We start from the raw sequence: 104,765 nt of genomic DNA, 5'->3' as shown, positions 1-104,765 counted from the left end.
CCTTTTCACCTCCGGTCTGCAAATTCAGAAATATATGCCAAATTACTATAAAATATACCAATTATGATTATAGCAAATCGAAAAATTAAAAAATGTTTCTCTTTAAGAGTGGAAGGAAAAAGAGGAAACACTTTATAAACCTTAGAGCTGTAAGGCTTTAAAAAAAATATAAAAAAATTTCATATGCATTTTTTGTGAAAAAATGTTTCCTCTTTTTCCATTGAAGTAAAAATGGAAACACTCAAAATCCTTGATACAACAACGTATCTTTCTAATTGATTTGTAGTTACGCGCGCGACTTGAGAAAAACGTTTCCTCTTTTGAACTTTTATACGCGCGCGACTTGGGAAAAAAATATTTTTATTTATATGTTTTCTTTTATTGTTTTCAGAGGAAACCTTGATATATAAGAGGTTGTTTAAGTTGATTCTATTGATATGTGCGCGCGACTCGGGAAAAGTGTTTCCTCTTTTGTGCGGAAGATATCAAGCATTGTTTCCAGGACGGTGTGTGAACTAGGAAAAGTGTTTCCTCTTTTTCTTGTTATGCGCGCAACTTGGGAAAAATGTTTCCTTATGGTATAGAACTAAACTATACGATTTGAAACTCTAAAGTTAGTACAATATTATTAGCTATGTGGGGATTCTTGGAATAACATATTAAATTAAAAAAGCTAATACCAATTTTAGGTGGGAGATGAATGTCGGTAGGCGTAAGCCTACGTTTTTTGTATAATAAAGAAATCATACAAGAAAGCGAAGTACAATCTATGTTAATCAATAAGACATATAAATTTCGCATCTATCCAAATCAAGAAAAACAAGTCTTAATTGCGAAAATCATTGGTTGTAGTTGTTTTGTATTTAATCGTTTTCTTGCTATGTGGGACAATACTTACAAAGAAACAGACCGGCGCATGGAAGGTTATCTACAACCTGCATGAATGGGAGGGGAACTATGGACCAGTTAAAACAACTATTTCAAAATACGCTCTTGGTTGCGTATCCACTATTTCAAAATACAGAGAATAGTGAACGTATTTTTAATAAATGGAGTGGACTTTGTACATTAATAAATACTGATTTGAATTATATAGACGACCCGTTGTACACATCGGTATCTTTTAAAAAACTCGCAAACTGGATATCTTACAAGGAATCTCAAGGCGTTAGTATTTTGGAAATTGTGGCTCAGATAGAGGTATATCAAAATGAGATTTTTGATTTACTTGCAGATAATATTATAGATGAATTTAAAATTTTATTAAGAATACCTAAACAAAATGAAAAAAATACAGAGCAACAACAGAAATTTATAGAACATAGCAGTGCTGGATTTATGTACCATCTAACAGATACAATTGCCAAGAATAATTTTACAGAGGATAAAGAATTGAATGCACATATCGCAGAACTTCCAGATAAAAACAACAGCCTTGTAGTTGTATCCTCAAGTTTTAATGACGGAGATATAAAACTCAGAGGACAAGAGGAATTGAATAGATGGAATACATTAGTGGATTCCACCTTTGTAGATAGAGTAATGGATGATTTGACTGCTGATTGTCTCGATATAGTTACGGAAATTTGGGTGAAATCAGCGGAGTCAGAAAGCACCTCTGTGCAAATAGGGTACGAGGAAATATTAGAAATGTGTAGTATGAAGCAGATAAGAAACGGAAAATCATATTATCGTAAAGAAGATCGTTTAAAGATTATGGAGCGTTTAGCAGTGCTTGCAAGTATTTTTATCTATGTAAATGAAGATAATGAAATTGTTATATTAAATGATGATGATCCAAATGATGCACTGTCCTATAAAAAACAGCGTATTCGTAGATTATTTGTTATGGACGATATTGTAATTGCTAAGGACATTCATACAGATAAGATGCTAGGGATTGAAAGCATGAATGTGGCTCCAGGTGCATTTTTATCTAAGTACCTATTTGGTTCTGAAAAATTGACAGGTTTGTTATCAAAAAAAGCACTTGAATACAATAGTAAACAACAACGATATCACAAAAGATTAACTAGATATCTAAGTTGGAGATGGCGAATCCAACAAGCTTATCAACATTTAGTGCATCCATATTCTATAGGCGGCCCAAAAGGATTATTAAGCGTTATGGGAGTTAGTATGAATCGTAATCCCGCAAGAATTAGACAAATATTTGAGAAAACATTAGACGATTTAATGAGGGACGAAGTTATAAAAGAGTGGAACTATCAGCCACGAATTGATGAAGATAAATGTATAGGTCGTAACTGGCTTGAAAATTATTGGTTAAACCTTAAGGTTACCATTACACCGACCGATGAGTTAGTCAAATTACAGCAAGAGTTGGTGCAAAAAAAGAAGTTGCCTCTGAAAAATAAAGTAATAGAAAGTCCGATTGAAAAAAAGGTAATAGAAGGTAGTGGTAGAATAGAAGTTAAACCCTTATCAATTCAATTAGACTCTCATGAAAATATTAAAGAGATTAGTTGGTATAAACAGATGATTTTACAATATAAAGATGAAAATAAATCTAGTCTAAGGGATATTGCGAGAGAAATAGATATTTCGCCATCTAATTTGTCCAAATTATTAACTGGTAAAAGAAAAAAATTGAGTGAAGAAACTAAGAAAAAACTAGATAAATGGATTGAAAGACAAGAAGTAGTGAATTTGTTATGATGGGTGCATTGAAAAATTATCGCGATGAGCGTATATCGGTTCCTGTTGAACAGTTAGTTCCATAAGATCATTTTCTTCGGGAGATTGAAGCGACTATTAATTTTGATTTTATCGAGGAAAAGTTAAATCCTTATTATTGTGAAAATAATGGTCGCGTCTCTATTCATCCTATCATCTTATTCAAGATGATGTTTATTGGCTATTTTTACGGTATTCAATCTGAACGTCAATTTGAGAAAGAGATTAAAACTAATATTGCGTGCCGTTGGTTTCTAGGGTTTCCTTTATCTGATTCGGTGTTATACCACTCCACAATCAGTTGGAATCGTCGTACATTGATGACAGATTCAACTCATGTAGAAAGCAAACGAAAATTTTTACACAAAGTAAAAAAGAACGCCCTAAATTATATATGGAAGAGTTAGAAGCGACAGTTATAAAAGATAGGGAAACACATGAAAAAAAGAATTAAAACCAAGAAAGGAACGTGATATCCCAATCAAAAAATACATGTAAGTACAACTGATCTAGATAGTGAATTTTTAATGCGAGATGGAAAATCGAACGATTTTTATTTCTTAGATCATCGTACAACGGATGCAAAATATAATGTGATTACAGATACATTTATTATAGCTGGAAATATAGTGGATTCCAAGCCATATTTAGCACGCCTTCAAGCTCAAGTTGATAAATTCGGATTCAAGGTTGAAGCTGTCGCGCTTGATACCGGCTATTTTACAAGTTATATCTGTAAGAAATTATCAGAACAGAATATATTTATGATGATGGGGTATCGCTGATTTGGAAAACGGAATCAAAAAGTAAATTTAAATATGAAAAACAAACAAATGTATTTGCTTGTCCGATGGGATGTATTTTAGAATATGCGACAACAGATCGTGAAGGATATCGTCCGTATAAGTCGAATCCAGAAGACTGTGCTGTGTGCCCAATACGTAGGGATTGCTTCTCAGCGAAAAAAAGTTATCACTCACCATATTTGGGAGAAGTATAAAGATATTGCTAGAAAAAATAAGTTAACAACCACAGGAAAAAGACTGTATAAAGTACGCTGTTTTACAATTGAACGGAGTTTTGCGGATGCCTAAGAGTTACATGGCTATTTTTCTAACTTCTATCATTATTTATTGTTTTCATTTGCTAAAATCTACAAAGATGTCAGAGTTTCGGCAACCCTAAAGGATTTCCCGAAACTCTGGAAGTAGTTAATTTATTATAAATTAACTACTTTGTGTTAAGTATGAATAGAGCCGTATTAGTTATAGGAATGCCTCTGCTTATAAGGATTGATAAAATGGTGATTGGACAACCTATGTTACTTTTAAAGAACACCGAATGATTGCTTAAACTATTCATTAGGTGTTCTTTTTTGTTGTTGCTTGATAAGTAAATGAGTTATCAATTAGACTTTATCCTGTTTTCTTATTTTCACATCGAAATTTTTAACATCATTTTCTCTCCTTTTTGGTATTAAATGCGTATAATTTGTATATTATCTTCAAAAAGGTGCTATAATGATTGTAAGGAGGGATTGAAATGCAACCATTTGTACCTTTAAAACTACCTTTTGAAGAAGGGATAGTGAATCCATTAACATTTTTAAATGAACTTATTAGTGCAAATACAACTATCGGTCAGTATCAAGTGATGCTTAATAATTCAAAAATTAGTAAGGATTTATTAATTTATCCGTTAATGCTTCAAGAAGCTGTGCAATCAACAAAAATTGAAGGAACACAAGTGACATTAGATGAAGTGTTAGAAGTAGAAGCGCGGTCTAGAAAGAATAACCAGGATACACAAGAAGTATTTAATTATTCTAGAGCATTGATGCAAGGAAAGAGATTATTAAATAGCATACCTATATCTACTAGGATGTTTAAGAATTTACATGAAATACTATTGTCTAATCAGGTAAGAGGAAGTAATCGTTCGCCAGGTGAATATAGAAAAATTCAAAATTTTATAGGTCCAGAAGGATGTACAATTAAAACGGCCACATTTGTTCCACCAGAACCACAACTGGTAGATGACTATATGAATAACTTGGAAATATATATAAATAGTGATGAAGAAGATCTAAATCATCTAGTGAGAATTGCTATTATTCATGCGCAGTTTGAAACTATTCATCCATTTTTAGATGGAAATGGTAGGATTGGCCGTATTTTAATACCTCTGTATCTATATAATAAAGGTGTTATTGACTATCCTAACTTTTTTGTTAGTGATATTTTAGAAAAAGATAAACATAAATATTATCGTTATTTAAATGAAGTACGGTTTAAGCGAGATTGGAATCAATGGATTCGTTTCTTCTTAAAAAGTGTAAGTATACAAGCTCAAAAAAATATTCGTTTTATAGAAGAATTAAACGAATTATATAAAACGGATTTAAATACAGCTTGTAATTTAATTACAAACAATAGTATTAGAAAAATTGTAGATACGATGTTTAAACACCCAGTATTTACAACTAAATTGATGATAGAACTTACAGGGATTAATGATAATACATGTAGACGTTACTTGAGTATTTTGGAAAAAGAAGGCCTTATATTCTCTAATGAGAGAAAAAGAGCAAAGACTTATTATTATTATAACTTGCTTGATAAGCTACGTTAAAAAACACAATACATCTATAGAGAGAGCACCGGAAAATTTTACAAAAAGAAGATGAGTACCTATAATTAGAGGGGTATATTCTTTTTAATTTCTTCATATTGGTAGGTATTCTGTTACCTACTCAAAATAAATAAAGTTTCAGCAATTTTCTATGAATAACCTGTTTTAGGTATAAATAAATCAAGTACTTGTTATCATTGTATTTTTCTTTCTTCAGATAGTATTTTTCAAGCTGGTTTTATAGTTTTCACATAATAAAAAGCACCTCATAATGGAGGCTCTTTTTGATCAGTTTCTTCTATTTAGAACGAATTTTGTCTGTTTTCACTTTTGGATATACCTTTGATAAAAAATCACATACAAAAAAGACTTCACCTTGCGGAGTAGATTTTTCATGCAAAACTATTATATTTATCATTGATAATAGAGTAGAGCATTAATTGTAATGTTTTTATTTTTTCTCTACTTATAACATCTACAAGGTATTGCGTTTGAGAATTCTCATTCAATATTTTTCCTAAATATCTATACATGAAGCCATGAATAAGAGAATAGCAATAGTGATTAGTATCAAAGTGTATAGATTGCTTTGAAGGATATTTACATGGAAAAGCACCAATAAAAAACATAAAACTAATCATATGCGTTAGTACAATGTATTTTATAATTCGATTAAATAAGTTGACTTTATATAGTTTGAGTTGAGGTAGAATAACTATTAGTAAAAGTATAAAAAGAGAGAAGAAAAAGCTATAAAATTTAGTTTACAAAATGGTTCTAAAATAAAAAAAGTCTTTGATTACATTGGCATAAAAAATTTAAAAGAGGCTGCTAGAATAATGAATACGGATAGTACAACAAGAAAAATGTCTTGGAAAAATATTGATTTCTCCACGCTTGACTTTATCTTTGAATAGTTAATTAAATTCTTTGATAGTTGAAGACTTGAGATAGAGGAACCAAGGTCTTTTAAAATCTCCTAAAATTCTATAATTGCAAGATTAATTCTAGCTACATTTTTCGCTTCATTGAGTGACATGAGATTATAGATCTCCCTTAAGTTTTACCGATATTATCCATTGGAAAAATGGTTTATATTAATAGCATAGAGTTTTGCAGTTCACTTAGTATTCAGAATGTTATCATATGGTGGTCACAACTTACGAAAATTGTTTTGTTATAGTAAATAATATCAATAGTATATATGATGATGAGAGCCGTCTTATATATTGTTGATACCCCATTCGGAGAATAGATTTTTACGTTAGGGAAGGGTTTCCCTTCCTTTGAGCGTACAGCAAAGTTAGACAGATTCCGTTTCGTCTGACTCTGCTGTACGTTGAAAGGTGCGGAAACACCGAATGTGTATTTAGTTACTAACTTCATTTTCTATTAGTCGCTTAATAATGTGAAATATAGATTGTATATATGTTCAAAACAAGAGTTTTTATAATGAAAAAGAGAAATATATATACTCAAAATTTAATATTGTTGTTATGCTTCTTAATCCTTGTGCTTTATTTTATAGATGCTATGACTGCTTAGGACATTGTAAAAAGGATGTTTGGATTTAAAGTAACAGATGAACTTGAAAATCGGAAAAAATAAAATACTGATGATGTTTTTACACTGTTATAATGAAGGGTCTAATTTTTTTAGGAAATGTTGTTAGTAGTATTAACTAAATAGGGTAATAGGATGATATAGGGTTTTGGTAAAAGAGCAACTGATGTTGAACTGCACCCCAATTGTTAGACACAGTCTAACAATTGGAGGTGCAGTTTTTCTATGGCTAAATTTACAGCTGATGAAAAAATACACATCGTTCTACGTTATTTGAATGGAAATGAAAGTTATCGAGAAATGGGTAGATCGCTCGGTATAAGTGACACAATCATTTTGAATTGGGTAAACCAATATAAACAGAATGGTCTGGAAGCTTTTCTAAAACGATGTACAAATTATACACAACAATTTAAACTAGACGTACTAAACTTTATGATTGAAAACGGTATGTCCTTATTTGAGACGGCAGCTATCTTTAATATTCCTGCCCCTTCAACGATTTCTGTTTGGAAAAAACAGCTCGAAACACAAGGAATTGATGCCCTTCAATCTAAGAAAAAGGGGCGTCCATCCATGAAAAAAGATTCAAATAAACAATTAAAACAACCTTTAGCTGAAGGGTCAGTCGAAGCACTTGAAGCACTTGAAGCACGCATTAAACAGCTTGAGATGGAAAATGAGTACTTAAAAAAGTTAAATGCCTTAGTTCAAAACAAGGAAAAATCACAAAACAAGACAAAGCGCAAGTAGTCTATGAATTAAGGCATAAATATTCGGTGAAGGCACTTGTGGAGCTAGCTACTATTCCTCGAAGCACGTATTATGATTTAGTAAAGAAAATGAATCGTCCAGATGTAGATGCCGATTTGAAAGCTGAGATTAAAGCGATTTATGAGGAAAATGAAGGTCGTTATGGTTACCGTCGCATTCGTGATGAATTAACGAATCGTGGCCAGAAAGTGAACCACAAGAAGGTTCAGCGCATTATGAAAGAGCTTGGGTTAAAGTGTGTCGTGCGTATGAAGAAATATAAATCCTATAAAGGAAAAGTCGGTAGAATCGCACCTAATATTTTAGAGCGTAATTTTCATACAGATGCACCGAATCAAAAGTGGGTAACAGACATCACAGAGTTTAAATTGTTTGGAGAAAAACTGTATGTATCACCTGTATTAGATTTGTATAATGGTGAAATTATTACCTATACAATTGGTTCTAGACCGACGTATTCGCTTGTTTCAGACATGTTAGAGAAAGCATTAGAACGTTTACCTGAAACCCACCAGCTACTGATGCATTCGGATCAAGGATGGCATTATCAAATGAGACAGTACGTCCGGACACTTGAATCAAGAGCTATCGTCCAGAGTATGTCTCGAAAAGGCAACTGTTACGACAACGCAGTAATAGAAAATTTCTTTGGGATTATGAAGTCGGAGTTCCTCTACATAAAAGAATTTGAAAATGTAGAGCACTTTAAAATAGAATTAGAAAAATATATAGATTATTATAATACGAAACGGATTAAGGCAAAATTAAAAATGAGCCCGGTACAATACCGGACTCACTTTTATCAAGCTGCCTAATGAAATAACCGTGTCTAACTTTTAGGGGTCACTTCATGTATGGTTGCTCTTTTTTTATTATGTAAAAATTACATAGGTGGTGATAGTATGCATAATGAAACCACTAACTGTGCAAGAGATTAATTACGCTATTTGAACAAGATAAGATTGTAAAATTTTATAAGTATGGATATTGGTATAAACATATACGCTTGAAAGTATTGGAACGTGATAACTATGAGTGTCAAGAATGTAAGAGGTGTGGTAAGTATAGCAAGGGTCGTAATGTGCATCACATCAAAGAATTGAGAGGAAGACCAGACTTAGCTTATGAATTATCCAACCTTGAAATATTATGTATTTAATGCCATAACACAGAACATAAGAAAGAAGAGAACATAATCAAACGTGGTTGTGTACTTGATGACATAGAAAGGTGGTAAACAATCATGGGGATATGCAAAAGGGAATAAGATTTTTCTACTATCAATGAATGGTGTAAAGAAGATGTGTGTAATTTACACCATTCAGAACAAGAAACATTAATGCAGTTCAAAGCTGATGTATATCAAACGTATGTGATGATACATCACGTACACAATCCACAAGCATATAGGAAGATATCATTGCAAGCTGTTAAGGACACATTTAATGCTGAATGGTTAAAAACTTATTGTAAATTAACAAGAAAAGAAGTAGAACAAATTATACATTATGCAGAAATGTTTTTTAAAAAGCAATCCAATAAAAAATAAATTTAGAAATCTTCTTCTACATACCCCCGGTCAATTTTTGAAAAAGAAATTTCAAGGGGTGCGGAAACGCGGCCATTGCTACTGTTTTCGGTAAAGAATGTTTATCAAGTTGGTAGAAATAAGCTTAAGGACCGATGAAAAAGAGGATGGAGTTTAGTAGATTCAATGACTCAGCCGCCAATGAGCTGAGGGGAAGCTTCGGCATATGCAAATCAAGTTAATAAAAATAATCGTGTATTGACAGACGAACAAATACAACAGGCAAGAATGAATGGTTTAAGAAATTGAAATGGGATATAGAAGCGATAGAGCCGCCTATTTTATCAGCAGCAGAACGTAGGCGTAGAGGGAAAGAGGTGTCTTATTGGAATCGATTATGATTATATGAGTGAATGTTCTGTTTTTTTGATGTCGGTTTTAAAATGAGAATCCTAGGTCTATAAGGGCTAGGGTAATGGTATTACAGCTCGATTTATTTGTGTATTTATTTTAGGCGTAAGAGCAGTTAACAAAAGCTAACTGCTCTTTGGTTTTAACTTAATTTTAGATGTGTCTTCAACTGTATACTTCTCACCAGAATTTACAGTAGCAGAAATTCTTTGTTGCTCATTTCCAGCGATATGTCCATTTATATAAATTTCATGTATTGAGAAATCTGTTGAGAAAGTCATTTTATCAATTACAACATCTAGATTTTTCTCTTTTTTAAAGTAGCCAATGGTTAATAGCTCGGCTGTTATTTTTGTTTTTGGCCATTCTTCTTCAAGAAATTCTTTTGGCGTGAAACGATTCATACCAATATAAATGAATAGAGGGGGAACAATGAGAAAAACAAAAAATACAACCCCGTAACGTAATAAGTTTCTTTTCATCAAGCGTCACCTACAAATGAAGTTTTATTTAATTAAGTTAATAATTTGCATGTTAAACCACCATCAACCAATTTACTATCCATTTAGGTGACAATAGTATTACAAATTTGTAAGGCTTATTAGAAAAATTGGCTCAATGCAAAAATAAATAAAATAGTTATCTTATAGAAAAGAGGGATAGTTATGAGAAAAGTAATAAATATTGCAAACGTAGCGAGTGATAAGCCAATTTTTGTAGAGGTAGTCAAAAAAATGATTGATTCTCAATATGAGTATTATGTTGCAGATATTAAAGTTGAGGTCAAATATAGTATTTGTCAGATGAATGAGGAGGATGTATCGTGAATGCGATAGAAAAAAGAATGCATATTTTAGATTTGAAAAATCAGTATTGTAAAAAGTGTAAGCACAATGTAGCACCGTATCAATATTATAAGGTAGAGAAAGAGTTAACTAGATTAAATAAAAAATATTTGGTGGTCAGCCTAAACGGAGAGAAACCCCATACGAAAAATGAGATAACAGATGTAAACAAGCAGTTGTTTTATATGAGCGAAGGGTGGAATATGGAGTCATTGCAAAGCAGGTAGGTTGTCATGTGAGCGATTTGTATAGAGAGCTCAAAGAGCGTGGATTACTGAAACCACCAAAATAAATGAAAAGTTAAATTATAGGGGGGAGTGCAATGAGGGAATTGGATAGAGGAATTTTTGAATACTATTCCGACAGCAAAAATTTTTTAGAATGGATTTTACGCACGTATAATGGAAGTAGGTGAATCATCATTTGTTTGACTGTCTGAATGAAAGACTATCAGAAATTAGAAGAAACTGCGTATTTAGAATATAACTTAGACAAAACAAAAGCTGAATTAAAAACGCTGGATTAGTGGTGATTTGCAAGATGTACGTTTAACTGCTGAATCGGAAGGTTCGAAGGACTTGATCATAAAATAATCAAGTTGAAATACAGTGATGGATTGACGTTAGCAAATATTGCGAGTGAACTTAATTATAATCCGAATTATATCAGACGGAGACATGTTGAAGTAATGAAAATTGTCAAGTTTATAGATGCATTATAATGTGACTTTTTTGTGAGCTACATTTCGGTCACAGAAACCCTTGGGAAAATACTTTATAGTAATATCATAGAGTTTTATAGTTCACTTCGTATTCAGAATGTTATCACATGGTGAACATAACATATTGGAATCGATTTGTTATATTGTAATTATCCATAGTATGTATGTAATAAGAGCTATCTGTATACTGTTGGTCCCCTGTTTGTTCTATAGTTTTTTTGAACTAGCCAGGGAAGGGGTTTCCCTTCCTTTGAGCATATAGCGAATTTTACTAAACATGAAAAGTTGTATGCTGAAAGGTGTGGAAACACCACAAAAAAATAATGTCGGCTTCCAGCTAACAAGGGTAAGAATCTTAATCTTTCTATCTTTAAATCATCAATTGTACATCTTTTAAAAAGTTCGATGTATTTTCCATAGTCCAAGAGTGGAGAATACATCGAACTTTTGTCCTGTGTAAGAGTAGGATAATACGAAGGTTAAATTTTAAAAAAATAATGATGATGTGTAGGCGCTGCAACATTTGTAGCGTCTTATTTGTTATTAAGGAAAGATAAGCGCAAACGTATTGCATTTTAATAGGAGAAGGAGTGAAATAAATATGAAATGTTCATATTTATTTACCAACATGGGGCTGGATATTGATGTGTAAGTAGTGAACATGGAGGGAACCAAAAAGAATGGGCTGAAAGCATTGAGGAAGTACCGATTATGCCGGAATACTTTGCCTGATGAGCGTGCGCAACAGATTGTTACGATAATTACCAATCGATGGAACATACAGAGGGATTTCAACAGTATGCATTTATTTGGAAGGTAGAAAATACTGTAGACAAGCTAAATTGCATCGAAAAACAAATTCTTCGTGAAGGATATATGACCGCTGATAAACATAACTGGGTGAGAATGTCACGGAAGTTGACTGTTTCCAAAACGATTTATTATGGACACCGTGATAAATCGTTTTAAAGTCTAGCGAAAAAACTAAATATTGCTGTGCATTATTAGTTTTTCTGAAAAAAAGGGAAATTCAAGAATCACACATGCATTTTATGTTTTATAGTGAAAGTTTCAAGAAGATCACCCCACGGAAATGTAGCTGTATGTTGTTTCTTGATTACACTAAGCGCCCAGGTAAGGACAATTGATTATAGTTTACTCACGATAAACGTAAGTAAGGGTCCAACCAACGAGGAAGAGGGTTTCCCTCTCTTTGAGCCGAGGAACCCCACGTTAGTTCTCCTGTTAATGGATATCCAATTTTAATTTCCTCAGTTCAAAGAGGTGTGAACACTTCATATATTCGAGCGGCGTAATAGCGTTGTTTTTTATTGCTCCACTATGTTGTTATACAAGTTATTATATTGAAAAAAGAAATGCAACTGAGGCTTACAAACAAGCTGGGTACTCATACAAAAACGATAACGTAGCTGGAGTAGAGGGTAAAAACTACTAAGAAATCCTAAGATTGAGCGATATGTCAGAGAGCATATGGAAGCTATTCAAAGTCCTGTTATTGCGTCACAAGAAGAGGTGCTAGAGCATTTGACGAGTGTTTAAGAGGAGAAAGGTAGGGTTCTTAAAAGACCTCGTATGAGTAAATCGAAGAACAAGGAAGGAAAGTGGATAGAATATGAATCTTATGATGAAATCACCGTCTATCCTCAAGGCCAAGATATTATTCGGACTGGAGAACTTTTAAGGAAAAGGTACTTGATGTGGACGGAGAAAAAGAGGTTTCCATCACAGTACCAACATTTATTGATGACGTACCGGTGAATGACGATGAATAAAGCACCAGTAAATGTACAACATACAATTAACTTCTGTGAAGTCATTGGGAAGGGCTACAACCGCTTTTGACATTCTAAGAACTTCTATCGGGTCTGCAAAGGCTCACGTGGTTCTAAGAAGTCGAAAAACACGGTAATAAACCTCACAAAAAGGCTCATGCAATATCCCTGAGTCAACATCTTGATTGTTCGTAGATTCTTCAATACATTAAAACAATCTTGTTACACCAATTTTAAATGGGCTGTTAACCGCCTGAAGATAAGGCGTCTATTCAAGTTCAACGAATCCATGCTAGAAATAACATACAAGTCAACTGGGCAAAAAATTTTATTTCGCGTATTGGATAATCCGTTGAAAATCACATCTATTACAGTTGATGTTGGGCGTGGTTTGAGGAAGCATACGAAATTGAAGACCAGCATAAGTTCGAAACGGTTGTTGAGTCTATTCGTGGTTCCTATGATTCACAAGACCTCTTTAAACAGATTACTGTGACATTCAACTCGTGGAGTGAAAATCATTGGTTAAAAGCTTATTTCTTTGATGAAAAAACACAGGCGTATGAAACGTTTGCTATTACACCGACCCATAAGTGTAACGAATGGTTAGGTGAACAGGATATAGCTCGATATGAGAGTTTGGATACCAAAAACCCTCGACGAGCGAAAATCGTTTGTGATGGAGAATGGGGCGTAACTGATGATCTTGTGTATGAAAGATTCCAAGTAAGAGATTTTGATATCGATGAAATACGTCAAAGGAAAGATGTACAAAGTGCCTTCGGATTCAATTTCGGTTATACCAATGATCCAACTGCTTTATGTTGTTCATTAGTAGATATATGAAATGAAACGATATACATATTCGACGAGCATTATGAACATGGAATGAGCAATAAACGAATTGCTAAGATGATTCAAGATAAAGGGTATGAAAAAGAAAAGATTACTGGGGATTCTAACGAACCGAAAAGTATTGATAAGATTAAGTCCCTTGACGTAAGAAGAATAGAAGGAGCGCGTAAGGGTAAAGGCTCCATTAAAAATGGGATTCAGTTCATTCAAGGCTTTAAGATTGTCATTCATCCGTCTTGTGTTGAGTTTATTAAAGAGATTTATAACTATATTTATGCAACAGATAAAAAAAAAGGAAAGAAGCTGAAGTAGATGGCATACCTGTTGTCAAAGTCATTTCTAGGCGTTTAGGAGCAAACTTCATTGTATGTCATAAATCCGCGACAATTACCCCTATTAAACTCTCTGAATACCGTATTCATTTAGACCCTGTGTGTGTTTCTGGTTCCCTTGCAGAAGTTGATGCATTCGTTATGGAAAATAAGAAGGATGCAATCTATGTTCACAAAAAGAAAGAATCTAGCACAGTAGTGGAGACGCAAAATCTAAGTAATAGAGGGCTTCGGCTCTCTATCCTCTAGGGAGGCAACACGTGATCACAACAAAAGATAACGCAAAGAAAATTATTCGTATGCAGGACAGCAAGCAAGACAAACTCATTAAAATGTTTATCCTTGATGGTAGACTCCTTTATCCGCAGATATATCGGAAATGACTTCAAGCGTGGTTATCCATCAAATTATGAGATTATCGCGATTAGATTAATAGGTTACCATCTATTATCTACAGATGAAGACAAGCAAGATGTTGTGAAAAGTGAGCGGTTAGGTTCAAGTAATATTATGTATGCAACGGATGAAGATCAATAACGGTGGCACTTGTTAAAAGATTTAAGAAAGAGGCTGAGAACATTATACGATTCAGAGGAAGATTAAAACGATTAATGAAGCGGTTTGGGTCTCAGGTAACGGTGTATCGAAAAAAGGGAAAAGTTCTGATCCGTATAATCGTGGCAAGTATCAAAAAGTATCTACATTGGAGGGGATCGTTGATGAAACGTTACAGGGTGGAAAAGTTGGTATGACTTATCAGAAGGTTACAGAGGATACAAGCGCTGTGTTGTATTGTGATCCAACTGATATTCAAAAAGGGGACGTAATCGCCACAAACAACAAGTATTACAGTGCGAAAAAGGTATCGAATCCGATGAACGTGGATAATCATTTAGAAGTAGCGCTAGAAGAAACGGAGATCAAAGTCGATGGTCTTGGACAAGCTTTGCGATTTTCCTCAGTAAGATGTTATGTCGGATTGTATCAAAGTCATCGATGTTGATGTGGGGAGCGTTTTGGTCGGAATCCGTAGGAATTTGGGCAGAAATCAGCCTCAAAGATAGCTTCCAATATGAGTTTTAGCGCTCCTTGGACCACACGGTCCCGTATACACGGGATTTGTAGTGTCCGCATTTTGCCGTTTGCTTTTGGGATTTCTACTTTACGATTAGCTTGTGGTTGATATGTTCCAGCCTGCAGTTCTGCCTGGATGTTCTTTAGAAACGGCATAACTCCCTTTAGCTCTATATCAGTGAAACTTTGACCGTCGATACCTGGGGCACCTCCGTTTTTCCTCGCATGCTGATATGCTTCATGAAGGGTTTTTAGTTTGGTAATGTGGGAAAATAGTCCCAAAAACCGATGCGTAGGTTCAGACTTCGCCTTTTGATAGATTCGTCGCCTTAGTCCCTGCAAAGTAATAGATGTTTTTGTCATGGCACCCTTGCCTCCCCGCGCGTTTTGCTGCACGCAGATCTCCGGTACTACGATCCGTTCCGCCACCGGAATTGCGTGTAACGAGGCTACGTCTACGTTCATTGTACGTTACAACCTGGAGATTTGCCCACATACCTTTTGCATGTGATGTCAGAGGGCTTCGCCATGTCGTTTTCACTTCATGGCGCCTCTCAGGCTACGGGAGTTGAGTCTATTCTCCCGATTGGACTTTCACCAACTAGATAATGTTTCCTTATCTGGACACGCCAATTTGCCAACGTAAAGTATATAACTCATGTACCTGGTCCATCGGAAACCATTCCAAAAGTATATTCGTCACGTACACGTTTAATCCCGCTACAATTTCACTTTTCTCTGAGTACGTTCTATTTTTAGATTTTTCTTTTTCCACGATCTTTGCTCGTCGTTTTTACAGTTGTTTTTCTCCAATATAAGCATTTTTTAATTCAAATGTTTCCCCAGGGTATAGTTGTTTCAAAATATGTTTCACATTGATTTGTATATATTCCGATTGTTTTTTAATTGCACCGTTTTTAAAATATTCTGGGCTTGGATTTTTCATATATACATTCGTGTTTAATTTTAAACGAGAAATATAGTATGTACCTCGTTGATCCATTTGATCTAAGTCTTCCAATGAAAAATAGCCCAAATCACGAATACCTAAATCTCCTGGTCGTAAGGTATCTAAACACTCCGTACCAAATGTCTTGTCATTATTTTTTCCGGGTCCAACTTGAAAGTTAAGAAATTCCCCACTATGCAGATCATATTCTAATTGAATTTTGATTCCGGCTGTTTGAGCACATCCCTCAGACCCTGGATATATATTCTCTAAAGCATTTGGCACTTGAAATACGGTGGCATCTAGAATACGGATTCGGTGGAAATGAGAGAAGAGATGGTTAGAAATTTTTGTTTGTTCACATACTTTTTGTTGTAATAAGAAAGAAAAAATATGTTGTAAAAACAAAACTACTTTTGCATTTAAACTTTTATTTAAGCCCTCAGGGCTGATTAAAGTACCAGTAGCTGCATGAAGTCTACTACATAATTGGACTAAGGGATCACTTGCTACCCGTTGACTGATCCAAATACAAATAGTAGCTAAATCTGATCCAGAAAACTTACGCTTTCGCTTTATAAATCCGACTTCTCTTGCAAGTTCTTCTAAAAATACAAGTGTAACATATCGTTTTAATTCTTTCGCGAATGGTTGTAGTTCATCTTGAATCGAGATATCCATAAGAAAACATCATCCTTTCTAATCTAGTTTATTTAGAAAGAATAACGTTTTTTAGTACTTGAGAGTATTAAAATCTCTTAAGCTGATAAGCAAGGTCTTCGACCCTAAAAACAAAAAAAGAATCTTGTTTTTTTAAAACAAGATTCTAATGAATTTACATTTGTTCTTTCCTTTTTCCTACTTTCCATGCTAGGAACAAAATTGGCCCTGTTACTAAAACAGCTGTAAAAATACCCATTAGTGTTCACCACCCTTACTAAACTGGCCTACTAGTACTTATTCATAATTTTACCATAAACACAAAACAAATCAGACGGATAAACATATACATATCTTGGGTTCAATATTGAAAACATAAAAAAAACCGTATACACAAAATTTTAAAAAAGTATATGACTAACATCAAAGCTAGATTATATTCTTTATCAGTTAGAAGGTTTTAAAGGAATAATTTTCGTATTCACTAACTTAGTAGATTCTGATTCTGAATTTGTTAAACTCCTAAATTGTAATTCTGGTTTTGAAGTTATATCATATGTCTTTACAATTAAATTCGTTCCATACTCAATTTTAAAACTTCCTGATCCTTTTAATCGAATGCTATCCGGATCATTAGGAGATTGAATTGCACCATATTTATCTCCTGCTCTATCCAAAAAGTGGCTTAATTTAGAGACAACTGGATTTATTCTATAACCACGGACACCCTGATTAACATCTGCAAATAAATCTACGTTACCTGATGTAGATTTTTTTTCAAAATAAACTTCAGTCTTATATATTTTTCCTTTTGGAACTTTAACAGGTTGTGAAGGGGCAGTAATTGTATTAGTCTCACTCTTTGTGTTCGTGCCAGTATGAGAAAAATTATATTCAAGACTTGCTTCAACTTTTCCTTCAGCTACAAAAGGAATACCAGCACTTCCTGATACTTTTAAACCTGTTTTAAATCCATTTTGTATTGAAGTACTTGTTGTATTAGTAATAGCCTGAGAAAATATACTAGTATTATATGTTTGATCCTCATTTGTTTCATTTGAAAATGTATTAGAACCAAGATATAGAGGTAATATATTTGTTACATTAGTTTCTTTAATATTTATTCCTGTATAATTAACAGTACCATTTGTTGCTAAACCTATCTGCGAAATAAATGGACTATTCTTATTTATAGAGTCAACTATTTGATCCAGAGTCTTATCAATATCTTGTAGTGCACCTTGTTGTCCAAAATTTTTATATTGTAAATTTTCATTACTCTGAATCTGATCTGCATAAACACTATTAATAGTACCACCTAATAATATACTGACCACCATACCACTAATAATCAATTTCTTATTCATCTAAAATCACTTCCTTTTCATTTAATTAAAAGTACAACCAAAGTGCTAACATAAAACCCACATTAAGGATTATTTGTACCATAACAATACTGCACGTTTTTGTTACAAATCGAATAAATACGATTGAACCAAAATTATTCTAAAAGTAATTTGGGGTATTTTGTATTAATACTCCTTTTCAGGGGATGAGCAAAAACATTCTTTATAGAAAAACACCTCCTAATAAATTTACTTGCCACAATTCCTAACACCCATACTGAAAGCGTTTACTATTAAATATTAACACATTAGGAGTGATATCTATCAAAAAGCAAAAATGTTTCACATTAACTTCACAGAAGTGTAATTTTCTAGATTTCTTCCATGTTTTTGGGCGTGAGTGCTGGCTAGTCGTGTGGGGGCTAAACTCCACATAGCGTTGATCTGCATGGAATAGAAGCAATATCTTGAACGGAAAAATTGACGATTCGGCTGGTACAATTACTAATCCAAGTCGTGCTACCTAAATCCTCGTTTTTGGTACATTCCGCTTGGCAATATGCCCATACCTGTTCCTTGCAAAACTTTTAGCCTTTATATAGGGAGTGAGAAGAGAGAAACTTTAAAAAGTGGTAAAAACGCTTATATATCAATAGTTTCAGAGATTTCTAACCGTATCAAATTTAATCCGGTTAGAAAAAAAAGAAAAGAGCCCTTAATGGCTCTTAGTTAAAATGATTTTTGAGGTAATTTTTTAAGTATTGGATTATCTTTCATTTGTTTTTTAAACATCAAAATTAAATGCTCTTCTATAGGGGTCACCATACATGCCCATCAATTTAAGAACAAAAATAAAATGAGCTTTCGTTCAAATCAACTAAAAAACTCATAACATACTTTTTATTTTTAAAAATACGCACACCAAATAAACTCTAACGAGTTTCATTTTTAAAATTATGCAGCTTTCCTTTGCTTTCTAAACCCATTATACTCATAGATAACACCCATAATATCAAAGATTGTTTTTTTCTCATATCGGTGAGATTTCCGTCCATTCTTCTGTAGGAGGGCAAACAGACGGATCAGGGTCTTTGTTATGTCTTGGGTGTTTTTCTGTATCGCTTGATATAACAGCGATACATGATCTTGAATCATTCCAATGGCTTTATATTCACTTAATTCTCTTTTGTTCTTTTGCAACAGAAGTTGACGCATCTTAAATATCGTAGAAGAACATATAAAAATGGCAATGAGCTTTCCATATACATGACACTCTAATCGTTCTTTTCTGATAGTTTGCCAGTGATGAATTTGAAACAAAGATTTCCATGTTTTAAAGATAACTTCTATTTGCCAACGAAGAGAGTAAAAATCATGTATTTGTTCCATCGGAACAATCTCTTCAGGCGTATTTGAGACATATATGTTTATACCAGTTAATCGTTTACTCTTTTCTGAAAACGTAATTCCCTTTTTACTTTCTATATAGATTTGTTTTTTTCTACGTTCCTGTATCTGTTTGTCTGTTAAACGATAGATAATTACACGGATGAATAGTTTTTGATTCTTTCCAATGTAAGCTTCTTTTATTTCATATGTTTGACCGGGATTTAAATTGTTCATTATGTGTTCTAAGTCAACTTGGATATACTGTGATTGCTTTTTTACAGTCCCGTTTCGAAAGTATTCTGGAAACGGATTTTTTATATACACGGTATGGTTTAATTTTAATCTGGATATATGGAAAAAGAAATTGTGCTCTTTTTAAAATAGTTTGACATCAATTCGGTTAGTCTATATATTTAAAAATGTCTGTTATTTGTTTTAATTCATTTAGTTTATTTGTGCGCTCCAATTATGGAGCCTTTTTTGTAGGTTTTTCTTTACGTAGGTAATTTTTTTGATTTACGAATATATTTGTGAGATTATGTTTATGACTAAATGACTTCAGGAAAAGTTCTCAATAGATATTGGGAGCTTTTTTATGCAATTAATTAGAAAAGTAAAAGCACCTATTATTAAGTTAGCATAATAGGTGCTTTGTTTTTATATGGACCTTGTAGGACTCGAACCTACGACTGGACGGTTATGAGCCGTCTGCTCTCACCAACTGAGCTAAAGGTCCACGAATGGGACTATAACATGATACTCAAAGAAAAAAACACTCGTACGAGTGTTTTTTTCTTGTGTTACATGATAAGAAGTTTTGTTTTCCAATCCATATTACATATACAATATAAAAACAGCTCACTAATAATATACCATAAAAATAGGATTCAAGCGATAGAGAGATATGTACTCCAAAACTACGTTGATGGCAGCCGGTCCCAACAGGGATAAGGGATATCGGCGTTTGAATGAAATGAATATGCGAGAAAATGTACAAACAATACTATATGATGTCAGGTTTCTTGCTTAGAATTAAAAAAATTGCAGAGAGGAAACATTATTATATTGTTTGTGTGCGCTATCATTATTGTGGAACGTATATTCTGAAAAAGGAGCTGAATTTTATGACAAAGGTACATGTAAAAGATGTAGCAAAAGATTCAGGATAAGAAAAAGCGTTAGAGGAAGCTCTAAAGAAATTTGAAAAACAATTCGGCAAGGGAACCATTATGAAACTAAGGGAAAAAGCTGAGCGAAATATTTCGGTTGTATCAAAAGGCTCTATAGGATTGGATATTGCATTAGGAGTAGGAGGATAACCGAAAGGTCGTATTATTGAAATCTTCGGTCTCGAATCTTCAGGGAAGATAACAATAGCATTACATGCAATTGCAGAAGTGCAAAAACAAGGTGGAACTGCGGCATTCGTTGATACAGAACATGCGCTTGACCCTGTGTATGCAGAAAAGTTAGGTGTTAATATTGACGATTTATTATTATCGCAACCAGGTATAGGGGAACAGGATTTAGAAGTTACAGAAGCATTAGTGAGTAGCGGCACTGTTGAAATTGTTGTAATAGACTCTGTGGCAGCTTTGGTTCCACAGGCTGAGATTGATGGGGAAATGGGAGATTTTCATATGGGATTGCAAGGGAGATTAATGTCACAAGCTTTGCGAAAACTTTCAGATCATATTAGCAAACAAAATTTGATTGTTATTTTTTTAAATCAAATAAGAGAGAAAATAGATTGTACTATTATTACTAATAATGAAACAACTACTGGAGGCAGGGCGTTAAAATTCTATTCTACAATAATAATAGATGTACGTAGAAGCGATCAGATTAAAACCCCTAAATATAGCCAACCTACAGGGGATATTACAGAATTAAAGGAAAGTTTAGGGCAAGGTGGTGAGAAAGTAAAGCGGGTTTTGAAAGAAAATAAGCAAATCAGTTATGAAATCTAACAGGGGGTTAGGAATCATTATGCAAATGAATCTTAAGTGTAAATGACAGGATTTTTGGCAGGAGAATATACATATAATATTTTTATATAAACCCCTCTTTACACAAGTTAAAAGATGGTGTGGGGATGCTATTTATAACTATATTATTCTGTTGATTAATGGGAATTATATGATCAGTTTGCTGATGGATATTTCAATATGAGGGAACAGAAAGTAAATGCAACACAACTAAGCCCAGAACTCCAAATGTTGAATCAAATGTTTACGGTACTAGCGAATCAAGAAATAGAGCAAAAACGCCTGAGCAAAGAGGTTACTGAAACAAAAGAGAAAGTTGAAAACATTAGTGAGATTGTCACTCTTAACACGACAGATTGGCGAAAAGAAACAACAACTTTATTAAATAAAATCAGCTCTAAATTGGGTGGATTCGAGATATATCGTAACATCCGAAATGAAAGTTATGACATTTTAGAGCAGCGGGCCAATGCTAATTTAAGCATCCGAGTTACAAATAAACAAAAGAAAATGGCATTAGAAGGTGTACAGAAGTCGCGGATTAATAAAGTGTCCAAGCTAGATGTAATTAACGACGATAAACGTCTCCTTGAAATCTATTTAGCGGTGGTAAAAGAAATGGGATTAAATATCAAGTGAAGGTTTTGTAAGGGGTTTCTTTTAGAACATAAAAGAATCCCTAGAGAGTGTGCGCTAGGACTTCCGTATAGGCTTTATGTTGGGAGATTATAGTTCCAACGCAACAATCTTAACATGAATTACATGTATACACACCCCGAAAATCAGACATAAGGAGAGGAGGATACGAAATGTATGTCGTGATTTAGTTAAGGAAATCCATAATATTCACATTGAAAATGAGGAGGAAGAAAAATGAAAATACGTGGTCAGGAATGGCTAGATATGGAGCCAGAGCAAAAACGCAGATTAATCAGACGTAAAGTTGTCGAGAACCGGAATAAATTCGCTGAGAAGCAGTGGGAATCACTGGTTTTAAAAGATACACAAACGTTTTGGCAATGTACAAAAACATGTCGTCTGTCTGATAAAGTTTTAGCGAAATCGTAACAAACAAGTTAAGTAGCAAGACGTTGTAATACAAATTCAAAGTTTGCAGATGAGGAAACTAGTGATAATTACTAAAAAAGAAACCCATTGCAGTGGGTCACTTTGAAAAACACAAGAATAATCAGTATATCACATAACAGGAGGAGAATATACATGAGTAGACCATATGAGGTAATTGCAAAAACAACAGAATTAACCCGTGGAGAATGGCTAGAAATTCGTCGCCAAGGTATTGGTGGGTGAAGATGGAATTTACCATAAGCGGGGATACTTTTGTCACCACAGGCGGTATCTACGAACCGCAGTTGTCTGAATTTAGAACGTGGATGGATCAGAAGGGTTGGTATTACGGGGTGAGGTAATGAATGTTGGCGTACTAGGGTGAGAGATTGTATAAACAATTTGTTTGTTAGTGTAGACAATTTTTTCTTAAGTGAGAGGGTACTTTCTATTGTTATAGAAGGTACCCTTGGTATATCAATGCAGATGGTGCGTCTTATCTTAAAATAGGTTTGTTCCTGGGGGAGGAGCGTCTAGTTTAAGGGTTATGTCTACAGGTTTATGAAAATTTAATTACACGGAAATTATACTTGTCACGTATGTCTCTGATGTCGAGTTTTTCTCGGTCATTAGTATGACCTGTCAGATAGACTGTTTCTGCATCTTTTTTAACAACAAACATTGCATGAGAGTATCTTTTTTCAGATTTTTTTTGTAGTTGAATAACATCTCCAACTTCAATATCTCTCATAATATCTAATTCATTTGGTTGAATTACTTTCTGGGTTTTGCTCCAATAAGTATAAAAATCTCCTACGTTAATCCATGTACTGGATACTGTAAAAATATTATCGCTTTGTTTTTTGCTATACCAATAATTTTTTTTTGAATCGACACCTTCAGAGGCAATTGTTTCTGGTTTGTTCTCTCCTAGTCCACCTGCCTTTAAAATTTGTGATATATAGTTCATACAGTCATTTGGATCATATTTTTTATATTCAGGGTTCCTTTTGCCCCACCATTTGTGTGCATAAGCGAGTGCAGAGTCTATATCAAGTTTTTGGTTAGTGACTGAATTATTAGCTTTTAGTACAGATTGTTGTTCGTTACGTTCTTGAAAATTGTTCACTTTGGTATTAGGATTGGCCTCTGTAGCCGCTAGTGATGTAATAGGGGCTAAACTTGTTAAAGATAAAGCGAGTGCAGCGGTCGTTACTAGTAATTTTTTTTTCATCGTTTTTCCTCCTGGGTATGGGTATTTTGTGCGACCTAGTATTCTTGTAAACACATAAAAAAACCTCTACTCAAAAAGGAGTAAAGGTTTTTTTGCACTACAAGCAAATCGTTGGAATGTAAGCTCTTTTACCGACTTAGGGGTTTATTCCACTTCATTACATACCTCTCCCTCGTTGAGTTTTAGCACTGTACAGCATAGGTTTGAAACCAGCTACATTAAGAAGGGCCTTCTCTCCGACCGTTCCTGTTGACCCATTGGCATCTCTCGATATTTTTGGGCAGCAGCGTTTCTCTATACAGGAGCCTCACCTAACAGAGACTATTTAGTTGCACTTCAAATGTAAACGCTAATATATAGAAATTCAACAGTTTTATTTATGAATTTTTTAGAAAATGAAAGATGTAAAACATAGTAAATCCCACAGGGTAAGCGAGTTGCAGTATATTTCATAGAGTTTTGTGACAAGATTATTGTCAACCTACCATTTACTTGTAAGATTATTTCACTAGACTTGTAGGTATTTTCCACTTGTATATGTCACATATCACTAAGGTTATGATAGGATATTTTCGTACAAACAGACGGTATTGTGAAGTGAGGTAAAGTTTTATAGGATAAGGTCTATAATTGTTAAGGGAATCATAGGATATAATTAACGTGAACAAAACTCATATACATGTAAAGAAAAGAGCTCTCCTTGGTCCAGAGGGCTCTTTTGCATGAGGAACTTTGGAATTGGCATTGTTAGTATATGATTGCCTGCGTACAATATGACAAAAAAATAAAAAGACATCTCCCTCAATTGAAGATGTCTTCGTTCTATAACTATAGACAGGTGTCAATTATAGATTATGCAGTTTACGTATATTCTATACCATAATAAATTACTCTATAGCCCCTACTTATTTCATCATTATGAATCTGTAAACCGCTCCCATGCGCTCTCCTGATAAACACAGCTAAGATGTCATAAAAGTTGTTGGCAAGCGCCCGATCTTTCACAAGTGTTGGGATGTGCAAACCAAGTTTTGCGCACGGATAAGTATTTTAACTTTTCTTTTATATCTCGTCAAGTTAGGATTGTATGTTTTTCTATACAAAGAGCCTATGGTTATGGTTAGATAATACAGGCTTTAGTCTTAGGTATTTGAAGTTACTAGGCTTGTTAATAGGGGATAAAACTATAAACTGAGCAGTTTTTCTCCAAGTTTAACGATAAACACGATAATTACTACAATTGCCAGTAACTTCAATGTCACATATGTTACTTTAAATATGACTTTACAGAAAACGTAAATGAGCAGACCTAACAGAATAAACATTATAATGCCCATATAGATTACCTCCAATAGTTTCTCCTCACGATATTGGGAAGTCCTTTCATTCTACTCTCCTTCCGGTATGTATGGAAGCTAATAAGGTTACATACAGAAAAGAGAATATCTCACTTAGCGTAAGATACTCCCTTTGTTTGATTATAGTCGCTTTTATTATATTGCATAAGGAATAGATATTTTTCAGGTGTAGGGATTAAACCTTGTGTTATTCCCCCACAATCCGCCCAAATAATTATCGTTTTGTATTGGAAATTATCGGATGTGGGAGGTCTTTTGAATGTAAAACCTAACTCCTTCGGTAGCAGTTACCAGAGGAGTTGTTGACAGCATCTCTTCTTTTATTTTAGATCTCCTTTTCAACTCAACTAATATTTATAACTATCTAGTCCCAACATCGAAAAGAACAATATAAGTAATTCCCCTTAGAAATAGCCTGTGTGTTATTTTTGTTCCTTAATCTGTATTTTTGCTGCTTTATAAAATTCTAGTTTTCTTGTATTATACTCTTTTGTATACGTATTAAATTTTTCTTTTTCTTTTTGCATTTCTTCAGTTGATTGATTTACCTCTTGTACTTTCTTACTGATTTCTTTTAACTTTGTTTCTTTTACTTTTAACTTCTTGTAGAGCTCTTTTTCAATTTTCATTGATTTTATATAGCTTTCATTCATTTTTTGAAAAGTATCGTAACGATTTTTGTAAGCTTCTGCTACTTTTTTTGCTTGTTTTTGCAATTTTTTATCTTTAATCTTCTCTACATTACTTTGAATGGATTCTGTTTTTTTCTGCGCTTTCTCTAATGCATCCTGTTCACTTTTTAATACTTGTTCACGCTTATCCACATTTGAAAAGGCTTGGTCTAATTTTTGTGCAACTGCCGTGTTATCCTCTTTTCCTTCTGTTATAATTTGAGCATATAATTCTTGACCTTGTTTTTCTAATGTTGCCAATTCTTTCGCATCTTCAAACAGCACTTTTTCTTGTTTAGTTGCATTTTCAAATGCTACAAATAAATTCCCTTCTGGCTTTTCACCAAAACAACCTGATAATAATCCTACTGAAAGCGCTCCAACTAGTACTATTTTTCTATAAGTCAACTTCTTTTCCTCCTATGTTACATACGTTTATCATGCCAGAAATTTACTGGGAAATGTTCTTCCTCATGATATGCTTCGAACTCATAGCCTTTTTCTTTTAACCCTTGTATAATTGCTGGTACGGCTGCAACAGATTGTGGATGGATATCGTGCAACAAAATAACTTCTTTGGATTTCGTCGCACCTGAGAGTACATTTTTAATAATTTGTGCAGCAGCAGCATCGACTGGCATCTTATTATATTTCCAGTCTAAAGAGTCTATTGTCCAATCCCAAACTTTCAAACCACCTTCTACAACCTTATTGCGAAGTGTCTCGTTTAATCCAGGCATTGAGCCATAAGGTGGGCGAGTTAATACAGGTGATTTTCCAATGATTCCAGCAATTAAGCTTTGGTCTTCTTTCATTTCATCAACATAATGTCCTTCTGTATAAAGCTTTTTGTAGTCATGGGTCATACTGTGCATACCAACATAATGCCCTTCAGCTAATTCGCGTTTTACAAGATCAGGGAATGATTTGACATTTGCTCCAATTAGGAAAAAGGTAGCCTTTGCATCCTCTTTTTTCAATATATTTAAAAGTTCAGCAGTATATTTTCCAGGCCCATCATCAAAGGTAATATAAGCAATTTTTCGTGTTTGGCCATTATATTTTTCGGGTGCTGTTTTATTCATTTCTACTTTCGGCTGATCACTTGCAATCTGTACTGGGTGATCTTGATCTGTTATAGATTTTGCTGATGAGGTAATAAACGAAAAGATAATATATCCTATTCCAATTGCTATCATTGTGACAATAATAGGTTTCAGGTTACGTGTATTTTTCATATTATGATGGTCATCCTTTCTATCCTGTTAGTCGAAATTTTATATAGTTTAGGAAAATATAATCTGTAAAAATGTCATCGTGAATAATAATCATTACGATTTAGGTGGTTTGTTATTCCTTCTTTTTACCAGATGCGCTGGGCCTAATTTGGACCAGCGCATCTGATAAATGTAGCAGTAATACATGAGCTTTAATATGCGTTGTAAGGTTTATTAGTATTCCATTCATTTCGAGAGCTTTGGCGAATCGATTCTCGAATGTCTTGAGCGTATTTTACACCCCTTAAGTGTAATTCTTGATTTTTTCCATATATACAGATGTCCCTGTATCCGAAGATTCTTCCGAAAAAGCTTTGGTGCAATTCAATATCTCTAATCTGATGGTTTTCTACCTCATGTACATAACGTGTGAATAATCCAAGTTTTACAGCTATTCTTTGGTTTGTGACAATATATATATCGAAATACGCCAGAATCATTTTAAAAAGAGGGACAACAAGCCCGATTATAGTGATGGAAAGAAGAATATCCCTAGTAGTTCAAACGGATAAGGGGTGCTTTGTTACACGGTCTAATTCTACTTCGGTATCCATTTGGGTTAGCTCCTTTCTTAAAAAATGTTTTTCATATAACATAAATTGTATATACAACATAACAATAGTTGGATAAGAATATACCACATTATAAAAATAACATTCAAGCGATAGGAGGATATACTCTCAAACTACATTGATGAAACTTGAGCCCTACGGGTATAAGGGTTATTAGTGTTTGAATGAAGTGAATATGCGAGAAAACGCACAAACAACAGTATGTGACGTCAGATTTTTTGCTTGAAATTAAAAAAGTTGCAACAAGGAAACATACCTCCCGTTAAATGTATGAGTTATCATGAATGCGGAACATATTTTCCTAAAAGGAGCCGAATTTATGGCAAAAGTAAATGCGAAAGATGTAGCAAAAGATTCAGGAAAAGAAAAAGCGCTAGAGGAAACTTTAAAGAAACTTGAAAAACAATTCGGTAAGGGAGCAATTATGAAACTTGGAGAGCGGCCTGAACAAAGGATATCAGTTGTATCAAGTGGTTCTATAGGACTGGATATTGCATTAGGGATAGGAGGATATCCGAAAGGTCGTATCACTGAAATTTATGGACCTGAATCTTCAGGGAAGACAACACTAGCATTACACGCGATTGCAGAAGTACAGAAGCAAGGTGGAACGGCGTTGTTTATTGATGCCGAACATGCGCTTGACCCTGTATACGCAAAGAAGTTGGGAGTAAATGTTGACGGGTTGTTAGTGTCACAACCAAATATGGGAGAAAAGGCGTTGGAAGTTGCAGAAGCGGTAGTGAGAAGTGGTGCTGTTGCGATTGTTATAATAGACTCGTGGCAAATTTGGTTCCACAGGCTGAGATTGATGGGGAAATGGGAGATTCTCATATGGGCTTGCAAGCGAGATTAATGTCACAAGTTTTGCGGAAACTCTCAGGGCATATTAGCAAACAAAATGTGATTGTTATTTTTTTGAATCAAATAAGAGAGAAAACAGGTTGTACTTTTATTACTAATAATAAAACAACTACTGGAGGAAGGGCGTTAAAATTCTATTCCACGATAAGAATCGATGTACGTAGAAGGGATCAAATTAAAACTTCTAAAGTTGGTCAACCTACGGGAAATGCTACAGAATTAAAAGTTGCGAAAAATAAAGTAGCTCCACCATTTAAAAATTGTAAAGTCGATATTTTATACGGTGAAGGGATTTCGAAAGAAGGAGAAGTCTTAAATTTAGGCGGAGAGAAAGTAAAGCAATTTTTGAAAGAAAATAAGCAAATTAGTCATGAGATTGAACAGGGGATTAGGAATTATTATGCAAATGAATCTTAAGTGCAAATGACAGGGTTTTTGGCAGGATAATATACAGATAGCATTACCCAATATAGAAGTCTTTTTTATACAAATTCCTCTTTACACAAGTTGAAAAATGGTGTGGGTGTGTTATTTATAACTATATTATTCTTTTGATGTATGGGACACATTATTGATATTTCAAAATGGAATGGGAATATTAAATGGGCTGTAGGGACTCCACAATTAGATTTAGTAATTGCGAGAGTACAAGGTAGTACAAACTATGTAGACCTGATGTATAAAAGATATGTGTAGTCGATGAACACTCACGGTGTACCTTCCAGTAACTATGCATTTTGTCGGTTCGTGTCCATCAATGATGTGAAAAAAGATGCGCTATTCTGTGTAGCTGATATGGAAGTTAAAACAATGGGTGATACGCAAGCATTTATTTATGAATAAAGACGCTTATCCCTAAAACATCAGCTGCCATTTTTTTGAACATGTGTAATCCCCTTGTGAAATTAATTCTTAATTGTACAAAAACATATTAACATGATTTTAATAAAGTGTTTTTTTGTAATTCGAAAATATTTGAAGGTAAGTTAAGAAATTAACAAATATTATTTGGAAAATATGCAAAAAGTTATTTAGTAAAAATGCACCATCATACAAAAATAAAAGGAGATTTAGTAGTTTTAAAGGATCAGGTTGATTTGTATGAAAAAAGATATATGATTTTAACATCACAAACGGAACATTCTCCGTTTGATCTTGTAGCGTATAAAAATGGAGTGTTTATGAGGGGGCAAGTGAAATATAGAGAATTGAATTCGAGGGAAATTCTTTTGTAGCGACTCCGTTCTAGTTATTCTACGGCAAACCGAGTCGCTACAAAAGAAGTGAATCAAGAAGAAATAGATGTGTATTGTATATATTGTCCTCAAACTGATTTATGTTATTATTTCGATCCTAAATTATTTAGTAAATCTATTAGTTTAAGAGTGGATTCTCCGAAAAATAACCAAGAGAAAAAAGATAATTTTGCAATTAATTTTAGAGAAATTCCGTGAATTCACTTCAAGTGATATAAGTTGTTATTTATGTTATTGGAAATCTTACAATTATGTAAGGTAACTGTAAGGAAGTTCGATGGTAACAAATTGCTAATCTTTTATAATTAAGATAACAACGATAAAACGAGGAGGAAGAAATGATGAAAGGATTGATCGTAACGGGCTTAACAGTCGCTTTTGGATTTGTAGCGTATGAGAAATTAACGTATGTAGTTGATGTTGTAAAACATTTAATAGCTTAGAAAAAACTGCCATGAGAGGGAAGAGGAATGAATGGAATGGTTATTCGGAATTATAAGTACTTGTAGTGTAGTTTTATTGTTCTTTGTCCCGAGTGGTATACTTAGTTCGACAACGAGTTTATTTTTCTTAAGTTTGTTTGCTTGTACGATGCTTATTATTATGTTTTTAATGAAGCGAAGTAAACCAATTTTCTATTTTAGCATGATTGTTATGACAATTATTGTCCTCCAAATTATTACCCTTGTAATATACCCCACAATTATAAAAGCTTTCCATTAATGATAAATCCTCTGCGTTAATTGCTGATGTTTTTTATTTATATAATTTTGATTTTTAATAAAGATTTATTCATATTAAAGTATAAAAATTAAATGTTTCTATATTTCAAACAAATGGTATTGAGATGTTATGTTCTCATTACGCATTTGATATATTTACTTTGAAAATCATTAAAATTAAGAAAATGAGGCGGACATATGGATAAAAAAGAAAATACGGTCGTATTGTTTCCACTCTATAACTATAGACAGGTTTCAGTTATGTATTATGCGGTTCACGTATATTATATTCCACAATAAATTACTCTATAGCCCCTACTTATTTCATCATTATGAACTTGTGAACCGTCCCGTGCGCTCTCTTGATAAACACAGCCAATAATGTCATAAAAGTTGTTGACATTCGTCCGATCTTTCATAACGTAATAGGATGTGTAAACCAAGTTTTTCACACAGATATGCATCTTATCTTTGGTTTTATAATTTGTCAAATTAGAAATTGATTGAGTTTGATAAAGAATAATATGTTTTTTATATGACAGTTTGTAAATCTAAGAGCGACAGTTCCCCCTGAACCGCTTCGTGTGCAGTTTTCCACCCCCTGATGACACAAAAATTCTTTTCCCTTATCAACTGTAATCGTCTGAAATGCAGTGGATGGATACATGGCAGCTCTCTGTTTTATGGCGAATTCCATCGATTCCGCTGTTCGATTCGAGATTTAAATTGCTTGATGATATCGTGTTTTCCGTTCTACTAATGTCGCGAAACATCCTTTACTTTTTCCATAGCTTGAAACAATCGTATCTAATCCCCAGTGTTCAAACGTTTCTCGCTTTTTCACTTCGGATGGTCGCTTTTGAACAGACATTCCTATATTGAAACGTCTACGTGTTCCCTTTGTTTTTTGACGTTTTCCTTTCTATCCTAATAAGGAAATATCCTTTGTAAATAAATTCCTTTGATATACCAGTTGTATATCATCTTAAAAGAGAAAATTCCCTGTAGACAGCCATATTGTATTTATTCAGGTGACCAGGTACACTCTAATTTCTCTTGAATCCTCGTGCGATAGAAGAGTGATGATGCTTCAAAATCGTACTAATTTTTCTTATGGAATATCTAATTTATAAAGTTGCTCTAGTTGTCCACGCTCAAACGTGGTGAAATGTAAATAGTTCATACTTTGCCTCAGTGTAGGTATGTGGTGTGGTAACTTCTACTTTACACGAAGCGAAGTGAGCTTTTATTTTTTCTTTAGGTGTCGCACTTAATAATACAATTCTTCATATCAAAAACACATTCCTATGATTAGAAAACATAACTTCTATTTTTAGGAAATAGAAATTACTGAAATTTTGAGGGAACCCTATAAATCGAGAAGTTTTTCTCCTAATTTAGTGATGAACACAATAATTACTATAAATGCTAATAATTTCAATGCTACATATATTACCTTGAACGTTATTTTTCAGAAAATGTAAATTAGCAGACTTAGCAGAATAAACATTATAATTCCCATTTAGATTACCTCCGATAGTTTCTCTTCACCATATTAGGAAGTTCTTTCCTTCTACGCTCTTTCGGTGTGTATAGAAGCTAATACGGTTACATATAGAAACAAGAGTATCTCACTTAGCGTAAGATACTCTCTTTGTTTGATTATAGTTTCTTTTATATATAGTATAATAAATGTTTTTTAAATATAGCGACTAAACCGTGTGTTTCCTTCACTAATTTGTCCTCATAATTTTCTTTCGGTAAAATGTAAGATGAGGTAAATGTTGATATATAAAGGTTTTATAAGCTTTTTGTCGGATATTTTTCTCCCGCATTAACTGTCAGTAAAATTTCTCTCATGTGAGAAGCGATGTTTTATATGTCTAAATGATTAAATGTTTATTCTTTACGAGCTGCGCCTACCATAATAAAGATAGCTGATAAAATGTGCATAATCATTCCTACAAATGGAATCCATCCCAGGCAAGACGTCACAATTCCTAAAATATTACCGTTAGCACTCATATCATTCTTTTTAGCCAATACTAAAGTGATGATATGTAATGCTAACATGAAAACAAGCGGTGACCAATGTAAAGAAATAACAATTATTCCACCAAGAATAGGGATTCCTAACAAAGCTTCTAACCCACCACTAACCCACTTTAATAGTTTTACTATGTCTTTCAAAGGGTACCCTCCTTAAAAATATTGTAAATATACTCCATTATCAAACATAACAAATAACTATATATAATTTAATAGGAATTTGCGAATAAAAAAAATACAACAATGATAGGTCAGATTATTTCACTAGAATTAAAGAAATTCTATCTAGAGACGCCGTCTGCCTCATATCAAACAGTTGGTATGGGTATTAAATGGTGAAAAGCTGCAGCTTGTATTATCTTACAAAAGTGTAATGTTCTTGTCATATATTTGGGTTTCGTCTTTAGATAAAAGAAATTATGATAATAAAAGGATAAAAACAAGTGGGGTGAGTAATATGAAAAGATATATGTTACTTCCTAGTATGTTGGTTGTGTTTGTAACAATGTTAGTTGATTGGGGTTTTATCTGGCGAGGAACATAAAAATTTAAACACCTTAGAAAAGATAAATACTATGTTCAATTTGTAATTAATTGATGGGGACGAAATGATATTAAAATCTACAAATGGCGAAGAGTGTAAAGAGAAAATATTAAAAATTACAGAGAAGCAAGGTTTTCGAAAAGAATTATTTTTCAGTGTATACCATTCTTCTCAAGATGGTTTGACATCTTGGGAAGAGGTTAAAAAGGCAAACTTTTTTAACAAGTGAAGGGGAAGTTAGGTGTGAGAGAAGAAGAGGCTATCACAAGTTCAGACAGCCTCTTCCTTTAAAAAACTACATTATCCTGTTAATTTTTCAATAATAGGCGACATTGCAATAGGTGGAACTGATATAGTCATCGCTTTAAAATAGACATTTAACTTATCCCCTACAGTAAAGGAAACATCATTAGGGATAGGAACGATTTGTATTTTATTATTGTTTACTATGTCCCACCAGTTTTCTTGGTATACTAAGGTTTCTTCCATTGTTGGTACATCTATAACAGTCATGTATGGGTTATCAATAGAAACAACATATCCTGCGAAAGACGTTTGTTGTTTCTCAACAGAAGAGATAGAAATACGATCTGTAGACGGCTCGTTTGTTGCTGCACAAGCAGGTGTTAGACCGAAAGTAAATCCACACCCTAACGCTAAAGTAGTTACTACGGTAACCAGTTTTTGTTTTGTTGTAAACATAAATAAATATCCCTTTTTCACAAATCAATATCTATACATACAAATATTGATTTGTGAAAAAGGAAAACATCCATATATTTAACAAAAAATACATATTTAAGATATGGATGTACGTATTGGATATCTTATTTCTTTACAACTTCTATATCATACATTCTTGTATCACTACCTTTTTCACTGCTTTGATATAAGTATCAATTGGATGTTTGGTACTAGAACGAAAGCTTAAGTCAATCTTAATTAAATCTTTATCATATCCAATTTAATGAAAGAACAAACTGCTGAAATTAAAGATGAAACAATAGAAGAAAATGGATCGGAAATTTTAGAAGTAAAATAAAAATACCTAGATTTAACACTAGATATTTTTTACGCCCACAATTTGTCTACAAAAAATTTATTTTACAATGTCTTCTTTGCTTTTTTCAAAGCCAACATTATATATATCAAGTGTTTTATGATTTGTTGTTCCAAAAAATAACTAACATTCAGAAAGATGAATTGGATAATAATCCTAATTAAATCCCGCAGTTAATTAAAAATCAGTTAAAGAAAATGGCTGATTAATTTAGAATGAGTGGTTATCAAGCTAAACTTAAAAATTAGAGGAAAGTGATTTTAGTGAAATTTTATATAATGAGAAAAAAATATTCAAACTATGCAGAAATGCTAGAAGGAAGTAAAACATTTAGTATACAAATATATAATAAACGTGATGGAGATTTAGAGAGAAATCTCATTGATAGGTGTAGTTACTTTTTGTATTTTTGCAGTTGTTGAGATGTAAAAGGGATTGCAAGCAAAAGCAAAGGGAAATGAGAACACTCAGACACCAACCAAGCCACTGGTTTATTGGTGTCCTTGTTTACATAAACCGATTAGTAGGGAACCGGAATATGTTACCACTTCTACGCAAGAAACAACTTATTCTAACGAATCTTGAAGAAGAAGTGAATAACACATTAAAAAATGAAAATAAGGTTGTAAAAGAAGCGGAAGGTGCTGACATTCTATTTCTAAGTGATGTCGATATAACAGAAGAACAACTACTAGATATGAAATTGGAAATGATTATATTAAAAATCTGTCATTAAGTGCAAAGTATGTCATAGTACGAAAGCTAGGCAAATAAGAAATTGAAAAACAAAACCATTTTTTATGATGTCCTTGTAAAGGATGGCGCCTAAACAAAAGTCAAGCAACAATTATTAAATACTAACGGTAATAGATTTCTCAATTGTTGGCCTATATAAATTATGCACAAGGCTTGAAATATTATACAAGATGAGAAGGACATTTAAAAAAGGCTATAGACTAAGCCCACAATTTTCCAAGCTAATTGGAGGAGGCTCTCATGTACCACTTTCAAGGGCGGTTGACGGGTATTCGAGCGATATGAAGAGGTTTGGGTCTCCAATGGGAAGTGGATCAAAGACGTTGTATAATTGAGTGGAAGATGAGAAAGAACAGCTGAAAGTAGATAACAAGCTATGGCCTGTTTGTATAACAACGAATAAGGGGCTAAAAATATTTCAGCGTCTAAAATATCATCATGATTTTTTCCTTTAACATTCGTACTATCCAATCCTTACACATGATAAAAAGTCCAATTATCCTATTGTTCATAGGATAATTGGACTTTTTTACATTACACCATCAATATTTTTGAAATGGAATGATCAGGATTCTTGCCCTTGCAACTGAAAGCCGATAGTAGTTAAATTTCTTGGTGTTTCCGAACCTTTCAACATACAGCATACAATCATTCGTAGTTTCACTACGTTTAATTGTATGCTCATAGGAAGGGAAATCCCCTCCTATATGTAAACAGAAAGTATCAAAAATAGAGAGGCAGACTTAATTACCTTGAATATTCTTGATGTAGTTTAATATAACATGCTTCTTCTAACAAGTTGTGTTCACCATGTGATTTCAATCTAAATTTTAGGTGAATTATAAATCTCTTTGTAACATATTCGGTTTTACAACATCAAGAAAGAGCAACCATACATGAACTGCACCCCAATTGTTAGACACAGTCTAACAATTGGGGTGCAGTTTTTCTATGACTAAATTTACAGCTAATGAAAAAATACAAATTGTTCTACGTTATTTGAACGGAAATGAAAGTTATCGAGAAATAGGCAGAGTGATCGGTATAAGTAATACAATCATTTTGAATTGGGTAAACCAATATAAACAAAATGGTGTGGAAGCTTTTCTAAAACGATGTACACATTACACACAACAATTTAAACTAGACGTACTAAACTTTATGATTGAAAACGGTATGTCCTTATTTGAGACGGCAGCTATCTTTAACATTCCTGCCCCTTCAACGATTTCTGTTTGGAAAAAACAGTTCGAAACACAAGGAATTGATGCCCTTCAATCTAAGAAAAAGGGGCGTCCATCCAAGAAAAAAGATTCAAATAAACAATTAAAACAAGCTTTAGCTGAAGGGTCAATCGAAGCACTTGAAGCACGTATTAAACAGCTTGAAATGGAAAATGAGTAATTAAAAAAGTTAAATGTCTTAGTTCAAAACAAGGAAAAGTCACGAAACAAGACAAAGCGCAGGTAGTCTATGAATTAAGGCATAAATATTCGGTGAAGGCACTCGTGGAGCTAGCTAATATTCCACGAAGCACGTATTATGATTTAGTAAAGAAAATGAATCGTCCAGATGTAGATGCCGATTTGAAAGCTGAGATTAAAGCGATTTATGAGGAAAATGAAGGTCGTTATGGTTACCGTCGCATTCGTGATGAATTAACGAATCGTGGTCAGAAAGTGAATCACAAGAAGGTTTGGATTAAAGTGTGTTGTGCGTATGAAGAAATATAAATCCTATAAAGGAAAAGTCGGTAAGATTGCACCTAATATTTTAGAGCGTAATTTTCATACAGATGTACCGAATCAAAAATGGGTAACGGACATCACAGAGTTTAAATTGTTTGGAGAGAAACTGTATGTATCACCTGTATTAGACTTGTATAATGGTGAAATTATTACCTATACAATTGGTTCTAGACCGACGTATTCACTTGTTTCAGAGATGTTAGAGAAAGCATTAGAACGTTTACCTGAAAACCACCAGCTACTGATGCATTCGAATCAAGGATGGCATTATCAAATGAGACAGTACGTCCGTACACTTGAATCAAGAGCTATTGTACAGAGTATGTCTCGAAAAGGAAACTGTTACGACAACGCAGTAATAGAGAATTTCTTTGGGATTATGAAGTCGGAGTTCCTCTACATAAAAGATTTTGAAAGTATCGAGCATTTTAAAATAGAATTAGAAAAATATATAGATTATTATAATACGAAACGGATTAAGGCAAAATTAAAAATGAGCCCGGTACAATACCGGACTCATTTGGATCAAGTAGCCTAATGAAATAACCGTGTCTAACTTTTAGGGGTCACTTCAGCATCTATTGCTCTTTTCCAAAACCCTACGTTAGTAACGTCTAACAACTTTTCCTTTTAAAAAATTAGATACTTTATTATAACAGCGTACAAACATCATCAGTATTATATTTTTGTGATTTTTAAGTTCATCTGTTACTTTAAATCCAAACGTTTTTTTATAATATTCTAAGCAATCATAGTATCTATAAAACAAAGTACAAGAACTGTACAGCATAACAACAATATTAGATTTAGATTATATATATTTCTTTTTTTCATTTTAAAAACTCCTATTTTGAGAATATATACAATTTGTATTTCATATTATTAGGCGATTAGTAGAAAATGAAGTTAGTAACTAAATACGCCTCAGTGTTTCCGAACCTTTCAACATACAGCTTTCCATATTTATCAAATCGTGCTATATACTCAAAGGAAGGGAAACCCTTCCTAACGACCAATCTAATAGTAGAATAGGGGATCAACAATATATAGATAACTCTAATTACCTTATATACGATTGATACTATGTAATATAACATGCTTCTTCTAACATGTTGTGTCCATTAAGTGGTGAGCGATTGAAAATTAGGTGAACTATAATTCAATCCGCGAACTTACTTTTTTAACATTCGAAAAACTATAGCTTCCGGTTCCGCAGGTTACCTAATAATGTGATTCTAATGGCCATGCTATCTCATATAATATATTCTCTTTTCAAGTAACTTAATTAGCTAGTGGTTAATTAATACTAACAAATGATTTAATCCATCCTGATAACTAAAAGAAAAACGATGATAGTAGCCCAAGGCTAACAAAATAATATTTTGTTAGCCTTATTTTTCTTTAAAATATTTGAGCTTTTATTTTCCTACCTCTATTTCTCTAAAGTTTACCTTGCTTTTAAAAACTTTGAGACAGAACCACCAAATGTTTGGACTTATCATATTAAGGAATGTTTCTATTAGAAAGCTTCTCTTATTTTTGTTCTTCGAATTATATTCTTATCAAAATCATACATCTTTTGATAAGAATGTTGGATGTTTGAGAAAGAATGTGTAAGGACATCTGAGTTTTGCTATAATGTACACATAGATTTTGACCTTAAATATTCTTGTTGTAAAGAGGATTTTTAGTTTATTAAATTTTGCATTTGAAATATGAAGCTGTATTATAGGAGGAATTCGAATGTCTGTGTTTAAACGATTAAGAGATTTAACGATGTCGAATGTATATGCATTAATTGAAAAAGCGGAAGATCCAGTAAAGATGACAGATCAATATTTACGTGATATGCAAGAAGATGTGCAAGAAGCTGAGAAAAGTGTAGCGGCTCAGATTGCTCTTGAGAAAAAATTAAAATTGTTGTTTGAAGAGCACGAATCACTTGTAAAGAAACGTGAAGAGCAAGCACATATGGCTGTTCAAGCGAATAATATTGATCTTGCACGTCGTACTTTAGAGGAAAAGAAAAGTACAGAGCAAAAAATGAATGAATATAAAACAAGCTACGAGCAAAATAAAGTAGCTGCTGATAATCTTCGTGCAAAACTAGAAGAAATGCGTAAGCAATTAACGGAGCTAAAAAATAAACGTGAAACGCTTGTAGCACGCGTTAATACAGCGGAAGCACAAAAAAGTATTAATCAAGCAATGTCTGGATTCGGTGCTAACACTGCAAAAGCCGGTCTGAGCCGTATGGAAGAAAAAGCTCTTCAGTTAGAAGCTGAAGCAGAGGCGAGCGGCGAAATTTATAAAAAAGAAAAGTCGCTAGATGATGAATTTGCAACTTTAAATAAAAAATCAGCTGTAGATGATGAACTAGCACGTATTATGAAACAATATGAGAAATAATTTAGGATAGACAAAGGAACCGGCATGTCTGAAATAAATCATGTCGTTTTTTTATTATCTTTTTGTCGAGGTTACAACATGACATAGATGAATGCGTTAATCATGCTTGTACGGACAGAGGTAAGTATCATTTTGTTATTTTCACTTATGCGGGTTAATTCTGTTTTTTAAAATACAACGATGTAGCAGAACTCTAAAACGAAAATATGGCTGTTACAATTCGCTTTATTATGAAATTATTAGCGCAAAGATATAGTGTGTCACATTCGATTACGAAATCGAATGATTTATGGTAAACACTGGTGAATCGGCGGTTTCATTCTTTATATTATTAGTTGTAGAAATGTTTATTGTATTTATTTTAAGAAAAGTAGTTGGTTTAGATTTAGAAGAGAGAACAACGTAACACATGCTTTGTTAGTCGCTTCGTTACATATTGTCGGAGTCTTTATTTTGCCAGCTTATCTATAGAGAAAAGGAGGGGGGGAAGAGCATGAGTTTATTTAAACGTATTAAAAGTATAATGAAAAGCACAGATCCTGTTAAACCAGAGAAAAGTCTATTAACGTTGACGCCTGGAGACATGATTGAAGTTTCATTAGTAATGTATGAATTGATCGGAAAAACAAGCATACATTCTCGTAATGAAATAGTGTTAATATTACAGGATGGGAAAACAATTTGCTATTTGAAAATCGAAAACCGTGAAAGCACCTATTTTAAGCTGTATAAACCAATTGATGGGCGATTAGATTCTATAGAGGAGATTCCAACGACTATTGAGATGAATGGTATAGAGTACCATATGGAAGAGCGGTATAATGGACGTGTGGTTGTGATGGGAAAAACACCTTTTGCTGTCTCTCATGAACAATATGTATGGGAATTTCAATCTGATAACCGAAATCTACTTCGTATTGAATGGCAAGAAGGACGTACAATGATGTATGAGGGGGCAGCGATTCTTTCTGCGGATGTACAAATCATAAGAGCAACGTAAGGGAGAGATATTCATGTCAAACCGAGTGTTCCCCATGAGTAAATCGTTCGTCACCACTATTCTCATCTTCATTATTTTACTTGTAGTCACTGGCTATGCCTTATCGGGGTGCCGAAATGAAAAATCAATTCAAGATCACTACCCATTAGAATCTGTTGCAAAAGATGGTAAGCAAGAATCATATGTGTATAGGGCCACCAATCAGTCAGTTCTTCAAGTTGCACAGGAACTGACTGATGAAAAGGAGCCTAAACAAGCGTCTAAAGAGGACGAAAATCAGATGTTCCTTGTTTATTCTGATAAAATCTATAACCTTCAAAAGGATAAAGAAAAACCATCTGATACACTAATTGAAATTAGTAATAAAGAATTTGTTCGTCAAAATTATCACCCTTCCTTTTTACAAGGGTATATAATAGGAAGTATAGTGAATGATATTTTTGCTTCACATAAATCTTCTTATGGTGATTATCGTGGTTACATGGACAGAAAAAACCATAAATCAGTTATCCCAGAAAGACCACCTACAAAAGAAGAGAAGAAAATGGCACCGCCTATTATAAAACAAGGTAAAGCGTCAATTATTAAAAGAAGAGATAAGATTGAACCAAAAAAATCTATAGGAGATAAAGGAAGCATTATGGTAAAAGGAAGTGATGCTATTCTCTCATCTCCAGAGAAAAAAGGAACAATTACAAAATCACTAGATGATTCAATTGGATCAGATGTCAAACCAAAATCATCATTTAAAAGCCCACCAAGGAATACCTCTCCACCTCAAACAAGGATTGGTGGTTTAGGGGGAATTACAAAAAGAAAATAGCGATACTAGAAGTGGTCACCATATCGTTTGGAGATGTTAGTTTATTTTTGAATCCCCCGCTATAAAATTATATTAATAAAAGGTGTGATTTTATGAAATCAACAGGAATAACTAGAAATATAGATAGATTGGGACGGATTGTAATACCAATGGAACTTAGAAGAATCTTAGATATAGCAGAAAAGGATCCGATAGAAATTTTTACAGAAAAGGATAAGATTATCTTAAGGAAATATCAATCTCAACACGCTTGTATGATAACAGGGGATGTTTCAGAAAGAAATTTCACTCTATTTAATGGAAATATTGTTCTTAGTCGAAAAGGTGCGGAGTTTTTAATAAGAGAATTACAGCACTACCATGTTAAATAGAAAGGTAAAAGCTCTACTGAACGACACCTTATAAAATGGACAGTTTATTAAAAATTAGGTAATTAAAAGATGGTTCCGGTATTGGATCGGAACCATCTCTTTTGAGTATCCATTGCTAACAATCCCAATTATAATCTTGCATATAGCTCTCGTTTATCAGTTGAAGAAATTGGAAAGTTTGAAAACATTTATAATCTAATTCATCTTTCATATATCCCAAAAAAGATTCCATTGAGGCATTATCTAGACAGTTTTATAGACTTTCGAATACCCATTTTCTTTACACGACGCTGAAATGCGTGTATACCTCAATTAGAATATAAAAGTACTTCAGGATAAATGATATCTCCTAATCTATCTTTTAACTTATCTAATGTTTGATAGACGATATCTATTTGTAAAGAAGAAACATGATAAGCAAAAATTTCTTGTGTCTTACTATCCTTGATGTAAGAGAAATAAGATTTTTTCACCCTTTCCATAAAGTAAATATGGAATATCAGTTAGAATATTTTTCTTCGGCTCTTCTTGCGTAAATTGATACTAAAATAAGTTAGAACAAGTTTTGTGTTCTTGTGTTACTTTTGAGATTCGTTTGTATGGATTCACACAACAAACCTGTATTTTGAGATTATATTTACGAATAATCCGAAAGATACGCCTTAAATTCATTGTAATACCCTTTGTATTTTCTAACATCATTTTAATGAATCATGCACCTCGTTTTTCTATTTATGGTTAAAGATTTCTTGAATCAATTCATAATCTTTCTCCTTACTTGCTTCTTTTTCATGTATAAGTCTACCTTACGAAGCCAGCGTAATCCCCCTTCGACTTACACCAGCCAGATTGTAAAATGATATACCATGCGTGGGAAGTTGAAGCGATAAGTCGCTTGTTCAATGAGTGTATATTTTTCACATGGTATTAATGTTTCTTCTGTAGTGCCTGCCTTTTGAGTTCGTTTAACTTTTTAAGAATGCTAGTTCCGCTTCTAGAAAAGCAATACGAGCTTCTACTTTCTTTAACTTGTCATCGGAAGATAAAATTTTTGTAGAGGGACGATCAGCACATCCTTTTTCACTAAATTGCTCATACGTTTTTTCCCAACGTTTCAAACATCAATGTGGTTTTCTACAGCTATTATTTTAAATTCGCAAAGTAGGTAATAGAATGCTCTGATATTTTCATCTGTATTTCATTAAAAATAATTTTACTTATTTCCCATATCTCACTTTTATCATTGTTTACATTATAACGAGGAATGAGAGTGAAGATACACAAAAATCCAGGGTCATGGACTTTTAAAAGTGTCCATAATTCGAGGTATAGTTCGTACTTGTTAGTAGATTCTTTTTTGTAATACTAGGCAATATGTCATTTCTTACAGATTAAATTTCAGATAATAAAGGATATTTGAAAGATAAAAATAGAAGTGTTAATTTATATACTCTAAAAATAAAAAACATCTTACTTTTACTTTTTTGAGTTTCTAATAAGCTGTCTCTTATTATTTATTCATAAACTTAACAATTTGAAACCCATAAGTCATCAATTTATGTGTTTCAGTAAAGCGCTTTGTTTGACTCTTCGTTCCCATAACAACTGTAATAATGCGTTTATTTCCTTGTTTTGCAGTCCCTGTAAAGCAATAGCCAGCACTATCAGTAAAGCCGGTTTTTAATCCATCCATACCTTCTATATAAAGTGCTTTATTTGCTGTATTTAACATTTCATCTGTACTTGTAACAGGAATATTTTTGAAAGTTAAGTGGGTTTGGCGTAAATGTGTTACTTCTAATATTTCTGGATAATCTTTAATAAGGTGGTATGCCAATTTTGCAACATCAGCCGCGGACATTTTTGTTTCGCTTCCATCTGGTTCTTGTAAACCAGATGCATTAGCAAACTTAGTTTTGTCCGAAAGTCCCAGTTCTTTTGCCTTTTGATTCATTATTTGAACAAAATCTTGTTCGGTCTTCGCCATATGCTCTGCTAAAGCAACTGCTGAATTATTCGCTGATCGAATCATTAAAGCGTGAAATAAATCTGTAACCGTTAATGTATCATTTGTTTTCACTGGAATTCTGGAACCTTCTGTTTGTGCTGATTTCGCACTTATTTTTACTGGATCTTTCCAATGAACTTTTCCTTTATTTATATTTTCTAAAAGCAAATAAGCAGTCATCATTTTTGACATACTCGCTGGAGCAAGCGGTTCATTCGCATTGTTTTGATAAATTACTTCTCCATTACTCGCATCAATGATTATGGCTGCTTTCGCTTCCAAATCTGGAAGATATTTTTGTGGAATGGTCTTTTCAGATAAACCTGTCTTTGGTAACTCTGCTACATGTAGAGGAGGTCCCTCTATTGTATTAGCTTCTTTTGCCTTTGCAACATGGATCTCTTTCATTTCTAAATTTCCGTGGAAAAAGAACCAACTTATACCGAAAATAATTGTTAGTAGTATTGTTACGCTTCTCAAATTAAACCTTTTCATCATTAAAACTCCTTTTAATATATCGAATAATAATTTAACCATATCAGCAATATCTTTATAAGGTCAAGATAAAATAGAGAAGTAATAATCTACTATGACTATTAGTTTAAAGTTATTAATTAATCATTATAGTATACTTTAAATAATATCGAATAATGAGGGTTTTTTAATTGATAAAAAAGCAATCTATTGTGAAAGAAGCGATTGAGACAATGATAAATAATAATGTCCTAAAAAAGAATATACATATACTATCAGTATTTATCTTCCTTCTTCACCAAGTGACACGTACAGTCCTAAAAGATTTAATCGTACACAAAATATTTATGAAATAAAGGACCTTATCTAATAGAAGGTAAACTAATCAGACAACAGGGTTTAAACTGTTCAGGAAATATTCAAGAATGCGCTGAAGAATTAAATAAACTAATTAGAACTTCCTCCATCTCATATATTATTTCAACAATTGGTATTATAAATTCTTATTCATTATTATTGTACATTGAGCATCAGGTATTTCATTTTGTTTTCCCTCTACGAATTGTTTTTTCCTTTTTCTGTTACTTTCAAGTGAGTACCATGAAGCAATTTTTTCGATATGTCAATTATAATGTTTTGTTCTTTTACATCGATATCAAAGCCTTTAAGGTTGCATTCATAACTATTACGATTACCTTCTCCTAAATTTTTATCATCAGCTTTGACTACTAAATAATAATCTTTCACTTCAATCTACGGATTGAAGTAAAAGATTATTACAACAACTTTTCATGAATGCGTCAACAATTACTGTAAGAAGTGCAGTTATCATCATGAATTGATATATATAAATTCCATTTTCCACAATTAACGCTTACATATTTTGTTTAATAAAAAATAATGAAAATTAGCTGTAGATAAATAATAGCTTACAGTACTCTTATAAATATGTGATGTTAGAAAGATAAACATTTGGGAGGTTTTTTAATTATTAGTTTATTAAGCTCACTCAAACTATTACTTGCTTCATTGGGATATATCATTATTTGATAATGTTATAAGTATGATTGTAAACGTTATGTGTTGGGGTATAGCTCTTTATACGATGGTAACAAATTCATATATTTTAAGGCATCGTCAAAAACAAAAAGAAGTTCTTAAAAGTAATGTACTATTATAGGTAGCGAAAATATATTTTATTAGATAGTTTAATGATATCTAATGAGAAATCTTTAAGATTTTTTTTATTAAAAAAATTAAAACTATATCTGTATATGAAAGAGTGATTTTATGTAAGGCCGTTCAAATACAAATTTCACTCTATAGTGGAGATATTAACTGGCAAGCAGTTAAATCATCAGCAGTTCAAGTATGTTATATGAAGGCAACAGAAGGAAGCACATACACAAATAAAAAGTACGCAGAATATGGTGCAGGGCAAAAGTAACGGGAATTCTAGTAAAAACATATCAAATTACGCGTCCCGAGTAAACGAATGTAAGAGATGAAACTCGAAATTTATTAAATATATTATCAACTGGAATAATAATAGGAGATTCATTGTTCAAGATTGCGAAATGGAACACGGATTCTATATTCGAGGTAACACAGAGGTGGTTCTGGTGCAAAATGTTTAAAAGAAAGATAAGCTTTTGCAAAATAAGGCGAGGGGAATTAAAGGTGAGATATGTTAAAGGAAAACAATTCAAACAAGATATTTATTGTTAGCCATTGGCTACTATTGTCGTTTTTTAAGCTATCTCGATGTCTCTAAGGCCAAAAAAACTTGGTGTTTCAGTTCATCCCAAAACCATCATTCGCTAGAGATTTATTAAAAATTGTAATTGCCAAACTTAGAGTTATGGACTAATAAAAGTTCATATACATTGTTAAAAATAAATACACTAAAAATCTCCCAAAAAAGTGGGAGATTTCTTTTATACTAATTTTTATTGTGCACATTCTTTTCTATTTCTTGTCAAACAAAGTTATCATTATTAGATTATTTTAAAAAGATTGTAATGTCTTTGTTAAGATACTAAAATTATATGCATCCAGCGCAAGGTAATCAGAATTATCAAAAAATAATTTCTCCTTAGAAAAAATGTGAAAATACGAATAAATGACAAGGTAAGGAATTATAAGTTCTAAGTCACGGGAATACTGTTAATACAAGTTGATTATTCAAGTAGTATATATATTTGAAATGATAGTTTTTTTAACTATCAAACCTTCTTCAGCTACAGAGTATGGATATTATTTTTCTTATGCTAATGCGGATATTTTTATACCACAATTTTTTGAAGCCATTTTTCAAGGGGTTTTACTGAAGGATTAATTATTTTACATCAGGCTACTACTCATTTATATCTACCAATATAACTAATAATCAAATAATATACTTTTACTTAAGTTTCTAGGATAGTTCACAGAAATTATTTATTAGATTCACATGAATTACAAAATTAAATTATATGATAAATAGCATAGTAAATTTTAAAAATTTACTAGTATGAAATGAAGAATACTACTTACTAATTAGGTATATAAAGTTAAATAAACACAATAAATAATAAAGGAGATTTTCTAATGGTAAATCTTAAAAATAAAATGAAGAATACAATAACCCAAGAAGATGTGGAAATGTTAAAAATCATAGCACATCCAGTCCGATTACAAATTATTATTGAGTTAATTCGCCTTAAAAGATGTAATGTGAAACAGTTAACGGAGATATTAGCTGTTCCGCAATCTACCGTCTCCCAGCATTTATCAAAAATGCGTGGTAAGATATTACATGCGGAAAGGAAAGGGTTAGAAATATACTATTCTATCACTAATTTAAAAGCTTATGAAATCGTTGGATTTTTAGGTATAAAAATAGGTTACGGTAATGTTGATTCTCAATTTTAATTGCTCGTAACTTCTGCATATTAATATTATCTAGATTATAAATTTTATAATTAATCTATTAGATATAAAATTGAATTTGAGTCAATATTTTGGACACAAAAAGGTTAAGTCTACGCTACTTCTTTAGCCAGATTGTCTATTGCTTGAGGGAGTTATAACCAATACATTGAAGGATTCTTTTACATTTATAAAATCCTTCAATGTATTGGAATAGTGCTGGATTTATTTGTTCGAACGTGAAATATTTTGTGCGATATACTTCTTCTTTCTTAAAAATGGCATGAAACGACTCAATGTATACGCCGTCATACGGATAACTTTTTTACTAAAAGAGGGCCTTATTTTAAAATTATGCGAGTAAGGTTTGAAATTCTTAACTTGTATATTGTGTTCCTAAGTTAGCATGTAAAATGAGACCTGCTGATGATTTTTGTATATAGTAAACGTTTTCTAATACTTTTACTGCAAGATACACTCTCATACATTGTATTGAAGCGTCATCCATATTTTTTTTGCTGGTTATTATAGCTCTCCTGTTTTTTAAATGAATTATATAGTATCGGTTAATTTAAAATCCATCCTGAGATGAAAAATCTAGCTATTCATTTTTCTCACATATAACGTATAAGTTTGAAAGTATTATAAAAATAAAAAAACATCTAAACTACCTGTTTCTTGTATTCTATAGGAGACAGGTAGTTTAATTTTTCTTGAATACGTTCTGTATTATAATACTCAATATAATCGTGAATCAGTTGTTTGAGAGTAGAAGCTGAATGTAGTTGTTTTTCTTGTGAATAAAATAGTTCAGATTTCAATGAGAAATGAAAAGATTCTATTACAGCATTATCATGACAGTTTCCTTTACCGGACATGCTTGAGGTGTAATACTATTTTCTTTAGATGACGTTTAGAAAGCGTAGAAGATATATAAGGCCCCTTGATCTCTATGTAGTATAATTTCAGCTTCTTTTTGTGATTTTATCGCCTTCTCAACTTTTTTTAAGACGAGTGTTACGTCTTGTCTTTTACTTATTTCATACGCAATGATTTCATTGTTATATAAATCTATAGTACTTGGTAAATACAACATCTCTGTACCGAATGGCAAATATGTAATATCTGTAACCCATTTTTCATTTGGCTTGGTAGCTTGAAAGTTTCGATTTAAGTGATAATTATATGTTCATTTTAATAAAGCAGTAACTTTTCGATGTCCATATCGAAAGTGATTTGTCATACAAATTGTCAAAATAACCTGTTCTAATTTTGCTTCCTTTATATCTTTCGATTTATTTTTCCATTGATAATGAGTAGAACGAGGTATATCAATTAATATATATAATAGAGTGCTCATTTTTCATCAACTCCACTAATTCTGTAACTACTTCTTTAACTAACTCCTCTCGATTTCGTGGTACTTTTTAAATATCTATTTGCATTTTTAATTTTCGATTCTCTATTTCAGTTCTGCCTTCTTCACTAGCCTTTTGTAGCGTACTTTGTTTTCCTACAGGGTGACTAAAACGATACGTTTCACCTCACGATGCCACTTCATCCAAGTTTTAATCTGTGCTTTATTTTTAATTACTAATTGATCCATAATTTCTTTGTTTGTGTACCCTTGTTTTTTCAGCTCGATTGTTTTCCATTTAATTTCTTCTGAATAAGATTTTCTCGTTCCCATAAGAGATGTTTTTTCCTTGTCTTATTTCATTGGGCCACTTTAAAAGAACTCACCTTAAATTGCGAACAAATGAATAAGCATATCGATTTGGTTAATATACCCAAATGATTAGAGGATTAAAAATTAGAATAAAAGGATATTAAAGCTCATTATTGAGTGTATAAGCTGCAATTATTTAAAAAAGGGGATATTCTCTAAAAAATTTTAGTTCACCTAATATTCAGGCTGTTTTCACATAATAAACACAACTTGTTAGGATGTGTGTGTTATATTGAATAGTGTAAAGAATATATAGAAAAGAAGTGGTTGTATCTATATATTTCTTACTTCCTTATTTGATTGTAGATTTATAGGGAAGGGTTTCCCTTCCTTTGAGCATATAGCAACACCCTATAAGTTCAAGAGATATAAAAAGATTTAAGCTGTATGCTGAAAGGTGTGGAAACAATAAAATTTCTCTAGTTTTAATTAGATAAATAGTATACTTCTCCTTGTTCTTTTTTTAGCCAATTATCCCTTACTTTAAGTATGGGATAATTGGCTTTTTTCATATATAATTAATCTCTTTACAATTATAAGTTTTACTGTGCCAGTTAAATGCCGCTTGAATTTTAATAAAGTTGGAAAGATTCTTGTAATGGTATAGAAATTCGGTTTAGTAAAAATATAAAGTTTTGAGGAGATATGCAGCATTTTAAAAGAGTGAAATGATAAAAATAAATCCTATAGGAGTGACTAAGAAGAGAGAGGAATGCAGATTATTGTATTACAAAAAAATTAAGGAATACATTTTAAATTCCAGAAAATTAATATTAGAAAATTCCTTTTTTATATTCACGCAAAAAACCTTGTTAAACAACTCATATATTTTGAAGTTTAACAAAGTTGTAATCATATTAGTAATTGTCCAAATATGGAGAGTTTTAAAAAAGAGAAAAATAGTTGTGTGGGTGTTTTAATCAAGATTAACATCTTCCCCGCACTAAACGAGGGGCCCTGTTATTCTACTCTCTCTTTCTTATTCCAATTGTTACAGCATTCTTACTTTTAAATTATACAATTGATGAAAGTATTGCCGCGAAACGAGAATTAGATTTCATAGGAGAGAAAATAAAGAAGGATACGGGTGATTATACTTTAACTAACTTGTCAGCAGATGCGGGAGAATCATTTACTCCTGTTATTCAGCAATATCTAGGAGAATATTATGATAAATCACAAAAAATTGATGAATTCGAATACAATTCGTGTCGCAGATGATTATATATCCATAATTAAACTCATTTTGGCGAATGTCGAAGGGGTTAAAGGAAAGGACATTATACTAAATGGATTTATTCACAGAGAAAAGGATTTTAGTCAAAATAAAATTTTTATTTCAAGGTATGAAACTACCTATTGTGTAGCAGATGTATAGTATGGGGGATGTTAGCAACATGTAAAGGAATATCTTCTCTAAAGGAGGGGAAATGGGTCCAAATCACAGGTGGTTTGGATAAAACAACGGCAAAGAATACTATTTTCACTTTTATAAAAGTTACTAAAATAAAGAAAATTACTCCTCCGAAAACACCGTATGTATATCAAAGCTGTTAACGAAAATTCAAGAGAATTCTCTACTATAAATATTATATCAGGACGTTAGTGGTGAGTAGTTCAAAGTAGAATGTAGGAATGAGGAGTTTATTCATTTATATAATATAGTATAGTAGTGTCTTTTGTAGTTGGTAAATAGAAAATAAGCTGATTCCAATTAAAAGAATCGGCTTATTTTTATAATTTATACAATTACAGAAATCGATTTTCTTTATGACATCTCTTCTACAATATGGTACAATTCTGGAAAAATAATTGATGATTAAATATCAAATTATATATATCTAGTAGTCTATAAAAACTCTATATTTCCTATATTATTATTTTCAAGTCAAACTTACAGATTTTGCGGTACGAGTCCCCTGAAGGACGTTAGTTCGCCTTTAGGTATGTTGTGAAAGAATCGCTTTTGCATAGTAAAACATGTTAAGAGTTATTCAAGTTATGTAAAAAGAATCGAAAATGATTATATTTTCTGAAAAACGAATATTGTATGAGGTTTCACAATTAATTTCCTTTCGTGTGTAAAACAATATGTGTCGTCAAGAACAAGACGCTAGAACATAATTAACAATCAGCACGGTAACCATACTGTATTTCGCGAATATATATAGTTTGTCATGGGAGTAGTGATGGTACACTATAACGTTGCACGTCAGAGATACTATACATGGACTTTGCCTTTGGTAGTAAGAATCTCACCAACTAATCAGTTTGTCCCTTTAGGGGAGTGTCAAATAGAAATCTATTTATTCTATACACGATTAGAATAAATAGATTTCCAAACCCATTGGATAAATAAGCCAAAAAGTAAAAATAATACAAGGACAAGTGTAATGGTTGCCCCAGGCGGGGTCCCTAATTTATATGAAGACGTAAGTCCTAAAAACATACTAATGATACCTATTGTTATACTAAATAGAACAGCCACTTTAAATCCTTTTACCATACGCATCGCAATAGCAGCTGGTAATACCATAAGTGCTGACACAAGTAGTGCACCTATGATGGGCATCATAACAGAAATGGTTAGGCCTGTTAATACGTTAAAAGACAACGATAGCCATTTTATAGGAAGCCCACTTGTAAAAGCTGTATCTTCATCAAACGTTAGTACATACATAGGACGTTGAAACACTAGATAATAGATTCCTACTAAGATAGAAACGGCAACTAAGAAATAAAGTTGTTCTTTATTAATAGTAATAATAGATCCAAATAAATACTGTTCTACACTAGTTGAGAAGCCACCTTGATTTAAACTCATTAGGACAAGGGCGAAAGATAAACCCGTTGCCATTAGGATAGCTATGGATAATTCTGAATACGTACGATAGGTATTTCTCATAGATTCAATTCCTAATGTACCAATGATAATAACAATAATCATGACTAAATTAATATTGGAATGAAGTGTTAGCCCAAGCGCTATCCCTGCTAACGAAATGTGAGAAAGGGTATCCGCCATCAACGACTGACGCCTTAAAATTAAAAATAGTCCAAAAATCGGAGATATGATAGCGATTAAGCCGCCGGCTAAAAACGCTCGTTGCATGAATCCAAAGTGAAGCATCTCCAATTTGTATTCTCCTTTCTTTTTAGATTAAGGTTTTTATCTGCATAAATCTTTACCTCATCTAAATCATGTGTAACCATTATGACTGTTCGCTTATGTTTTGTGACATGATGTCTTAGTAATTGATAGAAATGATAGCGATTTTCAAAATCCATTCCAGAGGTAGGTTCATCTAAAACTAAAATATCTGGTTCACAAGCTAAGGCACGAGCGACACAAATACGTTGCTTTTGTCCTCCTGATAATTCTCCAATTTTACTCCTACGAAAATTCCACATATCGACTTCAAGTAATGCTTGTTTAACATGTTCATGATCTGATTTAGAAAATGAACGAAACCACTTTCCGCAGGGAAAGCGACCTGATTGTACAAACTCCAACACTGTACTTGGAAATCCTATATTAAAAGAAGAGACTTGTTGAGGGACATAACCAATAATAAGTTTCTGTCCTTGTTCATTTATTTTATTAATACTTACGGTTCCTCTCCAAGGCTTTAATAAACCTAACATAATTCGCAAAAGAGTAGATTTTGCTGCTCCATTTGGTCCAGTGATTGTAATAAATGTACCACTATTTATATCTAGAGAAATATCTTCTAGAATGGTCTCATTTCCATACTTAAAGTAAACTTGATTTATACATATAAGGTTCATAAAATCTGCACTTTTCCTTTCTTTTGGTATAAGTAGAAAAGTACGTTTTACAAAATCGTAAAACGCACTACTATTTTTATTACAGAGTTGGTGATAAGAGAAAACCTCCACAGAACTTCAGTCAATCTTTAGGTATGTAGTGAAAGTATCACTTGTACATAGAAAAACATGTTAAAGTTTATTCAAGTTCTGCAAAAAAACTCTAGAATGATTATGTTCTCTGAAAAACGAATAGTTTATGAGGCTGCACAATTAATTTCCTTTCGTATGTAAAATAAGACGTGTCTTCAAGAATAAAACGCTAAAGTACAATGAAGAATTAACAATCAGTACGGTATGGTAACTGTACTGTATAATCTACGGTTCTATATGATCTGTTATGGGTGTAGTGATGGTACACTGTAAATTTGCATGTCAGCGATACTATAAATATACTTTGTTTTTGGTAGTAAGAATTCTACTAACGTTATTCAACTAGTCCCTCTATGGGAAGAGCGTTAAATAATAGATTGTTTTAATGCATCTAAGTTTTTTTTCATATAACTAATATAATCAATTCCTTTGGATTGTTCCGCATTTGTTATTCCTTCAATTGGGCTTAATACCACTGTTTTTGCCCCCGTTTCATCCGCTAGGGTTTTTGCTATCTTTGGAGAGGCTACTTCTTCAAAATAAATTATTTTAACATTATTGTTATTTACATATTTTTGAAGTTCTGCTAATTTGGCTGGACTTGGTTCCTGATTAGGGGTAAGACCAGCGATCGGAATTTGAGTAAGACCGTATTCTTTTGCTAAGTACGCAAAAGCTGCATGTTGTGTTACAAATTCTTTATGTTTTGCATTACTAAGTGTTTTACTAAATTCATAATCTAGATCCTGTAGCTTTTCTGTAAAAAGACTTGCGTTTTCTTCATAGTCTCGTTTATGAATTTGATTTACCTCTGTAATTGCCTGTTTGATATTTTCTACTTCTTTTTGAGCTAAAACTGGATCTAACCATACATGAGGATCCAGTAACTGTTTTTGTCCATTAATAGCTTGTTTATCTTCTGCATCCTCAGTAGTGCCTTTCATAAGTGAAATCCCTTTACTTGCATCTACCACTTTTATTTTTTTATTATCAAGATTTTTAAGTACTTTAGGTACCCATGTTTCCATAGAATCACTGTTATATACAAATACATCGGCATTTTCAATTTTAGCAATATCTTTTGGAGAGGGTTCAAAATCGTGTGGTTCAGTTCCAGCAGGAATTAACATATCTACTTTTCCATTAGATCCAACAACATTTTTAGTAAAATCATACATAGGGTAAAATGTTGTTACAACCTTAAGAGACTTGCCTTGTTTTTGATTACTTTTTGTTATATCTTGCTTAGTGCAACCCACAATAGCGCTCGAAAAAACTAAAGCAGTTACTAAGACACCATATTTCCATTTTTTCATAATTTAATCTTTCTCCTTTTACAAATATAAATAATAATTATTACGATTTATGAAAAGGATAATACGACCATTATCAATTTTCATATGGTTCTTTCCTAAAAAGAGAATTCGCTCTTTTCATCTTTTATCAATCTTGAAATCGACTTATTGTAAAGAAATTTGAGATGTATAGATATTTTGAACATGAGTAATGTCCACATCACTTCCAATTAAAACAATGCATGGTTCCATAATTTTTTCTTGAGGAAAATTACTAATCTCTAATTGATTGGAACTATATTGAAATGGATAAACACCTTCTTTTTCTTTTAATGCTATATAACCTTTACCTCTTATAATACCTGTTGGTAAAGAGTTGAACCATTTTTTAAATTGCTTCTTAGATATTGGAGGTACATCCTAGATTGTGATGACATATAGAATGAAGAGATGACTATACAAATGTGTTTGTTCGTTTTTTTAACAATTCTTCTACATCTACAATTCCATAAGAACTTGTGACTACTTTTGTGTTTATAAATTTCTTAAGTTTCATTTGTACCTTCTGTAATTACTTTTTATTTATTAAGTCTACTTTATTTATTATAACCATAGTGGCACTTGTAATTTGATATTTAAGTAACTCACGAACAGATTTAAATGAAAAAATACTTTGCTTCTCTAAATAATTGTTTGCACTAATAAGACTAATAATAGATTGAATATCAAAGGAATGGAGAAGAGGTGGACTAACTATTGCTTCTACAATTTCTAACGGATTAGAAACATCCGTTCCTTCGATGAATAGAATATCAATAGGATTTTTAGAATGTGCATATAAAAGAGTAGTTAATGTTGTTCTTAAATCTTCTTGAATTGTACAACAAATACACTCATTTAATAGTTCAATATATAATCACCCCCAAATAAATGTGTCTCAACGTTAACTTTACCTAATTCGTTTAGTACAATGGCAGGTTTCATGTTCTTATTTTTACAGTGCTCTAAAATATGAGTTAATAGTGTTGTTTTTCCACTACCTAAAAAACTTGAGATGATATAAAGGGGGATTTTTTCATGTTTTACCTCCTGATATACCAAAATAAAAGCGTAATCATTACGATTTAAATTATAACAAGTAAATCATTATAGATACATACTATATATTGACACTATCTTATAAAAACATCTTACTAATTGTAAGAAAGAATTATTATAGAGAATAGCTTATCTGACAAGTCTGGTAGAATACAATTGCTAATGGATAGCAATATAGATAGATTAAAGAACATATCACTTATCTACCGTAGCTATTTGTTTAAGAACAATCCATTTTAGAAACTTTTCGTATTTTATCATATCGCGAGGTAAGAGGGACAAGGAGAGTATCTACTGAAATAAATTTTGAAATAAAAAGAGATATCAAACGGTTTTTAAATAAAGACGTTGAAGATCTAAACCTTTGTGAGTGAAGTTTCCTTTTTTGTGACATACATTGTGATAAAAATGCTAACATAGAACTGAATCTCAAAAAATTTGAATCTGCAATGTAGAAATAACGGGAAAATCTAAATCATTAGACTTTCCTATTTCAGAATTTTCCGTTTCAAATAGTCTGTTAGGATGTTGAATGGGGGAGTCAGTGTATTTACTATAATAATTTTTGTTGTCTTAAGCTAGAAGTAACAGAAACTATGTAAAAAAACCTTTACTCAAAAAGGAGCAAAGGTTTTTTATACAACAAATAAATCATTAGAGCACATCTCTTTTATCATCCAAGAGTTGCTTTCTCAATGTAATATATACCTCTCCCTCGTTGAGTTTTAGCACTGTATAGCATAGGTTTGAAACCAGCTACATTAAGAAGGGCCTTCATTCCGACCGTTCCTGTTGACCCATTGGCGTCTCTCGACATTTTTGGGCAGTAGCGTTTCTCTATACAGGAGCCTCACCTAACAGAGATTATTTAACTATATTAAAAACATAAAAGATGTTTTAGAAATTGTCAATAAGTTTTATTAATATTCAATGTTTAAGTATAGTGAAATTTAATTATCTATCCTCTTCTAGCCAATTATAAATAGGGACTTTACCAGTATAAGGTGTAGAAACAATATTGCGACGAGAATAATTTAATTCTTGTTTGGCTTTTTCTTTTATTCTTCGTTCCTCTAACTCTTCTATTTTTTTGTTTAAAGCTTTCATAAAATATTCTCTAAAGCTAATTTTAATTTTCCCTTGTAAATATTTGTCTTTTACTATTCTTAGAACTGCATTAAAAGACCTTGTCGTTAACTCATTTTTTGTTAATTTCCTTAAATCTTTAATAATAATATTTAATTCTTCTTCAGAATATGTGAGTTGATTAACACTTGTTATATCATCATCAATAATATTTATTTGTTTTTGTTTTTGTTTTGTATTGTATTTATTATATGTGGTTTTTGGACTGTCCATATTGGACTGTTGAAAATCAACATCCCAATGCAAACTGCTTCCAAATTCCCTGATAGCTTGATTATATAAGGTTTTATTTTCTTCTTTAGTAAATGGAATAAGCCTTACATAGTAGAAATACTCCCATTTTCGGCCTTGGCGGACTTTAAATTCAATAATGTAATTTTCCTTTACAAGTTCATCCCAAGCACTTTTTACAGAAGTTCGCTTATTTTTAGCATATCTTTGATAAACTTCAGTTTTATGTAACTCCCAATCTTCTGGATATGACATTAGATCAACGAGAAGGCCTACAGCTTGTAAAGAAATACTTGTATAAGATGCGCGTACCGTTTGGTTTGGAACTTGAATAAAACCGTGTTTCAAATGAATTTTTCTTAAAATAGCCATAATTTTTTATCTCCTTAAAGACAAAAGAAAAAAGGCTTTCTTTCCAAATTTCAAGCATAAGAAATTAAGCCCCTTGCATCCCTATTTTAAAAAATGTATACTAAAAGTAATAATTTGATAAAATAAGTCTCTTTTAGAGGCCTTATTATGCACGGAAAGAACATTTCAAAACTTTGGTCGGTTGGGAAATGTTTTTTCTTTTGCCAATTTTTCAATTTTATTGTAATACATGTTTTATACTGTTACAAGACGAGCTCTCTCAATAATAGTAATAACTTTTTTTATACTGTAAACATATAACGGTTAATTTAAAAATATCAACATTTTTTTTAAATTAAAATGTAATATTTGGAAATGTGGAATATTGAATAAAAACTTAATTTTTGTTAGAAATAGCTATGTTTCTCTCACTTTTTAGTATCAAAATCATTAGGGGAATGTAGTATACGCATTTTTTAGATAGAATTTTATAATACTATCAATAGGATATTTATTGCACAACAAGTAATTTATCGAAATATTAAATTTATTACTGTACAATCTGTGTGACTTAGCAATACCAAGAGAATTTAATACATTAATACGGCGTAATAAAAATTTATTTTCTAGTTATGCAGGTGAATTTTTATTGTTGTTAGGGATGCTATTTTATGAAGTGATAAACAGGTTAGTTTTAAAACAATATCGATTATTATTTTGTAGAATAGGGTTGACAAATATAAAAATAGATATTAAGTTTGGAATAGAATTGAACGGTCTCCGTTAGGTGAGGCTCCTGTATAAAGAAACGCTGCTGCCCAAAAATGTCGAGAGACGCCAATGGGTCAACAGGAACGGTCGGAATGAAGGCCCTTCTTAATGTAGCTGGTTTCAAACCTATGTTATACAGTGCTAAAACTCAACGAGGGAGAAGGTATATATTATATTGTGAAAGCATCTCTTGGGTAATAAAAGAGAAACGCTCTAATGATTTATTTGTTGTATAAAAAACCTTTGCTCCTTTTTGAGTAAAGGTTTTTTGTGTCTTGTACCTCTAAATTTTTATAGGTACGACGTAATTGGATAACCCCAAAAGGAAGGTGTTTTGGGGTTTAATGGACTTAAATTTATTAATAGGATAAAGGAGGAGTTAATATGTGGAACTATCTTTGTGAATTTTTTAAAAAGGTAAAAGGTTTTATTAGTAGAGCATTAATTCAAGACGGAATCAACCTTATGGAATCACATCTTAATGGGTTATCTGTAGAAGAAGAGCAGGAACAAGATAAAAAAGAAGAAGAATATCTACTAATTCATTTTCACTGTGATAAACTCAAACTATCAGATTTATATCGTTAAGGGTTATCTGTGTAATTTAAATAAAAATCAATTAAAACGAAAAAAATTTCATTACCCTTAATTTTATAGAAAGATGAACTTGATATTTTATATGCCTTGTTTAGATTTCATTGGGCATTAGCTAACGCCAAGCTATCAAACGGAAAATCAGCTTTATATTGTACAGATGTAGAATATTTGATAGATTTATCAGGTTTATCTTGTGATTCTCTATAAGATTTGATTCTATCAGTATGCATTTTATTATAGACAAAACGCACACATCCAAATAGTTTTGCGAAAAACATTTTTTGATCTTTATTCGGGTAGATATAATACTTATATCCCCCTTCAACATAGCCTACACCTCAATTCTCTTCTTGATTTTCGATATACTCTTTTACCACGTCTTCGGGTGCACCATCAGTAGTTATCAAGTAAAAGCTTCTTGCCTAAAACATTTCTTTTTAAAGTTTCTTTTTCACTTGTGAAAATTCTTTCTTTATTAATGGAGAACTCACGCTCTTATAAGCATTAATGAACTTTTTCATTTCTGTATTAGGATCACACCTATTTTAAGAATTAAATCAAGCTGTTTGCTATTAGCTTGATCTGCTACTCAAAGCCAAATGGAGATTCCAATAAATAACAAGAATGTTCCTGATTGAATCCTCCTGATTTGATTTTAAAAATCTTCTATATGTCTAATCCAGCCTAGCTTCGCTATATAAAAGCCTATACCAAATAAACATGAAAAGATGGAAAAGAATTTTTTTAATAAAATAGAAATGAAACTTTTAATTCTATTATCGACGGCACTAGTGCTAGCTATAACGGTTCTCTCTATTAGGTATATTGATTGGCGGAGTGGTTTTATTCATAATTCTCTCTTTATCTGCTATTATAGAGTGCCTTTCTCAATTCATTGTATGCCTCTTATTGGGCCTGGTTGCTGTATAACATAATTACATTAAGAAAGACCTTTGCATCAATCATTTCTGTTGCCCCATTGGTGTCTCTCAACATTTTTGCATAGAATTTTTTCTATAATGGCACTCACTTAACAGAAGTTATTTTATTGTACTTTAAATGTAAAATAATTTATATTTTATATACCGATGGTAATTATTAATTAACTATGAAAGGAATTACAGGGAAGTTTAGGAGAGGGTTTTATGATGAAATTTGTATAAATAACGAGGATAAATGTTGGGGTGTCTAGATAGAATTACCAAAAATCCCCTTTATAATAGATAGAGTGAGAGTTTTTAGACTTTGTATATTATAAAGGAAGTATAATAAGTTGGGTTGAATTCTATGTTGAAAAATAAAGTATATTATTCTGCTGTTTTTTAATAGTAGGTGATATTGCAATAGGTGGAAGTGAAGCAGCTATTACTTTAAAATAAATATTTAATTTATTTCCTAAAGCATAAGAAGTATTGTCAGGGACAGGAACAATTAGTATTTTATCTTGATTTACTAAGTACTCCCAGTTTTCTTGGTATAAAAATGCTTTATTCAATATAGTTGTATCCACAATAGTCATGTAAGTATCACAAATATCTTTGAAAGGTGTTTTGTTCTTGTTTTTTAACAGATTAAATTGAAGTATGATTTATAGAAGGTGTAGTTGAATCTGCAAAAGCGGGTGCAGAACGAACGGTAAATCCACGTCACAGTGTTAGAGTAGTTACTAGTTTTTGTTTTATTGTAAACATAATAGATTTTCCCTTTATAATTTATTTGTACATATCAATAATTCTTTTTAAGTAAGATTCAATCTTTATTAATTCCTATATTTAACAATTTCGTCACATATGAAGTGAAATGTATATATTACGTGATTTTGGAAAGGAATATTTTATTATGCATAAAGGAAAATGATATTCCTCTCCTTTTTGGGTAAATAAGTCTCTGACTAAGAAAAGTGTATGACTTTCAGATAGTAGTTGATGTTTAAAAAAAGTGTATGCTAAAGGTGAATTCATTTTTATATGTTTGTTTTTTGAAAATGTGGTTTAAAGCATCAAAGAGGCAGCTTCCACATTTGAAGATGTCTTTTGGTAAATCATCCAAATGTGGTTATAGATATACAGTTCACGTATAGTGTATGTTATTACGACATACACTATATTCTATTTTTTCATCATTACAAATCCGTAAACTGTTCCCATGTGTTTCTTGATAAATACAGCTAAGTGTGTCATGAAAGTTGTTGGCATGAGACCCGATCTTTCACAACGTGTCGGTTGTATAAACCAAGTTTTTTACACAGGTATATAACCTACCTCTTCATTTGAATCTTGTCAAGTTGTTTCAACACATGAGGAGCTGTTTATTTTCAATATTTTGAGTGTCTATCATTTTTTATCAATGCTAGTTTTTTCCTATTTAGGTAAGGATATTAAGTAATAATCCTTTTTACTGTTAATCAGATAAGGACAGAGAGACTCATTAAATAGAGAAAATTAGTTTATAGGTGTAAAGATATTTTTAGAACACATCTTATTGTGCGCGCTGTTACTAATATTAGAAGTTATGGCCTTAGCACAAAGAAAGAGCACTTCATCTTGAAGCGCTCTTTCTTTGTGTTGGAATTCAAAAAGTTGAGGATAAACTTATTGGTAAAGGAACCAATAAGTTTATCCTCAATAATAGTATATATCAAAAAAAGGGATAGAAGCAAATCGGTGGAAATAAATTATTCGCAGCCTTTTTCTATGATAGAATAGGGTTTGCGATGCCTGATTGATATTAATATGTAAAAGTTCGTTTGAAATATATCGAGTTATGTCAGATGCTCTGTTAAATTCAAGTGTTACGCTCTAAAAAATTATTATTAGAGATTGAAGTACACTTTTTTCATTCTATTTTCTAAAAAATCCATTATATTGAAGAAATAAAGAACTTAGAGTCTTAGTAGTTTGAAGCGACTAAGATAATGTGATAGTACATTAATTATATTATGGTATATTAAAAACACTCGTTTTAAAATAAAAATATCAGAATATAAACATTATTAGGTTAATTCTTTTGTTTATTATGAAAAAACAACTATTAATTGGTACAAATAATTCTTAGAGAAACTTTACAACAAAAATATAATTGCTATTTTTGATACAAATAATTATATGAACAAACATTCTCTGTAGGATATTGCATGAATTATCTAGATAAATGTTCATTTAATAAAAAATACTTACTGAATTGAATTATTTGAAAAATCCAGCCTTTTTTCTAAGGAAGATAAATAAAAGGATTACATATGAAAATCTTGTGTTATTTTTTGTGAAAAAGAACACAGCTTAAAACATTGAAAATAGATTCATTCTTTATGATAAAAAAGTAGCATTACATCTACCGATATTTAGTTCTTAGTTAAGATTGATGTAGTATAGCATAGTTTAACCTTACGAAATTGTAAGGTTAAACTATATTTAATGTAAGAGTATATTGTTAGTTTAGATGCTATATTATGAAAGTATTAAAAATCAAGTGAAAAAGGAGAGATAAATTATGAAAAAATTTTTTTGTATATTAATGTTAGCTGTTATATTTAGTATCGGATTAGCTGGTTGTGGGAACTCAGATGACGTGAGTAGTAATCTGAGTCGCTATAATCCTTTTGCAAGTAAAACAGATGTTTATGGAGTGGTAACAGCTGAACCTAAGATAGACTCTACTGGAAAAGAGTACGGTGTTGAAGCTTATAGTTATGATTTAATTGGATATGATAAAGACTTAAACAAAATTGACTTAGGTTTTAATTCTAGGAGCAAGTATCCAATTGGAACATATATCAAAGCTACAAAAAAAGGTAGCGATACTAGAATGAATGATGTGACAGTCGTTAAGAAAAAAGATGTTCCGGAAAATATAGTGAAAAAATTAAATGATAATCAAAAATAGCATTAAAATATAGTGAGCATAAAGTAATCTCACTTTCGGGAAAAGACCCTTACATTCGTATATCAAAACAGTGCATGAAGAGGATTTCATTTTAATAAAAGTGTTATTTATTTTGAAAAATAAAGTAAAAAGTCATTGGAACTGATATTATATGGCCTAAACGTATTGCGTTGTTTTGCCAAATCTGCAGGATTTCAAAACCTCCATCATGCTTCATATACGATAAAAGGAATCAAAACCATTCATGCTTTAGATAAACAGAGATGAAGTCGTCAAAAAAGACTTCGTCTTTTTGACGTACAATGAATTATAACAATTACTAATGTCCGCATAATATTTAGTTATACAAGCCGATATATATCAATCTCTTGTGAAACTTTGCAACAGAACTATAGAGTACCTATATACAAAGGATAATGAATTTTCTACTAATATAATACTATAAAAAATAATATGAATATGAGGTAAATATTATAATAATTTCACGTACCATACTTTGTTAAGCGAATATATAACAAAAGATAAGGAATTATTGATAGGATCTGCTCCGTTATTTATTCTGTCATTTTAGACTAAAAAACATTGAATTTAAATAAATCCATGGTTTTGATAAAAGCGGACTTGTTTTGTTCTATGTTTCTCATCATCACTAACTATGAAATCATTAATACATATTACATCCGTATCCATTGCAATTTGAATTAAATGTCTAGGTAATATACAACGATAATCTAAATTACGTATTGGTTCTTCCAAATAAATATCCGCTAGTTTAATTTTTTTCAGTTCTTATCTTTCTTAAAGAGCATTAAGGGGTATGGTAACATCACTATCAAGCTAAGGAAAATGAGATATCCCAAACCCCAAAAATGGGAGCATCTCATTTTTATATATCCAATTTAATTTCTTTGTTCATTTAACAAAATTTGTATTTCTTACCACTGTTACAAGGGCAATTCTCATAAATATTTGCTGGTCTTGGGCAATCTTTGATTTCTCTTTTTAAAATCGGATATATCTTCATTGAATTCTAATTCAATTATTTAGTAAAAATTGTATGCCTTACAGGTCGCAGACACTTCCTTTGTTTTAGATGAAATCTTTACAATGGTAGGATGTTCTTTTGAATCTAGTGGAGATATGTTTGATTCCTTTCTTACCTTTTATAAATTTTAAGGAAAACACGATTCAATGGCGTCTTGCGGTCATTTATAATAAGTTTCCATGAAAACTTATTGGGTTTCGTTATTGGGAAAATGTTCAGATTTATAATAAAATCCTCTTACCTTTTTTGCTGGCGATTTATATGTAGATGAGTTTCCCACAACGGTTTATGACTTTCAATCCTTTGAGAGAATTACAGTAAAAAAAGAGTTACGAACGTATACTGTGTTTTTAAAAATTTTGTTTTAAGTTTGTTAGGTGCTTGTCATCTATCTGATGGTACACAAATGTCAGGTTTTAATCCGAGATTTAACTAAAATTTGAAATTCATCGTCTACTTTTAAATGCGAAGGGGAGGCCCAATGAAAGTGCGTTATTAAACGAAAATTCAAACTAAAGTTAGGGAGAGAATAAAAGTTTAATACTTTTTAAATCTAATGGGAAATTCTTTCTTTTATTTAAATTCGGATAAAGAGGAATTTAAATTTTATTAAGTAACCCATACGTAAAATCTGTAAGTCAGAAAGATATCACTTATACAGATGAATTTAAGTGTATTTTTATTGAGGAAAATGAAAAAGGAAAGTTTCCTCGAAGTATTTTGAAGAATGTGGCTTTGATATAGATGCGATTGCAATGAAACGTGTTATGTCCGTTTAGAAGACGAACGGGATCTACTAATGGCAGAAAATGAATTGGTAATAAAATCAAACTTATGGAAAGGAGGATGAGGAGGAAATGACGTTACCACCTAGAATGATCAAGATGAAATCGTGAAAGAAATCATATTTTTCGATTTAGAAACCGAAAGAAAGGGGCTCGTCAAATAAAAATGACATTGGCGGGTCAGTTTCAAGTTGTCTGCAATTTTAGATGGATCGACCAATGAAATTTTAGCTTACCATATTTCAGAACAGATGACGTTAGACATCGTAACGACAACTCTTCATAAATTAAAAAGAAATAAGAAGATTCAATTGACTGAAGGGGTATATATTCACTCGGGCCAAGGAGCTCACTATACAAGTCCTAACTACCAAAAATTAGTTGGAAAGCTAATCCATGTCCAGAAGAGAAAACTGTTGGAATAATGCCCCACAAGAATCGTTTTTGGGTTATCTGAAAGATGAAACTCATATAAAAACTTACGATTCTTTTACTGACTTAGGACAAGAGATTAAGAAATATATGACGTACTATAATCATTATAGATATCAATGAAATTTAAAAAAGATGACTCTTGTTGGATGATATTATCCCTTTGGGTAGACAGTGTAAAAAGACCATGAACAAACATGGATGTTACAATTCTACTTGAAGGGGATTTTATTATGGTTAAAAGAGAGGTTAAATTTCAAACTTATTCAGATGAATTAAAGATATAAGTTGTAGAAATTTTTTTAATGGTGAGGGTATCCAATCAGCTATAGCGAAGAAATACGGACTTAAAAGTAGAACATAGTTAATGGATTGGGCCCGGAAATATTGAGCAACAGGCGGCATTTCAGAATTGTAAGGAAAAAAACAGCGACAATAAGGGCTTCAAACCCCCTTGAAAGGTCGCCTTCGTACGAAATTCGATAGTATGGAAGAAGAATTGGAATATTACAAGGAACAGGTAGCGTACTAAAAAAAGAAGTATCCAAATTTGTAGGAGGTGTCATTGCTCTGTTAAATCGTTCTAGTTTTTATTCAACACGATTGCCTTACGAGAAGAGGGTCTCTTAGTGAATCCCAAAATATGTGGACTTATGCAAGAGTTTCAAATTCGATCGATCATTCATAAAAAGTGTCGCTTTTTTACAGGGAAATTCTCAGGGATTTTCCCAAATGTAGGAGAACGCCAATTCCAAAATCGCAAACAAAATGAGGTACTTGTCACAGACATCACTTACTTGCCATTTAGAGATAATTTTCTCTATTTATCGGTCATCAAAGGCATTTACAATAATGAAATTATTGTTTGGAAACTCTTACATCGCAATGATTTACAACTTGTTCTCGAGACACTTGATTTAGCAAAATAAAGAAGAGATGTGTACAGAACCACCATTCAATCAGAACAAGGATTCCAAGGACGACTCAATCATCGAGATCTGATGGAATATCGAATTTCAATGGTTGCTTAGTCTTTTGTTAAAACTATCTACTTGACGGGGGAAGTCCAGCGAAGTGATCAGGCATATAGCGCGACTCGAACGGGCATGACACAAAAGAATGACCTATATATTCGTGACTTAGGATGTTGTCGTTTACAAGACTTTAAATCTATTCAAGATAAGCAAAGATACTATTTATCAGATCTTAAATTATCAATTAAAATATATAGAAAAATTTTCGAAACAGTGGTATTTAAAACAAAGCCCGCTCAGCTGAGACCTGTATGTATGCAAATTCATTTGGAAGAAATTACGAAATAATTACAACCTAGCCAAGTGTAGGAATTACATGATGTATATGTAGGGAGTAAAGACAAACTGCCTACTCACATTGTGGTTTATAAATGTACGGAGGAGCAAAAAGAGAAATGCCTACGTGATCGAGCTATTCGCGAAAAGAAAAAAAGGATTACATATACAGAGCGTACAAAAACTTTTACAAGGTATTATGGTATATATTACAAACATTCCTACGGAATGGGTACCAAAAGGGGAAATCCTTGATTTATATTCACTACGTTGGCAAATTGGCGTGTCCAGATAAGGACACATTATCTAGTTGGTGAAAGTCCAATCGGGAGAATAGACTCCACTCCCGTAGCCTGAGAGGCGCCATGAAGTGAAAGCGACATGGCGAAGCCCTCTGACATCACATGCAAAAGGCATGTGGGCAAATCTCCAGGTTGTAACGTACAGTGAACGTAGATGTAGCCTCGTTACACGCAATTCCGGTGGCTGAGACGGTCGATAACGTGCGAAAGCAACAAGAACTGACCGAAACGAGTCTGGAACGGCAGTTCTCACCGGCGGGGTATCAGCGGCGACATGGAGAGAAAGATAATGTGGAAACTGGAGAAGCCCTCGACACCCGATGAAGAAACCTCATCGAGGAGACCGTCTCTATAACCGCGATCGGGAAGTGAGAACGGTAGGTGTCAGGGTGGCGGAACGGATCGTAGTACCAGAGATCTGCGTGCAGCAAAACGCGCGGGGAGGAAAGGGTCCGAACCTGTAAACATTTCGTATGACTAAAGGAGGCAAGGGTGCCATGACAAAAACACCCATCACTTTGCAGGAATTAAGGCAACGAATCTATCGAAAGGCGAAGTCTGAACCTACGCACCGGTTTTGGGGGCTATTTACCCACATTACCAAAATGACAACCCTTCACGAAGCATATCAACAGGCGAGGAAAAACAACGGTGCTCCAGGCATTGATGGAAAAAGTTTTACTGATATAGAACTAGAAGGAGTTATCCCATTCTTAACGGGTATTCAAGAGGAATTGCAAGCTGGAATATACCGACCACAAGCCAATCGAAAAGTAGAAATCCCAAAGGCAAACGGCAAAATGCGAACTCTGCAAATTCCGTGTATACGAGATCGTGTAGTACAAGGAGCGCTAAAACTCATATTAGAAGCAATTTTTGAAGCTGATTTCTGTCCAAACTCGTATGGGTTTCGGCCGAAACGCTCTCCACATCAGGCATTGGCAGAAGTACGACGCAGTATATTGCGTCGTATGACCATAATAATTGATGTTGATTTGTCGCGCTACTTTGATACAATCCGACACAACATATTATTGGAGAAAATCGCGAAACGTGTCCAAGACCCACAGGTTATGCATCTTGTAAAACAGGTAATTAAGGCAACAGGAAAGATCGGTGTCCCGCAAGGGGGGCCATTTTCTCCACTAGCCGCGAACATTTACCTTAATGAAGTGGATTGGACATTTGATACCATTCGACGCAAAACAGCTGAGGGCAATTACGAAGCTGTAAACTATCACCGTTTTGCCGACGATATAGTTATCGCTGTAAGCGGACACTCCAGTAAAAGTGGATGGGCTGAACTGGCATTACGACGACTGTGGGAACAGTTAAAGCCTTTGGGAGTTGAACTGAATCTGGAGAAGACTCAGATGGTCAATGTTCTAAAAGGAGAATCCTTCGGATTTTTAGGATTTGACCTGAGACGAATACCGAGCCGAAATAAGAATGGATTCTTCGTTTTCATGATCCCGAAGAAGAAAGCTCGCACGACAGTGAAAGCAAAAATTCGCGAACTCATTCAAAACGCAGGAGCGAAGCCAGCACAAGACTTAATAAAACAAATCAATGCCGTACTGACTGGATGGGTGAACTACTTCCGGGTTGGGAACTCTAGTCAAGCTTTCAGTGAAGTACGTGATTATACGGAGATGAAAATTCGCACACTGTTAACGAGAAGGAAACGAAGACGAAAGCGTAGCATCGGATGGCAGAGATGGAGTAACGAATATCTCTATGGTGTACTGGGGCTTTACTGGGACTGGAAAGTCCTTCCCCTGAAAAGTGCAGAGAGTTTCCGATGAAAGTGTCTGCCATTTGATAGGTCTCATAACCCTTTTGATGAAGTTTATGGGGTGAGCTGCTTGAGGGAAAACCTCACGAGCAGTTCTTATGGGGAGAGACTGGAAACGGGTCACAACTGATACCGCGCCAGTCTTTTACCCGACAGTTGTTATGTAAAATATGAAAATCTTGGTTTTAAATTCATCGTTGTAAATCTATTAAATATGAGCGATTAGAGTGTCACCTTTATGAATAACTCATTCGTATCCTATTATGTTCTTCTACTATGTTTAAAATGAGAGAACTCCTGTTACGTAAGAAACAGAAGGAGCTAAGTGAATATAAAGCGATGTACATAATTAAAGGTTATTTTTTACTTTTTACTAATTATTACAGAAAAACCCCAGATCTATAAAAAATTCTCCTTCGCCTGTTTAACCTCCTACAGCAAAACGGACGAAAATCTCACGGATATGAGAAAAAACAGTCTTTGATATTTCTTACGATTAGTCAATTGTTTTTTATAGATTTTTCACAAAGTAAAGGCTAGAGAATTTATATCATGTACCCATAACTAAAAAGTCATACGAGATATCTCTAATATTTATTAGGGGGAATATGTTATGATAAGTTAGGCTATGGTTTCAGATAGTTAATCGATAATCATAGTGTGTATTATGTGTAATAAGGTAGAAGATGAGCTTCAATAACTTATTTACACATGTGATAAACGCAACTTTATGACACTTGTTATAAGGTTGCGTTTTAATTTATCATAATACTCGATAAAATGGTTTTGTCCGTAACGCCGTTTTTTAATCATGTTCTAGGATAATGAGAAAAAGAAGTTTCTGTAAGTGTTTATTTCCACGCTTATTAATCGTATCTTTAAAAAAGATTTTCCTGATTGAAAATGGCGTATACTAAAACCTGCAAGTGCATTGATTTGTTTGTGATTTTTGAAGTGAGTAATATCCCACGATTTCAGCTAACAAACGTATAGTCGTATTGGGACCGATTCCTAGAAAACTAAGAATAAATTGATATAAGGCACCTAAATATTCTTTAAATTTTCGGCCACTCATTTGATTAATTTCATTAATGCTGGAATGATGAAGTTGATCCATATAGATTTTATATGCTATTTTATTCTTATATTTTAGATAACTATGCCAGGGCCGGAAATTTATTAAGATTAGTAGACATATTGATCAAAATGTTTCAATCTCCCTTATTTTATCGGTATAGTCATAAGATGAGTTATATATAACTAACCTTATATATATAAAGTTTGTAAAAATTGAACAAAATGATCCATTTAGGAAAAATGAAAACAAATATGTTAAGGAGAACATATGAAAAATAGTAAAGTATATAATGCAACTTGCGTGATATTAATCTATCTCTTGACTACTCAATTTCTGGAGATAATAGGGGTAAAACTACTAGCAAAGACAGGCTGGTATGATATTAAGGGCAATCTAGATGAGGAAACCCCTCAGATCCTTGTACACTGTGAAGTGATTGGTTTCATATTCTTATTGGGTATGATTCTTTTTGTGTATAAAAAGGAGTGGAAGCGAGATGAAAAGCTATCAGTGTATATTCCTAAAGGTACACGCTCATGGATTGTAAAAGGAATTATATTGGTGTTTTTAGCCCAAATTATTGGAAGCCTATTAGATAAGAGTCTATTTCGGACACCACTTGTCTCTGAAAATACTTCAAATATAATTGGACTTGTAGAGGTTTCACCGATAGCTATTCTTTCTATTGTTATTCTTGCTCCATTAGTAGAGGAATTCGTGTTTAGATATGCGGTACTTAATATCTTAACGAAGAAATTGGATACAATAGGGAGCATCATAATTAGTGCATTGATTTATTCAATCAGTCATTTTGATTTCCCCTTTGTATTTGGGTATTTCCTTATTGGAGCTGTACTAGCATTTGTTTATGTGAAATCAAATCGACTACTAGTATCATTTATGGTACATGCAGGTATGAATTTATTTGTTGTAATGATTCAAATGATATAGTTAATTAGAAATAATAAAAATAAACCCTGAAAACACTAAACCCTTTAAAATTGGTTTAAATGTTGAAAACAAGGGTTTGATCATATGCAATGTGAAAAGGATGAACTTTTTAGAGTGCTCTTGAATAACACTAATGTAGATCATCAAATACAATAGAGGATATTTGTAAAGTATTATTAGAACGTAAAAGCAAGGAGAATAAAGGATTATTAAGGTTAATTAATTCTTTCAAAAATTTACTCGATCGATAATGTAAAATCCGACTATTAAACAACTTTATTATTTTTTATGACAATATATGAAATAATAAGGTCGTGTTTTGAACGATTTTTCAAAGCAAGCCCTTATATTATTTAAAGAGTTGTATATATGTCTTTTCGCCATACTTACTCTAAATTCTCATATTGAAAGGATATTTTCCATAATAGGCTACCAACATATTGAACGATACAAATGCCAATTCTAAAGATACAAAGCTACCAGAACGTTAATTTTGATATGTCATGAAAATATCCTAAAAGAACGGTACGTACAAGGATGTTTTGTGTAAGAGGAGTTGTTCATGTCACATCACCAACTGTCCTCAATGATTTAAACCATCTTATCCATTTTTCCTTTTCGCATTGTAGGAGAAGAGAATAGGTATAAAATATTGCTAGAGTTTTCCCACCATAAAGAATCCATAATTGAATATGAATAGAGTAATAGATGTCTTTATTAAAATAATAGTTAACATTAGGTAAAGAGAAGATAACGGATACACCTAGAGTTAAAATCTGTATAAAACGAATGTATAGTATATCTATTTAATTCCTTAGTCCTTCTAAAAGTGTTTTGCTTTCCTGCCTATAATCCGATAAGAAACAAACAAATATACTCCAGAATACCAATAAGTAATTACCAAAATACCTCGGTCATTAAAAAGAATAGTCGTGATTTAGTCTGACTCGTGAAATATGTAAATAAATTAACGGTATCAATGTTTTTATCACCTGTAAACATATATTCATAATAACCTGGTACGCTATGAACTGAACCAGATTGTGAGAGAAGGAGCGAAATGATATGTACCCTGTAACTTATATACCAAAACCAACATTCCGTTAGAAAAATCACTTTAGTTGATTGCTTATAGAATAATAGTAAAACAAATTCTGCTAAAGCGTATGCATATGGGATATCCTCAAAATAAAAGAAGATAAAATGGATAATACCAAATACGAATAAAATACATAACCTACGAATAAATAAAAGATATCCTTTTTTTCGGCATGGTGCATGAATATATATATAAGCCCTCAATGAAGTGGCCCAAAAAGGTTACCTTAATTCTTTTATGATTATAGTACTTTATATACTTGACAAATTATTTCTTGAAATGTTCCATATTTTAAAATTCTTTTCGGTACATAAATTTTGATTTCATGATGCCGAAATTTTCTTTTCCATAATGGACGCACCTTTTTCTTTGATTGTAGGGTATCCAATCTTCCTGTTTCATAAGCTACTTTCCATTTTCAAAGTGTTTCGTAAGAAGGAATATAGAAAAGCACCGCTGTTTCCTTGATAGATGTCCCTTGTTCGTTCAGATAATTAAGTACATCTAGGTTATACTGATCTCCTTGGTCTGTTTGTATAATTAATCCTGCTTTCGGAGGTTCTTTTTTATATCCTCGTAAAAAAGCATCTATCACGAGAGAATCTTTCATACGTGTACTCATACCTACCGATCACTTTTTTGGAGTATATATCTACAAGTACCACTTTTGAGTGGGGATATAAATAATATCACCTACCCATATTTTCTTTGATCTGTTTGAAAAACGTGGTTTAAGAGGTTCGGTCTTTCTATGGAAGGTGATTTTTATTATAACGCTTATAGAGATAGAGACTTCCTTTCGCATGCAGCTTCATTTGACGCATCAGTTTTCCTACTCTTTTTTGATTTACCTTGACGCCTTTCTTTTCAAGGACCTTTGTAATTTTTAAATATCCATACCGCCCCTTATGTTTTTCAAATATATGCTGTATTTCTGTACTTAATACTTCATTCTTTAAATCTCTTTTAGAAGGTTTTCTCTGTAAATTTTCATAGTAACCGGATCGTGAGATATTTAACGTTTTACATGCCTTCTTGATGTTATATTTGTGTTTATTTTCTTTTAAATATTGAAATCTTACACATTCTTTTTCTTCAAGAAGGCCTGGAACTTCTTGGTAAATCAAGCTCTTTTCTGAGTTCTTCATTCTCAAGCTTGAGCTTTTTCATTTCTTACTGAGAATTATAAAGCGCGCTTCCACGGCCAGGAAACGCACTTTATAATTCATATTCATTTATCCAATGATAAAGGGTATTAGAATGAATAGATCATTCTCTGGCAACCTCTTTCACAAACATATTTTCTTCCAATACTAATTGAACTGCAGCCATTTTAAATTGACGATCCTAGATTTTTCTACTCATAAATTGGATCATCTTTTTCCTTTAACTCAGTATCCAATTTATTGTAGCATCCTCAGTGTGAAAGTGGTACGAGTCCATGAACATATTACTAATACAAGAAAAGATTACTTGGATAAAATCTCTACTGAAATCATCAAAAAACACGATGTAATTAGTATTGAAGATCTACAAGTAAGTAATATGCTAAAAAACGGTAAACTTGTCAAAGCTATCAGTGAATTATCTTTGTCGAGATTTTGGAATATTTTGAAATATAAAGCGAAATGGTATAGGAAGCAAGTTATATCAAAAATATTTATTTCTAGTCAGCTATGTTCGAGTTGTGGTTACGAAAATAAACATGTTAAAAATATAAAAATTGCGATATACATATTAAAGTAGGAATGAATCTCGGAAACGAAGCCATTCGTCTTTTAACCGTAGGAACTACAGGGGTAGCCTAATCAATTAGGACCCCCCTTTTTCAAACAATATGTTCATACTTTAAACAACAAATAGTTAAATTTTTTTAGGTAAATAAAATTTTGTTTGTCATTTCAAAATATTTTTGTAATGAAAGAAATTCTACATATATATCAAATGAATTTCACATGAATTTCATATAAAATAATTATAATGTATGAATGTAAGTAGATAGATATCGTTCAAATAGCAATTCAAAATGATTAGTTTAACTATAAAAATATGTTATTACGGAGTAAAGGGGATATTAGAAAAGTAATATTTCTTATATACTAATTATCTATTAAGTAGGTAATTAGTAGCCTTGTTTATATTTAAAAAATAGCTTAGATGTTAAGAATTAAACATCCAAGTGGTGTACTATTATTTACTGTGGATTAAATTATAAGGAGAATAATTAGAAATGGAACAATTAATTATTGAGATATTAATACAAAAGGGCATCTATAAGGAAGAAAAAACAGGTCGACACTTGTATGAGTTAACTAAGAGAGAGTTATTGCAGTTGATGGAATCAATATTACCCAACAATCAATGCGAGATATGTCCTTGTTAAGATATATTGGAAATAATAACAAATATATAGCGTATACTGCAAGTCGAATTTTTTTGATCTAGTAATAACAGTTTAAATACATAATTTAAACTTTTTAGACAGAAGATTCTTTTCTCAATAGTGTAAGGGTGTGAATCCATAATTTTATTTCGGAGATAAATGTCAGTAGACGTAAGTTTATATAAATCGCATTTTATATTTATAAGGATGAGAAATTTTCTTTTAACCATGTAGTATTAACTAGAAAGGAAGAATCTAAATGTTGTTAAAATTAGTTACAGAATTTTCTGTATCTAAACTGAATAAATTTTCAAAAATGTTATTTGCACTATGGTCAGGTTTTTTTCTTTGTTATGTAATGGGGTATCCAGAATTAGCTATAACCTTTGGTTCGTCTGCGTATCTTACCATTGCTTTAGGTACAACATATACAGACTCTAAAAATTATTTTACAGAAAGGTTTTTAGCTAATGTTATTACGTTGATAGTTGGAGTTTCTGTCTATTATTTCATTCCCAATATAGCAGTGTGTTTAATGATTGTCTCACTTATAATGGTTGCTTTAGCTAATTTATATCCAAATTCCCTTCGTAGTTCAAGTGTAGGAGCTGCTATCACATTAATTGTCACAACTATACCAGATATTTCTTATATGGAAAAACGTATTTTTGTGGTGATTGTTGGTATGTTTTATGGATATATAATTCAACGTTATATTATTCCTCCAAATCACGGATATCAATTAGAGAAGTTAATTAATACGACTACAAATGATGTTGTTAAATTAATTAAAACATTAGATGCTGAAAATCTTGAGGTAATTACTAAAGAGCAGTTAATTAGCTATAAAGCAAATAGTATAAAGATTAGTGAGTTAGTTCTTAATTTTAAAAAGGACTCTGGGAAAACAGGCCCTCATTATTTACTACAATATAAAGCCAAAGCTCCTTATTTTGAACAATATTCAAAATTACTACAGGTAAAAATAGATATAATTAATAAATTATTTATTCATAAAGAGAAATTCAAGAAACTTGATTATCAAACAAGGAAAAATTTTTTTATACAGCTTAAAGCTCTTGTTACATACTATGAATATTTGATTCATTATGTTGAACATCAAGATGCCGAATTTATACCTCTTTTCAATTTTGATGAGAAATACTTCGCGAATGCAAAACAAGAGATGTTTATTATATTATTTGAGAGTACATTAATTGGTTATTATTTATTATTAGAAGAATGCTATGAAAATATTAGTCATAAAAAGAAAATGCTTAAATTTTAGAATGGTTATGATCCTGGTTTGCATATTGACGAGCTGAAATGGTTTTTCCCACACCTGGTAATCCGGGACAAATGCCAATATGCTTAAATTTATCGCATGCATCGCAAAATTCTGTGTATTTTTTGTATTCTTTAGTTTCAATGAAGACAATTTTTTATTCATTTTTATACCTCTTGAATTTGGATTTACTTGGCGGAACTTCTTCAACTTTTTCTGATGTGTTTCTTTCACCTTTTCAGTACTCCACAACTGATTTTGTTGCGATAATAATATTATTTTCAAATTTTCTGCGTTGTTTATTTCTTTCAGCTTGAAGTTCTTTTATACCTATTGAATAACCATCAACTGCTGAAGATATCGCAGTACATAAATATTCAACCCTATAAAAATAAGAATTTCAGTAATATCTCTTGGATTATATCTAATCATTACATCTTCACCAACAAACGCTGAAAGATTTGTATGCATATACTTTAATCCTAGAAAGTGGATTCCGTCTTAATGGATTTTGCGTGATTTTGTTGCTGAGAACAAAAGTAAATCTAAAGACTGCGAGCTTTTAGGCATATTGGGAAGAAATACGGATTCATCCCACATTTCAATTGGACGTTTATTTGTTGTCTCATAAATTCTATAATGATACGTATGTAAACAAATTGGTGAAATCACACTACTAACTCATCTAATATCATTAATTTTTGTGATGTATGATTCTTTATATATCCTGGTAAATCTTGAAGAAACATCATATTAACAGTTCGGAAGAACCGTTCTATTTTTCCCCGATCTTTAAGAACTCCTATTCGTGAAAATGACAGTACCATTTTTAATTCTTCGGTGAATAAAAGAATATGAAATTATTCATACGATAAGTCATCTGAAGCAAGAGAAAATCGGTTTACTTGTTACAAGTATGTCTTTATTGAGTGAACCCCTAGGTGATCCATTGTTAGACAGTTTGGTAAAAGATTTAATTCTCCAACTGTTGGCTATGAATATGGAAAAAGAACGAACAGAAAGCAAACGGAGGCAGGTGCAAGGAATAAAAATTACGAAAGAAAAAGGGGGGTATCAAGGCTATCTTATCCTTTATGGACCAGATGCAAGAGATCTTCAAAAGTAAGCTATTTACTATCAAATCATACAAATGTTAAATTCAGGATTACATATCAAAAAGATTGCTGAAAAAATGGTGTGATAAGAACAACATTTTATCGTATCCAATTTATCATTTAAAAACTGGGGAAAATATCTCCTAAAGTCACATCCTATACGCGAAAAAAATCAAACAAAACGTGCATTATGGGAGTATGATAATTTTATCAAAGGCATATATTTTTTAGAATATATTGATTCGCTACCATTACGTCAATATGTTTAAAAGGTGCTAAACCGCGGGGAAAGTTATCATAAATTACGTCGGGCTGTATCTTTTGCAAACTTTGGGAAACTTTGTTTCAAGACTAAACAAGGTTAGCAAATTTGGAATGAATGTAGTAGGTTGCTAGCCAATTGTATTATTTACTACAATGCCAGTATATTATCGAATTTATTAACGAAATCTCGGAGTAAAGGTATCGAGATGAACATACAACATACTAAAGTATATTTCACCGGTTGTCTGGCAACATATCAATTTTTTCTCTTTAGGATAAGTATCATTAAGAAAAAAGAAAAATTAGTTTTTATATAGGCTGATAGTCAGCGCTTTTCGTAGAAACACTGTTAGTTCATTTATTGTATTGGAAATGGAACTAGACGATATTGCTTGAAAGAAGAAATACAACATAGGTTAAAATTAATTCTTTTTCAATAATTGTAGAAAAATAGAAATGGATAGTTTAGAATATAATGGTAATAAAATGCTTTTTTATGTAAAATATAAAGATGTGTTGCTTATATAAGATATTGGAATAAGATTCTTTATTGATTTACTTTTTGAAAAAATTATGTACTCCCCTGACAATAGGGTAACAACAATAATACTTTGAAATAAGTAAACAAGTACAGTATCTAGAAAAAATTTAGAATTGTACGATTAAATTGATAACAATCTAATTTATTAGATTGTTTTATAAATTACAACATCTAAATTTAGTTAGGTAATTAATTGTCAATATTACAGTCTTTAAATTGAAAATAATGCTTTTTTATCATTTTAGCCAAGAAAACTCCTTCCTCGAGGATCGTGAAGGGTCACGGCCTAGTGAGTAGGTGGGAGATGAATTAGCTTCGAACAAGGGATGGCAGGGAGCTATCTTAATTGTTCGACATACATAAACCGTGACATCACTATATATCGAGTATATGTTTGATGTATAATAGTCATATACCGAAATGGAGGTGAATCAAATGATGATTAATAAAGCCTATAAGTTTCGTATCTATCCAAATCAAGCACAAGCAATTCTAATTAACAAAACGATAGGGTGTTCTCGCTTTGTATTCAATTATTTCCTATCCCTATGGGATCACGCATACAAAGAAACTGGGAAAGGTTTAACATATGGTACATGCTCTGCCAAACTTCCTGCCATGAAGAAAGAGTTTGTTTGGCTAAAAGAAGTGGATAGTATTGCGATTCAGTCGTCTGTTCGCAACCTTGCAGATGCGTATACACGCTTTTTCAAAAAACAAAACAGCACCCCACGCTTTAAATCTAAGAAAAACAACGTACAATCGTATACCACAAAACAAACAAATGAAAACATTGCCGTTGTAGGGAACAAAATAAAGTTGCCGAAACTAGGCCTTGTTCGATTTGCTAAAAGTCGCGAAGTAGAGGGGCGTATTGTAAATGCTACAGTTAGACGGAATCCTTCTGGCAAATACTTTGTGTCATTGTTAGTCGAAACAGAAGTACAAGAACTTCCGAAAACAAGTTCTTACATTGGAATGGATGTGGGACTAAAAGATTTCGCCATTTTGTCAGATGGAACCATCTATAAAAATCCGAAGTTTTTTCGGTTATTAGAAGAGAAATTGTCGAAAGCACAGCGTGTTCTTTCTAGAAGAATGAAAGGATCCTTCCGCTGGAATAAACAAAGGGTAAAGGTAGCTAGGATTCATGAATACATGACGAATGCTAGAAAAGATTACTTGGACAAAACCTCGACTGAAATTATCAAAAACCACGATGTTATCGGTATAGAGGATTTGCAAGTATCGAATATGTTAAAGAATCATAAATTAGCAAAAGCTATTAGTGAAGTATCATGGTCGCAATTTCGATCAATGTTAGAATACAAAGCAAAATGGTATGGCAAACAAATCATTGTCGTATCGAAAACATTTGCTTCCAGCCAATTATGTTCTCATTGTGGATATCAAAACAAAGACGTTAAAAATCTAAACCTACGTGAATGGGACTGTCCTTCTTGTCGTACACACCATGATAGGGATATTAACGCAAGTATCAATCTAAAGAATGAAGCGATAAGGCTTCTAACTGCAAGGACTGTGGAGATAGCCTAATAAATTAGAGTTCGATAGAACTCTTTACTTAGGAATCCCCCACTTTCACTTCGTTTAGAAGTGAAAGTGGGGGTAGTTCAAAATTGGAATGGGGAGAGGATTTTTTAATGGATACTATCATGATTATAACTAACAAAGCTAGAACTCAAGAGTTACTTATAACACATATGAAAAAATATAATTATAAATCTGTTGTCGTAAAAGAGTTTGATAATGTCTTAGATCAATTTTGTGAAGTATATCCTGAATTAGTTATTATTGATGTGTTATTACCGAAGTTTGATGGATTTTATTGGTGTCGTCAAATTCGTAACATCTCCATTTGTCCAATCATCTTTATCTCTGAGTTAAATGAAAAAATGGAGCAAATTATGGCGTTAGAATATGGTGCAGATGATTATATAGCTGAACCATTTCAATATGAAGTCATATTAGCAAGAATACGTAGTCGTCTTAGAAGAGTTTACGGTGAATATGCTTCTAAATCAAATGAAAGAACAATTAATCGTTCTGGATTAATTCTATATCCAGAGAAGATGGAACTGAAATATGATGGACGAATTATATCATTAACTAGAAAAGAAGAACAACTAGTAGAACTCTTATTAAAGAACTATCCAAATATGGTAAATCGAGAAGAAATATTCAATGAAATTTGGAATGGAATGGAATATATTGATGAAAATACATTGTCAGTATATATAACGCGTATTCGCTACAAATTAAAAGAATTGGGAATTCGAAATGCTCTTGAAACAATACGTGGTTCTGGATATCGTTTACAAAATACATGGGAAGAATCAATTCATTCATTATATTAGAAAATTTCTATATTTATTTATACTTATTTTTCTGATAATAATAATGTTCGTAATATTCTGAATCTTAATCCCGAAAGAGGCATAGTTATGTTGGGAAGAAGTAGGCATGTTTATAAAAAATTATACGAAGTTAATAATTGTTCTTTGTTTAATAATTAGTTTAATATGTGTTAGTTTATGGTGGTTGTAAAATTAAAAACCTTGGATATCTGCTGACGGTATAGCTATTTTAATGTACCACACAATAGGAAATCCACCAGATGGAAATTCAGAAAATATGATTGGTTGATATGTATTAAAAGAAGAATTTAATTGGTGTGTTGCTGCTTTTGAGATAAAAAGTAATGTACATTTATATAGGATAGAGAATACAGCAAACATTCGAGGAACATAAGAGATGTTAGATATCTTTAATCATTACATAGAGTCTTGAAAAAAGAATAATCCAAGTAAATTAAAAAAGCAGGATAGCTGATGTATTAAATGAGATTATATGTAAAAAACAATCACTATCATTATAATCACTATAATAAAAAAATCTCCTGCAAGGAAAAAACTCTTAAATCAATTTTTTTAAGTGGATTAAAGAAATAATAAAAATTTTGGTAGGCGATATGATCTTTATTCCAACTCAAAAGTTATGCATTTCAAAAAAATCATTGGTTGGTCCATGAGTTCATGTACGCAAGATTCTCTTGCGATAGATGCTTTTTTACAAGAGAACCAGGAAGTACATACATTATCTACAAAGGCTAAGGATCAATGTATACAAGTGGTAATATTCAAATTACGCTAAAAAGTATAGCACTGTTTCGAGTGTTAGTAGAAAAGAAAATCAGTATGACAATGTAGTGATGGACCCCTTTTATAAAATAATAAAAAAGAGCTGATTCAAGGTACTAATAAAAAAACTTGAATCAGCTCGCAAAGAAATATTTAAATATATAACGTTGTACTAGAAAGATGCATTACTCTTTGGTTTATATATCTTCTTAGAAAGAGAGAAAGTTTATTTATGAGATTTATCTAACTTTGAATATGGTGAAATTTTACATATTGAGTCAGAATTTAAAAAGTCAGTCTATTATTGAAAAGTTTTGATAATCAACCATATATTTAAAATGGTCAAAATAACGATAGTAATCCAAGCTAAAATCACAATCCAGATCTTATTTGTAAATTCTCCCATCATTTGTTTGCTACTTGTAAAAATAGTTAATGGAATAATAGAAAATGGTAGAGCAATACTTAAAAAAACTTGTGTATAAATTAAAAGACGTTCAACTACAGATTCCGTACCACCAAAAATAAGTATACAAATGATTACAGGGATAATAGCCAGTACTCGTGTAATCATTCGTCTCACCCACATAGGAAGCTTCATCTGAATAAAACCTTCCATTATAATTTGTCCAGTTAATGTTCCGGTAATTGTTGAATTTTGTCCAGATGCTAATAATGCTACTGCAAACAGTGTACTTAATGTAGAGCTCGCAATTGCTCCTACAATCGAATGATCTCCTAGGGCATTATATAGTTGTTCCAGTGTATCTAATGTTCCAGCGTAACCAAAAAAGAGAGAGGCTCCCAATATCAATAATAAACAATTAATAACAAACGCAAGTGATAATTGAATGTTTGAATCAATAATAGAAAATTTAATAGCCTCTTTTAGTGAAACTGGATTTTTTCGATTATATTGACGTGCTTGTACAACGGAAGAGTGCAAGTATAAATTATGAGGCATAACTGTAGCCCCTACAATTCCTAAAGCAATAAATAAGGCTTCATCATTTTTTACAATTTCCGGTTTAGGAATAAATCCATTAAGCATATTTGTTATATTTGGTTCAGAAATAACAACCTCATAAAAGAAAATAGTAAAAATAGTTATAATTAATGTGAAGATAATAGCTTCAATTTTCCTGAAACCAAAACGTACTAAAAGAAGAAGTAAAAAAACATCTAGTACAGTAATAATAACGCCTAATAATATAGGGATATTAAACAATAAATGAAGAGCAATAGCACTTCCGATAACTTCGGCGATGTCAGTGGCCATAATTGATAATTCTGCAATAATCCACAAAACAAATCCCCATTTTGGTCCTGTTTTTAAGCGGATTGCTTGTGCTAAATCGAGTCCTGTTACGATTCCTAATTTTGCGGACATACTTTGTAGTAGCATTGCAATAAGATTTGAAATGAGAATGACTGTTAAAAGAAGATAACCAAATTGTGCTCCTCCTGCAATAGAAGTAACCCAGTTTCCAGGATCCATATAACCTACTGCTACTAGTGCTCCTGGTCCTGAATAGGCGAATAATTTTTTCCAGAAACTTGCATTTTGAGGTAGAGGAACTGTATGATTAATCTCTTCTAAACTTAGACCATTTTGTGTTTTATAGGTTAGTTCACTTTTTTTCATTAATGTCCTCCTTTTCTTTATGTCAACTATTTTTCCTTTGTGCAACTTGATGTTAGTTTACTCTTTTTATTAAAAAAATCAAGTTCTTCATCTGACATTTGATAAACATTAAAATTATGAAAAGATTGATAATCATTTGATATTGAACAAATTATTTCTATAAATCGATTTATTTTAACATAGCAGTGCTAGTACCATTTTTTTTATTATAATTGATTTATTTATATAATTTTGTTCTTTTTGATAGTTTAAATTTATTTATCGATTATTGGGATGTTCGGAGAGTAGGTATTCCATGCTAGATTTTTGTTCAAAAACAACAGATATAAAGATTTTATTAGAATATGTTTTACAATGAAGAGCTACTTTTGAAAGAAAAAAGGTGATTACGATGAATTGAATAATAATACCTTCGATTGTCAAATTTCACTTTTGTAAATCATGTAATAAATACTCACATTATCTCAATTAGTTCAAAAAGTTATTAGTGGTAAAAATGCTCCTTTTATTATCTTACAAAAATGTAAGGGTTCTGTCATAATTTTAAATTTCTCTTATAGGGAAAAAAATTATGATAATAAAAGAGTTAAAATAAATGACGTGATTGATATGAAAGAATATAATTTTGTAATTATAAATGATAGAGATAGAACGACTTTAAAATTTACAAAGGGTAAAGATCTTAAAACTAAAACATTGAATTTACAGATTTTTTTCAGTGTATACTATTTCGGAAAAATTAAGAAGAAGGAAGATTCTACAAAAATAAAAAAATTTAATATAAGAGAAGAAGCGTTTATCTCAAATTCTAACGGTCTCTTTTGAAAAACTGAGTATACATCTGTTTTAATGAATACTTCATATATCTATGATGTTTAGTTATGTATTTGTAATATCTTAAATCAAGATAAAATTAATCATTTTAAAGATAAATCACCTAAGTGTTTTACAAATAATTTAGAAAGTAGTAGTTATTGAGAAGAATATTTTATATAAGAGGGCGAAAATCAAAAGGAAGATTAGGAAATTTTAATTAAGAAGGAGACAAATATGAAATCTTTTAATATAGAATTTTATATCGTAAATATATTACAATGGATATTAAATATAGCTCTTGTTATACTTTCCATTATTTTATCTATCTTTTTAATACGTGAAACGATAATTTTTGTAAAATATTTATTTACAACAAAAAAATATACATCATACGAATTAACTGAAAATATCATGGTTTATTTTTTATATTTTGAATTTATAGCTTTAATAATAAAGTATTTTAAGTCTAAATATCATTTTCCATTACGTTATTTTATTTATATTGGCATTACAGCAATTATTCGATTAATCATAGTTTCCCATGAAGATCCATTTAAAACTTTATTATTTTCTGGGGCAACTCTTATTCTAGTGATTGCATTATATATTTCAAAAGCAAAAGGTTTAAGAGAAGAGTAAAAACAGTATTTAAGTAGTTGAATGAAATACATATCAAACATGTTTTTTAGAAAAAAGGTTCCTGAAGCAAGCATGTATCTTTAGGTATGATTACTTTAGTGATAAAATTTAATCTATAATAAATTTTATCATATTAACTAACCGCTTTTAGTTGTATGTAATATTTATTTTAATGTCTATCTCTAGTTAGCATTAAAATAAATCTACTTCAGAAAAAATTAAGCTACCTATCCTCTATATTCGAAAAAAATAGAGGATAGGTAGCTTAATATATCGTTAAACGGTCTATTTATAGTATAACCTATAAATTTGAAAATGATTTTTTGGGGAATTATACTATATACGTTTATCATGCCAAAAATTTAGTGGGAAGTGATTAGCCTCACTATAGACTTCAAATTCGTACCCTTTTGCTTTTAACCCCTCTATAATAGCTGGTACTGCTGCAATAGATTGTGGGTGAATATCATGTAGCAAGATGATTTCTTTTGAATGTTTTGCATTTGAGAGTACATTTTGAATAATTTTATTTGAAGCAGTTTCTATCGGCAATTTGTTATATTTCCAGTCCAAAGAATCAATTGTCCAATCCCAAACTTTAAACCCCTCTTCTACTACCTTATTACGAAGTTCCTCGTTTAATCCTGGCATAGAACCGTAGGGGGGACGTGTTAATGTTGGCGAATCTCCAATAACATTTTTCACTAAACTTTGTACTTCTTTCATTTCTTTTACGTATTGACCATTTGTATATAATTTCTTATAATCATGTGTCATACTATGTAGACCGATATAATCTCCTTCTGCCTTTTCCTGCTTTACTAAATCCGGGAATTTTGTTACATTTCCACCGATTAAGAAGAACGATGCTTTTACTTGATTTTTCTTTAGAATGTCTAGTAATTTAGCTGTATATTTTCCTGGACCATCATCAAAGGTAAGGTACACAATTTTTCGGGTCTGACCATTAAATTTTTGAGGTACTGATTTATTGTTTTGTATTTTATTTTGTTCGGCTACCTGTTGTACTGGTTTTTCTTGCTTTGTTATAGATTTTGTTGATGAGGTAAAAGTCTTAAAGACAATACAACCTATTATTATTGCTATTATTGTTACAACAATACGTTTAATGTTGCGTATATTTTTCATAGAATAGTTTTTCTGCCTTTCTATTTATAGTTGGGGGAATACATAGTTTTTGGAAAAGTTACATATAAGCATTTCATAGTGATTGATAATTATAATGATTTGAAGAGGTTATTACCTCAAATTGAAAGTTTTTTTGTTATTAATATAATGTGATTTCAAACTTAAAAAAATTAAATTAATTTATTTTTTAAGTTTGTTTTTTTGATTGATGATTCTCCTTTCTTGAAATCTATATAGTTGAAAAGTAATACAACTATTGAATCCTCTGTAAACGAACATCTTTGATTAAATATCTTTCCGTGTAATTTTTTAACTAAATATTTATTTTATGAGCATACCAAAAAAACACATATGTTATAATGGGAATTTAACAATAAAAAAATTTTTTCATTGTTATGTCAAATTATTCTTCAAAAATGATATGGATTTTCCTTTTAAGAATTCGTTGAATTGAATATACATACTGAAAAGTATTAAGGATATAAGAATTGGGAGATTTTCACTAGAAATGTTATTGGATAAGAATGATGTGAACTACCCGCCACTTAACGTCCTAACGGACTGTTTGTAGTGGGGGCTTCTCGGTTAATCATTACTTTTGATAGCTACGAATTTGTCCTAAGACAGCCGAGCTAACTCCCTTGTTCCAAAGGTTATTGAATTGTGATTTATCCTAACGCTAAAAGGCGTATTGCTTCATTTTTGATATTGATAGCTGCATTATAATCTCTATCAAGATTTACACCGCATATACAAGAATAGACTCGTTCAGACAATGTCATATTTTTCACATTTCCACAATTGCTACATGTTTTTGTTGATGGAAACCATTTGTCTATTTTCACAAGTTGTTTTCCTTGTTCGTTTAGTTTATAAGCTAAGAAAGAAGTGAACATACCCCACCCATTATCAGCGACACTTTTCCCAAAATGAAGTGCTTGCGATATCCCTTTCATGTTTAGGGCTTCAATGGCTACAACATCAAAATGAGTAGCTGATTTTTTAGACTCATGATGAAGGAAATTCTTACGTTGGTTAGCTACTTTCTCATGTGGCTTCGCTACACGAATACGTTGTTTATGCCAACGCTTAGAACATTTATTGCGTCTTGATAATACTCGTTGTACCTTTGCTAATTGGTCTAACATGTTACGATAGAACTTAGGATAATTGGCTTTCTTATCCTCAGAACTAACGTATAATCCATCCATCGCAAAATCTAATCCAACAACGGTTTCTACTTCTTTTTGTACAATTTCTTTTTCATATTCAGTCAAGATGGATACATAATATTTCCCAGTGGGTGTCATAGAAATCGTACATGACTTGATCCTATACTCTTGTGGTATCTCTCTATGTTGTTTGATACGTACCATTTTCAGTTTTGGCAATTTGATATGACCATGAAGCAACATAATATTTCCGTTTACTACATTCGTTGTATAAGACTTTCTGTCTTTTTTACTTTTGAATGTTGGAAAGTCATTATGACCACTAAAGAAACTCTTATAGGCAGTTTGCAAGTTGAGTTGAGCATTTGCCAAAGCTAATGAATCCACTTCTTTTAACCACTCAAATTCCTCTTTATATTTCGCGGGGGTTGGAAGTTTTTGTTTCTTTAGTTGTTCCTTATCACCTTTGTATGTTTCGTACGCTTCTTTTCGTTCAGCTAACATTCTATTATACACGAAACGTACACAACCGAAGGTTTTACGCATAAGATATGCTTGTTCTTCTGTTGGATACAAACGGAATTTATTAGATTTTTGTATCTTCATTTACAATTGATTTTCTTATTTTTAACAACAATATTATAATATAAAAATTTTCTGATGTATTTTAAGTCTTGTTCATTTATCCTATCAGAAATTTGAAGTACAGGTATAGGAATATTATTTATATCAATTTTATAATTAGTGATGATAAAATCATAGTTTTTAAAATTATTAGATTCTGAGTAAATATTTATTGTATTACCCAATTCTGAATTTAATTTGTAATAAATAAAGTTTTTCCAAGTTGTTGGTCCAGATAATAGTAATAACCCTTTTTGGGAAGAATTTAAATGTATTGCAAATAAAGTATTAAAAATTATATAGTGTATTTCATTTTTATTCAATCTGTTTTTTATAAGTGTTTTATTCCAAGAAATAATAAGAGGATGAATGATTCCGTAACTTTCCATTAATTCTGGGATTTCTCGTTTAAGATTATTACATTGTTCTAATATATATTTTGTGGGCAAATTATACTGCTTCAATATATTAATTTTGTTTATCTGATAAAAGATATCATGTTTTATTTTTTCTTTTGCATAAAAATTGAGCTTGAATTTAGATGAAATTATATCAAATATTGAAAGAGATGCCTTATAAAATTCTCGATGTGTTTCTTGGAAATAATTAGCGATATCGATTTTTTCCTTTATATTACCTTCTGAAATAAGGTGATATGATAAACTAAAAAAGTATAATTCTTTTTCTGAGAAATTCATACCATAAAATTGTTCAATTTCGGATATGGTACTTTTTATGCACTTTACCTTTTTGGAATAAAATATACTTTTAAAACCTGAATTTTGTGTAATTTGGCATTTATGCATATGTCTATTTACAAACACATTAATTATTATAGTTAATAAATTAATATCTAGATTAATTCCATAAGTTCTAGTAATATCGTCGATTTTTTTTTGTAAATATGGATGCAAATTCATAAACTCTTTATATTTTTGTATTGTGTAAAAGTAAATAACGTAGAAGTAACGAATATTTAATTCCTCGCCAGTTAATTGAAGAGTTTTAAAGCTAAATGTTAGTCCAAAATGATGGAGGGTTTTAGCGAAATTTTCTAATTTTTTTTTGAGTGTAGATTTACTCAAATATAATAATTGCGACCATTTTTCTAAAGTATAGTATTTACAGTTAAATATACCTAGTAGAATTTTGTGAATTTCGCTATTTATTAAATAAGGTGTTATTACGTGTGCTAGTTTATCAAAATTGGGTTTTTTCAATAGATATCCTTTAGCTGGTATAGTTATTATTTCCCAATTATTCGGAAGGATTTGTTTTAATTCAGAAATATCATTTAAAATTGTTCTATTTGTACAGTGCAATTGATTTGCTAATATTTTTGAAGGTATTATGTTATCATTTTCAATTAACTTTTCCAAAATATGAATTTTCCGTAGTAGTGTTGTATTTTGTATTATGTTTTTTGTGATTTCTTCCATATCATTACCCACCCAAACTTGTAAAAAAATAAAATATATACAATCCTATTGTTTTATAAGGTAATATATATTTTTATTTACATTATTTTTTGTTTTGAAAAAATAAATATTATAGGTTCAAATTGGTTATTTGTGTCGTTTACATTTTTTAAGAATAAACTTCTCTATTGATATTTGTATGGAATGAAATGAACTTTATAAATATATCCCTCCATAAAAATTATTATATGCAATTAAAGTAGCGTAGATTTTTATTCTAAGAAAACATAATTTTTCATCTATGAGTGAAAGATTATGTTTTCTTAGAATAAAAAAATAATTAATGAACTCCTTTGTAGATTGAAAATAGCATTAAATATTTTCTTTAAAATAAGTTTTTAGAAAAAAAGTTAGGGGTAAAGAACTAGATATTTTGTTGTTTGAAAAATAGTTGACAATTTCAAAAGTTAGATGTAATTTTAAAGTATAATTAAATAGTCTCTGTTAGGTGAGGCTCCTGTATAGAGAAACGCTGCTGCCCAAAAATGTCGAGAGACGCCAATGGGTCAACAGGAATGGTCGGAGAGAAGGCCTTTCTTAATGTAGCTGGTTTCAAACCTATGCTATACAGTGCTAAAACTCAACGAGGGAGAGGTGTGTGATAAATTGGTAGGATATTTGTTAGGAGATTTATTATAATTCTAGTATTTTCCGAAAATATAAAAAGCCTTTACTCTTTTTGAGTAAAGGCTTTTTATATTTTCAAATCTTAAAATAGAGGCGTAATAAAAGCCTGTTTTTATAAGATACCATAAAATACAGCAACTGATAATATTTCTGTCTTTATGTAATCTTTAATACAGTCTTATTAAGATGTATACAACATAATCAGAAGAGGGAATAGTATGAGAAAAAAAATAAAACAATTACTTTTAACAAAAAATATTTTTATAGCAGAGGATTTATTAAAAATTCCTCCACATGATATTGCAAAAGAAGTTAAAAGTTTTCGATTTAAAGACCAAGTCTCTTTAATAGATTTAATGCCTGCTGCAAAAAGTTCAAAAATTTTAAGGTATATAAGCCCAAAAGAAAGATGCGCGATTTTAAACAGTTTATCTGAAGATAAAGCTAAAATACTGCTAAACTCTCAACCAATTGATGAACTTGTCGACTTGTTTGTAGCTATAAATCCTGACAAAACCTTAAAATTAATGTCCTATTTAAGTAAAGAGAAACAACAAAAAGTAAGGGAGTTAATGATATATAAACCCGGGACAGCGGGTAGTCTTGTGACAAGTGATTATATCACAGCTAGAGAGAACTGGTCAGTAAAAAAGACTTTAGAATACATTAGAAAAATTGCTAAAGATGTAGAATCTGTATCTTATATTTATGTTTTGGATAACCATGGACAGCTTAACGGAATCATTTCCATACGCGAATTATTATTAGGGTTAGATTTAGAAATTTTATCAAACATAATGATTCGAGATGTTATCTCAGTATATGCTGATGACGATCAACAAGAGGTAGTACAAAAGCTAACTAATCATAATTTATCCGCTTTACCTGTAACAACAACAGGTAACAAAATGATTGGTATCATAACATTTGATGATGCAATGGACATAATGGAAGAAGAGGCGACTGAGGACTTTCAAAAGTTAAGTGGTAGTGAACCATTAAATGAATCTTATTTTGAAGCTTCTATTTGGAGTATATTTTCTAAACGTATTCCTTGGTTATTGCTTCTTTTTGTGGCTGAGGCATATACAGGTACAGTACTTAAGTATTTTGAAGACGAAATTGAAAAAGTAGTTGCACTTGCTTTTTTTGTTCCATTATTAGTAGGTACTGGTGGGAATACAGGAACACAGGTTGTAGCAACAATTATCCGTGCAATTGGAATTGGAGAAGTGAAATTTAAAGATATGTTTCGTGTTGTAGGGAAAGAGGTAATGATAGGGATGCTTCTTGGAATATCCCTCGGAATAGTGGGATTTATTCGTGTGCATATATTAGGAGTTGGATCAGTAGTTGCACAAGTTGTAGCAATAACAATGGTGTGCATTGTTATTTGGTCGTCAATAGTAGCTGCTGCCTTACCATTGATTATTAGAAAGTTAAAGTTGGACCCTGCTGTTATTTCTGGACCATTTATTACAACGTTCGTTGATGGAACAGGACTTTTAATTTACTTTATAGTGGCAAAAATGTTATTAAATATATAAACTTAAATTATTAACTAAATTTAATAGAGGGAATATCTCAAAGCGTTTAATTAATTTGGATTGTTATTAAATGGTAAAAAATGACTTTTACGGGTGAATTATATTCAGAATTTAGAATTATTGTTAATTATGAGAATATGAAATATTTATCTACTATATAAAACGGCATTTTCTTCATTTGAAAATGCCGTTTTATGAACTCTACCTATTAGTCATACATTCTATAACATTTAATTTAGCTCATTCCTATGACTAGATCAAAAGAAATCAGTAAATCATATTGAGAATATATATGTAAAGGATTTAGGAGTAGCACAATTTTTAACCTTTGTTTAATTGTATAAATTTAGGTGATCCGTTTATAAATAATGTGGAAAAATTACCCTTTTATATGTGAATTGTCTTCAAGAGTGACAACTTTTGTCATTTTTTCACCGTTACGATAAAATGTGGTTTCAATTTTCCCCTTCTTTCTTTTTTATATAAGTATTTACGTATTTGAATAGCATTTTCTATATTTTCCATCCAACTCAGTGATAACATCATACTATTGTAATCCTGCTTTTTCTGCTGGAGATATTGTATAAATTTCTCTTGATAAAACACCTTTTGGTAGATTTAACTGTTTTAACGAATAACCTTCAAATCTTCTAATGATACAACACTACACCAAGTGTTGGTCGTTTTACTATTCCATCTTTTTCAAGAGTTGTTATTATTGGTTTTACAATGTTGATGGGGATTGCAAAACCAATTCTTTCTACAGCTTTTTGTGTAATCTTTATAGAATTGATACCTATTACTTCACCATTTTGATTAAATAATGCACCACCGCTATTTCCAGGGCTAATAGCTGCATCTGTTTGAATGACCTGTACTTTCAGTCTAAAAGTATGAAAATTAAATTTTAGAGATATAAGTTATTATGCGCTTTGAAATAATACTAATATACAAATACGAATAAATGACATTAGAAGATGTAGCATTATTTTTTAGGAATTACAAGTAAGTTTCAATTTTTACATATAAGTATTGTAATTTTAATAATTAATTTGATTTTAAAAAACACCTATATATATATAGGTGTTTTTAAAATGTCAGTTAGATATAAAAAAATTAGATTGTATCCAAGTTTAAACTAAATATTTTCCTTCTAAAAATAATTCAGGTGAAATAAATTTTTAAATTAAAATGATATTAACAGTTCGATAGTTAATTTTTATTAAAATAATTTTTCATCTATAGAAGAAAAGACATATGATATTTTATCAATCATTTAATGTAAATTATATTATGGAAGGATTTAATAAAGGCTTACTGTTGGTGAAAAGTGGTCTTTAAAACCGAATAATTGTTTTAATAAACAGAAAAAGGGGGGGAGAGAAGTGGATTCTATTAATATGTTATTCAAAACAGTTATCACCACGTTAGGAGCATTTTGTGGGTATTTCTTGGGAGAGTGGAACACAGTGTTACAGATTCTTGTTTCAATCGTAGTAATTGATTACATTACAGGTGTGATTGCGGCAGGGTATAATGGGAATTTAAAAAGTAAGATAGGTTTTAGAGGTATTTCTAAAAAGGTGATGTTATTTCTTTTAGTTGGAGTATCAGCACAATTAGACACTGTATTTGGTAGTCATAGTACGATTCGTGAGGCAACGATTTTTTTCTTTGTAGGAAATGAATTATTGTCTATTTTAGAAAATGCTGGTCTTATGGGAATTAAGTTACCTAATGCTTTAATTAAGGCAGTTGAAATTTTAAATAATCAGAGTAAACAAAATAAGGGAGAGAAGTAATTATATACATTGTAAAAATTTTGTTATTTCACATGAGATACCCTTATATAAATATATATAGATTTTATGGTGATTTAATAATGTATTAGTTAAAACTAAACTATTTATATGCCTTAAGAAAATAATAAAGGTTCATTCATAGAACAAGGGGTAGATTCTATTTTTTTGCTGAATGAACGATATAGGAGAAGTGCTTTTATTGTATGAGTGTAACATGCATATTATGATAGCTTTTGTTCAAGTAAACTCATACTAGTTATCCAAGCAATGAGAATGTTGCATATATGGAATGATAACATTTAGAAGTATATATTTTAGGGAATCATTAAATTAATTGCAAATTCCGAAAAAATATTCACTAATAATAAATGGCTTTTTATTTAAAAACACTGATTGGAAAAGGATGAATATATACCTAACAGTTAGTAAAAGTCGATGGTAGTTTAAGTTACAAATATAAACAATAAAAAGGAGATATTCAATTATGGGATACATCATAGACTTATCAAAATGGAATGACAATATAGATTGGGATGTGGCAGCACCTCAATTGGATTTAGCAATTTGTCGAGTTCAATATGGATCAAATAAGAAAGATACTTTGTATGATGCACATGTAACGAATTTAGAAGCAAAAGGAATTCGACATGCTGCATATGCTTACGGATGTTATGAAAGCGTAAATGACGCAATTGTAGAAGCGAAAGATTTTCTGGCAAGGGTACATCCAAATGCAAAATTTTTAGTGTTAGATGTAGAAGATGATACATTAAAAGCGATGAAAGATGAGAATAAATTAGCAGAAGCATCACAAGCTTTTATTCAAACATGTAGGAAAGCTGGATGGAAAATCGGTTTATACGTGTCTCATCACATGTATGATTCCCATGGATTACAAAATGTCGATGCAGATTTTTTGTGGCTCCCACGTTATGGAACAAATGATGGTAAACCACAAAAGAAACCTTCTTACTCATGTGATATTTGGCAATATACAGATAATGGTTATATAAATGGGATTGGAAAAGTAGATATGAACCTATTACAAGGAAACAAAAAGCTAGATTGGTATGTTGGTGAACAAGCAAAATATATCGCAACAGGAGGGTTAGGTTTAAAAGCTTGTACTGAAATCTCACAATACCTTTTAGAACGTCGTTGGTGGGCGATAATGGAGTTTACGACAAATGGTGATGCATTTGTAAAAACAGGGGGTATATGTGAACCTAATTTAAGTGAATTTAGGGAATGGATGGATCAAAAAGGATGGTGGTATGAAGTGAAGGAATAGAACCAAGTTATAGCTTTATCGTGTCTGAGAAAATCAAAGTAGATGAATTATCTAAGTATAAGGTATATAACTCAAATAAACAAATATTCTATATTACAATTAAGAAATTGCATAATATGGCTCAATAAAAAATTTTTTATATGAATTTTTACCCTTCTATACAAACGATACATAATATATTTTGTTTATATAGAAGGGATGATATATAAAAAGCTATAGTAAAGAAAAGTAGTAACGCAGTGCTTGATACTGGAACAAAAAAGGAGTGAGAAAGATTGAGTACAGCAGGTATATTTTCAATTATATTGATTGGGATTTCTTCCAATTTAGATAATGCAGGTGTAGCAATTGCATATGGTATGCGTAAGATTCAAATTTCGTGGTTCCATAATCTTATTATTGCCTGTTTCGGTTTCCTATTTACATTGTTAGGAGGGATCTTCGGAAATTGGATATCATTATTTATTTCGGAATTTACAGCCAATCTCATAGGAGCTATTGTCCTTGGAGGAATTGGAATATTAGTTTTATGCCAGTCATTACTTAGCAAAGATGATCAGTTTCATCAAAAAACGGAAGATGGTAAGAGGAAAATCTTACATCAACCGGAATATAATGTTTTAAATAGTTCTAAAATAATTGGTTTATCTGAAACAATGATATTAGGAATTGCACTATCAATTAATAATATTGCGGGAGGCTTTGATGCAGGTATAACAAATTTAAATCTTTGGTGGACAGCTTTTGTTTCCGGAATCTTTAGTTTAATGTGTATGAGTATTTTTTCTGAAATAGGAAAGACTTTTTTGGCAGAGTATTTAGGGAAATGGGCGTCTGTTATTTCTAGTATTTTATTAATTCTTATAGGAATGAATCAAATTCTATAAATGTAAAATAAAGCATGAAAACAAAAATAAGAATAATTTTTATAGAACAATACTCCTCTCAATATATAAAAACTTAAGAGACCTGTAGTGTGATATCAAGTAGTTATTTTAGTGATTAAATCATTTAATTAGATATTCTCCCTTAAAAAAAGAAAATACAAAACTAGACCATTAATTATTGGTGAATTGATGGGATTTGAAAGAATGAAGAATGTCAGTAGACATCATCTATCAAAGCTCCTTCCGGGTGTATAAATTTGGTTGTTGCGTAGTAGTGCATTCCCAAAACGTACAAATTTTCTTGCAGTTAATGTGAGTACTCTTTTGTACTTATACTTGGGTACTTTCGCGGATGTTTCACATAGTAATCACGATATTCAGAAATGGGATGACTCACAGAGTTAGCGGCTTCAACTACGTAATAACATAGATACTCATTTCCAGATCGTATTGGTGATGTGTTTTCTGCAGTAAAGCGGCGGACTGATATTTCTCCCAGAATAGTCCTTGCTTACTTTGCGATTCGAGTTTCATCGACAAAGAAGTCAATTTGACCAATCTCAGTGACGATATCGGCTGCGAATACGGGATCTACACCTGGAATACTGTCAAGTGTTTGAGGTAACGTTGACATGATGCTTTCTAGGACTTTCTTAATCTCTTTAATCTGAGCCTGTTATTAAAAAGATTTTAATTTTGAATTAAATAGTAAATGTAATTTGGAAACTACTAAAGAACATCGTACGTCTTGAGAGGCAAAGAAGATAGAAGAAGGGGGACTTCAATACCATCTTTATCATGGAAACTCACTGATATGTTCCCATAGGATTTCTGGAAATTCGTTGTATATATGCCATTTGTTATAGGTGTGATTCTGTATGTCTCCCCCTGTTTAATGATGTATTGGTTGAGATAAAGAAAAATGGACATTTTCTATTTTTAAAGGTGCTGTCGAGCAGTTTCCTATTGTCCAAAAATATTCTAAAGATAAAAAAATCATCTGGCCAGATGATTTTTTTATTGGTGTAAATAGTATAGATAGCTTATTTTGAACATTACATAAAACGATGTAAAGATACCTTATTTCAATTTGTTATATGGTTTCATCTATTGATGAAAATATATATGTTTTTTTGTCAACTATTAAATATATAATTCGCTTATACTCAAAAATCATGATGTAGGAGGTTATCATATGAAAAATGAATTAAATAATTCAGAAACAAACTCGCAGGGTCTATTAGGATATTATTTTAACGATTCTAACTTTGAAAAAACTGCTTTAATGACAATCACTGAGACGGGTGATTTATCCATTTCTAATGTTCATATGGATTCTATGATTCCAGATGAGCACCAATTTTTCCGATCTGCCATATGGAAGGGCCGGGTTCAAGTAAATAAACAAGGAGATTATGTATTCTCTACATCAAATAATAATCATGTAGCCCTTTGGATTAATAATGAAGAGGTTATAAATCGCTCATCGCATTCTCAGAAAATAAAGTTAGAAAAAGACAAGTTATATGAAATTAAAATAAAGTACCAATTGGAAACACCTTCTGACAAAGGCATAGATTTGAAACTGTACTGGACGACTCCAGATAATCATAAAGAAATAATTCCTAATGGTAACTTATTATTACCAGAACTGAAACCGAATCCTTCACAAACAACAACATTACAAAGTGATGGGGAAACGGATGAACTTCTATTTGATGCATCCGATGATGCGCCTAAAGATAGTGATAATGATGGAATTCCAGATGATATGGAAATCAATGGGTACACGGTGGATGTAAAGAATAAAAGAATGAGCCTTGTACCATGGAACGAAAAGCTACATAGAAAAAAGGGACTGACCAAATATACTTCTTCCCCTTATAAATGGAGTACAGCTTCTGATCCATATAGCGATTTACAAAAGGTTTTAGGTCAGATCGATGGAAATGTAAAACCAGAAGCGAGGAATCCACTGATTGCAGCTTATCCTAATGTAAGTACTGAAATGGAGAAAATTATTATCTCTAAAAATATAGAGAGCGGAACGAGTCATGGAACGAGTGAAGGAACGAGCCATGGAACGAGTGAAGGAACTAATCATGGAACGAGTGAAGGAACGAGTCATGGAACGAGCATAAGTAAAAATACTAGTAATAGCCATACAGATTCTAAACAATGGGATATACATGGTAGTGTTAGTTCTGGATTCAGTCTTTTTGGTCCATCTATATCTATATCTGTATCTGGTGGTTATAGTTCTACAAATTCCACTACAGCAACAATTGATGAGTCGCAATCAAAGAACTCTGAAACGAGTTCTGGAACGACTTCTGAAACAAATTCTGGAACGAGTTCTGGAACGAGTTCTGAAACGAATTGGTCTCAAACATTAAATATCCATGAAGGAGAGGCTGCAAATTTAAATGCAAATATACGGTATAAGAATGAAGGTACGGCGCCAATTTATAATGTGAAACCAACTACATCATTAGTTTTGGGTGAAAAGGAAGTAATTGCTACTACAAAATTAAAAGATAATTTAATTGCTCAAAAAATTCTGCCAAATACTACTTATCCTGTTGAAGGACAAGCAGCAATTGCATGGAATACAAAAGATGATTTTGGTGCAAGCCCGATAACAATAAATTATGACCAGCTACAAACCTTAGAAAAAACTCAAAAATTAAGATTAGAGACCAATCAAGTTTATGGAAATGTAGGTGTTATTAATCCTCAAAACGGAATGATAGAAGTTAGCAATAACTTTGAATGGGATAAAATCATTCCACAAATTGAAAAGACTACTGCAAAGTTAACTTTTGATGGTATGGGATCTTTTATAGAAAGAAGAGTAGCAGCAGTAGATCCTGATGTCCCGGTAGAACAGACGAAGCCGGACGTTATTTTAAAAGATGCTCTTGCATTAGCATTTACATTTGAAGGTTTTAAGAAAAACGAAAAAGGTTATCAATATAAAAACTATACATTTGATTCTCTTCATATGATTATTGATGAAGAAACTGCAGAAAAATTTAAGACGCAAGTAAAACAAGAAGGAAACAGTAAACCAGATATATTTAACATGCAATTACATGCAGGAATGAATATTCTATTGAGTCCATCTGGATGGGTAACGAATGAAAAAAATGAAAAAGTGTATTACTACAATCCAAAAACAGGACAAATGGCAAAAGGCTTGTATCCAATTGATGGGAAGCAATACTATTTCGGTAGTCCAGGAGATACTACTGATCGTCGCTTAGAAACTGGAGAAATGGCAAAAGGAATTCTTCAAATTAACGAAAAGCAATACTATTTCGGTAGTCCAGGAGATGGTACTGGCTTAGAAATCGGAGAAATAGCAACAGGCTGGAAATCCCTTAACGGGGAGCAATACTATTTCGGTAGTCCAGGAGATACTACTGATCGTCGCTTAGAAACTGGAGAAATGGCAAAAGGAATTCTTCAAATTAACGGGAAGCAATACTATTTCCTTTTCTATAACAATCCAACAACTGAACAAAGAGAAGCAATGGGAAAAATGCAAACTGGCTGGTATAAAGTTGACGGAAAGCAATACTATTTCGGTAGTCCAGGAGATGGTACTGGCTTAGGAAATGGAGAAATGGCAACAGGCTGGAAATTCCTTAACGGGGAGCAATACTATTTTAGTCCCAAAAAAGATGATAGATTTGAAAAAGGAGAAAGGGTAACAGGTTGGTATACCATTGACGGGAAGCAATATTATTTCCTTTTCTCTAGCAATCCAACAACTGAACAAAGAGAAGTAATGGGAAAAATGCAAACTGGCTGGTATAAAGTTGACGGAAAGCAATACTATTTCGGTAGTCCAGGAGATGGTACTGGCTTAGGAAATGGAGAAATGGCAACAGGCTGGAAATTCCTTAACGGGGAGCAATACTATTTTAGTCCCAAAAAAGATGATAGATTTGAAAAAGGAGAAAGGGTAACAGGTTGGTATACCATTGACGGGAAGCGATATTATTTCCTTTTCTCTAGCAATCCAACAACTGAACAAAGAGAAGTAATGGGAAAAATGCAAACTGGCTGGTATAAAGTTGACGGAAAGCAATACTATTTCGGTATTACAGGAGATGGTACTGGCTTAGGAAACGGAGAAATGGCAGCAGAATGGCGCTTAATTAGCGGGAAGCAATACTATTTCGGTATTACAGGAGATGGTGCTGACCTAGGAAACGGAGAAATGGCAACAAACTCTCGTTTAATTAACGGGAAGATATACTATTTCGGTATTACAGGAGATGGTACTGGCCTAGGAAACGGAGAAATGGCAAAAGGCTGGAAACTCCTTGAAGGGAACCGCTACTATTTCGGTAGTCCAGGAGATGCTAACGGTCCAGGAGATGCTAACGGCTTAGAAACTGGGGAAATGGCAAAAGGCATGTATACAACCGGTACGGCGGAAAATTGGGTGATGTACTATTTCAATTCTTTAGGAGTATATGAAAAAGAAATACAATATACGAATACGAATGGCTTCACTCAGTCTGTTGCGTCTAATTAACGGGAAGCAGTACCAGGTTTTTATTCCAAGAGCGGTTATTCCAGAAGAAGGTGATGGCTTAGGAATCGGATAAATAGGAAGTTAACGTGCTAGAAATATATGTCGATATTGGAACCGGAGGAGTATATACAATTTAAGGGATATAATTCTCACGAAATTCAAATTCATGATGCTCTATACGTAAGGAATGTTATTCGAAGTATTTCTTCAATTCCATAAATTTTTGTATAAATGGGATCACTAAGTATCTCTTATCAAATTTTAACTCCTTAATTATAGAAGAAAAAGGAGTTTCAAAATTTAGTATCTAAGGTGTTAAAAGAATATTGGGAAAAGTAAAATTTTGTAGAGATACAGGTTTTTATTAATTACAAATAAAGCTTGTACCTCTACAAAAGGTGTTTAAAAGCATATATAGTGTATACGTTTTTTCAACATCCTTATTTCCATATGAAATGAATCTAATTTCATTACCATTCTTCATTAAAGTCATATCAATTGTTTTTTATTATATAAAAATTTTACATTGTAGGAGGGAATTTTATGCAGGTTAAAAATAAATTTTTGTTTAAAGTCTTTAGTACTGTTTCTGTTATCTCTCTATTATCTGTAACATTCGCAACGTTTCCTAAAAGTACATATGCGATAAATAAAGGCCACATAGAAGAGAAGGAGAAGGAGAAACAAAAAGAAAAAGATGAGAAGAAAGAGAAAAATAAAGAAGAAAAAGAGAAAGAATTTATAAAAGATATTGTGAAGCCAGACTATACAAGTGAAAAAAAAGAAATGGCTCAGCAAACTGAACAAATGCTAGAAAAGATTCCTCATGAAGTATTAGAAATGTATGATAAAATAGGTGGAAAAATTTACATTACAGATAAAGAGTTAACAAAACAGGATGAGCTGAAAAATCTTAGTGAAAAAGAGAAAAATGTTATAGATAGTAATGGAAAACCAGCCTCTCTAGACTCGCGTTTTGTATTCGCAAAGGGCGGTAAGAATCCCGCTTTAATCATACGTATTGAAGATTATCAAAACGATAATGAAAAAAGAAAAGAAGTGTACTATGAATTAGGGAAAGAAATCATTCGGGACGTTTTAAATGAGAAAGAACTGGAAGGCGAACCATTTATTAAAGCAGTAAATAAGGCAAATGAAGATAGCGATAGTAGAGATTTGCTTTTTGGAGAATCGTTACAAAAAGAATTAAAGTCCGATAACAAACCAATAGATAAAGAGTTTATTAAAAAGCATCTAACTGCATTTCAAGACGTATTTGCGCAAGCGTTCTCGCAATATTTTGAATCTGAGCATAAAGAATCTTTAAAATTATACGCGCCTGATATGTTTAAGTATATAGAAGAACTGGATCAGAAAAGATTCAAAGAAATTAATGACAGCATGGAGAATAAGAAAAATTCAGAAGAAAATAATAAAGATAAAACAATAAAAGATTTTAGTCGAGACATAAAGGCTGCTGATATTTGGTATAAAGAAGTATTTAAAGATTTTAACAATAAATTAAATCCTGAACAAAAAGCTTCTATACAAATGTATACAACTCAAAACTATAAGACGATAAACAAGGGATTACGAGAGAGTAATTTACCTGAAGATAAAGAAAAGGAAGTTAAAAATATCTCGGAAGCTTTAAATAAATCATCTCTTCCAGAAAAAGTGGTTGTATACAGAAAAACAGGAAAAGATTCATTAGGTTTAGAGATCAATACTAATTTTAAAGATCAAAAGGTTATAGAAAACTTGAAAAATAAATTAGAACACTCTACTAGAGAAGAGAAGGCTTTTTTAAGCACGTCAATAGCTAATCATTTTAGTGAGTCTTTTGACGTAAAGTCAGTTCTATATAAAATAACCGTACCAAAAGGTACAAAAGCTGCATATATTTTTGGTGACCTTGCAACTTACCAAGGGGAATCAGAATTATTAATAGATAAAGGATATTCTTATGAAATTACTAAAATAAGTACTTATGAGCATACAAAGAATACTGGAACAAAACAAACTAATTTATTAGTAGAAGCCACATTATTACCTAAATAGGTTCTGTTGCAAAGTTTCACAAGAGATAGACATAGATCAGCGTGTATGATTAAATATTATGCAGCCGCTAGTAATGGTTGTAATTCATTGTACGTCGAAAAGACGAAGTCTGTTTAAAGACTTCGTCTCTGTTTATATAAGGCATGAATAGTTTCGATTCCTTTTCTTACAATTAGTCACCTGTTTTTCAGTGTGCTAATTCATGAAATGTCAATTGGATTACTTTATGCATACGGCTACGAATCATCGATAATTCACTATCCAATTCGCTATACAATCTAGAAAGAGATTTTAACTGATAGAATAAATTGTCAGTTCCAGTAGATACCCTTCGGGTAACTATGAAATGAGTGAGAGCCAATCGGTGTGTATCGCTCCGGTCTGTCTTATGAATCCACAAAGAATCACATTGCAGTTTGGCTTCTAATGGATTCAATAAATAATATGTATACTGGTTATCTTGCATGAATCGCTCTAGCTGTCTGGAATAGATACCTGTTGCTTCGAACACAATTTCAGGTGATTCACCAGTTTCATCTGTAAGCTCATGTATCTTCATATAGACTGTATGGTTTAACTTAAGCCTGCACACGCCACGTTGATCCATTTGATCTAAGTCTTCCAATAAAAAATAGCCTAAATCACGAATACACAGATCACCAGGTCGTAAGGTATCTAAGCGATCTGTACCAAATGTTTTATCGTTATTTTTCCTGGTCCTACCTGGAAGTTTAAAAACTGTCCGCTGTGTAAGTCATATTCTAATTGAATTTTTATACCCGCTGTTTGTGTACAACCACCTGATCCAGTATATACATGAGCTAAATGTTTTGGTACTTGGAAAATCGTCGCATCTAAAATACGAATGCGTTGAAAATACGCGAGTGTTGCTCTTGAAATGGCTGATGTTTCACAAAGTTTACTTTTCCGTAATATGGAAAAGTGTATTTCGAAAATTCAACAGCTTTCCTATCAAAGCGCTTATTGAGTCCTTCTGGACTCATAAGAGTGCCTGTGGCTGCGTGTAATTGGCTACATAATCGAACGAGAGAACCGCTCGCTGTACGTTGGCTTATCCAGTTACATATGGTAGCTAATTCATTTCTTGAAAATTTTTATTTTCTTTTTATAAACCCTAATTCTTTTGCCAGTTCTTCCAAAAGGGAAGGTGTTAAATGGCGGTACAGCTCTTCAGAAAATAGTTGTAATTCATCTTGAATCGAAAGATTCATAAAAGACATCATCCTTTCTAGTTAGTTTTTTAGAAAGAATAACGTTTTTTTGCACTTGGGGTAGTGAAGTTTCTTAAGTTGATGAGCATGGGGCTGCATTAATTAAGGCTAAGAAAGAAAACATAGATCCTTATATACTTTTAGAAACACTTATGCCTTGGGATAAATTTATAACTTCTGTAGAGGAAGCTAAACAACTGTCTCGACCTATGAATTTTGATTATCTTGATTTATTAGAAAATCGATACGATCACTTACGTAAATATCCTCCTGCATTACTACGTACTTTAGAGTTTCAGTCTACAAATTATGCTAAATCTGTATTAAGTGCTTTAGATACCATCCGTGAATTAAATGAATCAGGAAAACGTAAAGTACCACAAGGAGCAACATTAGGTTTTGTATTAAATAGATGGCAAAAACATATATACAATGAAGACGGAAATATTAATCGACATTTCCATGAATTAGCTGCCTTTACTGAGCTACGAAACTATGTACGTTCTGGAGATATTTCTATTATAGGAAGTCGACAGCATAAAGATTTTGATGAATACTTAGTGCCATCCCAAGATTGGAATGATTGCAAAGAAATGGGGATACGTTTAGCTATTTCTACACATACGGATGAGTATATAGTAGAACGCACACAAACTCTTTTAGGGTGAATTGCAACGTTTTCTAAAAATGCTCATTGTTTAGATGGAGGAGATATCGACAAGGGGAATTTTCTTCTTCATCGTTTAGAAAAGGATACTTCAGAGGAAGCCGAACAATTAAGTGCAAAGCTCTATCACATGTTACTTCGCATTAAACTCACAGATTTACTTCTAGAAGTCGCAAATTGGACAGGTTTTGGACAACTTATTCATGCATCCACAAATAAGCCACCTAAAGGGGAGGAGATTATCATTTCTCTTGCTTCACTTATGGCTATGAGAACCAATATTGGACTTACTAAAATGGCAGAAGCTACACCAGGTATTTCCTATCATCAGTTAGCCAATGCAAGTCAATGGCGAATGTATGATGACGCGTTAAATCGCACACAAGCTATATTGGTTAATTTCAAAAAAAATTATCTCTTGCTTCTTATTGGAGCGACGGTACTACTCCATCATCAGATGGAATGCGTGTACAAATTGGAGTGTCATCATTGAATGCTAGCGCTAATCCACACTATGGTTCTGGTAAAGGAGAAATCATATATCGATTTGTCAGTAATCAATACTCTTCTTTTTATACAAAATTTATTAATACCAACGCAAGAGATGCTGTGCATGAAATTGATGGGTTACTTCATCATGAATCTGATCTAATGATTGAAGAACATTATACGGATACTGCCGGTTATACTGATCAAGTACTTGGCTTAACTCATCTGCTAGGATTTCGTTTTGCACCTAGATTAAGAGATTTATCAAGTTCTAAACTATATACAATTGGTTCACCTACAGATTTTTCAAATATAGAAGGTCTTATACGAGGACAAGTAAATATGAAATTGATTTATGAAAGTTATGATGATGTTTTACGGATTGCACATTCAATTCGAGAAGGAAAAGTATCGGGGGCACTCATCGTGGGTAAATTAGGTTCTTACACTCGTCAGAATAAAGTAGCAAAGGCATTAAAAGAAATGGGAAGAATTGAAAAAGCTATCTTTATTCTAGATTATCTTTCAGATAAAACGTTACGTAGAAAAGTTCAACGTGGCTTAAATAAAGGTGAAGCAATGAATTCTCTAGCAAGAGCTATCTTTTTTGAGAAACACGGAGAATTCCGTAAACGTGCTTTCCAAGACCAATTACAACGAGCAAGTGCATTAATTGTTCTCATTAATGCTATTATTATTTGGAACACCGCATATTTAAGTAAAGCTGTAGAAATGTTGAGAAGTACGTATGGTTTGAATGAAGAACTATTAAAACATATTTCACCACTAGGATGGGAGCATATCAACTTTTTAGGTGAGTATCGATTTAATATGAAAGACACTTCAACATTAGAAAATCTTCGTCCTTTACAACAAGTCTAAAAAAAGAGCAGGATTTCTCTGAGAGTAGAAAATCCTGCTCTTTTTATGTCGAAATTTGCTTAGCGTATATTTTCGTTAAAATGTGGGCGGTACGCCTTATTGTACTTGGACACAATTTATTTACTACATTATTAAGTAAGTGTATCACTTACATCATGTATCTTTTATAAAGAAGTATGTCGAATTTAAGAATATTAGTTTTTTATGAAAAAGAAATATATAACTTTGAAATTAAGTCTTTTGCAATTGTCCATATTTCCTTTTCATATAAAATTTTCTAAATACAGAAGAAATGTAAGTATAGAAGCATTTCTTCTGTATTACATTAACTATGAGTTTTCTTCTTTTGTTAAGTGACTATGTTTTTTCGAATAAACAAAGTATACAACTACTCCGATTGCTAACCAAGCACCGAAGTATATCCATGTTCTTAACGGTAAGTTTACCATTAAGAATAAACAACATGCAATTGAAATGATCGGTAAAATCGGTACAAGCGGTACCATAAAACCACGTTTTAATTTTGGGTGCTTTTTACGAAGGATGATAACTGATACACCAACCATCGCAAATGTTAGCAACGCTCCAATATTCGCTAAGTTTGATAATTCTTTTAAATCGATGAATCCAGCAATTAAAGCACTACCAATGCCTGTTAACCAAGTTGAAAATGTAGGTGCTTCTGTCTTCTTGTTAATTTTCACAAAAGATTTTGGTAATAAACCGTCACGACTCATCGCAAAGAATACACGTGTTGTTGCATAGATATAAGCAAAAATTACAGCCATAATACCTATTATAGCTCCGACAGCAATTACACCCGCTACTTTATCCTGTCCAATAGCTGCTAGTACATATGCCATTGCTTCTGGTACATCTAATTCTTTATAGGAAACCATACCAGTCATAACAAGACAAACTACAATGTAAATGATTGTACAAATAACTAACGATGTAATAATACCAATTGGAAGATCACGTTGTGGATTTTTTACTTCTTCTGCTGAAGTTGCTAATGCATCAAAACCTAAGAAAGAAAAGAATACTGCTGCTCCTCCGGCAAAGATTCCACTTAAACCATATGGTGCAAATGGTACCCAGTTTTCTGGTTTTACGTAGAATACACCAACAACAATAAATAAGACAATAATACTAATTTTAATTAAAACCATTGCGTTATTTACACGTTTACTTTCTTTCGTACCACGTGATAACAACCATGTTAATACGAGTATGATGATTACTGCTGGCAAGTTCACAATACCACCTTGAGATGGAATCGTTAACAGAGCTTTTGGAATTTCTAAGCTAAATCCACTCACTAAGTTCTGGAAATAACCCGTCCATCCCCCAGCAACAGCTGCTGTTGTTACAGCGTAAACTGCTAGTAACGTCCACCCCATTAAATGGGCTACAAACTCACCAATTGTTGCATACGAATATGTGTACACACTACCTGAAACAGGCAGTGTAGATGCAACCTCTGCATAACATAAAGCTGCAAATCCACAAACAATTGCTGCAATCATAAATGAAAAAATAACTGCTGGACCAGCATCTCTTGCTGCTACTAATCCAGTTAATACAAGAACTCCTGTACCAATTATTGCACCAATTCCTAGCATTGTTAGGTCAAATGCCCCTAGTGTTTTTGTTAAAGTCTTACTTTGGCTTTCACCTAACAATTGCGTAACAGATTTTTTTCGTAATAAATTGATAATATATGCCTCCTTTTATGAAAGAAGAGCTAAGATATCCTTCCTAGCTCTTTTTTCATAAAATCAATCTATGTTATAGGTTATCTAAACCTTTATTTTACTTCATTTGCAACAAAGAAATGCTCGCATACACTTGAAATACGTTTTAAGTCCACATTTCCGCCTGAAATAACTGCTACTACCTTTTTGTCTT

At 32.1% G+C, this 104,765-nt stretch carries 78 protein-coding genes, 1 tRNA gene, 30 pseudogenes and 4 riboswitches (1 of these 113 cut by a window edge); of the genes and pseudogenes, 60 read left to right on the top strand and 49 right to left on the bottom strand.

Annotated elements, in window-relative coordinates:
* Positions 1-769: 769 nt before the first annotated feature.
* The 7 genes and pseudogenes from DN407_RS32850 to DN407_RS31430 form a co-directional block, all read left to right on the top strand.
* Positions 770-913: pseudogene (locus tag DN407_RS32850) on the top strand (helix-turn-helix domain-containing protein); the annotation flags it as partial.
* A gap of 44 nt (positions 914-957) precedes the next feature.
* Entirely contained in the window at positions 958-2,679 is a 1,722-nt protein-coding gene (locus DN407_RS31465) for a helix-turn-helix domain-containing protein (protein ID WP_149217234.1), read from the top strand.
* Positions 2,676-3,788: pseudogene (locus tag DN407_RS31460) on the top strand (transposase); the annotation flags it as partial. The gene DN407_RS31465 and the pseudogene DN407_RS31460, both read left to right, overlap by 4 nt.
* 445 nt (positions 3,789-4,233) lie before the next feature.
* A complete protein-coding gene (locus DN407_RS31455) occupies positions 4,234-5,328 on the top strand; it encodes a Fic family protein (protein ID WP_481748659.1) in 1,095 nt (364 codons plus the stop codon).
* Between the two features lie 1,788 nt (positions 5,329-7,116).
* Positions 7,117-8,480 (top strand): IS3 family transposase gene (locus DN407_RS31440; RefSeq protein ID WP_149217232.1). Its coding sequence is split into 2 segments (ribosomal slippage): positions 7,117-7,579 and positions 7,579-8,480, totalling 1,365 coding nucleotides; the frame shifts between segments, so codons are not numbered across the junction.
* Positions 8,481-8,746: 266 nt separating this feature from the next.
* On the top strand, positions 8,747-8,824 hold the full coding sequence (locus DN407_RS32680; protein WP_255446581.1) for a hypothetical protein: 78 nt from the start codon (positions 8,747-8,749) through the stop codon (positions 8,822-8,824).
* A gap of 144 nt (positions 8,825-8,968) precedes the next feature.
* Positions 8,969-9,214 (top strand): hypothetical protein, encoded by a 246-nt coding sequence (locus tag DN407_RS31430; protein ID WP_149217231.1) that lies wholly within the window; start codon positions 8,969-8,971, stop codon positions 9,212-9,214.
* Positions 9,215-9,729: 515 nt separating this feature from the next.
* Here the strand turns inward: DN407_RS31430 and DN407_RS31425 are convergent.
* Positions 9,730-10,086, bottom strand: coding sequence for a phosphoglycolate phosphatase (locus tag DN407_RS31425; protein ID WP_149217230.1), 357 nt, complete (start codon positions 10,084-10,086; stop codon positions 9,730-9,732).
* 183 nt (positions 10,087-10,269) lie between these two features.
* On the opposite strand from DN407_RS31425, the gene DN407_RS31955 reads away from it, so the two are divergent.
* The 9 genes and pseudogenes from DN407_RS31955 (at position 10,270) to DN407_RS32655 (ending at position 14,687) form a co-directional block, all read left to right on the top strand.
* Positions 10,270-10,431: a hypothetical protein gene (locus DN407_RS31955; protein WP_179955864.1), complete on the top strand. Its 162-nt coding sequence runs from the start codon at positions 10,270-10,272 to the stop codon at positions 10,429-10,431.
* A complete protein-coding gene (locus tag DN407_RS31420) occupies positions 10,428-10,676 on the top strand; it encodes a hypothetical protein (protein WP_255446565.1) in 249 nt (82 codons plus the stop codon). Before DN407_RS31955 ends, DN407_RS31420 begins: the two co-directional genes overlap by 4 nt.
* Before the next feature lie 212 nt (positions 10,677-10,888).
* Positions 10,889-11,170: pseudogene (locus tag DN407_RS31415) on the top strand (hypothetical protein).
* Positions 11,171-11,941: 771 nt separating this feature from the next.
* Positions 11,942-12,139, top strand: coding sequence for a hypothetical protein (locus DN407_RS32675; protein ID WP_255446564.1), 198 nt, complete (start codon positions 11,942-11,944; stop codon positions 12,137-12,139).
* 522 nt (positions 12,140-12,661) lie between these two features.
* Positions 12,662-12,730 carry a hypothetical protein gene (locus DN407_RS33135; protein WP_481748658.1) on the top strand — a complete coding sequence of 23 codons (69 nt, stop codon included), beginning with the start codon at positions 12,662-12,664 and terminating at the stop codon, positions 12,728-12,730.
* Positions 12,731-13,144: 414 nt separating this feature from the next.
* Entirely contained in the window at positions 13,145-13,459 is a 315-nt protein-coding gene (locus DN407_RS32670) for a phage terminase large subunit (RefSeq protein ID WP_255446563.1), read from the top strand.
* On the top strand, positions 13,372-13,809 hold the full coding sequence (locus DN407_RS32665) for a phage terminase large subunit (protein WP_255446580.1): 438 nt from the start codon (positions 13,372-13,374) through the stop codon (positions 13,807-13,809). Before DN407_RS32670 ends, DN407_RS32665 begins: the two co-directional genes overlap by 88 nt.
* 42 nt (positions 13,810-13,851) lie before the next feature.
* Entirely contained in the window at positions 13,852-14,130 is a 279-nt protein-coding gene (locus DN407_RS32660) for a terminase large subunit (RefSeq protein WP_255446562.1), read from the top strand.
* Between the two features lie 365 nt (positions 14,131-14,495).
* Positions 14,496-14,687: a hypothetical protein gene (locus DN407_RS32655; RefSeq protein WP_255446561.1), complete on the top strand. Its 192-nt coding sequence runs from the start codon at positions 14,496-14,498 to the stop codon at positions 14,685-14,687.
* Positions 14,688-15,082: 395 nt separating this feature from the next.
* Here DN407_RS32655 and DN407_RS31375 read toward each other — a convergent pair.
* The 5 genes and pseudogenes from DN407_RS31375 to DN407_RS31340 form a co-directional block, all read right to left on the bottom strand.
* Positions 15,083-15,587: pseudogene (locus DN407_RS31375) on the bottom strand (group II intron reverse transcriptase/maturase); the annotation flags it as partial.
* 262 nt (positions 15,588-15,849) lie between these two features.
* A pseudogene (locus DN407_RS31365) lies at positions 15,850-16,854 on the bottom strand (IS4 family transposase); the annotation flags it as partial.
* A gap of 425 nt (positions 16,855-17,279) precedes the next feature.
* Positions 17,280-18,200 carry an ETX/MTX2 family pore-forming toxin gene (locus DN407_RS31360; protein WP_149217229.1) on the bottom strand — a complete coding sequence of 307 codons (921 nt, stop codon included), beginning with the start codon at positions 18,198-18,200 and terminating at the stop codon, positions 17,280-17,282.
* 933 nt (positions 18,201-19,133) lie between these two features.
* Positions 19,134-19,925, bottom strand: a pseudogene (locus DN407_RS31345) (transposase); the annotation flags it as partial.
* Positions 19,926-20,230: 305 nt separating this feature from the next.
* Positions 20,231-20,304 (bottom strand) — tRNA-Ile (locus DN407_RS31340).
* 433 nt (positions 20,305-20,737) lie between these two features.
* Here DN407_RS31340 and recA (DN407_RS31335) point away from each other — a divergent pair.
* The 3 genes and pseudogenes from recA (DN407_RS31335) to DN407_RS31325 form a co-directional block, all read left to right on the top strand.
* A pseudogene (gene recA / locus DN407_RS31335) lies at positions 20,738-21,418 on the top strand (recombinase RecA); the annotation flags it as partial.
* Positions 21,419-21,736: 318 nt separating this feature from the next.
* Positions 21,737-22,195, top strand: a complete 459-nt coding sequence (locus DN407_RS31330) for a hypothetical protein (protein ID WP_255446560.1) — start codon at positions 21,737-21,739, stop codon at positions 22,193-22,195.
* Positions 22,196-22,429: 234 nt separating this feature from the next.
* Positions 22,430-22,624, top strand: coding sequence for a hypothetical protein (locus DN407_RS31325; protein ID WP_149217228.1), 195 nt, complete (start codon positions 22,430-22,432; stop codon positions 22,622-22,624).
* A gap of 559 nt (positions 22,625-23,183) precedes the next feature.
* Here DN407_RS31325 and DN407_RS31320 read toward each other — a convergent pair.
* The 5 genes from DN407_RS31320 to DN407_RS33130 form a co-directional block, all read right to left on the bottom strand.
* Positions 23,184-23,858: an amidase domain-containing protein gene (locus DN407_RS31320; protein WP_149217227.1), complete on the bottom strand. Its 675-nt coding sequence runs from the start codon at positions 23,856-23,858 to the stop codon at positions 23,184-23,186.
* 159 nt (positions 23,859-24,017) lie between these two features.
* Positions 24,018-24,184, bottom strand: a riboswitch (M-box (ykoK) riboswitch).
* An 858-nt stretch (positions 24,185-25,042) separates the two neighbouring features.
* Positions 25,043-25,195: a DUF3985 family protein gene (locus DN407_RS31315; protein WP_149217226.1), complete on the bottom strand. Its 153-nt coding sequence runs from the start codon at positions 25,193-25,195 to the stop codon at positions 25,043-25,045.
* A 443-nt stretch (positions 25,196-25,638) separates the two neighbouring features.
* Entirely contained in the window at positions 25,639-26,295 is a 657-nt protein-coding gene (locus tag DN407_RS31310) for a YkyA family protein (protein WP_149217225.1), read from the bottom strand.
* Positions 26,296-26,312: 17 nt separating this feature from the next.
* Positions 26,313-27,125, bottom strand: coding sequence for a peptidoglycan-N-acetylglucosamine deacetylase (locus tag DN407_RS31305; protein WP_149217224.1), 813 nt, complete (start codon positions 27,123-27,125; stop codon positions 26,313-26,315).
* 191 nt (positions 27,126-27,316) lie between these two features.
* A complete protein-coding gene (locus DN407_RS33130; protein ID WP_149217223.1) occupies positions 27,317-27,604 on the bottom strand; it encodes a PH domain-containing protein in 288 nt (95 codons plus the stop codon).
* Positions 27,605-28,055: 451 nt separating this feature from the next.
* Between DN407_RS33130 and recA (DN407_RS31295) the strand changes: the two are divergent.
* The 4 genes and pseudogenes from recA (DN407_RS31295) (at position 28,056) to DN407_RS31280 (ending at position 30,579) form a co-directional block, all read left to right on the top strand.
* Positions 28,056-29,017, top strand: a pseudogene (recA, locus tag DN407_RS31295) (recombinase RecA).
* Positions 29,018-29,158: 141 nt separating this feature from the next.
* Positions 29,159-29,440, top strand: a pseudogene (locus tag DN407_RS32650) (GH25 family lysozyme); the annotation flags it as partial.
* 200 nt (positions 29,441-29,640) lie between these two features.
* Positions 29,641-30,054, top strand: a pseudogene (locus DN407_RS31285) (group I intron-associated PD-(D/E)XK endonuclease).
* Between the two features lie 276 nt (positions 30,055-30,330).
* Positions 30,331-30,579 (top strand): hypothetical protein, encoded by a 249-nt coding sequence (locus DN407_RS31280; RefSeq protein ID WP_149217222.1) that lies wholly within the window; start codon positions 30,331-30,333, stop codon positions 30,577-30,579.
* Between the two features lie 720 nt (positions 30,580-31,299).
* Here the strand turns inward: DN407_RS31280 and DN407_RS32645 are convergent.
* The 3 genes from DN407_RS32645 to DN407_RS31270 all read right to left on the bottom strand — a co-directional run bounded on the left by DN407_RS32645 (position 31,300) and on the right by DN407_RS31270 (position 32,768).
* Positions 31,300-31,422, bottom strand: a complete 123-nt coding sequence (locus tag DN407_RS32645; protein WP_255446559.1) for a hypothetical protein — start codon at positions 31,420-31,422, stop codon at positions 31,300-31,302.
* A gap of 525 nt (positions 31,423-31,947) precedes the next feature.
* Positions 31,948-32,019: a hypothetical protein gene (locus DN407_RS33125; RefSeq protein ID WP_481748657.1), complete on the bottom strand. Its 72-nt coding sequence runs from the start codon at positions 32,017-32,019 to the stop codon at positions 31,948-31,950.
* A 458-nt stretch (positions 32,020-32,477) separates the two neighbouring features.
* On the bottom strand, positions 32,478-32,768 hold the full coding sequence (locus DN407_RS31270; RefSeq protein WP_149217221.1) for a hypothetical protein: 291 nt from the start codon (positions 32,766-32,768) through the stop codon (positions 32,478-32,480).
* 467 nt (positions 32,769-33,235) lie between these two features.
* Between DN407_RS31270 and DN407_RS32640 the strand changes: the two genes are divergently transcribed.
* Positions 33,236-33,400 (top strand): YxeA family protein, encoded by a 165-nt coding sequence (locus tag DN407_RS32640; RefSeq protein WP_255446558.1) that lies wholly within the window; start codon positions 33,236-33,238, stop codon positions 33,398-33,400.
* Between the two features lie 71 nt (positions 33,401-33,471).
* Here the strand turns inward: DN407_RS32640 and DN407_RS31260 are convergent, their stop codons facing one another.
* A complete protein-coding gene (locus tag DN407_RS31260) occupies positions 33,472-33,873 on the bottom strand; it encodes a DUF3221 domain-containing protein (RefSeq protein ID WP_149217220.1) in 402 nt (133 codons plus the stop codon).
* A gap of 896 nt (positions 33,874-34,769) precedes the next feature.
* On the opposite strand from DN407_RS31260, the gene DN407_RS31255 reads away from it, so the two are divergent.
* The 7 genes and pseudogenes from DN407_RS31255 to DN407_RS31225 all read left to right on the top strand — a co-directional run bounded on the left by DN407_RS31255 (position 34,770) and on the right by DN407_RS31225 (position 41,338).
* A complete protein-coding gene (locus DN407_RS31255) occupies positions 34,770-34,967 on the top strand; it encodes a hypothetical protein (protein WP_149217219.1) in 198 nt (65 codons plus the stop codon).
* Between the two features lie 971 nt (positions 34,968-35,938).
* Positions 35,939-37,273: pseudogene (locus DN407_RS31250) on the top strand (IS3 family transposase).
* Positions 37,274-38,478: 1,205 nt separating this feature from the next.
* Complete coding sequence (locus tag DN407_RS31245) at positions 38,479-39,144, top strand: PspA/IM30 family protein (protein ID WP_149217218.1); 666 nt, start codon at positions 38,479-38,481, stop codon at positions 39,142-39,144.
* An 87-nt stretch (positions 39,145-39,231) separates the two neighbouring features.
* Positions 39,232-39,615 (top strand): annotated as a pseudogene (locus DN407_RS31240) (DUF350 domain-containing protein).
* 22 nt (positions 39,616-39,637) lie between these two features.
* On the top strand, positions 39,638-40,144 hold the full coding sequence (locus tag DN407_RS31235) for a DUF4178 domain-containing protein (protein ID WP_149217217.1): 507 nt from the start codon (positions 39,638-39,640) through the stop codon (positions 40,142-40,144).
* A gap of 13 nt (positions 40,145-40,157) precedes the next feature.
* Complete coding sequence (locus DN407_RS31230; RefSeq protein WP_149217216.1) at positions 40,158-40,967, top strand: DUF4247 domain-containing protein; 810 nt, start codon at positions 40,158-40,160, stop codon at positions 40,965-40,967.
* 92 nt (positions 40,968-41,059) lie between these two features.
* Positions 41,060-41,338: an AbrB/MazE/SpoVT family DNA-binding domain-containing protein gene (locus DN407_RS31225; protein ID WP_149217215.1), complete on the top strand. Its 279-nt coding sequence runs from the start codon at positions 41,060-41,062 to the stop codon at positions 41,336-41,338.
* 965 nt (positions 41,339-42,303) lie between these two features.
* Here the strand turns inward: DN407_RS31225 and DN407_RS31945 are convergent.
* Together DN407_RS31945 and DN407_RS31215 are read right to left on the bottom strand one after the other, a co-directional pair.
* On the bottom strand, positions 42,304-42,456 hold the full coding sequence (locus DN407_RS31945) for a hypothetical protein (protein ID WP_179955861.1): 153 nt from the start codon (positions 42,454-42,456) through the stop codon (positions 42,304-42,306).
* Positions 42,457-42,848: 392 nt separating this feature from the next.
* The gene (locus DN407_RS31215; RefSeq protein WP_149217213.1) at positions 42,849-43,841 is read right to left on the bottom strand and encodes a D-alanyl-D-alanine carboxypeptidase family protein; all 993 of its coding nucleotides are present in this window, start codon (positions 43,839-43,841) and stop codon (positions 42,849-42,851) included.
* 1,261 nt (positions 43,842-45,102) lie between these two features.
* On the opposite strand from DN407_RS31215, the gene DN407_RS31200 reads away from it, so the two are divergent.
* The 3 genes and pseudogenes from DN407_RS31200 (at position 45,103) to DN407_RS31195 (ending at position 46,733) form a co-directional block, all read left to right on the top strand.
* Positions 45,103-45,267, top strand: coding sequence for a GH25 family lysozyme (locus DN407_RS31200; RefSeq protein WP_179955859.1), 165 nt, complete (start codon positions 45,103-45,105; stop codon positions 45,265-45,267).
* A gap of 233 nt (positions 45,268-45,500) precedes the next feature.
* Positions 45,501-45,641: pseudogene (locus tag DN407_RS33120) on the top strand (IS6 family transposase); the annotation flags it as partial.
* Positions 45,642-46,409: 768 nt separating this feature from the next.
* Positions 46,410-46,733 (top strand): ArsR/SmtB family transcription factor, encoded by a 324-nt coding sequence (locus DN407_RS31195; RefSeq protein WP_149217211.1) that lies wholly within the window; start codon positions 46,410-46,412, stop codon positions 46,731-46,733.
* Between the two features lie 110 nt (positions 46,734-46,843).
* On the opposite strand, the pseudogene DN407_RS32635 reads toward DN407_RS31195, so the two are convergent.
* From DN407_RS32635 to DN407_RS31940, 5 genes and pseudogenes are all read right to left on the bottom strand, one after another.
* Positions 46,844-47,250, bottom strand: a pseudogene (locus DN407_RS32635) (IS3-like element ISBce13 family transposase); the annotation flags it as partial.
* A gap of 142 nt (positions 47,251-47,392) precedes the next feature.
* Positions 47,393-47,608: an IS3 family transposase gene (locus tag DN407_RS33115; RefSeq protein ID WP_149217210.1), complete on the bottom strand. Its 216-nt coding sequence runs from the start codon at positions 47,606-47,608 to the stop codon at positions 47,393-47,395.
* Between the two features lie 35 nt (positions 47,609-47,643).
* Entirely contained in the window at positions 47,644-47,826 is a 183-nt protein-coding gene (locus DN407_RS33110) for a hypothetical protein (RefSeq protein WP_481748656.1), read from the bottom strand.
* 93 nt (positions 47,827-47,919) lie between these two features.
* The gene (locus tag DN407_RS31175; RefSeq protein WP_149217209.1) at positions 47,920-48,090 is read right to left on the bottom strand and encodes a transposase; all 171 of its coding nucleotides are present in this window, start codon (positions 48,088-48,090) and stop codon (positions 47,920-47,922) included.
* A 153-nt stretch (positions 48,091-48,243) separates the two neighbouring features.
* Positions 48,244-48,420 (bottom strand): hypothetical protein, encoded by a 177-nt coding sequence (locus tag DN407_RS31940; RefSeq protein ID WP_179955851.1) that lies wholly within the window; start codon positions 48,418-48,420, stop codon positions 48,244-48,246.
* A 1,207-nt stretch (positions 48,421-49,627) separates the two neighbouring features.
* On the opposite strand from DN407_RS31940, the gene DN407_RS33105 reads away from it, so the two are divergent.
* Complete coding sequence (locus tag DN407_RS33105; RefSeq protein ID WP_481748652.1) at positions 49,628-49,837, top strand: TIGR03943 family putative permease subunit; 210 nt, start codon at positions 49,628-49,630, stop codon at positions 49,835-49,837.
* 8 nt (positions 49,838-49,845) lie between these two features.
* On the top strand, positions 49,846-50,016 hold the full coding sequence (locus DN407_RS33100) for a TIGR03943 family putative permease subunit (RefSeq protein WP_481748651.1): 171 nt from the start codon (positions 49,846-49,848) through the stop codon (positions 50,014-50,016).
* Positions 50,017-50,770: 754 nt separating this feature from the next.
* Here the strand turns inward: DN407_RS33100 and DN407_RS31170 are convergent.
* The 7 genes from DN407_RS31170 to DN407_RS31140 all read right to left on the bottom strand — a co-directional run bounded on the left by DN407_RS31170 (position 50,771) and on the right by DN407_RS31140 (position 56,522).
* Positions 50,771-51,595, bottom strand: coding sequence for a metal ABC transporter permease (locus DN407_RS31170; RefSeq protein ID WP_481748650.1), 825 nt, complete (start codon positions 51,593-51,595; stop codon positions 50,771-50,773).
* Entirely contained in the window at positions 51,553-52,248 is a 696-nt protein-coding gene (locus DN407_RS31165) for a metal ABC transporter ATP-binding protein (RefSeq protein ID WP_149217208.1), read from the bottom strand. Before DN407_RS31165 ends, DN407_RS31170 begins: the two co-directional genes overlap by 43 nt.
* Before the next feature lie 497 nt (positions 52,249-52,745).
* Complete coding sequence (locus DN407_RS31160; protein ID WP_149217207.1) at positions 52,746-53,696, bottom strand: metal ABC transporter substrate-binding protein; 951 nt, start codon at positions 53,694-53,696, stop codon at positions 52,746-52,748.
* A 144-nt stretch (positions 53,697-53,840) separates the two neighbouring features.
* Positions 53,841-54,032 (bottom strand): GTP-binding protein, encoded by a 192-nt coding sequence (locus DN407_RS33095; RefSeq protein ID WP_481748655.1) that lies wholly within the window; start codon positions 54,030-54,032, stop codon positions 53,841-53,843.
* Between the two features lie 214 nt (positions 54,033-54,246).
* A complete protein-coding gene (locus DN407_RS33090) occupies positions 54,247-54,552 on the bottom strand; it encodes a GTP-binding protein (RefSeq protein WP_481748654.1) in 306 nt (101 codons plus the stop codon).
* A 20-nt stretch (positions 54,553-54,572) separates the two neighbouring features.
* A complete protein-coding gene (locus tag DN407_RS33085; protein WP_179955857.1) occupies positions 54,573-54,776 on the bottom strand; it encodes a GTP-binding protein in 204 nt (67 codons plus the stop codon).
* Between the two features lie 699 nt (positions 54,777-55,475).
* Positions 55,476-55,642, bottom strand: a riboswitch (M-box (ykoK) riboswitch).
* Positions 55,643-55,727: 85 nt separating this feature from the next.
* Positions 55,728-56,522 carry a hypothetical protein gene (locus DN407_RS31140; protein WP_149217206.1) on the bottom strand — a complete coding sequence of 265 codons (795 nt, stop codon included), beginning with the start codon at positions 56,520-56,522 and terminating at the stop codon, positions 55,728-55,730.
* 751 nt (positions 56,523-57,273) lie between these two features.
* A riboswitch (M-box (ykoK) riboswitch) is annotated at positions 57,274-57,438 on the top strand.
* A 218-nt stretch (positions 57,439-57,656) separates the two neighbouring features.
* Here DN407_RS31140 and DN407_RS31130 point away from each other — a divergent pair.
* Positions 57,657-57,860, top strand: a complete 204-nt coding sequence (locus tag DN407_RS31130; protein ID WP_149217204.1) for a hypothetical protein — start codon at positions 57,657-57,659, stop codon at positions 57,858-57,860.
* Between the two features lie 110 nt (positions 57,861-57,970).
* Here the strand turns inward: DN407_RS31130 and DN407_RS31125 are convergent.
* The 3 genes and pseudogenes from DN407_RS31125 to DN407_RS32845 all read right to left on the bottom strand — a co-directional run.
* Positions 57,971-58,147: pseudogene (locus tag DN407_RS31125) on the bottom strand (helix-turn-helix domain-containing protein); the annotation flags it as partial.
* 60 nt (positions 58,148-58,207) lie between these two features.
* Positions 58,208-58,411 (bottom strand): annotated as a pseudogene (locus DN407_RS31120) (IS200/IS605 family transposase); the annotation flags it as partial.
* A 743-nt stretch (positions 58,412-59,154) separates the two neighbouring features.
* Positions 59,155-59,364 (bottom strand): hypothetical protein, encoded by a 210-nt coding sequence (locus tag DN407_RS32845; RefSeq protein ID WP_347402782.1) that lies wholly within the window; start codon positions 59,362-59,364, stop codon positions 59,155-59,157.
* A 1,994-nt stretch (positions 59,365-61,358) separates the two neighbouring features.
* Here DN407_RS32845 and DN407_RS31110 point away from each other — a divergent pair.
* Both DN407_RS31110 and DN407_RS32630 read left to right on the top strand, forming a co-directional pair.
* Entirely contained in the window at positions 61,359-61,751 is a 393-nt protein-coding gene (locus tag DN407_RS31110; protein ID WP_149217203.1) for a YxeA family protein, read from the top strand.
* A gap of 159 nt (positions 61,752-61,910) precedes the next feature.
* Positions 61,911-62,064, top strand: a pseudogene (locus tag DN407_RS32630) (IS6 family transposase); the annotation flags it as partial.
* Positions 62,065-62,667: 603 nt separating this feature from the next.
* Here the strand turns inward: DN407_RS32630 and DN407_RS32625 are convergent.
* The gene (locus DN407_RS32625) at positions 62,668-62,775 is read right to left on the bottom strand and encodes an SEC-C metal-binding domain-containing protein (RefSeq protein WP_255446557.1); all 108 of its coding nucleotides are present in this window, start codon (positions 62,773-62,775) and stop codon (positions 62,668-62,670) included.
* A 624-nt stretch (positions 62,776-63,399) separates the two neighbouring features.
* Here DN407_RS32625 and DN407_RS31095 point away from each other — a divergent pair.
* From DN407_RS31095 to DN407_RS31060, 5 genes and pseudogenes are all read left to right on the top strand, one after another.
* Positions 63,400-64,136, top strand: a pseudogene (locus tag DN407_RS31095) (hypothetical protein).
* Positions 64,137-64,642: 506 nt separating this feature from the next.
* Complete coding sequence (locus tag DN407_RS31085; RefSeq protein ID WP_149217202.1) at positions 64,643-64,942, top strand: hypothetical protein; 300 nt, start codon at positions 64,643-64,645, stop codon at positions 64,940-64,942.
* A 138-nt stretch (positions 64,943-65,080) separates the two neighbouring features.
* Positions 65,081-65,603: pseudogene (locus DN407_RS32840) on the top strand (transposase); the annotation flags it as partial.
* A gap of 519 nt (positions 65,604-66,122) precedes the next feature.
* Positions 66,123-67,430, top strand: coding sequence for a group II intron reverse transcriptase/maturase (gene ltrA, locus DN407_RS31065; protein ID WP_098287136.1), 1,308 nt, complete (start codon positions 66,123-66,125; stop codon positions 67,428-67,430).
* A 179-nt stretch (positions 67,431-67,609) separates the two neighbouring features.
* Positions 67,610-67,960 (top strand): annotated as a pseudogene (locus tag DN407_RS31060) (hypothetical protein); the annotation flags it as partial.
* A gap of 94 nt (positions 67,961-68,054) precedes the next feature.
* On the opposite strand, the pseudogene DN407_RS32620 reads toward DN407_RS31060, so the two are convergent.
* A pseudogene (locus tag DN407_RS32620) lies at positions 68,055-68,456 on the bottom strand (transposase); the annotation flags it as partial.
* 309 nt (positions 68,457-68,765) lie between these two features.
* Here DN407_RS32620 and DN407_RS31050 point away from each other — a divergent pair.
* The gene (locus tag DN407_RS31050; protein ID WP_149217200.1) at positions 68,766-69,449 is read left to right on the top strand and encodes a CPBP family intramembrane glutamic endopeptidase; all 684 of its coding nucleotides are present in this window, start codon (positions 68,766-68,768) and stop codon (positions 69,447-69,449) included.
* Positions 69,450-70,009: 560 nt separating this feature from the next.
* Here DN407_RS31050 and DN407_RS33080 read toward each other — a convergent pair.
* The 3 genes and pseudogenes from DN407_RS33080 to DN407_RS31035 all read right to left on the bottom strand — a co-directional run bounded on the left by DN407_RS33080 (position 70,010) and on the right by DN407_RS31035 (position 71,696).
* Positions 70,010-70,201: a hypothetical protein gene (locus DN407_RS33080; RefSeq protein ID WP_481748653.1), complete on the bottom strand. Its 192-nt coding sequence runs from the start codon at positions 70,199-70,201 to the stop codon at positions 70,010-70,012.
* 684 nt (positions 70,202-70,885) lie between these two features.
* A pseudogene (locus DN407_RS31040) lies at positions 70,886-71,065 on the bottom strand (helix-turn-helix domain-containing protein); the annotation flags it as partial.
* Between the two features lie 232 nt (positions 71,066-71,297).
* Positions 71,298-71,696, bottom strand: a complete 399-nt coding sequence (locus DN407_RS31035) for an IS3 family transposase (protein ID WP_149217199.1) — start codon at positions 71,694-71,696, stop codon at positions 71,298-71,300.
* Between the two features lie 274 nt (positions 71,697-71,970).
* Between DN407_RS31035 and DN407_RS31030 the strand changes: the two are divergent.
* The 3 genes and pseudogenes from DN407_RS31030 to DN407_RS31020 all read left to right on the top strand — a co-directional run.
* Positions 71,971-72,268 (top strand): annotated as a pseudogene (locus DN407_RS31030) (transposase); the annotation flags it as partial.
* 510 nt (positions 72,269-72,778) lie between these two features.
* The gene (locus DN407_RS31025) at positions 72,779-72,931 is read left to right on the top strand and encodes a Fur-regulated basic protein FbpA (RefSeq protein WP_149217198.1); all 153 of its coding nucleotides are present in this window, start codon (positions 72,779-72,781) and stop codon (positions 72,929-72,931) included.
* A gap of 259 nt (positions 72,932-73,190) precedes the next feature.
* Positions 73,191-74,219 (top strand): aromatic acid exporter family protein, encoded by a 1,029-nt coding sequence (locus tag DN407_RS31020; RefSeq protein ID WP_149217197.1) that lies wholly within the window; start codon positions 73,191-73,193, stop codon positions 74,217-74,219.
* On the opposite strand, the pseudogene DN407_RS32615 reads toward DN407_RS31020, so the two are convergent.
* Positions 74,212-74,370 (bottom strand): annotated as a pseudogene (locus DN407_RS32615) (AAA family ATPase); the annotation flags it as partial. The gene DN407_RS31020 and the pseudogene DN407_RS32615 overlap by 8 nt on opposite strands.
* 176 nt (positions 74,371-74,546) lie before the next feature.
* Positions 74,547-74,687 (bottom strand): Mu transposase C-terminal domain-containing protein, encoded by a 141-nt coding sequence (locus tag DN407_RS33075; protein WP_149217196.1) that lies wholly within the window; start codon positions 74,685-74,687, stop codon positions 74,547-74,549.
* A 478-nt stretch (positions 74,688-75,165) separates the two neighbouring features.
* Here DN407_RS33075 and DN407_RS32610 point away from each other — a divergent pair, with 478 nt between their 5' ends.
* The 4 genes and pseudogenes from DN407_RS32610 (at position 75,166) to DN407_RS30995 (ending at position 78,514) form a co-directional block, all read left to right on the top strand.
* Positions 75,166-75,342, top strand: coding sequence for a hypothetical protein (locus DN407_RS32610; protein ID WP_255446556.1), 177 nt, complete (start codon positions 75,166-75,168; stop codon positions 75,340-75,342).
* Between the two features lie 156 nt (positions 75,343-75,498).
* Positions 75,499-75,862, top strand: a pseudogene (locus DN407_RS31005) (Tn3 family transposase); the annotation flags it as partial.
* Positions 75,863-76,571: 709 nt separating this feature from the next.
* On the top strand, positions 76,572-77,693 hold the full coding sequence (gene tnpB, locus DN407_RS31000; protein ID WP_149217195.1) for an IS200/IS605 family element RNA-guided endonuclease TnpB: 1,122 nt from the start codon (positions 76,572-76,574) through the stop codon (positions 77,691-77,693).
* 107 nt (positions 77,694-77,800) lie between these two features.
* Entirely contained in the window at positions 77,801-78,514 is a 714-nt protein-coding gene (locus DN407_RS30995; RefSeq protein WP_149217194.1) for a response regulator transcription factor, read from the top strand.
* 1,084 nt (positions 78,515-79,598) lie between these two features.
* Here DN407_RS30995 and DN407_RS30990 read toward each other — a convergent pair.
* Positions 79,599-80,942: an Nramp family divalent metal transporter gene (locus DN407_RS30990; protein WP_149217193.1), complete on the bottom strand. Its 1,344-nt coding sequence runs from the start codon at positions 80,940-80,942 to the stop codon at positions 79,599-79,601.
* Between the two features lie 1,050 nt (positions 80,943-81,992).
* Between DN407_RS30990 and psiE the strand changes: the two genes are divergently transcribed.
* Positions 81,993-82,397, top strand: a complete 405-nt coding sequence (gene psiE, locus DN407_RS30985; protein WP_149217192.1) for a phosphate-starvation-inducible protein PsiE — start codon at positions 81,993-81,995, stop codon at positions 82,395-82,397.
* A 336-nt stretch (positions 82,398-82,733) separates the two neighbouring features.
* On the opposite strand, the gene DN407_RS30980 is transcribed toward psiE, so the two are convergent.
* The 3 genes from DN407_RS30980 to DN407_RS30970 form a co-directional block, all read right to left on the bottom strand.
* Positions 82,734-83,546 (bottom strand): peptidoglycan-N-acetylglucosamine deacetylase, encoded by an 813-nt coding sequence (locus tag DN407_RS30980; RefSeq protein ID WP_149217191.1) that lies wholly within the window; start codon positions 83,544-83,546, stop codon positions 82,734-82,736.
* Between the two features lie 668 nt (positions 83,547-84,214).
* Positions 84,215-85,324: an RNA-guided endonuclease TnpB family protein gene (locus DN407_RS30975; RefSeq protein ID WP_149217190.1), complete on the bottom strand. Its 1,110-nt coding sequence runs from the start codon at positions 85,322-85,324 to the stop codon at positions 84,215-84,217.
* Positions 85,321-86,781, bottom strand: coding sequence for an AcpB/EbpR/MafR family transcriptional regulator (locus DN407_RS30970; protein WP_149217189.1), 1,461 nt, complete (start codon positions 86,779-86,781; stop codon positions 85,321-85,323). Before DN407_RS30970 ends, DN407_RS30975 begins: the two co-directional genes overlap by 4 nt.
* Positions 86,782-87,253: 472 nt before the next feature.
* A riboswitch (M-box (ykoK) riboswitch) is annotated at positions 87,254-87,420 on the top strand.
* Positions 87,421-87,665: 245 nt separating this feature from the next.
* Here DN407_RS30970 and mgtE point away from each other — a divergent pair.
* On the top strand, positions 87,666-88,994 hold the full coding sequence (gene mgtE, locus DN407_RS30965) for a magnesium transporter (RefSeq protein ID WP_149217188.1): 1,329 nt from the start codon (positions 87,666-87,668) through the stop codon (positions 88,992-88,994).
* Positions 88,995-89,373: 379 nt separating this feature from the next.
* On the opposite strand, the pseudogene DN407_RS30960 reads toward mgtE, so the two are convergent.
* A pseudogene (locus DN407_RS30960) lies at positions 89,374-89,875 on the bottom strand (S1C family serine protease); the annotation flags it as partial.
* Positions 89,876-90,379: 504 nt separating this feature from the next.
* Between DN407_RS30960 and DN407_RS30955 the strand changes: the two are divergent.
* The 3 genes from DN407_RS30955 (at position 90,380) to DN407_RS30940 (ending at position 92,974) form a co-directional block, all read left to right on the top strand.
* Positions 90,380-90,796 (top strand): phage holin family protein, encoded by a 417-nt coding sequence (locus DN407_RS30955; protein WP_149217187.1) that lies wholly within the window; start codon positions 90,380-90,382, stop codon positions 90,794-90,796.
* 484 nt (positions 90,797-91,280) lie between these two features.
* A complete protein-coding gene (locus tag DN407_RS30950) occupies positions 91,281-92,087 on the top strand; it encodes a GH25 family lysozyme (RefSeq protein ID WP_149217186.1) in 807 nt (268 codons plus the stop codon).
* Positions 92,088-92,362: 275 nt separating this feature from the next.
* Complete coding sequence (locus DN407_RS30940; protein ID WP_149217185.1) at positions 92,363-92,974, top strand: manganese efflux pump; 612 nt, start codon at positions 92,363-92,365, stop codon at positions 92,972-92,974.
* A 224-nt stretch (positions 92,975-93,198) separates the two neighbouring features.
* On the opposite strand, the pseudogene DN407_RS33070 reads toward DN407_RS30940, so the two are convergent.
* Positions 93,199-93,650, bottom strand: a pseudogene (locus tag DN407_RS33070) (transposase); the annotation flags it as partial.
* Between the two features lie 519 nt (positions 93,651-94,169).
* Between DN407_RS33070 and DN407_RS30930 the strand changes: the two are divergent.
* Positions 94,170-97,523, top strand: coding sequence for a binary toxin-like calcium binding domain-containing protein (locus DN407_RS30930; RefSeq protein WP_149217183.1), 3,354 nt, complete (start codon positions 94,170-94,172; stop codon positions 97,521-97,523).
* A 543-nt stretch (positions 97,524-98,066) separates the two neighbouring features.
* Positions 98,067-99,584, top strand: coding sequence for an ADP-ribosyltransferase (locus DN407_RS30925; RefSeq protein ID WP_149217182.1), 1,518 nt, complete (start codon positions 98,067-98,069; stop codon positions 99,582-99,584).
* A 56-nt stretch (positions 99,585-99,640) separates the two neighbouring features.
* Here the strand turns inward: DN407_RS30925 and DN407_RS32605 are convergent.
* Both DN407_RS32605 and DN407_RS33065 read right to left on the bottom strand, forming a co-directional pair.
* Positions 99,641-99,748, bottom strand: a pseudogene (locus DN407_RS32605) (IS6 family transposase); the annotation flags it as partial.
* Positions 99,749-99,771: 23 nt separating this feature from the next.
* A pseudogene (locus DN407_RS33065) lies at positions 99,772-100,816 on the bottom strand (IS4 family transposase).
* 89 nt (positions 100,817-100,905) lie between these two features.
* Between DN407_RS33065 and DN407_RS30910 the strand changes: the two are divergent.
* Positions 100,906-102,854: pseudogene (locus DN407_RS30910) on the top strand (Tn3 family transposase); the annotation flags it as partial.
* Positions 102,855-103,183: 329 nt separating this feature from the next.
* On the opposite strand, the gene DN407_RS30905 reads toward DN407_RS30910, so the two are convergent.
* Both DN407_RS30905 and tdcB read right to left on the bottom strand, forming a co-directional pair.
* Positions 103,184-104,575: an amino acid permease gene (locus DN407_RS30905; protein ID WP_149217181.1), complete on the bottom strand. Its 1,392-nt coding sequence runs from the start codon at positions 104,573-104,575 to the stop codon at positions 103,184-103,186.
* A gap of 89 nt (positions 104,576-104,664) precedes the next feature.
* Positions 104,665-104,765, bottom strand: partial view of a bifunctional threonine ammonia-lyase/L-serine ammonia-lyase TdcB gene (gene tdcB, locus DN407_RS30900; protein ID WP_149217180.1) — the final stretch only. Its footprint extends 901 nt past the window's final position; only the last 101 of its 1,002 coding nucleotides appear in the window; its start codon lies beyond the right edge, outside the window; its stop codon occupies positions 104,665-104,667.

This window comes from Bacillus sp. JAS24-2 (assembly GCF_008274905.1).
GTDB lineage: Bacteria > Bacillota > Bacilli > Bacillales > Bacillaceae_G > Bacillus_A > Bacillus_A cereus.
Note: the sequence above shows the minus strand (reverse complement) of the source record. Positions and strands in the feature narration are given on the sequence as shown.

Excerpts from the sequence above, each read along its gene's own strand:
- DN407_RS30995 (WP_149217194.1), top strand. The coding sequence starts at position 77,801 with ATGGATACTATCATGATTATAACTAACAAAGCTAGAACTCAAGAGTTA.
- DN407_RS31315 (WP_149217226.1), bottom strand. The coding sequence starts at position 25,195 with ATGGGCATTATAATGTTTATTCTGTTAGGTCTGCTCATTTACGTTTTC.
- DN407_RS31320 (WP_149217227.1), bottom strand. The coding sequence starts at position 23,858 with ATGAAAAAAAAATTACTAGTAACGACCGCTGCACTCGCTTTATCTTTA.
- DN407_RS32655 (WP_255446561.1), top strand. The coding sequence starts at position 14,496 with ATGGTAGACTCCTTTATCCGCAGATATATCGGAAATGACTTCAAGCGT.
- mgtE (WP_149217188.1), top strand. The coding sequence starts at position 87,666 with ATGAGAAAAAAAATAAAACAATTACTTTTAACAAAAAATATTTTTATA.
- DN407_RS31940 (WP_179955851.1), bottom strand. The coding sequence starts at position 48,420 with ATGGGAACGAGAAAATCTTATTCAGAAGAAATTAAATGGAAAACAATC.
- DN407_RS31110 (WP_149217203.1), top strand. The coding sequence starts at position 61,359 with ATGAAAAAATTTTTTTGTATATTAATGTTAGCTGTTATATTTAGTATC.
- DN407_RS31130 (WP_149217204.1), top strand. The coding sequence starts at position 57,657 with ATGTGGAACTATCTTTGTGAATTTTTTAAAAAGGTAAAAGGTTTTATT.
- DN407_RS32660 (WP_255446562.1), top strand. The coding sequence starts at position 13,852 with ATGAGCAATAAACGAATTGCTAAGATGATTCAAGATAAAGGGTATGAA.
- DN407_RS33130 (WP_149217223.1), bottom strand. The coding sequence starts at position 27,604 with ATGATTCTGGCGTATTTCGATATATATATTGTCACAAACCAAAGAATA.
- tnpB (WP_149217195.1), top strand. The coding sequence starts at position 76,572 with ATGATGATTAATAAAGCCTATAAGTTTCGTATCTATCCAAATCAAGCA.
- DN407_RS31260 (WP_149217220.1), bottom strand. The coding sequence starts at position 33,873 with ATGTTTACAACAAAACAAAAACTGGTTACCGTAGTAACTACTTTAGCG.
- DN407_RS33105 (WP_481748652.1), top strand. The coding sequence starts at position 49,628 with ATGATAAATCACAAAAAATTGATGAATTCGAATACAATTCGTGTCGCA.
- DN407_RS32640 (WP_255446558.1), top strand. The coding sequence starts at position 33,236 with ATGATATTAAAATCTACAAATGGCGAAGAGTGTAAAGAGAAAATATTA.
- DN407_RS31020 (WP_149217197.1), top strand. The coding sequence starts at position 73,191 with ATGTTGTTAAAATTAGTTACAGAATTTTCTGTATCTAAACTGAATAAA.
- DN407_RS30930 (WP_149217183.1), top strand. The coding sequence starts at position 94,170 with ATGAAAAATGAATTAAATAATTCAGAAACAAACTCGCAGGGTCTATTA.
- DN407_RS31230 (WP_149217216.1), top strand. The coding sequence starts at position 40,158 with ATGTCAAACCGAGTGTTCCCCATGAGTAAATCGTTCGTCACCACTATT.
- psiE (WP_149217192.1), top strand. The coding sequence starts at position 81,993 with ATGAAATCTTTTAATATAGAATTTTATATCGTAAATATATTACAATGG.
- DN407_RS31360 (WP_149217229.1), bottom strand. The coding sequence starts at position 18,200 with ATGAATAAGAAATTGATTATTAGTGGTATGGTGGTCAGTATATTATTA.
- DN407_RS31325 (WP_149217228.1), top strand. The coding sequence starts at position 22,430 with ATGAAAATACGTGGTCAGGAATGGCTAGATATGGAGCCAGAGCAAAAA.
- DN407_RS31465 (WP_149217234.1), top strand. The coding sequence starts at position 958 with ATGGACCAGTTAAAACAACTATTTCAAAATACGCTCTTGGTTGCGTAT.
- DN407_RS30950 (WP_149217186.1), top strand. The coding sequence starts at position 91,281 with ATGGGATACATCATAGACTTATCAAAATGGAATGACAATATAGATTGG.
- DN407_RS31035 (WP_149217199.1), bottom strand. The coding sequence starts at position 71,696 with ATGAAGAACTCAGAAAAGAGCTTGATTTACCAAGAAGTTCCAGGCCTT.
- DN407_RS33100 (WP_481748651.1), top strand. The coding sequence starts at position 49,846 with ATGTTAGCAACATGTAAAGGAATATCTTCTCTAAAGGAGGGGAAATGG.
- DN407_RS31235 (WP_149217217.1), top strand. The coding sequence starts at position 39,638 with ATGAGTTTATTTAAACGTATTAAAAGTATAATGAAAAGCACAGATCCT.
- DN407_RS31215 (WP_149217213.1), bottom strand. The coding sequence starts at position 43,841 with ATGAAAAGGTTTAATTTGAGAAGCGTAACAATACTACTAACAATTATT.
- DN407_RS31255 (WP_149217219.1), top strand. The coding sequence starts at position 34,770 with ATGTTACCACTTCTACGCAAGAAACAACTTATTCTAACGAATCTTGAA.
- DN407_RS31140 (WP_149217206.1), bottom strand. The coding sequence starts at position 56,522 with ATGGCTATTTTAAGAAAAATTCATTTGAAACACGGTTTTATTCAAGTT.
- DN407_RS31160 (WP_149217207.1), bottom strand. The coding sequence starts at position 53,696 with ATGAAAAAATGGAAATATGGTGTCTTAGTAACTGCTTTAGTTTTTTCG.
- DN407_RS30980 (WP_149217191.1), bottom strand. The coding sequence starts at position 83,546 with ATGAAAAATATACGCAACATTAAACGTATTGTTGTAACAATAATAGCA.
- DN407_RS33115 (WP_149217210.1), bottom strand. The coding sequence starts at position 47,608 with ATGTCCGGTAAAGGAAACTGTCATGATAATGCTGTAATAGAATCTTTT.
- DN407_RS32625 (WP_255446557.1), bottom strand. The coding sequence starts at position 62,775 with ATGAAGATATATCCGATTTTAAAAAGAGAAATCAAAGATTGCCCAAGA.
- DN407_RS31280 (WP_149217222.1), top strand. The coding sequence starts at position 30,331 with ATGGAATGGTTATTCGGAATTATAAGTACTTGTAGTGTAGTTTTATTG.
- DN407_RS31165 (WP_149217208.1), bottom strand. The coding sequence starts at position 52,248 with ATGAACCTTATATGTATAAATCAAGTTTACTTTAAGTATGGAAATGAG.
- DN407_RS30970 (WP_149217189.1), bottom strand. The coding sequence starts at position 86,781 with ATGGAAGAAATCACAAAAAACATAATACAAAATACAACACTACTACGG.
- DN407_RS31225 (WP_149217215.1), top strand. The coding sequence starts at position 41,060 with ATGAAATCAACAGGAATAACTAGAAATATAGATAGATTGGGACGGATT.
- DN407_RS30975 (WP_149217190.1), bottom strand. The coding sequence starts at position 85,324 with ATGAAGATACAAAAATCTAATAAATTCCGTTTGTATCCAACAGAAGAA.
- DN407_RS31175 (WP_149217209.1), bottom strand. The coding sequence starts at position 48,090 with ATGAGCACTCTATTATATATATTAATTGATATACCTCGTTCTACTCAT.
- ltrA (WP_098287136.1), top strand. The coding sequence starts at position 66,123 with ATGACAAAAACACCCATCACTTTGCAGGAATTAAGGCAACGAATCTAT.
- DN407_RS31050 (WP_149217200.1), top strand. The coding sequence starts at position 68,766 with ATGAAAAATAGTAAAGTATATAATGCAACTTGCGTGATATTAATCTAT.
- DN407_RS31955 (WP_179955864.1), top strand. The coding sequence starts at position 10,270 with ATGAGAAAAGTAATAAATATTGCAAACGTAGCGAGTGATAAGCCAATT.
- DN407_RS33075 (WP_149217196.1), bottom strand. The coding sequence starts at position 74,687 with ATGCATACAAATCTTTCAGCGTTTGTTGGTGAAGATGTAATGATTAGA.
- DN407_RS31330 (WP_255446560.1), top strand. The coding sequence starts at position 21,737 with ATGAGGGAACAGAAAGTAAATGCAACACAACTAAGCCCAGAACTCCAA.
- DN407_RS30990 (WP_149217193.1), bottom strand. The coding sequence starts at position 80,942 with ATGAAAAAAAGTGAACTAACCTATAAAACACAAAATGGTCTAAGTTTA.
- DN407_RS31245 (WP_149217218.1), top strand. The coding sequence starts at position 38,479 with ATGTCTGTGTTTAAACGATTAAGAGATTTAACGATGTCGAATGTATAT.
- DN407_RS32675 (WP_255446564.1), top strand. The coding sequence starts at position 11,942 with ATGGAACATACAGAGGGATTTCAACAGTATGCATTTATTTGGAAGGTA.
- DN407_RS33110 (WP_481748656.1), bottom strand. The coding sequence starts at position 47,826 with ATGTTGTATTTACCAAGTACTATAGATTTATATAACAATGAAATCATT.
- DN407_RS31305 (WP_149217224.1), bottom strand. The coding sequence starts at position 27,125 with ATGAAAAATACACGTAACCTGAAACCTATTATTGTCACAATGATAGCA.
- DN407_RS31025 (WP_149217198.1), top strand. The coding sequence starts at position 72,779 with ATGGAACAATTAATTATTGAGATATTAATACAAAAGGGCATCTATAAG.
- DN407_RS30925 (WP_149217182.1), top strand. The coding sequence starts at position 98,067 with ATGCAGGTTAAAAATAAATTTTTGTTTAAAGTCTTTAGTACTGTTTCT.
- DN407_RS31425 (WP_149217230.1), bottom strand. The coding sequence starts at position 10,086 with ATGAAAAGAAACTTATTACGTTACGGGGTTGTATTTTTTGTTTTTCTC.
- DN407_RS31195 (WP_149217211.1), top strand. The coding sequence starts at position 46,410 with ATGGTAAATCTTAAAAATAAAATGAAGAATACAATAACCCAAGAAGAT.